Annotated in this window: 81 protein-coding genes and 3 pseudogenes (2 of these 84 only partly in view); 71 read left to right on the top strand and 13 right to left on the bottom strand. The window is 29.4% G+C overall.

The window, feature by feature from the left end:
* Positions 1 to 1,335 carry the 3' portion of a winged helix-turn-helix transcriptional regulator gene (locus tag AXY43_RS11745; RefSeq protein ID WP_023976105.1) on the top strand. 516 nt of this gene lie to the left of the window's left edge, so only the last 1,335 of its 1,851 coding nucleotides appear in the window; its start codon lies beyond the left edge, outside the window; its stop codon occupies positions 1,333 to 1,335.
* Between the two features lie 123 nt (positions 1,336 to 1,458).
* Positions 1,459 to 2,154 carry a sugar phosphate nucleotidyltransferase gene (locus AXY43_RS11740; RefSeq protein ID WP_012060848.1) on the top strand — a complete coding sequence of 232 codons (696 nt, stop codon included), beginning with the start codon at positions 1,459 to 1,461 and terminating at the stop codon, positions 2,152 to 2,154.
* Positions 2,155 to 2,273: 119 nt separating this feature from the next.
* Here AXY43_RS11740 and AXY43_RS11735 read toward each other — a convergent pair whose 3' ends face one another.
* Entirely contained in the window at positions 2,274 to 2,969 is a 696-nt protein-coding gene (locus AXY43_RS11735; RefSeq protein WP_012060847.1) for an NAD(P)H-dependent oxidoreductase, read from the bottom strand.
* 6 nt (positions 2,970 to 2,975) lie between these two features.
* Positions 2,976 to 3,584 carry a TetR/AcrR family transcriptional regulator gene (locus AXY43_RS11730; protein WP_017212122.1) on the bottom strand — a complete coding sequence of 203 codons (609 nt, stop codon included), beginning with the start codon at positions 3,582 to 3,584 and terminating at the stop codon, positions 2,976 to 2,978.
* Positions 3,585 to 4,083: 499 nt separating this feature from the next.
* Between AXY43_RS11730 and AXY43_RS11725 the strand changes: the two genes are divergently transcribed.
* The 9 genes from AXY43_RS11725 (at position 4,084) to AXY43_RS11685 (ending at position 18,115) form a co-directional block, all read left to right on the top strand.
* Positions 4,084 to 5,544: an oligosaccharide flippase family protein gene (locus AXY43_RS11725; RefSeq protein ID WP_039770729.1), complete on the top strand. Its 1,461-nt coding sequence runs from the start codon at positions 4,084 to 4,086 to the stop codon at positions 5,542 to 5,544.
* Positions 5,545 to 5,956: 412 nt separating this feature from the next.
* Positions 5,957 to 7,054 (top strand): membrane protein, encoded by a 1,098-nt coding sequence (locus AXY43_RS11720; RefSeq protein WP_039770731.1) that lies wholly within the window; start codon positions 5,957 to 5,959, stop codon positions 7,052 to 7,054.
* Between the two features lies 1 nt (position 7,055).
* Positions 7,056 to 7,322, top strand: a complete 267-nt coding sequence (locus tag AXY43_RS11715; RefSeq protein ID WP_017212125.1) for a hypothetical protein — start codon at positions 7,056 to 7,058, stop codon at positions 7,320 to 7,322.
* Positions 7,323 to 7,738: 416 nt separating this feature from the next.
* A complete protein-coding gene (locus AXY43_RS11710) occupies positions 7,739 to 10,141 on the top strand; it encodes a diguanylate cyclase (protein ID WP_039770733.1) in 2,403 nt (800 codons plus the stop codon).
* Positions 10,142 to 10,350: 209 nt separating this feature from the next.
* Positions 10,351 to 12,516: a YhgE/Pip domain-containing protein gene (locus AXY43_RS11705; protein ID WP_039770735.1), complete on the top strand. Its 2,166-nt coding sequence runs from the start codon at positions 10,351 to 10,353 to the stop codon at positions 12,514 to 12,516.
* A gap of 271 nt (positions 12,517 to 12,787) precedes the next feature.
* The gene (locus tag AXY43_RS11700; protein ID WP_023976102.1) at positions 12,788 to 15,475 is read left to right on the top strand and encodes a sigma 54-interacting transcriptional regulator; all 2,688 of its coding nucleotides are present in this window, start codon (positions 12,788 to 12,790) and stop codon (positions 15,473 to 15,475) included.
* 431 nt (positions 15,476 to 15,906) lie between these two features.
* Positions 15,907 to 16,230, top strand: a complete 324-nt coding sequence (locus tag AXY43_RS11695) for a PTS lactose/cellobiose transporter subunit IIA (protein ID WP_017212129.1) — start codon at positions 15,907 to 15,909, stop codon at positions 16,228 to 16,230.
* A gap of 77 nt (positions 16,231 to 16,307) precedes the next feature.
* The gene (locus tag AXY43_RS11690) at positions 16,308 to 16,616 is read left to right on the top strand and encodes a PTS sugar transporter subunit IIB (RefSeq protein ID WP_023976101.1); all 309 of its coding nucleotides are present in this window, start codon (positions 16,308 to 16,310) and stop codon (positions 16,614 to 16,616) included.
* 188 nt (positions 16,617 to 16,804) lie between these two features.
* Positions 16,805 to 18,115 (top strand): PTS sugar transporter subunit IIC, encoded by a 1,311-nt coding sequence (locus tag AXY43_RS11685; protein ID WP_103698919.1) that lies wholly within the window; start codon positions 16,805 to 16,807, stop codon positions 18,113 to 18,115.
* A gap of 154 nt (positions 18,116 to 18,269) precedes the next feature.
* On the opposite strand, the gene AXY43_RS11680 is transcribed toward AXY43_RS11685, so the two are convergent.
* On the bottom strand, positions 18,270 to 20,018 hold the full coding sequence (locus AXY43_RS11680) for a methyl-accepting chemotaxis protein (protein ID WP_023976099.1): 1,749 nt from the start codon (positions 20,016 to 20,018) through the stop codon (positions 18,270 to 18,272).
* A 449-nt stretch (positions 20,019 to 20,467) separates the two neighbouring features.
* On the opposite strand from AXY43_RS11680, the gene AXY43_RS11675 reads away from it, so the two are divergent.
* The 9 genes from AXY43_RS11675 (at position 20,468) to AXY43_RS11640 (ending at position 32,519) form a co-directional block, all read left to right on the top strand.
* Positions 20,468 to 21,940, top strand: a complete 1,473-nt coding sequence (locus AXY43_RS11675; RefSeq protein WP_054249045.1) for an L-fucose/L-arabinose isomerase family protein — start codon at positions 20,468 to 20,470, stop codon at positions 21,938 to 21,940.
* Positions 21,941 to 22,295: 355 nt separating this feature from the next.
* Entirely contained in the window at positions 22,296 to 22,514 is a 219-nt protein-coding gene (locus tag AXY43_RS27905; RefSeq protein WP_243099204.1) for a hypothetical protein, read from the top strand.
* Positions 22,430 to 23,608: an extracellular solute-binding protein gene (locus tag AXY43_RS11670; protein ID WP_243099203.1), complete on the top strand. Its 1,179-nt coding sequence runs from the start codon at positions 22,430 to 22,432 to the stop codon at positions 23,606 to 23,608. The genes AXY43_RS27905 and AXY43_RS11670 overlap by 85 nt, the downstream gene beginning before the upstream one ends.
* Before the next feature lie 266 nt (positions 23,609 to 23,874).
* On the top strand, positions 23,875 to 24,774 hold the full coding sequence (locus AXY43_RS11665; RefSeq protein ID WP_012060833.1) for a carbohydrate ABC transporter permease: 900 nt from the start codon (positions 23,875 to 23,877) through the stop codon (positions 24,772 to 24,774).
* Between the two features lie 5 nt (positions 24,775 to 24,779).
* Positions 24,780 to 25,622 (top strand): carbohydrate ABC transporter permease, encoded by an 843-nt coding sequence (locus AXY43_RS11660; RefSeq protein WP_039770769.1) that lies wholly within the window; start codon positions 24,780 to 24,782, stop codon positions 25,620 to 25,622.
* A 57-nt stretch (positions 25,623 to 25,679) separates the two neighbouring features.
* A complete protein-coding gene (locus tag AXY43_RS11655) occupies positions 25,680 to 27,449 on the top strand; it encodes a cache domain-containing sensor histidine kinase (RefSeq protein WP_023975925.1) in 1,770 nt (589 codons plus the stop codon).
* The gene (locus tag AXY43_RS11650) at positions 27,449 to 29,044 is read left to right on the top strand and encodes a response regulator transcription factor (RefSeq protein ID WP_023975924.1); all 1,596 of its coding nucleotides are present in this window, start codon (positions 27,449 to 27,451) and stop codon (positions 29,042 to 29,044) included. The genes AXY43_RS11655 and AXY43_RS11650 overlap by 1 nt, the downstream gene beginning before the upstream one ends.
* Complete coding sequence (locus AXY43_RS11645; RefSeq protein WP_105411568.1) at positions 29,007 to 30,332, top strand: glycoside hydrolase family 30 protein; 1,326 nt, start codon at positions 29,007 to 29,009, stop codon at positions 30,330 to 30,332. The genes AXY43_RS11650 and AXY43_RS11645 overlap by 38 nt, the downstream gene beginning before the upstream one ends.
* 57 nt (positions 30,333 to 30,389) lie before the next feature.
* Positions 30,390 to 32,519: a glycoside hydrolase family 3 C-terminal domain-containing protein gene (locus tag AXY43_RS11640; protein ID WP_105411567.1), complete on the top strand. Its 2,130-nt coding sequence runs from the start codon at positions 30,390 to 30,392 to the stop codon at positions 32,517 to 32,519.
* Between the two features lie 73 nt (positions 32,520 to 32,592).
* Here AXY43_RS11640 and AXY43_RS11635 read toward each other — a convergent pair whose 3' ends face one another.
* The 3 genes from AXY43_RS11635 to AXY43_RS11625 are packed head-to-tail and all read right to left on the bottom strand — an operon-like array spanning position 32,593 to position 35,326.
* On the bottom strand, positions 32,593 to 33,378 hold the full coding sequence (locus tag AXY43_RS11635) for an SGNH/GDSL hydrolase family protein (RefSeq protein WP_023975921.1): 786 nt from the start codon (positions 33,376 to 33,378) through the stop codon (positions 32,593 to 32,595).
* Positions 33,379 to 33,393: 15 nt separating this feature from the next.
* Positions 33,394 to 34,398 (bottom strand): ABC transporter permease, encoded by a 1,005-nt coding sequence (locus AXY43_RS11630; RefSeq protein ID WP_039770763.1) that lies wholly within the window; start codon positions 34,396 to 34,398, stop codon positions 33,394 to 33,396.
* A 13-nt stretch (positions 34,399 to 34,411) separates the two neighbouring features.
* The gene (locus AXY43_RS11625; protein ID WP_023975919.1) at positions 34,412 to 35,326 is read right to left on the bottom strand and encodes an ABC transporter ATP-binding protein; all 915 of its coding nucleotides are present in this window, start codon (positions 35,324 to 35,326) and stop codon (positions 34,412 to 34,414) included.
* A gap of 476 nt (positions 35,327 to 35,802) precedes the next feature.
* Here AXY43_RS11625 and AXY43_RS11620 point away from each other — a divergent pair, with 476 nt between their 5' ends.
* The 9 genes and pseudogenes from AXY43_RS11620 to AXY43_RS11580 all read left to right on the top strand — a co-directional run bounded on the left by AXY43_RS11620 (position 35,803) and on the right by AXY43_RS11580 (position 48,370).
* Positions 35,803 to 37,164, top strand: coding sequence for a 6-phospho-beta-glucosidase (locus AXY43_RS11620; protein ID WP_023975918.1), 1,362 nt, complete (start codon positions 35,803 to 35,805; stop codon positions 37,162 to 37,164).
* Positions 37,165 to 37,254: 90 nt separating this feature from the next.
* Positions 37,255 to 38,715, top strand: a complete 1,461-nt coding sequence (locus AXY43_RS11615; RefSeq protein ID WP_039770761.1) for a glycoside hydrolase family 1 protein — start codon at positions 37,255 to 37,257, stop codon at positions 38,713 to 38,715.
* Positions 38,716 to 39,608: 893 nt separating this feature from the next.
* Positions 39,609 to 40,514 (top strand): metal ABC transporter solute-binding protein, Zn/Mn family, encoded by a 906-nt coding sequence (locus AXY43_RS11605; RefSeq protein ID WP_023975915.1) that lies wholly within the window; start codon positions 39,609 to 39,611, stop codon positions 40,512 to 40,514.
* Between the two features lie 322 nt (positions 40,515 to 40,836).
* The gene (locus AXY43_RS11600; RefSeq protein ID WP_039770758.1) at positions 40,837 to 41,883 is read left to right on the top strand and encodes a GTP-binding protein; all 1,047 of its coding nucleotides are present in this window, start codon (positions 40,837 to 40,839) and stop codon (positions 41,881 to 41,883) included.
* A 488-nt stretch (positions 41,884 to 42,371) separates the two neighbouring features.
* Positions 42,372 to 44,198, top strand: coding sequence for an LTA synthase family protein (locus AXY43_RS11595; protein ID WP_023975913.1), 1,827 nt, complete (start codon positions 42,372 to 42,374; stop codon positions 44,196 to 44,198).
* 140 nt (positions 44,199 to 44,338) lie between these two features.
* Positions 44,339 to 45,124, top strand: a pseudogene (locus AXY43_RS28750) (transglycosylase SLT domain-containing protein); the annotation flags it as partial.
* Positions 45,116 to 45,661 (top strand): lytic transglycosylase domain-containing protein, encoded by a 546-nt coding sequence (locus AXY43_RS28745; RefSeq protein ID WP_420808880.1) that lies wholly within the window; start codon positions 45,116 to 45,118, stop codon positions 45,659 to 45,661. The pseudogene AXY43_RS28750 and the gene AXY43_RS28745, both read left to right, overlap by 9 nt.
* A 66-nt stretch (positions 45,662 to 45,727) precedes the next feature.
* Positions 45,728 to 47,254, top strand: coding sequence for a GH25 family lysozyme (locus tag AXY43_RS11585; RefSeq protein WP_105411566.1), 1,527 nt, complete (start codon positions 45,728 to 45,730; stop codon positions 47,252 to 47,254).
* A gap of 174 nt (positions 47,255 to 47,428) precedes the next feature.
* Positions 47,429 to 48,370: a polysaccharide deacetylase family protein gene (locus AXY43_RS11580; protein WP_023975910.1), complete on the top strand. Its 942-nt coding sequence runs from the start codon at positions 47,429 to 47,431 to the stop codon at positions 48,368 to 48,370.
* A gap of 201 nt (positions 48,371 to 48,571) precedes the next feature.
* Here the strand turns inward: AXY43_RS11580 and AXY43_RS11575 are convergent, their stop codons facing one another.
* The 3 genes from AXY43_RS11575 to AXY43_RS11565 all read right to left on the bottom strand — a co-directional run bounded on the left by AXY43_RS11575 (position 48,572) and on the right by AXY43_RS11565 (position 52,337).
* Positions 48,572 to 49,360, bottom strand: a complete 789-nt coding sequence (locus AXY43_RS11575; RefSeq protein WP_105411565.1) for a TIGR03943 family putative permease subunit — start codon at positions 49,358 to 49,360, stop codon at positions 48,572 to 48,574.
* A 77-nt stretch (positions 49,361 to 49,437) separates the two neighbouring features.
* Positions 49,438 to 51,042, bottom strand: a complete 1,605-nt coding sequence (locus AXY43_RS11570; protein ID WP_105411564.1) for a permease — start codon at positions 51,040 to 51,042, stop codon at positions 49,438 to 49,440.
* A 419-nt stretch (positions 51,043 to 51,461) separates the two neighbouring features.
* Complete coding sequence (locus AXY43_RS11565; RefSeq protein ID WP_077855214.1) at positions 51,462 to 52,337, bottom strand: AraC family transcriptional regulator; 876 nt, start codon at positions 52,335 to 52,337, stop codon at positions 51,462 to 51,464.
* A 338-nt stretch (positions 52,338 to 52,675) separates the two neighbouring features.
* Between AXY43_RS11565 and AXY43_RS11560 the strand changes: the two genes are divergently transcribed.
* The 19 genes and pseudogenes from AXY43_RS11560 to AXY43_RS11470 all read left to right on the top strand — a co-directional run bounded on the left by AXY43_RS11560 (position 52,676) and on the right by AXY43_RS11470 (position 79,704).
* Positions 52,676 to 53,350: a GntR family transcriptional regulator gene (locus AXY43_RS11560; protein ID WP_105411563.1), complete on the top strand. Its 675-nt coding sequence runs from the start codon at positions 52,676 to 52,678 to the stop codon at positions 53,348 to 53,350.
* A gap of 178 nt (positions 53,351 to 53,528) precedes the next feature.
* On the top strand, positions 53,529 to 54,590 hold the full coding sequence (uxuA, locus tag AXY43_RS11555) for a mannonate dehydratase (protein ID WP_012060813.1): 1,062 nt from the start codon (positions 53,529 to 53,531) through the stop codon (positions 54,588 to 54,590).
* A 119-nt stretch (positions 54,591 to 54,709) separates the two neighbouring features.
* Positions 54,710 to 56,322: pseudogene (locus AXY43_RS11550) on the top strand (mannitol dehydrogenase family protein).
* Positions 56,323 to 56,692: 370 nt separating this feature from the next.
* Positions 56,693 to 58,096, top strand: a complete 1,404-nt coding sequence (gene uxaC, locus AXY43_RS11545; RefSeq protein WP_038458029.1) for a glucuronate isomerase — start codon at positions 56,693 to 56,695, stop codon at positions 58,094 to 58,096.
* A gap of 49 nt (positions 58,097 to 58,145) precedes the next feature.
* Complete coding sequence (locus AXY43_RS11540) at positions 58,146 to 59,675, top strand: MFS transporter (protein ID WP_012060810.1); 1,530 nt, start codon at positions 58,146 to 58,148, stop codon at positions 59,673 to 59,675.
* A gap of 182 nt (positions 59,676 to 59,857) precedes the next feature.
* On the top strand, positions 59,858 to 62,368 hold the full coding sequence (locus tag AXY43_RS11535) for a TIM-barrel domain-containing protein (protein WP_105411562.1): 2,511 nt from the start codon (positions 59,858 to 59,860) through the stop codon (positions 62,366 to 62,368).
* A 349-nt stretch (positions 62,369 to 62,717) separates the two neighbouring features.
* A complete protein-coding gene (locus tag AXY43_RS11530) occupies positions 62,718 to 63,659 on the top strand; it encodes an alpha/beta fold hydrolase (protein WP_012060808.1) in 942 nt (313 codons plus the stop codon).
* Between the two features lie 97 nt (positions 63,660 to 63,756).
* A complete protein-coding gene (locus AXY43_RS11525) occupies positions 63,757 to 66,246 on the top strand; it encodes a TIM-barrel domain-containing protein (RefSeq protein ID WP_105411561.1) in 2,490 nt (829 codons plus the stop codon).
* Positions 66,247 to 66,570: 324 nt separating this feature from the next.
* On the top strand, positions 66,571 to 67,446 hold the full coding sequence (locus AXY43_RS11520; protein ID WP_023975899.1) for a Cof-type HAD-IIB family hydrolase: 876 nt from the start codon (positions 66,571 to 66,573) through the stop codon (positions 67,444 to 67,446).
* A 426-nt stretch (positions 67,447 to 67,872) separates the two neighbouring features.
* Complete coding sequence (locus tag AXY43_RS11515) at positions 67,873 to 69,159, top strand: MFS transporter (protein WP_039772928.1); 1,287 nt, start codon at positions 67,873 to 67,875, stop codon at positions 69,157 to 69,159.
* A 381-nt stretch (positions 69,160 to 69,540) separates the two neighbouring features.
* Positions 69,541 to 70,590, top strand: coding sequence for a LacI family DNA-binding transcriptional regulator (locus AXY43_RS11510; protein WP_023975897.1), 1,050 nt, complete (start codon positions 69,541 to 69,543; stop codon positions 70,588 to 70,590).
* A 12-nt stretch (positions 70,591 to 70,602) separates the two neighbouring features.
* Positions 70,603 to 71,343: a sugar phosphate isomerase/epimerase family protein gene (locus tag AXY43_RS11505; protein ID WP_023975896.1), complete on the top strand. Its 741-nt coding sequence runs from the start codon at positions 70,603 to 70,605 to the stop codon at positions 71,341 to 71,343.
* Between the two features lie 25 nt (positions 71,344 to 71,368).
* Positions 71,369 to 72,334 (top strand): sugar kinase, encoded by a 966-nt coding sequence (locus AXY43_RS11500; RefSeq protein ID WP_077855203.1) that lies wholly within the window; start codon positions 71,369 to 71,371, stop codon positions 72,332 to 72,334.
* Between the two features lie 18 nt (positions 72,335 to 72,352).
* On the top strand, positions 72,353 to 72,976 hold the full coding sequence (locus AXY43_RS11495; protein WP_077855202.1) for an orotidine 5'-phosphate decarboxylase / HUMPS family protein: 624 nt from the start codon (positions 72,353 to 72,355) through the stop codon (positions 72,974 to 72,976).
* Positions 72,973 to 73,515: a 6-phospho-3-hexuloisomerase gene (gene hxlB, locus AXY43_RS11490; protein WP_077855201.1), complete on the top strand. Its 543-nt coding sequence runs from the start codon at positions 72,973 to 72,975 to the stop codon at positions 73,513 to 73,515. Before AXY43_RS11495 ends, hxlB begins: the two co-directional genes overlap by 4 nt.
* 39 nt (positions 73,516 to 73,554) lie before the next feature.
* Positions 73,555 to 74,202 (top strand): fructose-6-phosphate aldolase, encoded by a 648-nt coding sequence (gene fsa, locus AXY43_RS11485; protein WP_023975892.1) that lies wholly within the window; start codon positions 73,555 to 73,557, stop codon positions 74,200 to 74,202.
* 676 nt (positions 74,203 to 74,878) lie between these two features.
* Positions 74,879 to 76,870 (top strand): transketolase, encoded by a 1,992-nt coding sequence (gene tkt / locus AXY43_RS11480; protein WP_054249046.1) that lies wholly within the window; start codon positions 74,879 to 74,881, stop codon positions 76,868 to 76,870.
* A 334-nt stretch (positions 76,871 to 77,204) separates the two neighbouring features.
* Positions 77,205 to 78,617 carry a glycoside hydrolase family 1 protein gene (locus AXY43_RS11475; RefSeq protein ID WP_023976463.1) on the top strand — a complete coding sequence of 471 codons (1,413 nt, stop codon included), beginning with the start codon at positions 77,205 to 77,207 and terminating at the stop codon, positions 78,615 to 78,617.
* Positions 78,618 to 78,954: 337 nt separating this feature from the next.
* Positions 78,955 to 79,704, top strand: a complete 750-nt coding sequence (locus AXY43_RS11470) for a MurR/RpiR family transcriptional regulator (RefSeq protein WP_017211273.1) — start codon at positions 78,955 to 78,957, stop codon at positions 79,702 to 79,704.
* Between the two features lie 56 nt (positions 79,705 to 79,760).
* Here the strand turns inward: AXY43_RS11470 and AXY43_RS11465 are convergent, their stop codons facing one another.
* Positions 79,761 to 82,448: a sigma 54-interacting transcriptional regulator gene (locus AXY43_RS11465; protein WP_023976462.1), complete on the bottom strand. Its 2,688-nt coding sequence runs from the start codon at positions 82,446 to 82,448 to the stop codon at positions 79,761 to 79,763.
* Between the two features lie 565 nt (positions 82,449 to 83,013).
* On the opposite strand from AXY43_RS11465, the gene AXY43_RS11460 reads away from it, so the two are divergent.
* The 7 genes and pseudogenes from AXY43_RS11460 to AXY43_RS28740 all read left to right on the top strand — a co-directional run bounded on the left by AXY43_RS11460 (position 83,014) and on the right by AXY43_RS28740 (position 88,503).
* Positions 83,014 to 83,334: a PTS lactose/cellobiose transporter subunit IIA gene (locus AXY43_RS11460; protein WP_017211271.1), complete on the top strand. Its 321-nt coding sequence runs from the start codon at positions 83,014 to 83,016 to the stop codon at positions 83,332 to 83,334.
* A gap of 153 nt (positions 83,335 to 83,487) precedes the next feature.
* Positions 83,488 to 83,799 carry a PTS sugar transporter subunit IIB gene (locus AXY43_RS11455; RefSeq protein WP_012060794.1) on the top strand — a complete coding sequence of 104 codons (312 nt, stop codon included), beginning with the start codon at positions 83,488 to 83,490 and terminating at the stop codon, positions 83,797 to 83,799.
* Positions 83,800 to 84,080: 281 nt separating this feature from the next.
* Positions 84,081 to 85,421: a PTS sugar transporter subunit IIC gene (locus AXY43_RS11450; protein ID WP_012060793.1), complete on the top strand. Its 1,341-nt coding sequence runs from the start codon at positions 84,081 to 84,083 to the stop codon at positions 85,419 to 85,421.
* 257 nt (positions 85,422 to 85,678) lie between these two features.
* Positions 85,679 to 85,903, top strand: coding sequence for a hypothetical protein (locus tag AXY43_RS11445; protein WP_012060792.1), 225 nt, complete (start codon positions 85,679 to 85,681; stop codon positions 85,901 to 85,903).
* A gap of 475 nt (positions 85,904 to 86,378) precedes the next feature.
* Complete coding sequence (locus tag AXY43_RS11440; protein ID WP_017211270.1) at positions 86,379 to 86,699, top strand: PTS lactose/cellobiose transporter subunit IIA; 321 nt, start codon at positions 86,379 to 86,381, stop codon at positions 86,697 to 86,699.
* Between the two features lie 80 nt (positions 86,700 to 86,779).
* Positions 86,780 to 87,088 (top strand): PTS sugar transporter subunit IIB, encoded by a 309-nt coding sequence (locus tag AXY43_RS11435; protein ID WP_087702590.1) that lies wholly within the window; start codon positions 86,780 to 86,782, stop codon positions 87,086 to 87,088.
* A gap of 87 nt (positions 87,089 to 87,175) precedes the next feature.
* A pseudogene (locus AXY43_RS28740) lies at positions 87,176 to 88,503 on the top strand (PTS sugar transporter subunit IIC).
* A gap of 117 nt (positions 88,504 to 88,620) precedes the next feature.
* Here AXY43_RS28740 and AXY43_RS11425 read toward each other — a convergent pair.
* On the bottom strand, positions 88,621 to 90,468 hold the full coding sequence (locus tag AXY43_RS11425) for an MBL fold metallo-hydrolase (RefSeq protein WP_105411560.1): 1,848 nt from the start codon (positions 90,466 to 90,468) through the stop codon (positions 88,621 to 88,623).
* A 315-nt stretch (positions 90,469 to 90,783) separates the two neighbouring features.
* A complete protein-coding gene (locus AXY43_RS11420) occupies positions 90,784 to 91,752 on the bottom strand; it encodes a glycosyltransferase family 2 protein (protein WP_087702588.1) in 969 nt (322 codons plus the stop codon).
* Between the two features lie 211 nt (positions 91,753 to 91,963).
* Here AXY43_RS11420 and AXY43_RS11415 point away from each other — a divergent pair, with 211 nt between their 5' ends.
* From AXY43_RS11415 to AXY43_RS11400, 4 genes are all read left to right on the top strand, one after another.
* Positions 91,964 to 92,812, top strand: a complete 849-nt coding sequence (locus tag AXY43_RS11415) for a LicD family protein (RefSeq protein ID WP_105411559.1) — start codon at positions 91,964 to 91,966, stop codon at positions 92,810 to 92,812.
* A gap of 531 nt (positions 92,813 to 93,343) precedes the next feature.
* Entirely contained in the window at positions 93,344 to 94,327 is a 984-nt protein-coding gene (locus AXY43_RS11410; protein WP_105411558.1) for a glycosyltransferase family 2 protein, read from the top strand.
* 54 nt (positions 94,328 to 94,381) lie between these two features.
* Positions 94,382 to 96,244 carry a polysaccharide biosynthesis protein gene (locus AXY43_RS11405; RefSeq protein WP_077837162.1) on the top strand — a complete coding sequence of 621 codons (1,863 nt, stop codon included), beginning with the start codon at positions 94,382 to 94,384 and terminating at the stop codon, positions 96,242 to 96,244.
* A gap of 2 nt (positions 96,245 to 96,246) precedes the next feature.
* A complete protein-coding gene (locus AXY43_RS11400; protein ID WP_105411557.1) occupies positions 96,247 to 97,752 on the top strand; it encodes an O-antigen ligase family protein in 1,506 nt (501 codons plus the stop codon).
* A gap of 157 nt (positions 97,753 to 97,909) precedes the next feature.
* On the opposite strand, the gene wecB is transcribed toward AXY43_RS11400, so the two are convergent.
* Positions 97,910 to 98,974: a non-hydrolyzing UDP-N-acetylglucosamine 2-epimerase gene (gene wecB, locus AXY43_RS11395; protein ID WP_105411556.1), complete on the bottom strand. Its 1,065-nt coding sequence runs from the start codon at positions 98,972 to 98,974 to the stop codon at positions 97,910 to 97,912.
* A gap of 538 nt (positions 98,975 to 99,512) precedes the next feature.
* Between wecB and AXY43_RS11390 the strand changes: the two genes are divergently transcribed.
* From AXY43_RS11390 to tyrS, 12 genes are all read left to right on the top strand, one after another.
* The gene (locus tag AXY43_RS11390) at positions 99,513 to 100,769 is read left to right on the top strand and encodes a glycosyltransferase (protein WP_105411555.1); all 1,257 of its coding nucleotides are present in this window, start codon (positions 99,513 to 99,515) and stop codon (positions 100,767 to 100,769) included.
* Between the two features lie 562 nt (positions 100,770 to 101,331).
* The gene (locus tag AXY43_RS11385; protein ID WP_105411554.1) at positions 101,332 to 102,060 is read left to right on the top strand and encodes a response regulator transcription factor; all 729 of its coding nucleotides are present in this window, start codon (positions 101,332 to 101,334) and stop codon (positions 102,058 to 102,060) included.
* Positions 102,061 to 102,086: 26 nt separating this feature from the next.
* Positions 102,087 to 103,481 carry a sensor histidine kinase gene (locus tag AXY43_RS11380; protein ID WP_105411553.1) on the top strand — a complete coding sequence of 465 codons (1,395 nt, stop codon included), beginning with the start codon at positions 102,087 to 102,089 and terminating at the stop codon, positions 103,479 to 103,481.
* 229 nt (positions 103,482 to 103,710) lie between these two features.
* Complete coding sequence (locus tag AXY43_RS11375; RefSeq protein WP_242986116.1) at positions 103,711 to 104,745, top strand: N-acetylmuramoyl-L-alanine amidase family protein; 1,035 nt, start codon at positions 103,711 to 103,713, stop codon at positions 104,743 to 104,745.
* Between the two features lie 157 nt (positions 104,746 to 104,902).
* Complete coding sequence (locus AXY43_RS11370; RefSeq protein ID WP_077868700.1) at positions 104,903 to 106,612, top strand: cell wall-binding protein; 1,710 nt, start codon at positions 104,903 to 104,905, stop codon at positions 106,610 to 106,612.
* A 448-nt stretch (positions 106,613 to 107,060) separates the two neighbouring features.
* Positions 107,061 to 108,278 (top strand): glycosyltransferase family 4 protein, encoded by a 1,218-nt coding sequence (locus tag AXY43_RS11365; RefSeq protein ID WP_017211259.1) that lies wholly within the window; start codon positions 107,061 to 107,063, stop codon positions 108,276 to 108,278.
* A 110-nt stretch (positions 108,279 to 108,388) separates the two neighbouring features.
* Positions 108,389 to 108,994, top strand: coding sequence for a sugar transferase (locus tag AXY43_RS11360; protein WP_017211258.1), 606 nt, complete (start codon positions 108,389 to 108,391; stop codon positions 108,992 to 108,994).
* Between the two features lie 187 nt (positions 108,995 to 109,181).
* Positions 109,182 to 110,270, top strand: coding sequence for a Gfo/Idh/MocA family protein (locus AXY43_RS11355; RefSeq protein ID WP_017211257.1), 1,089 nt, complete (start codon positions 109,182 to 109,184; stop codon positions 110,268 to 110,270).
* A 183-nt stretch (positions 110,271 to 110,453) separates the two neighbouring features.
* Entirely contained in the window at positions 110,454 to 111,329 is an 876-nt protein-coding gene (gene galU / locus AXY43_RS11350) for a UTP--glucose-1-phosphate uridylyltransferase GalU (RefSeq protein WP_012060773.1), read from the top strand.
* A 630-nt stretch (positions 111,330 to 111,959) separates the two neighbouring features.
* Positions 111,960 to 113,042: a sensor domain-containing diguanylate cyclase gene (locus tag AXY43_RS11345; RefSeq protein ID WP_023973950.1), complete on the top strand. Its 1,083-nt coding sequence runs from the start codon at positions 111,960 to 111,962 to the stop codon at positions 113,040 to 113,042.
* 206 nt (positions 113,043 to 113,248) lie between these two features.
* Positions 113,249 to 114,397, top strand: a complete 1,149-nt coding sequence (locus tag AXY43_RS11340) for an AlbA family DNA-binding domain-containing protein (protein WP_023973949.1) — start codon at positions 113,249 to 113,251, stop codon at positions 114,395 to 114,397.
* 297 nt (positions 114,398 to 114,694) lie between these two features.
* A protein-coding gene (gene tyrS / locus AXY43_RS11335; protein ID WP_105411551.1) for a tyrosine--tRNA ligase crosses the window boundary here: on the top strand, positions 114,695 to 115,343 show its 5' portion. Its footprint extends 572 nt past the window's final position; the window shows 649 of its 1,221 coding nt (coding positions 1-649); its start codon is at positions 114,695 to 114,697; its stop codon lies beyond the right edge, outside the window.

Raw genomic sequence — 115,343 nt, 5'->3', positions numbered from 1 at the left:
TCTTTAGCTAAAGATTATATAGATGATGATTTTTTACTTATTGAAAATGATTTGATTTTCGAAAAAAGAGCTATTAAGGAATTAGCAGAAAGTCCAAATCGTGATTGTATTCTTTTTACAAATGAAAGTGGATCAGGTGATGAAGCATTTGTTGAAATAAGGGATAATCATTTATTTAAAATGTCCAAAGATATTCATCAATTTAATAGAATTGATGGAGAAATGATAGGACTTACTAAGATATCACATAAATTATATACAATGATGCTTGAAGAATTTAAAGGGAATGTAAATCCGTATTTAAATTATGAATATGTACTTTTAGATGTTGCTAGAAATTATAATATTGGTTTTGTTAAAATAGATGATCTTGCATGGGGGGATGCAGATAGTTCTAAGGAATATGAAAAAATCAAGAATTATCTTTATCCAACTATAAGAAGAAGAGAGCTAAGTTATGAGATAAGTAACATAAAAGCTATTGTTAGAGAATCATTAAAAGTAACAGATGAAGATATTACAGAAGTTGAGCCAGCAGGTGGTATGACAAACAAAAATTATAAAATATGTGTTAAAGGTGATAGATACATATTAAGAGTCGCAGGTGTTGGAACGGAACAAATGATTAATAGAAACACAGAAATGTTTAATTCGGCGATTGCTTCTGAGAAAGGCTATAATGTAGAAGTACCTTATTTCAATCTTGAAACTGGAGTTAAAATATCTAAGTTTATAGAAAATGCTGAAACTTTAACTCATAGAAGTATTAAGAAAGAAGAAAACTTAAAGCAAGTTACAGCTATCTTAAGAGACTTGCATGAATGTACTGATTTTCATATGGATAATGAGTTCAGTATGTTTAGGGAACTTGAAAAATATGAAGGGATTTTAACAAAAGATAATGGAAACTTTTTTGAGGATTATGCTGAAGTAAGAGAAAAGGTTATGGCTCTTGAAGAAGAATTAAATAGATGCAACAGAGTCTATGTACCATCTCATAATGATTTGGTTTCGGAAAACTTTGTTAAGGATACTGCAGGCAGAATTTATTTAATCGACTGGGAATACAGTGGGATCAACGATGATATGTGGGATTTGGCAGCTCTTTCTTTAGAAAATGAATTTTCAGAAGATGATATAGAGTTAATGTTTAGACTATATTTTAAAGGAAAAGATGCTGATAAAGATTCAAGAAGAAGATTATTAATTCATCAAATATGCCAAGATTTCTTATGGGCTGTTTGGACACTAATTAAGGAAGCAGAAGGAGACGATTTTGGTACTTATGGATTAGATAGATATAATAGAGCTAAGGAATATTTAAATAAACTTTAATTATAAATCAAATTTATAATTCTGGTTAGATATCACATAAGCTTAGGATATAACTTGTTTATTTATATGTATTGAAATTTAAGATGATTTATATATTTTTAATTAGCTGAGGAGAAGGTAGATATGAGAGCAATTTTAATGGCAGCGGGCATGGGAACAAGATTAAGACCATTAACTGAAAATACTCCAAAATCTTTAATAGAAGTCAATGGGATGTCTTTACTTGAAAGACAAATAATAAATTTAAAGGAGATTGGGATTAACGAGATTATAGTATTAACTGGATATCTCCATGAAAAGTTTGATGATATAGTTAAGAAATATAATTTAATCAAAGTGGTTAATGATAAATACGATATCTATAATAATATATATACTATGTATTTAGTTAGGCAATACCTTAGGGATGCATTTGTAATTGATGCAGATAACTATATTACAAGGAACTTCTTACCTAAAAGTAAACCAAAAACATCATTATATTATTCAGCTTGTAAAGAAAATATAATAGGTGAGTGGATTTTGAAATATGATGAAGATGGCAGAATACATAGTGTTGAAATTGGAAAAGAAGGAGATAAACCTGATTTTATAATGTCAGGAGCATCTTTTTGGACTGCTAAAGATGGCGAATTTATTTCTAATAAAGTTGAAGAAGCAATAAACAAAGGGGACTTTAGAGATTTATATTGGGATAGTATTGCTGTAGATAATCTTAAGGACATGGAAGTGCATATCGAAAAGATACAATCAAATGATATATTTGAAATAGATTCATTGGAGGATCTAGCATATCTGAAAAACGCACTTAAATTATAATTTAATGATATAAAAGCAAAATATAATATGGAAATATGAAAAACTACACTAAAATATACTTATTTTGATGAAGGTATATTTTTGTGTAGTTTTTTATGTAAAAATATATGTTTAAAAGGCTACTGAATATGTCTATTATGCAAGTGAGATTGATATTTCCAGGAACTTAATTGTATAATATTTGGGCTGCTATCTATAAGAGCGTTATTATCTTTTGAAAAAATCACTTTTCTTAAAATTAATCTTTTCTTATTGTATGTACGATTATGTAGGCCTAATATTTTGTAGGAAAGTTTGAAAATATCCTTATGTATTCTCATTTTAGTTTTTAAACTCACATCTTCCCAACTTATCTCATAAAGAGTTCTACAAAACTTTAAAGTGTTCTTTATTCCCAATGAATTAAGATTTCTCTTTAGAATTTTAGATGTATAAAAAAGACCAGCACCAGAAGTTGTTGACATGGACAATCCTATTTTATCATTTATTTGGGATCTTGAGCTACTTAATAGGTAACAACAAGATAGTCTGTGCAAAAACAGTTTCATTTCATTGCTAATATCACATTTTGATACTGGAGAAGCTATTATAAGTAAATCAGAGCTATCTAATGAATTTATGATGTACTCCATACCATTAACAGTTTTTGAATCAATATCGGGATAAGAAAGACGTCCATTGTAAATATAATCTTTTGATAAGAAAAATTCCGTGACTTTTAATTCAATATTAAGTTTAAGAGCATTTAGCAAGAGTTGCACACAATTATATGTATTTGTCTCGCTTGAGTTATCATAAATGACAATTACATTCACAAGTGATCATCCTTTCACTATATATGTGTCTTTAAATTCTGAAATATGATTTTCTAAGAATCTACGTTCTTTATCAGTTAAGTTTTCGTGCTTATAAAATAGTAAGAAAACTGGGGAGTAGAATTGAAGTGCTAATGTATAAGGGTCTTTTTTTATAAATACGTTTGAACTTATTAATTTTGAAAATACGTCAGCTTGAAAATCTAATATATCATCAATAAATATCTTATTATATAAATCTGAAAGTTTAGAGTTGTTACATTGCTCTATTGTCAGCAATTTTCTGAATTTAATCATATTCTCGTCTTCTAAGTAGAAATTAAAAATGTATGAACTTTTTTTGAAAAAGTATTCGTCAGATAACCAATTTGTTTTATTAGGAAGATTCTCATCAGAATTATCCCTAATTTTTATACTGTTCAAAAATTTATTTACTAAATCTGAATATTTTTGGATTATAGTATCAAAAATATCTTGCTTATTTTTGAAGTGATTATAAAGAGAACTTGCTTTTATGCCAACTGCTTTGGCGATATCTCTAACAGATATTGCATCAAAACCTTTCCTTGAAAAAAGATTTAATGATTCAGATATAATTTTTTCTCTTGTATTCATAAAAACTCCTCACAAAAATATTATTGCATAACTTTAAAGTGCTTAATTTATATTAATATATATCAAACACAAATACATATAAACTATAATTAGAGTTTGAGAAATAAGCATAATATTCCACTACTATTATCTTATAATTTAAAACTAACAGTTGTTAGTTTGATTATAACTCAAAGTAAGAAAAAAGTCCATAAATTTTCAACACTTTCCATATAATTTGTATATGAATTGACAATGAATAAACTAGAATGTACAATTGAAAAAGCGAAAAATATACACATATAAAAAAAGCGCGAAGCGCAACTAAGAACTTATAAAAAAGCAGGAAGTGCTAAAAACTGATATAAAAAGTGCGAAGCGAAGTCAATAACTTGTTAAGTAGAAATAAATTCAATTGGAACTGTGCATTTTAATAAAATAATTTCTAATTTATCACAGTGTGCTTAAAAGTCATTAAATGTGCATTGTTGATTAGAATACGTATATGGAGGACAAACAAATGGCTAAATCTATTTCAAAAAATGCGATATTCAAAGCAATGCTTAACTTATTTAACATAATATTGCCGATTTTGGTAATCCCATTAGTTACTAGATCAGTTGGTAAAGAATTATATGGTTATATGGGATATGGAGATTCTCTAACTGCTTATTTTTTAATATTCGCAAGCTTTGGAATTTACCAGTATGGACTAAGAGAAATAAGTAAAGTTCGTGATGACAAGGCTAAACTTAGACAAACGTTTACGAGCTTGTTTCTTTTTGCAAGTGTTACTAATATCCTAGCTTCAGCTGCATACATGATATTTGTAGCTATTTTTTATAAAAATGAACCATATTTTTATACATGTATAGTTATGGGATTTAATTTGGTATTTAATCTTTTTTACGTGGAATGGGTTAATGAAGCATTAGAAAATTATGATTTCATTGCTATTAAAACAATGATAGTTAGAATAGTATATTCTGCATTGATTTTGCTATTTGTTAGAAAACAAGAAGATTATTTGTTTTATTTATATTTAGTTATAGGATTTAACTTTATAAATAATATAATAAGTTTCGTATACGTAAAAAGAAAAGTAAGGCTTGATTTTTCTAATCTTGAATTTTTTAGACATTTAAAACCTATGTTTTACGTTGTAATTCTTTCTAATACAGGAGTTTTATATACTCAGCTTGATAAGATTATGCTAAAAGACAGTATTGGAGGGACTACCGATGTTGGATATTATTATATGGCTCAGAGGGTAACTACTATAGTAAGTACACTACTATTAACAGTTATCCAAGTTACTATGCCAAGGCTCTCTAACTACTTGGGAAATGAATCTAAAGGTGAGTATTTGGTCCTACTAAAAAGGGTTATAAAGATATATTTTCTGATTTTATTTCCAGCATCTATAGGTCTTTTGTGCCTTTCTAAAGAGGCTATATATATCTTTGGAGGACCAGAATTTTTAGCGGCAGTTCCGGTTATGGTTATATTTTCAATACATATGTTAAGTGTTGGAGTTGAAGGGGTAATAGCAAATCAAATAATATATCTTCACGGAAAAGAAAAGTATGATGCAATGTTAGTATTAATTGGAGGAATACTTAATTTAATTTTTAATACAACATTATTTCTAACAGGAACATTTAATATGGTTACTGCTATAAGTACAACTCTTTTAGCAAATCTTATTGTAATAGGTTTAGAATATAGGCTGGTTAAGAAAGTTATAAAATTAGATATACATTTGTTCGCTTACGAGAATATAAAGTATTTCTATTATTCTTTGATATTCATTCCTATAACGTTTGGAATAAAGCTTGTTATACATAACATACTTTTTGGATGTGTAGTGGAGGTTTTTGCATGTGGCTTAATATATGCTGGAATTCTTATATTTACTAAGGATCAGGTATTTTTTGAGCTGGCAGACAAATTACTTTTGAAATTCAAGCTTAAAAGATAATTAGAATTGAATAAGAAATTAAGAGGATATTATTTTATATAGCTCTTAAGTTAGAATCATGCGTTTGTTAGTGCTGTTGGGAATTGACATGTAAAATGTTAAAGATATAGCGCTTTCAAAGGCATGATTTTTTATTAAGTATTTAAATATGAATGGGAATAAATCAATTTAAAGCTTTTTATGAAAATTTATAATATTTTTTTATGTGAACATGTTGATTTGAACAGTGAACAATGATAATATAATTTTGTTCACAAAATGAACTTAAGGCTAAGGCATAATTAAGTTTAATATATATTCATTTTGTTTATTATATAGTATAAGGAAATAATTTAGTTTAAGAAGATTATTGTAAGGTAGAAAAAGTTAAAATTATACGAATAAGAAGTTATATTTAAGGGGGAGATTTTTGATGCAAAATATTATAAAAAATACCAAAGTTAATGAAGCTGCAGTTATTGCAAAAAGGAAATTATCGGCACAATTTTTTAAAAAGGGTATTACAATAGCTTTATTTTCAGGTCTCATGTATGGATTCTACTCAGCATTTCTAACTTTGGGGATGACTAAAGGAGTTTGGGGAGATTGGACAGGAGTAAATTCAGCTGGTTTATCAGCTTTTGTTATTACGTATTTATTAGGGGCACTTGGAAGTGCAGTAAATGATGTTTGCAGCGCTGTATGGGCAGTGATTTATGCAATTATTAAAGGTAAGTTTGGAGATTTCTTAAGATGTATTAATACTACCCCAGGGCGTGTAATGATGTTAGCAGCTCTTATAGGAGGACCTATTGCTAGCACGGCTTATGTTATTGGGCTTCAGATGGCAGGGTCAATAGTTATTCCTATTACTGCCCTTTGTCCAGCTATTGGTGCTATTTTAGGTAGAATTTTATTCAAGCAGGAATTAAATAAACGTATGATATTGGGTATTGCTATCTGTGTTTGTGCAAGCTTTATGATTGGAAGTACAGGTATTACAGGGGATGCACCAAAAGGTATGCTATTAGGTATTTGCATTGCTTTCATCGCGGCTCTTGGATGGGGTTTTGAAGGTTGTGTAGCTGGCTATGGTACATCTATGATTGATTCAGAGATAGGTATTACCATTCGTCAGGCAACAGCAGGTCTTTCAAATTTAATTATATTCATTCCTATTTTAGGGATGATAGCAGGTGGAGTTAATATTTCAGCAGGGCTTGTGGCTCAAGCATTTACAAGTGGTTCTGCTATGATTTGGTTTGCTGCAAGTGGCCTTTGTGCATTTATTTCATTTATGACATGGTATAAAGGCAATAGTATGTGTGGTGCTGCACTTGGTATGGCTTGTAATGGTACATATTCATTCTGGGGACCATTTTGCTGTTGGATATTACTTGGTGTAATCTTTGGAATAGATGGATGGTCTCTACCTCCAATCGCTTGGGGAGCAGCAGTACTAATGATAGTTGGTATATTAGTAATTGCAATGAATCCGCTTGATTTATTCAGAAAAAAGGAGGTAAGATAGTATGAAACCACTTAATTATGCTATTTTAAAATACTTTACGAAAGTACCTGAAGCTTGTGCAGAAGACGTTATTGAAGCTCTAAAAGGTGAGTATGGTAAATTTAAGGCCCTTAAAAGAGATGCTGTAATTTCAGCTCTAATGACAGCAGAAGCTAATGGACTTTTAGAAGAAACAAGGTTTGATATGGATGAGGCAGGCAATTTAAGAGTTTATTATCATGCAAATGAAGAAGGAGCAGCTACAATTAATAAATATATTAGAGACTAATGATTATATATTTGTATTAATAAAAAAATGAATAATACTGGTGTAATCGTAGAATAAAAGACAATAATATATTTTAAAGTTTAAATATATGAAATGCACAACTCATACTGAGTGGTTAGGAATAAGGCACATAAACTTTTATTGTGCTTAAGGTTTTATTGAAACCAAAATCTCTAATCATGAAATATGAGGTGTGTATTTTTTTTTGCTATAGAACAATAGTCTAAGTTGCAAAATTCTGATATAGAACGTTTCGAAATAATGATTAAATGATAAAGAAGAATGAAATATTGATATTAATTTGTTTATAACTACAAAAAAACACAATAATTAATATAATATGTATAAAATAATTATAAAATCTGATAAAATTAATATATAATTTGTCTATTAATGATATATTAATGAGGTGAAAGATGAATATAAGAAGAAAGTTTATAGTTTTATCTATATTATGGGGAATAATTCCTGCAATTATTTCGACAAGCATATGTATTTCAAATTTTAATACTAGAAACTTAGAATTAACTAAGCAGAATGTAGAAACTTTTTCTAAGGATCAATCTATACACTTAAAAGCTTTTTTTGATGAGAATATTAGTAATCTTAATAATGATACCAATATACCAATAGTAAAAAAAATATTAACTGCATTAAATAATAAAGAAGATTTAGAAGATAAAAGGCATGATATACAAGTTTTAAATGAAATCTTGGCTGGTAGAATGCAAGAAGAATTTTTTTTAAGTAGAGAGGTACTTGTTGACAAGGAGGGTGTAATTATTGCATGTGATAATAGTGAGTTCATAAATAAGAAGGCTATGATTCCTAATAATGAAGTTGAGAAGCTTAAGCAAAACGAAGTTGTTGTAACAAACATTATAGAAAGAGAAGATTTTAATGATGGAGCCAAAAGTGCGATAATTGCAAGCCCTATATTTGTAGGAGGCAAATACCAAGGTTTTATAGCTAATATAATGAATATGAATTATTTTGAAAAACTTGTAAACGATGTTAGCTTTTTTGATACTGGAAGAATACTGATAATGGACCCAAATGGCGCTGTTGCAGCTGGAACTAGCAATAATATAAAAGAAAATATAAAAAAGATAAATGTTCCTAATAATTTGTACGAGCAGTGGGAAAAGATAGATTTTGATAGTACACCTAATGGAATAATCGAATATAAAATTAATAACACTGAAAAGATAGGATATTATTCGAGGATTAGTAATACTGGCTGGATAGTATTAAGTGCAATTGAATTATCAGAATTTAAGACGCCAACTGAGAGAACTATAAAGAATACTGTGGCATTTTTTATAATTATTTCACTATTAATAACAGTATCATATTTATTTATAGTTAATTATTTCTCTAAGCCTATATATAAATTATTGGAGGTAATTAGAAAGATAAAACAAGGTAATATGGATGATCGATTTATATATAATAAGGAGGATGAATTCGGAGAAATAGCAACAGCATTTAATGGATTGATGGATACTATAGAAAAGAATAAAAAGCATATAGAAGAAAAAAATAGAAGGCTACAATCTCTAACATCCAATATACCAGGAGGAGTATATACGTGCAAAATAGAAAATGGAGAATATATTTTAGATTTTGTAAGTAGTGGGTGTCTAAGCATTTTAGGTTACAAAGAAGATGAATTTACTGAAAATCAAAGGCGTAAAAAATTAATTGAATTAATTTGCGAGGCTGATAGAGAAAGAGTAATGAGGGATATAAGAGAACAAATAAGTAAATATGGTAAGTACACTGTAGAATACAGGGTTAAAAGGAGTGATGGAGTCAATGTATGGTTATTAGATAACGGTCAAATAGTAGAAAATAGCTATGGTAAATTATTTAGCTACAGTGTAGTAATAAATATAACTGAATCCAAAATAACTCAAGAAGAGCTTAGAATGAGTGAGGAGCGCTATCGTATAATTATGTCTCAAACAGAAGACGCAATTTTTGAATGGAATATCCCCAAAGATACTGTTTATTTTTCTGGAAATTGGGAAAATAAGTTTAGCTATAAATCAGTTGTAAACAATGTTAGTGAGATTATATATAAAACAGATTATATTTATAATGATGATATAAAGAATTTTGGAAAATTGCTTAATGGTATTATATATGGGGATACATATAAAGAAGCTGAAATTAGAATAAAGAAAAATACTAATGAATATATTTGGTGCAAAATAAGAATAACTGCCATGTTTGATGGAAATGGAGATATATTTAAGGCCATAGGGATAATTATTGATATTGATGAAGAAAAGAGAGAGAATGAAAAACTTTTATTTAAAGCACAAAGAGATAGTTTAACTAGCTTATATAATAAAGGAACAGTACAAAATATGATTGAAGAATATATGAAAAGTGCTAAGAAAGGCGATAGTGGAGCGCTATTTGTTGTAGATCTTGATAATTTTAAAGCTGTAAATGATAATTTAGGTCATCTAGCAGGAGATTTTGTTTTAACTGACATTTCACTAATGTTTTCAGAGATATTCAAAGAAGATTCTATTGTAGGACGAATAGGTGGAGATGAATTTGTGATATTCCTTAAAAATATTACATCGGAAGAGTTATTAATTGAAAAAGCAAAAGATCTAATGAATGGTTTTAGGAGTAATAATACCGATGAAGTTTTAAGTCAAAAAGTTTCTGGAAGCATAGGAATAGCAAAATATCCAGAGCATGGTAAGAGTTTTAAGGAACTTTTTACAAATGCGGATAAAGCAGTCTACTTAGCAAAAAGTAAAGGTAAAAATAATTATTGCATTTTTGAAGAAAATTAATTATACGAATAATAAGATAATACTGATGGGATAGCTCTCATCAGTATTATTTTTGATTAGAATCTATTGTTGAGTTGTCGTAGTAAAATCATAAAAGTGCTTTTGAATTATTTAATACTTTAATGGAGAACATAAACTTAGCATTGTTATACTTGTATTGTTTAATTGTGCCTTAACATTAAGTTCAAGAAGGAAGGTATGCAAAAGTTATGAGTACAATATTTAAAATTTACAAAAGGGATATAAGAAAAATAACAACTAATATTCCTCTCATGATTATAATAGTAGGGTTACTTTTCGTACCTGCTTTATATGCATGGATTAATATAATAGCTTCTTGGGATCCATATGGAAACACCAAAGGACTTTTAGTAGCAGTAGTAAATAATGATGAAGGCGCTCAATTTCAAAACCTAGAAATTAATATAGGTAGAGAGGTAATAGATAAGCTGAAAGGTAATGAAAGTATTGGATGGACTTTTGTTAACGAGGATGAAGCAGAAAGTGGAGTAAAATATGGTAAGTATTATGCTAGTATAACTATACCTGAAGATTTTTCGAGTAATCTTCTCTCAGTTGCAGCAAGTGGTGAGCCTAAAAAAGCTAAACTTATTTATTCTGTTAACGAAAAAATTAATGCTATAGCACCTAAAATTACAAAAAGCGGATTAACAAGTTTACAAAATGAAATAACTAGTTCTGTTACAGAAGAAGTAAGTAGTACTGTGCTTAATTATATGAATGCTTATGGTATTGAACTTGAGAAAATTAAGCCTCAGCTAGAAGAACTTATGAATATTATAAATGACATAGATAATAACCTACCTCAAATTGGTGAAGGAATAAATAATGCTTATAATGGGGCAGTAGATCTAAATAACTTTATACAAAATATTCAAGGGAATATACCTAATATAACAAATTCACTGAACAACGCTCAAAATGCTGTTCAATCCAGTAATGACTTTTTTATTAAGGTTAATGACACAATAAAAAATATATCTCCGTATGTTAGAACAGATTTAGCTACAGTAAAGGCTAATTCTACTGCAACAAGAGATGCACTTAACAGTATTAATAATTCCGTTGATACAGATGTTAAGGGGCAGCAGGATATTCTAAGATTAGCTTCAACTAAAATGAATAATGCACTATCTGCTGTTAATAATGATATAAATATACTTCAATCTGTAAATAATATTTTACATAGTAGTGCAATATCTAATTTTATAAATAAAATGCAAAATATTAGGGATCAATTAGTTCAAAATAAATTAAATTTAGATGCTTTGATAACTACATTAAGTAATGGTAATAAAATTTCTTCCGATGCAGTAGAATCTCTAATACAAGGGATAGATAAAACATCACAACTTATTGATGATTCAATAAATAATTTTGACAGCGCTATTTCGCCAGCAATAAATAGTCTTGTGAACAATACAACAAATATGGCAAACAACTCATTAACACTTTTAGAAAGTGCAAAAAATAATATACCTTTAATAAATAGTCTGCTAAAAGATGCTAATATTGGTACTGATTTAGGGGCAGAACAGATTAAAAATATTAAAGATAAATTTCCAAAAACTGAGGAGACTATCCACAGTAATGTTGAAAAATTTAAAAGTTTGAGTAATGATGAAAAATTCAACGAACTCACAGGTCTTCTACAGAAAAATACAAAGGATGTAAGTGATTTTCTGGCAAATCCAATTGAGCCAGTTCAAAACAGGGTATTTCCTATACCTAATTATGGATCAGCTATGGCTCCATTTTACAGTACTCTTGCTATATGGGTAGGTGGATTTACATTACTTTCTATACTATCTGTCCATGTAGAAGCGCTGGATGATGTTAAGAATTTAGGAACTACAAAAATGTTTTTTGGCAGGTTCTTAACTCTTGCAACCCTTTCACTACTCCAAGCTATTATCATTGTTTTAGGAAATTTATTTTTTATTAAGACTTATTCTGTAAGTCCAGTAATACTTTTAATATTTTCTATGTATGTAAGTATAATTTTTATAATGATTATATACACCTTGGTATCAGTATTTGGGAATGTGGGTAAAGCTTTAGCTTTAATTATAATGGTACTTCAGGTTTCAGCATCAGGAGGAACTTTCCCAATACAGCTTACGCCTAAATTTTTTCAAAATATAAGTCCAATGCTTCCTTTTACATATGCAATAGGAGGAATGAGAGAGGCAGAGGGTGGGATCATCTGGAGTTCCTTATATTACAATATTGGAATTTTATCTATATATTTTTTCATATCAATAATTATTGCTGTATTTTTAAAAGAAAAGATGAATAAGAAGTCAGAAAAATTTGTTAATAGGATGAGAGAAAGTGGATTAGTAGGAGAGTGAAGATAAACGCTAATTAAATTATGTTCATTTTATGTAAATGTATGAGCCTAATTTAATTGCTTAAGGTAGGTATTTACAAGAAAGTAAAAAAGCAATGATATAATTTGTAATTGGACTATTACAAACAAATATCATTATTGTCATTGATAAAGTAGGCGAGACTAATAAATAGTATGTTATTATATTACTATGTATAGAGTCTCGCTTTATATATTTTAAGTTAAGTAGTGTATGTAAAAATATTTTAAGTTAATAGGGGGGGATTAATGAGATGAAAAGAATTGAATTAATTCTTGCAAAGTTAAGAGAAATAAAAGATTTGTTTCCAAATGGAATTTCTGCATTAGAAATTGCGGAGGAGTTAAACCTTAGCAGAGCAAATGTAAGTAATGATTTGAATAAATTAGTAAGTGATGGGAAGGCAATAAAGATAAAGGGGAAGCCGACACTATTTATTGCAATAGATGAGGAAAACGTTACCTCAAATTTATCAGTCATAAATAAGTTTTCGGAAGCTAACCCTAGTCTATATTCAGCAGTAGAGCAAGCAAAAGCCGCAATATTGTATCCACCAAATGGAATGAATATATTATTACTTGGGGAAACAGGAGTTGGTAAATCGACTTTTGCAGGACTGATTTATAAATATGCCATTGAAATGAATGTGAAATCTAAAGATAGTCCTTTTATAACATTTAATTGTGCAGATTATGCAAATAATCCTCAGTTATTACTTGGGCAATTATTCGGAGTAAGAAAAGGTTCTTATACAGGGGCGGATTTTGACAAGGTCGGTTTGCTAGAGAAAGCTAATGGAGGAATTTTATTTCTTGATGAGGTTCATAGATTGCCTGCAGAAGGGCAGGAGATGTTCTTTACATTTATGGATAGAGGGGTATATAGAAGGCTTGGAGAAACAGAAAGTGAAAGAAGTGCAAATGTTCTTATAATAACGGCTACTACAGAGGATCCAAATACTACATTGCTAAAAACATTTACTCGAAGAATTCCTATGGTTATAACAATACCATCATTAAAGAATAGAGGAATGGAAGAACGATTCAATCTAATAAAACAATTTATGATTGAAGAGTCAGGAAGACTTGGAAAAAGTATTAAGGTGTCAGTAAACTCAATAAAAGCTTTTTTATCATATAACTGTGAGAACAATGTAGGGCAGTTAAGATCTGATATACAATTAGCTTGTGCTAAAGCATATGCTGATTTTCTGTCGAATAGAAAAGATGTAATAAAGATAAATAGTATAGATTTACCGCTATATATAAGGGAAGGTTTATATAAAGAGATAGAACATAGACAGTTATGGAACAAATTGATTGATATAAATAAGAGATATCTAATATTTGATAAGGATGAAGATAGGGAGATATTTGAAGAAGGTACTAATGATAGCAATATCTATGAGATGTTAGATTTAAGGACAAATGAACTTAAAGCAAAGGGAATAAAAGGAGAACATCTAGAGGAAGAAATAGAAAAAGATATTGAAGATTATTTTAAAAAATATATTAACGATTTTAGTACTAAAGTTGATATGACCAATATAAAAAACATCGTAGAGAAAGATGTTATGGATATAATCGAGGAGATTATTTTATTCTGCGAAGAAGAACTGGGAATAAAGCTAGACAAAAAAATAAGTTATGGGTTAGCAGTTCATATTAGTAATTCAATAGATAGAATAAGGAGAAATAAAAAAATTGTTAATCCTAAATTAAGTAGTATTAGAGAAGAAAATAAAAAAGAATTTAGTGTGGCTTTAGATGCTTTGAAGATGATAGAGAGATCAATTGATATAAGTATGCCAATTGATGAAGCCGGATTTATAGCTATGTTCTTAAGTTATAATTATAGAAACGTAAGATATATACAAAATGATGTAAAGATAATAATAATTGCCCACGGTATTAGTACTGCGACATCAATGGCTGAGGCAGTTAATAGTCTGCTTGGAACAGAAAATACTGCGGGTATTAATGCACCCATAGAAGAAAAACCTGAGAATATATTAGAGAAAACTATAGAATATATTAGAGAACAAAAAATTAAATCGGATATATTATTTTTAGTAGATATGGGATCACTTACGACTTTTGGAAAAGAAGTAGAAAATATATCTAATATAAAAACTAGAACCATACCATTAGTCAGCACTTTGCATGCATTAGAAGCAACAAGAAAATCTATGATGGGATATTCTTTGGACGAAATATATAGAGAAACACTAGATGTTAATAGTTTATATGATGATAATGTTGCAGATATAGATTATAAGGAAAACGAGAAAGATAAAAGATTAGCAATAGTAACAGTGTGTACAACTGGTGAAGGTGGAGCTAAGACTATTAAGGGAATATTGGAACGAAATCTAACTTTTGATAAAAATGTAATAGAAATTGTGCCTATAAATTTTATAGGCAAAGAAAATGTATATGAAAGAATAGAAAAATTAAGGAATAAATACGAAATTATTTGTTTTGTCGGACCTTTTGAATTAGATGTAAATAGTCCGCAGTTTTCGCTAGATGATATTATAGATGGAGATTGTGCTAAGGATATACAAAACCTTATTGATGCAGAAGAAACATATATAAAAATGGAGGAAACTTTAGAGCGTGATTTAAAAAATGTTGATGGAATAATGGTACTAAAGAGCATAAAGAAATTCAATAGAACTGTTACTGAAGAATTAAAGGTTAATATAAAGATTAATATTCTAATTGGAATAACACTTCATATGGCGTGTGTAATAGATAGATATAAGGAAGGTAAAATTACCTTAGAATTTGAAGGGAAAAAGGATTATATAAAAAATAATTTTAATCTATATAAAATTGTGAAAAATGCATGTGCACCTATAAATACAAAGTATTCAATTAGTGTTTCAGATGATGAAATATGTTATTTAATGACATTCTTTGATAGTAATAACATTTAATAAATGAATCATGAAAAAATAAGAAATATATAAATATCTATTCTGTAGGATAACTAGTAATCTTACTTTATAGATATTTATATTTTTTTTGTTTAAATTTATAGACTAAGTTTTATAATTTAGTGCAAAATATTGTCTTGAATCTATAATATCTAAAAAATTGGGTATAAAACATATAATAAATACACAAAATAAAACACATTGACCATTTGTTTTAAAAAATTTGTGAAAAAGTAAAACACATAATAATTGTTTTTAAAGTGTTTTATTATCCTCAAAAGTGCATAAATGCTACGATTGAACTCATAATCACATTTTTATTTCTGCATCAGAAACTTGGCACGGTTATTGCTTTATATATAAGCATAAGAAAAACAAAACAAAATTAATATAAAGTATAAAAACAAAAAGTATTAAAAGGAGAGAGCAAAATGGAAGAATTAGAATTAGCAATCATGAATATTATAATAAACGCTGGAGACTGCAAAAATCATGCTTATATGGCTCTTAATAATGTAAACGAAGGAAATTATGAGGAAGCTGAAAAAGAAATGCAATTAGCAAATGATGCATTAGCTAAAGCTCATGAAGGTCAGACAATGTTTCTTCATAAAGAAGCTAATGGAGAAAAAGTTGATATATCGGTTTTATTTGTACATGCACAAGATCATTTAATGACAGCAATAACTGAAAAGAATTTAATTGAACAAATAATGGAATTAAGGAAAATTATAAATACATTAGTAAAACAATAAAAGAGATATAAATTTAATTAATCAACAACTATAATTCTTATTTTAATAAACTATATATATTTAAGGAGGAATCAACTATGATGAAAATTAGATTATTTTGCGCAGCAGGAATGTCAACAAGTCTTTTAGTTAGTAAAATGAAGGATGCAGCTAAGGTCAAAGGTGTAGAAGTAGATATAGAAGCTTTTCCAGAAGGACAAATGGATAAACATCTAGATAATGTAAACGTTGCACTATTAGGGCCACAAGTTGGATATACATTAGGAAAAGCAAAAAAGATGTGTGAACCACTTGGAATTCCAGTGGATGTAATACCAATGGTTGATTATGGAATGATGAATGGAGCAAAAGTGCTAGAATTTGCACTAAATTTAGCTAATAAATAAGAACTGAATTTATATAGAAAAATGTAATATAAAACTGAATTATTGTACAAAGTTATATATAATCATTTAAGATATTAGCAGGCTATATGGAAGGTTGTAACTTTAATATAAAAGATAATATTAAGCCTAACATATTTATTATTATATATTCTGACTATCATATTATATTTAATTAAGGAGGAATCATTATGTCAATTGGAAATACCCTAAATGAAAAGGTTATACCAGTAGTTATGAAGTTTGTTAACCTAAAAGGTGTTATAGCATTAAAAGATGGTATTTTATTTACATTACCTTTTATTATGGTAGGATCAGTATTTTTATTACTTGCACAAATACCATATCAGCCATTTAACGATTGGATGGCTAGTCAGCTTGGACCAGGATGGACAGAGCCATTATTTCAAGCTTATGGAGCTACATTCTCAATAATTGCATTTATTGCGGCAATAGGTATAGCATATACCTATGCGAAAAACGAGGGACATGAACCTCTATCTGCAGGAATAATATCATTTGTAGTATTTTTATTAACAACTAATTCTTATGTGATAACTAAGGGAGGAGAAAAAGTAAGCGATGTTATTAGTAAAGAATTTGCTGGTGGAAAAGGAATGGTTACAGCAATTATTATTGGTTTAGTTGTAGGTGCAATTTACTCATGGTTCATGAAAAGGAAGATTACAATTAAAATGCCAGCTGGTGTACCACAAGGGGTTGCAAACTCATTTGCATCATTAATACCAGCAGCAGTTATAGTGCTTGGAGCAACAATACTTTATAGTATTCTTAAATATGGAATGAATACAACATTTATAGAACTAATATATAAGTTAATACAAACACCATTACAAGGAATGACAGATTCTTTAGGCGGAGTTATTGTTATGACATTTATAATCCCATTTTTATGGTGGTTTGGAGTACATGGATCATCAATTATAAGTGGTATAATGACAGGAATACTAACATCAAATGCAATGGAAAATCAAGCTATAGTTAATAGTGGAAAAGCACTTACAGTAGCTAATGGTGGTCATATAGTAACACAACAATTTTTAGACAATATGATTGGTATGACAGGTTCAGGTGTAACAATAGGACTTGTAATATGTATGTTATTGTTTGCAAAATCAGCACAAAGTAAAGAACTAGGTAAATTAGCTATAGTACCAGGATTTTTCAATATAAATGAACCAGTTTCATTTGGAACTCCAATAGTAATGAATCCATTTATGGCAATACCATTTATACTTACTCCAATGGTTACAGGGTTAATTACTTATTTTGCAATGTATACAGGGTTAGTTCCATTATTTACTGGAGTATTAGTTCCATGGACAACACCACCAATAATAGCAGGACTTATCTTAGGTGGATGGAAAATGGCGTTATTGCAATTAGTAATTATGGGAGTATCATTTGTTATTTACTACCCATTCTTTAAGAAACAAGATGCTTTAAACTTTAAAAATGAACAGGCAGCAAAAAATGCATAAAATTGAAATTTGATATAAATTAAATCAAGAACATTTTTAAAAATTAGTAGTCGTAATTTAATTAAAGATAAATTATTATTACTTTTTCTATAATAAATAGCCTCTATATAAAATAGTTATTTTCAAAGACTATTTATATGGAAGCTTATTTATATCAATGTTGTAATTTGAATTCAGAAATTTGCTCATGCATAATTTGCGAGTGAGATGCTAATTCTTCAATAGATGCTGATGTTTCCTCTGCTGTTGCTAGGTTAGTTTGGACAATATCTGATATAATATCCACTTTTAAAGTCATTTTTGATATTGCACTTGTTTGCTCTTCAGAAGCAGTAGCTATTTCCTTTACTAACTCTGAAGTATATTCAACATTTTCGACAATGCTATTTAAGGCTATACCAGTTTCATTTGCTATCAATTCGCCTTTAGATACAGTGTTTAATGAGTTCTTTATTATTTGAGTAATATTTTTAACAGAATTAGAAGATTGTTCAGCTAATTTTCGTACCTCATCAGCAACAACGGCGAAACCCTTTCCGGCATCGCCTGCTCTGGCAGCTTCTATAGCTGCATTTAAAGCTAATAAGTTAGTTTGTTCAGATATTGACTGAATTGTATTTATAATTGCTGAAATTTCATTGGAGGCAGTAGCAATCTCGTTTATAGATTCCATTAATTGTTTCATTTTATTATTTCCATCAGCAACAATCTTTGTTGTTTCATTGTAATAATTATAAGCTTTTTCAGAGTTATTTGTATTCTTTTTTACTTGATCAAGTATTATATTAAAGTTTCCCTGAAGTTCTTGCACTGCGCTAGCTTGATTAGAAGCTCCTTCGGAAAGTACTTTTGTAATTGAAGAAATTTCTTTCGCGCTATTTGCAGTAAAATCAATTGATTTATCTATATCTAAAAAGCTAGAATTTAAGTTAGCTATAATTTCATCTAAAGATTTTTGTATTGGCGCAAAATCCCCAATGTAATGAACGGATTCCATTTTGTTAATATTTAAATTTCTATTTGATAATTCCTCTAATGTATATGTTATATCTTTAATATATAATTTTAGCATATCTATAGATTTCTTCAAATCATTGAACATATCACCCATTTCATCTTTTGAAGAATATTCATTGTCTATGTTTAATATTCCATTTGATAAATTTGTAGAAACTTTTTTTACATTATTTATTCCTTCAAATATAGAAGATTTTAAAGTTTTACCTAGAAATCTTGGAATGAGTATTAAAAATATAATTATTAAAACAAGAATTACGGTAGCCAAATTCCTGTAAAAAATGGATTCATTTACAAATGTTTGTGCATTTCCTTTAGAAGATTCGTATAATTGAGAAATATAATTTTCGACAATATCTATTTGAAAGCTATATGTATCCAACTTAGAAGTTATTGTACTTTTAGGATCATTATTTTTGATAGAATTGCATAGTTCTTTTCTATAGGTATCAGCAATACTTAAATTTTTAGTAAGTTGATCTATGGCAGATTTATCACTTGTATTTTGCTTCAATAAATCTATCTTACTAGTGAGCTCTTCAAGGGCTTCATCGGAATTTCTTATAAAGTCTTCCTTATTTTTAGGACTATTTTCTATTACAGCTCTAGAAATATTTGTATCAGAAACCTGAAATGCAAGCCTAATATCGGATAATGCTTGAGAAATATGATAAGGACCATTATATAGAGAAAAAGTTCTAGCAGATAATGATAGTAGTACACCTATAGATATAACCATACTCAATAATGTAAATATAAGTATAAAATTAAAGGTTGTATCTATTTTTTTACTTATAGAATAGTTTTTGAATTTTTCGTTTAATTTGAATGATTTACTTATGAAGGATTGTTTATCTTTATTAAAAGCTTTTTTAATTTTATTCATACCGAATCACTCCTACTAAATTCAAAGTGAAAACATTAACATATATTATTATATCAAAGTTTACATATTACAGCAATTGAATAAATAGATAAAAATTTATGCATTTTACAGTATATAACTATTAGAAAAATTAATTATGAAAATGTATACAAAAAGGTATTGACTAATTAATATAAAAGCTTTATTATAGACTTATCAAACAACATTTAAAAAGTTATTTTAAAATATATTTAAAGTGAAACATTAACAAGTACTAAAGCTAAATTTAAAACTCGGACAGGCTATGTAAAATAATAGCTAGATTCAATTATTTAGGAATAGGATATTAATTAATATCTAACTTAATAAATCTAATTTGTAGCATTAAAATATCGAATAATATACTTCGTAAAATTTGTCAAGATCTGATTATAAGAATTTAAAATTCATAAAAAATGGAGGAGTTAAAAATGAATAATATACCACAAGTAAAATTAGGAATTGTTGCAGTAAGTAGAGATTGTTTCCCAATGGAATTATCAGAAAATAGAAGAAAAGCAGTAGTAGAAGCTTTTAATGGAGAAATTTTTGAATGTCAAACAACTGTTGAAAATGAAAAAGATATGAGAAAAGCTTTAGCTGAAGTTAAAGAAGCTGGAGTAAATGCATTAGTTGTATATTTAGGAAACTTTGGTCCTGAAACTTCAGAAACTTTACTTGCTAAAGAATTTGATGGACCAGTTATGTTTGCAGCTGCTTCAGAAGAGAGCGGAGATAATTTAATAGGCGGACGTGGAGATGCATATTGCGGAATGTTAAATGCAAGCTACAATTTAGCTCTAAGAAACATTAAAGCATACATTCCAGAATATCCAGTAGGAACAGCTCCAGAAGTTGCAGGAATGATTTCTGAATTTGTGCCAGTTGCTACTGCATTATTAGGATTAAAGAACTTAAAAATAATTTCTTTTGGTCCAAGACCTCAAGATTTCTTAGCTTGTAATGCACCTATTAAACAATTATACAATTTAGGTGTTGAAATAGAAGAAAACTCAGAACTAGATTTATTTGCTGCATTTAATGATCATAAAGATGATCCAAGAATTGCAGACGTTATAGCTAGCATGGAAAAAGAATTAGGTGAAGGAAATAAAATGCCTGGTATCTTACCAAAGCTTGCTCAATATGAAATTACATTATTAGACTGGATGGAAGAACATAAAGGTTCAAGAGAATACATTGTATTTGCAAATAAATGCTGGCCTTCATTCCAAACACAATTTGGATTTGTACCATGTTATGTAAACAGCCGTTTAACAGCTATGGGAATCCCAGTATCATGTGAAGTTGATATTTATGGTGCATTAAGTGAATACATCGGAACTTGCATAAGCCAAGATGTTGTAACATTACTTGATATAAACAATACAGTTCCAGCTGATATGTATGAATCAGAAGTTAAAGGGAAATTTAATTATTCATTAAATGATACATTCATGGCATTCCACTGTGGTAATACAGCAGCTTGTAAATTAACATGTGGAACAATGAAAAACCAAATGATTATGGCAAGAGCTCTTGAACCAAATCAAGAACCAAATATAACTAGAGGAACACTTGAAGGAGATATAGTACCAGGAGATATTACATTCTTCAGATTACAAAGTAATGCAGATGCAGAACTTACAGCTTATGTAGCAGAAGGTGAAGTATTACCAGTTGCAACTCGTTCATTTGGAGCTATAGGAGTATTTGCAATTCCTGAAATGGGAAGATTCTATCGTCACGTATTAGTAGAAGGCAGATATCCTCATCATGGAGCAGTTGCATTTGGACACTTTGGAAAAGCTGTTTACAACTTATTTAGATACTTAGGTGTTAAAGAAGTTGGATTCAATCAACCAAAAGGTATGCTTTACAAAACTGAAAATCCTTTCAAATAGTATTGGATATTTACCAGAATCAAAGGGTTATAGATAAATATTCTTGGCAGTTTTTTTATCTATCTTTGTTTTTGAGGTAATATATTTCAAAGGCTGAAGGCAGGTTCCCCTCCAGCTTTCAGCCTCAATTTATAAAAATTTAATATGTGAATAAAAATATAAATGCCTTCATTATTTAGATAGTATTTTAGAGAACTATTTAAAATGGAGGTTATTTATGCGTTTAATAAAGAAAAATTACAATAGGATATAAAATTATATCTAAAAGACAAATTATTCAATTTTTATTAAACGTTATCAATGCTAATATATAAGTATATCAAATATATGAAAATTCTAGGGGGTAGAAAGGTATATGAATAAGAATTTGAAAAGGATAGCATCAATCATAATGACAGTAACTATGGTTTCTGCATCAATGATTGGCTGCGGAAACAGCACTTCACAGACAAGCGGTGGATCTGCTTCAGGAAAGACAAAATTGACATTATGGCATACCAAACGTCAACAGCAGCAGATGCAATTAAAGCATCAGTTAAAAGGTTTATGGAAGCTAACCCACAATATGATGTAGAAGTTGTTGATCAGGTTAATGATTCCTACAAACAGAAATTATCTATGGCAATGAGTTCAAATCAGACTCCAGATGTATTTATTCAATGGGGAGGATCAGGATTAATTGATTATGTAAATTCAAATAAAATTGCTGATCTTACAGAATTCATGAACAAAGATAACTACAAAGATAAATTTATAGATGCTGGAATTAATCAATGTTCATACAATGGAAAAATTTATGCCGTTCCAGTTGAAAACGTATCCGTAGCAGGTTTCTTCTATAACAAAGATGTTTTTGCTAAATATGGAATACAAGAGCCAAAAACTATTTCTGAATTAGAAGCTGCATGTGATAAGTTAAAAGCAAACGGAGTGGCGCCATTTGCTTTAGCTAATGCTACAAAATGGACAGGATCTATGTATTATATGTACTTAGCAACTCGTTTTGGTGGGTTAAATGCATTCGCAGATGCAGCATCAGGAAAAGGAAAATTTGAAAACCCTGCATTTGAATTTGCTGGAAGCAAAATTCAAGATTGGGTTAAAAAAGGTTACTTTATAGATGGATTCAATGGTATGGATGATGATAGTGGTCAAGCTAGACAAGCATTATACAAAGGTGATGCAGCTATGGATTTAATGGGTTCATGGTTCACAGGTACAGTACTTGGTGAAAATCCAGACTTTATGAGTAAATTAGGATTCTTCCCATTCCCAGCATTAGACGGTTCAAAAGAAGATCAATCACTTTGTGCAGGAACAGTTGGAGATAACTTATATTCAATTTCAGAAACATGTAAAGATAAAGAAGGTGCTTTTAAATTAATTCAATCTTTATTAGATGATCAAGCATTACAAGATCGTAAGAAATTAGGTAAGATTATTCCACTTAAAGATTTCAAACCAGACGATGCATTAACACAAAAAATCTTAGACACAGTTAACCAAGCAAAAGGAGTTCAATTATGGTATGACCAATACTTACCAGCAGAAGTTGCAGAAGTACACAAATCAACTTGCCAAGAAATATTTGGGCTAACTAAGACTCCACAAGATGCAGATAAGGAACTACAATCTGCTATGGATTCATATAAGGCAAAAAATAAATAATTATAGCAGCATTAAAAAATAATGTAAAAGCTGTTGCAAAATAAAAATTCTATTATATATAAACAATTGCAAATTTAGATTTGAATTATAGCTTATCTTTGAATGAGAATGTGCAAAGCATTTATGATTTCTGAAAAAGGAGTACAAATATGATATATCAGAGATGTAAATATGTTTATATTATAAGTCAAATGCAGAAGTTGAACTTATGCGGTGGAATTAATTTTGTAACAGCTCAATAATTATATAAAGGAGAGAGAGAAAAAGTGCAATCACAAACTAATAGTTTAGCTAAAAGACGTGCCGCGTCAACGAGAAATGCAGCAATTATATTTCTTGTGCCAGCATTTTTATTCTTAATAATATATATAGCATATCCAATTGTCTACTCTTTTAATTTAAGTTGCTATAATTGGAATGGATTTGCATCAAATAAGGTATTTGTAGGATTAAATAACTGGAAAGAACTTATTGCTGACCAAATTTTTAGAAAAGCGTTTCTAAATAATATTGTTATTATGGTTCTATCTATAGCTGTCCAATTACCAATAGGTCTTGCTCTTGCAACATTTTTAGATTTTGGTGGGAAAAAATTTAATATATTTAAAGTAATTTGGTTTATACCAATGTTAATGTCATCTGTTGCAATTGGTTATTTATTTAAGTATGCATTAGATGCAAATTCTGGTATAGTATCAGGAATATCAAAGTTATTAGGTGGGCATTCAGTAGACTTATTAGGTAACCCTAAGACAGCACTATTAACCATCACAATAGCTATTTGCTGGCAATTTATTCCCTTCTATATGGTGTATTTTTTGGCTGCATATAGTGGAATACCATCAGATTTATATGAAGCAGCAATAATTGATGGAGCAAAAAAAAGTCAGTATTTTTGGAAAATAGCACTTCCACTTATGAAACCAGCTATTAAAAGTGCAATTGTATTATCAATGGTTGGATCATTAAAATATTTTGATCTCATATATGTTATGACAGGTGGAGGACCAGGTAACGCGTCAGAACTTATGGCAACTTATATGTACAAAAATGCGTTTTTATCTCAAAGAATGGGATATGGTTCAGCAATTGCTTCAGGGATGTTTATTCTTATAACAATAATATCATTAATCACAATTAAAACATTAAATAGAAAGGAAGATTGACTATTATGAAGCAGAATTCATTAATAAAAAAATTATCTATAAAAGCTATCGTTGGAATACTAGCAATAGCATGGCTTTTAATTACAATAGTTCCTTTTATATTTATGTTATTAGCAGGATTCAAACAGCAATTTGAGATGCTTATGGGAAGTGTATTCGATTTACCAAAAAGTTTATATTTAAAGAATTTCATTGACGTATTCAAAGGAAACATATTTATTTATTTTAAAAACAGTATATTAGTACTTATAGTGTCGCTAGTAATTTTACTATTCTTAAGTGCATGTGCATCTTATCCATTATCTAGATTCAAATTTAAGTTAAATAAGCCAATATATGCTATAATAGTAGCATGTATGTCAGTGCCAATTCATGTAACATTACTTCCAATATTTTTGATGACTACTAAGATGGGTTTGTATGATAGTCCTTGGGCATTAATAGGTCCATATGTGGCTTTTAATTTACCAATCTCAGTATTTATATTAGTTACATTTATGCAGGCAATTCCTAGGGAATTAGAAGAAGCGGCTGAGATAGATGGGTGCAATAAATATAAAATTTTTTCAAATGTTATGCTTCCATTAGTGAAGCCAGGGCTAGCAACTTTAGCAATTTATAATGGTGTTGCTATATGGAATGAATTCAGTTTTGCATTAGTTTTAACTCAAACATTACCTAATAGAACATTACCACTTGCTATTTGGGAATATCAAGGTCAATATACAATGAATGTTCCAATGATTATGTCGGTATTAACTATTTCTATGTTACCAATGATCATAGCATTTATTTTTGGACAAGATAAATTAATAAAGGGCATGATGGCAGGAGCTGTCAAAGGTTAATAATATACTTATGGTAGGTAACTCTTATATATAAGAATTACAAAAAGGGATACAGGTATGTATAAGGAATTGAGAAAAGTTATAAATAAGCTATCTAAAATGAAATTTAATCAGAAGATTACTACATTTTTTATATTGGCAGTCTTAATTACTAATAGTTTTGTAATTTTTGCTGTTTATCAATTAGCAGGAAAGCAAATTACTGAAAAATCCAGTGGATTAGTGCAAGGACAGTTTGAAACAATAACGGATATTTTAAATATAACATTAAAGAATATTATTGAGACATCAAATATGATCACAGGGGACAGTAGAGTTAAAGAATTCTTAATGAATAATAGGCTGACTTCAAAGAATTATAACAAAGATACAAGTGATGCATATTCGTCAGTAAGATATCTCTTAAATACAAACAGTTATATAGATTATATTGGATTGGTGAAATTTGATGGCCCAGAGTTAATATATGTTGGAGAGTCTTGGACAAGTAGCGATTTCAGGACTCAAACTTTAAAGGACTATCAAGATGCTGTAGGCACAAAGTTTGGTAACTGTAAGATAAGCATGAAGAAAAAAGTATTTTATCCAGATCAGTATGTACTAAATATATATCAACCGATCAATGATAAATACAATTTTAATAAATATACTGGATTTTTAGTAATAGGAATTGGAGAAAAAAGTATAAAAGAATTTTACTCTAATTTAGATAAAGGGCTAAAAGTACAAACATATTTAACAGATAAAGATGGAGTTATTATATCTAATGAGGATAAATCTCTGATTGGAACAGAAAGTCCTTATAAAAGCGTATTACAAGGAAAAAGTGGCCAACAAAAAGTTGAAGATAAGATGGTTATTTATGAGAAGCTTGATAATTGGGATTGGTATATGGTGGGGGAGATACCAACAAGATCAATGTTAAGAGATACCAATGCAGTAATAATTTTAATAATAGCTTTAGTAATAGGTGCTGGAGTATTAATTAGTATAGCTTGCTATAAACTAAGCAATAACTTATATAAGCCGATGGATGACATTGTAAGAAAGATGAGAGAGGTTTCGATGGGAAATCTGGAAGTTAGAATGGAACAAGATTATGATGGCAAAGATTTTAGGCAACTAGCAAGTGGCTTTAATATCATGATTGAAGAAATTAATATACTTATGTATAGGATAAAAAAAGAGCAATCTGAGATTAAGCAAATCGAATTAAACAGACTGCAATCTCAAATTAAACCACATTTTTTATATAACACACTAGAGTGTATACATTGGCAGGCTTTATCTGATGGAAATAAAGATGTATCAAAAATGGTAAAAGCGTTAGCTAATTATTATAGATTATGTCTAAGTAGAGGGAAAGATGTTATTCCTATTTCGCAAGAACTAGAAAATGTAGAAAATTATTTGATCATACAAAATATGAGATATAGTGGAATTGCTGAGTGTGAAATAAATGTAGATGAGAATTTCAAAAATGTACTAATACCCAAGCTTACACTTCAACCTTTAATAGAAAATTCCATTTATCATGGAATAAGGGTCAAAGATGGGTATAAAGGTAAGATATTAGTTACCGCAAGAGAAATAAATAACAAGATAGTTATATCAGTTGCTGATAATGGAGTTGGAATGAGACAAGAACAAATTGATGAAATAAATAGCTCTATATCAGTATTTGATGAAAAAACTGGATATGGTTTAAGGAATGTTCATAAGCGAATTGAAATATTATTTGGTAGTGGGTATGGATTATACTACAAGAAAAATGAACATGGTGGAACTACGGTAGATATTATATTACCTAAAGGAGAGAATAATTAATGTATAAAGCTATAGTTGTAGATGATGAGGAAATGATTAGAAAAGGAATATGTAGTGTGATTCCTTGGGAGAAACTCAAGATAGATACTGTTAAAATGGCATCCTCAGGAATTGAAGCTTTAAAAATCATGGAAGAAGAAGCATTTGATATCATGATTACAGATATATGTATGACTGAGATGAATGGATTATCTTTAGTAGAAAAGATGAATTATCTAAATCCTAGGTTAAAAATTATTGTTTTAACAGGATATGATAATTTTGAATATGCTCAAAAATGCTGCAAGATGCAGGTGGAGGATTATCTCCTAAAACCAGTAGATGAGATAGAACTTGAGAATGCTATCGGAAGATTAATAGAGGATTTAGAGCATGAGAAAACTTTAAGCCATGAGCAAAAGATAAATAGCAGGATACAAGGTGTAACAGAACAATTAAAGCTTGAACAGATTATGCAAAATTTACTTTATGAACGAGTGAAGACAAGTGAATTTAAAAAAGTATTGAAGGAGTATTCTTACGATAAGGAAGAGATGCTTCAAATTGCTTTGGTATGTCCAATTATAGATGATAATTTAGCTTGGAAACAACATTTTGAATTATTAAATTTATCTATTAAAAATATTTGCATTGAATTATTTGATTCTAAGAAACAAGGGATTACATTTGAGGACAAAAATAGAAATATAGTAATCGCCATATTTATAAGAGAAGAGTTAGAAGAAGTAACATTAAGAGTACAACATTTAATTGAGTATTTGAAAAATGAGTATGATATTAATCCTAAAGTAATTCTTGGAAGCGTTGTAGGCGGATTTAATAAAATCAATATTTCATATAACGACGCATGTGTTTTATTAAATAATAAGAGCACCTATGGGAAAATCATAACGAAAGAACCTAGAGAAATACGTTTGACTTTATTTAACGAGAGAGTTCAGGAATTTAAGAAGAATATGATAGATAATATAGATGACCTTGAGAAAGTAATGAGTATTTATGAGGCTTATTCAGAGGCCATAGAGTTTTATAATTTATCGACATCATTAGTTAAGAAAACATGTTTTGATATTGGAGGAGGAATATATTTTTCCTACGCAATGGAAAAAGGAGATATATCAGATAATAAGTTAAATTCTTTATTAATTTCATTAAAAAATTGTAGTAGAAGTGATGCCTTGAGAATTACACGAGATTTCATAATACAAATACTTCAGACTGATATTGGAGAAAGCCATGAAATTATAAGAAAAGCAAAACAATATATTAATGATCATTTAAATGAAGACATTTCAGTATATAGTATAGCGGAAATGCTTTATTTAACTCCAACCTATTTTTCAAAGCTATTCAAACATAGTACAGGAGAAGGCTGTAATAACTACATTATACGTAAACGAATACAGAAGGCTAAGTCCCTATTAGAAACAACCAGTATGAAAACGGGTAAAATAGCAACTTTAGTGGGATATAAGGATACAAATTATTTTTCTTTAGCTTTTAAAAAACAGACAGGAATGTCACCAACTGAATTTAGAGAAAAAGGAGGAAGTTATAATGAGGAAAGCAACTTTGATTTCAACAACAAGGACTGATAGCTTAGTAAGTAGTACTATAGATATTAGTAAAGATAAATCATACCATACATTAGAGTTAAATGGGGAGTCCTATCAAACTATTGATGGATTTGGTGGATGTTTTAATGAGTTAGGATATATAGCATTAAAAAAGATTCCAAATGATAAGAAAGAAGAGGTATTTAGAAATCTATTTGATCCAGAGGAGTGTAATTTTACTTATTGTAGATTGCCAATTGGAGCAAATGATTATGCAGAAAGCTGGTACAGTCTAAATGAAACTAAGGGCGATTATGAAATGAAGAATTTTAGCATTGAAAGAGATAAAGAATGCTTGATTCCGTACATTAAAGAAGCAGAAAAATATAGTGGAGAGCTTAATTTATTTGCTTCTCCATGGAGCCCCCCAACTTGGATGAAGTTCCCGGAAGTATACAATTTCGGAACATTAATATGGGAGGAGAAAAATCTAAAAGCATATGCTCTTTACTTTAAGAAATTCATTGAAGAATACCAAAAAGAGGGTATTAAAATTAATCAGGTACACATACAAAATGAACCTATAGCAGATCAGAAGTTTCCATCATGTGTTTGGTCAGGAAAACAATTACGTGATTTTATAAAAGAATACATCGGGCCATTATTTGAAGAGAATAAACTTGATGCTGAGATATGGCTTGGAACATTAAATTCTCCTTATGATGATTATGGAGATGAAAATTGGCAATTTGGTCAGTATAATAATTTTGCTAACACTGTACTAAGTGATAAAGATGCAAAAAGATATATAAATGGCGTTGGGTATCAGTGGGGAGGAAAGCATGCTTTGCTACAGACAAGAATTGCTTATCCAGAAATGAAATTGATACAGACAGAAAATGAATGTGGAGAAGGAAAAAATAGCTGGGAATATGCTGAATATGTATTTAATTTAATGTGGACATACTTTATAAATGGAGTAAACGCCTATACCTATTGGAATATGGTACTTGAAGAAGAGGGAATAAGCACTTGGGGATGGAAACAAAATTCACTTATTACGGTTACAAAAGATAATGATGTTAAATATAATCCGGAGTATTATCTAATGAGACATTTTTCAAAATATATAAAACAAGGAGCGACAATGAAAGGTCTAAAAGGGGACTTTGCAGGAAATGCTTTGGCTTTTGAGAATCCAGATGGAAGTGTTGTATTAGAAGTATTAAATCCATTTGATGAATTACAAGAAGTCACATTTAGTGTTAATGGTGAAGATTATAGCTTTAATATTCAGCCTCATTCTTTTAATACATTGGTTGTTTAGTCTTATAATTAAAAAAAGTTAGAATAAATATTATGATTATTTTAGGAGATGTGTAATATGGTCGAAGAAAAAAGAATTACTCATGAATATGCGTTAGAAAAAGCAAAAGAATTAGTAGGAAAAATGACGCTAGAAGAAAAAGCAGAACAATTAACTTATAAATCATCAGCTGTAAAAAGATTAAATATACCTAGATATAATTGGTGGAATGAGGGATTGCATGGAGTAGCCAGAGCAGGTATAGCAACAGTATTTCCACAAGCTATAGGATTAGCTGCTATGTTTGATGATGAGTTATTGAATGACATTGCAAAGGTTATCTCAACAGAAGGCAGAGCAAAGTATAATGAAAGCAGTAAAAAAGATGATAGAGACATCTATAAGGGAATAACTTTTTGGTCACCAAATGTTAATATTTTTAGAGATCCTAGATGGGGCCGTGGTCATGAAACCTATGGTGAAGATCCATATTTAACATCTAGATTAGGAGTGGCCTTTGTAAAAGGACTTCAAGGAGAAGGCAAATATTTAAAGGCGGCAGCATGTGCAAAACATTTCGCTGTTCATAGTGGACCAGAAGGATTAAGGCATGAATTTGATGCAGTTGTAAGTAAAAAGGATTTATATGAGACTTACCTCCCTGCTTTTGAAGCTTGTGTCAAAGAAGGTGATGTAGAGGCAGTAATGGGGGCGTATAATCGTACAAATGGTGAGCCTTGTTGTGGAAGTAAAACTTTATTAAGAGACATATTAAGAGGAAAATGGAACTTTAAAGGTCATGTAGTATCCGATTGTTGGGCAATTGCTGATTTTCATTTGCATCATAGAGTGACAAGCACTGCAACAGAATCAGCGGCATTAGCTATGAAAAATGGATGTGATCTAAATTGTGGCAATGTGTATCTTCAATTATTGCTTGCCTATAAAGAGGGATTAGTAACAGAAGAAGATATAACAACAGCAGCAGAAAGATTAATGGCAACAAGAATAAGATTGGGAATGTTTGATGAAGAGTGTGAATATAACAAAATACCATATGAGTTAAATGATTGCAAAGAACATAATGAATTATCATTAAAAGCAGCTAGAAATTCAATGGTTTTATTAAAGAATAATGGAATATTACCATTAAATAAAGATAACTTAAAATCAATTGCTGTTATTGGCCCTAATGCTGATAGTCAGATCATGCTTAAAGGTAATTATTCAGGAACTGCATCTAGATATATAACTGTGTTGGAGGGAATACATGAAGCCGTAGGAGAAGATGTAAGAGTATATTATTCCGAAGGTTGTCATTTATTTAGAGACAGAGTTGAAGAACTAGCAGAACCTAATGACAGATTAAAAGAAGCAATATCAATAGCAGAAAGATCAGATGTCGCAATTCTATGCCTTGGACTAGATTCTACAATTGAAGGTGAGCAAGGAGACGCAGGTAATAGTGAAGGAGCTGGTGATAAAGCAAGCTTAAATTTACCAGGAAGGCAGCAAGAATTATTAGAGAAAATAATAGAAACAGGTACACCTGTTATATTAGTTATTGGTGCAGGAAGTGCATTGACATTTAATAATGCAGAGGATAAGTGTTCAGCTATATTAGATGCTTGGTATCCTGGAAGCAGAGGTGGCAGAGCGGTGGCTGACTTAATATTTGGAAAGTGTTCACCAAGTGGAAAATTACCTATTACATTTTATAGAAATACTAAGGATTTACCAGAATTTATAGATTATTCAATGAAAGATAGGACATATCGCTATATGTCTTGTGAAAGCTTATATCCATTTGGTTATGGATTAACTTATTCTACTGTAAAATTATCAGAATTGCATGTACCAGATGTAGAAAGTGATTTCGATGAGGTAGAGGTAAGCATAAAGATAACTAACACAGGAAATTTTGATATAGAAGAAGTTGTACAATGTTATATAAAAGATCTTGAATCTAAATATGCTGTTAGGAATCATAGTCTAGCAGGATTTAAACGTGTTGGATTGAAAATAGGAGAAAGCAAAATTGTAAAAATGAAAATCAAGAAATCATCATTTGAAGTGGTAAATGATGATGGAGAAAGGATATTAGATAGCAAAAGGTTCAAATTATTTGTTGGTATATCACAACCAGATAGTAGAAGCATTCAGCTTGTTGGAATATCTCCCTTAGAAGTTGATATCAAGCTAGCATAAATTTTTATAGTATATTATGAAGCTGCTCTAGTCGGAAAATATTTATCAGACTGGGCAGCTTTATTATAGTATATTATTTATAATTTTTTAAAGATTCAATTATTCTGCCAGAAATAGCTTGATAACCGGTGCTATTTGGATGAAAATTATCAGCAGCTAGATAATCTTGTAAGTTGTATTTAAAAAGATCATATGTTGGAATAAAAATCGCATTTGAATCTAATGATAAAAGCTGCTGACTTTGATAATTCCATTCATTTAATATGCTTACCTTATCAGATGTAAGATCTTTTCCGAATGGGTTATACAAGCCAATGAAAACTACCATAGATGATTGATTATTGGCTCTTATTATATTAAAAATAGATTTTAGATTAGCTAAATAGGTATCTTGAATATCTTTTATCTTAGTAGTGGATGAGCTTATATCTGTATTTTTAAGTTTACTTATTTCATTGCCACCTATAGATATAAATATCATGTTTGATCCTTTAATGTCAGCTAAGGTCTGTGACTCTTGAACTACATTTAAAAGCCCATTAGATACATCTCCGTTTATGGCAAGATTATTTATTTTAATCTCCTTTGAAACTTTAGTTTTCCAGTATTCTGAAAAATAGCCTGAAAAGCCAAGTCCTTTTTCATCTCCAGTTCCTTTAGCAAGGGAGTCACCAAGAACTAGTATGTTGTAATAATTTTGATCTAATTCTTCACTTTTAGATTGTTCAGACTCCTTATCTGATATCTCTTTAGGAGGGCGAGAACTTATTGATAATGCTGATATAAATCCCATAACTAAGGTTATGGTAGAAACTATGGATAGCAATAAAATAAATTTCCATTTTATATTTTTAAACATTTTAAATCCCTCCTTTTAAACTAATACATCTTGTTTTAAAAATACAACAAGACTAACAATAAAGGCACCTATGGCCCAAGCTAGAAGTACTAAAGTGCTAAAACTTAACGACATTCCACTTATTGGAGTATATGATCCTGTAAGATACTGAGGTAAGTTTAGATTGATGGCAAAAAAGTACTTTATTGAAGGCCAATCATTTAGAAATAACCTAAGAAAGCCTCCTCCAACCAATGTAGCCATCATTATACCTATGGAAGTAGCTGTATTTCTTACTAAAACTGAAATCATAAATGAAATTGTACCGATAACAATTGATACAAACCATCCAAGAGAGTATACGAGGATTAAATATTGCAATTCGGTTACTTTGATTACATTTGAAACATCTAATGTTCCGGAAGCAGAGCTAAAACCTGTAGCGACAGGCTCATTAAACCCCCAATTATTAAAAAATAAACCTGAAATTAAAATTGAAAATAGAGCCATCTCTAGAATTACTATAGAAAACATGATTAGAAGTGCTATATATTTACTAAGTAATATCTTCCATCGAGGAACAGCTCTTGTTAGCAGTACTTTTATAGTTTTAGCAGAAAATTCTCCACATACGCTATCTCCAGCCAATAGAATTATTAGTAAAGGTAGTAATACAGATATAGACTGTTCCATTAGCTTAACTGAAAATTTTGCAGCACTTGGAGTAATTGGATTTATGTTGTTATCTAAATAATACTGGTTTTGATGAATTTGAATATTAATTGAGGGCTTACTTTCGTCAGGGGTATCAGGTCTATTAAGCCTATTTTTTAGGTCCTGGATTTGTTGCTTTTGTAATGACTGCCAAGGGATATCGCCACTTTGAGTAGTTGTCTTTAAATACTTATTCAAAGTGTTTTGATATTGATAATTTTGGCCATATGCAAAAAGTGAAACTAAAATTAGTATTATAGCACTAATAAGTAGAAGTTTACGCTTATATAATATTTTATTAACTTCATTTTTAACTAATACTAGCAATATATACACCTCCTTAACTAACAATAGAGTTACTTTCTGTAAGTGATAAAAACAGATCCTCCAAAGTTTTCTGATTTATACTTACGAACTTTATGGCTATTCCTTCTTCGATAAACGAAGAATTAATTTTTTCAATTTTTGATACATCAACTTTTGCTATTATATTATTGTTTATTAGTGAACTATCAGTATTCCACTTATCTTTTAATATTTTAATTCCCTTTGAATTATCACTTAGAACAAAGGAAACTTCTTTATCACTTATAAGTTCAGAGACTGAAGCGTATTTTAGTAAAGTACCACTTTTTATTATTGCAACAGTATCACACATTAATTCAACCTCAGATATCAAATGGCTAGAAACGAGAACAGCAATATTTTCTTTTTTAGCAAGATCTTTAATAATATGTCTAAACTCATTTATTCCTGAAGGATCAAGTCCATTTGTAGGCTCATCTAATATAAGAAGCTTTGGCTTATGAATAAGAGCTTGCGCAAGTCCTAACCTTTGCTTCATTCCCAAAGAATAAGTAGACACTTTCTCATTTATTCTATTCTGCATTCCTACAAGTTCAATTACTCTCGTTATATCTTCATTAGTAACGTTTTTATTCATAGAAGCAAGCATCTTCAAATTTTCTAAGCCACTTAAATAATTATACATATCGGGACCCTCTATAATACATCCAACTTTAGACATAGCCTTAACATAATCTTTAGTAATTGAATAGCCATCGATTAAAATTTTTCCACTAGTAGGGGAAGAAAGGCCGACAATCATTCTTAAAGTGGTCGACTTTCCAGCACCATTTGGCCCAAGAAAACCCAAAACTTCACCTTCATTAATTGAAAAGGTAATGCCTTTAACAATTTCTTTATTTTTTATAGATTTATGAACATTATCTAATAACAATATTTGCTTTGACATAGTACACCTTCTTTTTATAATTATTTTAAGATTGATTAAAGTATGGAGGATATAGTAATCTATTAAAAATTTGATTCAAATGAGTTTCTTTTGGAAAAGAATTCATGGTGAGAATAAATTCATTATAACTCTTATTATCTATTAATTTTATGTTTTATACTAAGTATTACTGAAATTTGTTTAGGTATAATATTCCCATTATTTTGCTTATTGATTCCTAGTAAGTAGTTAGACTAGCTATATTATGAAACAAACTGTTTTATAAAAAAACAAATAACTAAATAGTAGCATGTGTCACTAAATCCGAAAAAATAAGGTATTTTATTTTGGGGTGTGATATCTTTTAGGTAAAGGATTACTTATATGTATTTTATAAAAAAGTAGCTCTTGTATTTTATATCCAAGTAATTTTCAGATTAGGAAAATATCTTAAATTAAAAATTTGCCTGAGGCGAGATTAAGGGAGGAAATAAGTAATGAAAAAAGAAAAAATCAAAATAGTTACTATTGGTGGAGGATCAAGTTACACTCCTGAATTAATTGAAGGTTTTATAAAAAGGAAAGATGAATTGCCTATTAAAGAAATATGGCTTGTAGATATTGAAGATGGAAAAGAGAAGTTAGAAATAGTTGGAGCAATGGCTCAAAGAATGGTTAAGGCAGCAGGGCTGGATTGGAAAGTTAATTTAACTTTAGATAGGAGAGAGGCCCTTAAGGATGCGGATTTTGTGTCAACTCAATTTAGAGTAGGACTTTTAGATGCAAGAATAAAGGATGAAAGAATTCCTTTAAGCCATGGAATAATTGGACAAGAGACTAACGGTGCTGGTGGTATGTTTAAAGCATTTAGAACAATTCCAGTAATATTAGACATAATAGATGACATGAGAGAGTTATGCCCTAATGCATGGCTTGTTAACTTCACAAATCCATCAGGAATGGTGACTGAAGCAGCTATAAAATATGGCGGATGGGACAGAACTGTTGGACTATGTAATGTTCCAATCAACTGTATAGAAGATGATGCAAAGATGCTTGGAGTTCCTTCAAGTGAATTATTCTTTAAGTTTGCTGGATTAAATCATTTCCATTGGCATAGAGTATGGGATAAGGAAGGTAATGAAAAAACTGCAGAAGTAATTGAAAAATTGTACAATCCATTATTAGCAGAAGAAAAGAAAGATGCAGGAGTTGCCAACATTAAAGATATCAAGTTTAACTATGAGCAGATTAAAGACTTGGGAATATTACCTTGTCCGTATCATAGATATTACTATATTACAGATGATATGTTGATGGAAGAACTTGAAAGTTACTCAAAAGGTGAAACTAGAGCAGAGGTTGTAAAAAGGACAGAGGCAGAATTGTTTGAATTATATAAAGATCCAAAGCTTGACTATAAACCAGAACAATTGACTAAGAGAGGTGGAACTCACTACAGCGATGCTGCCTGTGAATTAATTGCTTCAATCTACAATGACAAGAGAACAACTATGGTAGTTAGCACAAAGAATAATGGCGCATTAGAGGATCTTCCATATGACTCTATAGTAGAAGTTTCAAGTACAATCACGTCTCATGGACCAGAACCGATTAATTTTGGAAAGTTTGACCCAGCGCCAAGAGGTATGGTTCAAATAATGAAGGGAATGGAAGAAACAACAATTTCAGCAGCAGTTACAGGGAACTACAACAAAGCTCTTCATGCATTTACAATAAATCCATTAGTTCCAAGTGGACAAATTGCTAAAAATTTATTAGATGAAATGTTACTTGCACATAAAAAACACTTACCACAATTTGCTGAAAGAATAGAAAAACTAGAGAAAAATAAGTAGTAAACTTTGCAAAATCAGAAGAACAAAGAATGTTTAATAATAAATTTCAAGGATTGCTAAATGATTTCTTTGAAGAAAGTGGGGATAAAAATGTTAAATAATAAATTTCAAGGATTACCAAAGGATTTTTTATGGGGGGGAGCAACCGCTGCAAACCAATTTGAAGGTGGATATAGAGAAGGTGGAAAAGGTCTTAGCACATCAGACGTTATGACAGGTGGTACGCATACTATGCCAAGAAGAATAACTCCAGAATTAGAAGAAGGAACGTATTATCCAAGTCATGAAGCTATAGATTTTTATCATCACTATAAAGAAGACATTAAATTGTTTGCTGAGATGGGGTTTAAGACCTTTAGAATGTCAATAAATTGGACTAGAATTTTTCCAAATGGTGATGAGTTAGAACCAAATGAAGAAGGACTAAAATTCTATGATGATGTTTTTGCAGAATTAACAAAACACAACATTGAGCCATTAGTTACAATATCTCACTATGAAACACCTTTTGGTTTAACTAAAAAGTATAACGGGTGGGCAAGTAGAGAAGTTATTGATTGTTATGTTAGATATTGCAACACAATATTTAACAGATATAAGGACGTTGTAAAATATTGGCTCACATTCAACGAAATAAATTGTTTAACAATGCCATTTGGTACATTTATGGGTGGCGGAATTTTATTGGATAAAGGTGGTGAACTTGAATTTAATAAAGAGATTGATGATAGTAGACAAATAAGATTTCAAGCTCTTCATCACCAATTCATTGCAAGCGCAAAAGCTGTTAAACTGGCGCACCAAATTAATAAAGATTTCAAGGTAGGATGTATGATTGCATATATGACAACATATCCTTATACATGTAATCCGGAAGATGTACTTTTAGCTCAGGAAAGAGATAATTTGAATAATTTTTTATGTTCTGATGTTCAAGTAAGAGGAGCTTATCCTGGTTTTGCAAAGAGATTTTTTAGAGAGAATAATATAGAAATAAAGATGGAAGAAAATGATGAGCAAATTCTAAAGGAAGGTTGTGTAGATTTCTATACATTTAGTTATTATATGTCAAACTGTTCAAGCACAGATCCAGAATTAGAAAGAACATCTGGAAATATACTTGGAGGTGTAAAGAATCCATATCTTAAAGCAAGTGATTGGGGATGGCAAATTGACCCTAAAGGATTAAGATGGACATTAAATAATATTTATAATAGATATCAAATTCCTTTAATGGTTGTGGAAAATGGTTTAGGTGCTGTGGATAAAGTTGAAGAAGATGGATCAATTAATGATGGATATAGAATTGACTATTTAAAGGCACATATTGAAGAGATGAAGGAAGCTGTTAATGATGGAGTTGAATTAATAGGATATACTCCTTGGGGATGTATTGATTTAGTTAGTGCATCAACTGGAGAAATGAAAAAAAGATATGGATTTATTTATGTTAATAAAGATAATGATGGAAATGGAGACTTAAGTAGATCAAGAAAAAAGAGTTTTTATTGGTATAAGAAAGTAATAGAAAGCAATGGAGAAGAACTTTAATATAAACTATATTTAAATATAGAACTTACTGAAATGAGTATAATACTTTTATTATGTTTTCTAATGAAACATTTAATAAGAGTATTATGCTCAATTTTTTATATAAAGGATATTACGGTAATTAGAAAGAAAAGTATGAAATTTATCTAATGTTGATTTGAAAGTCATACATTTTTTTATGCAAGGCAAAAGATATTTCGAAGAGATATATTAAGAAACATTTATATCGGGCTGTAAATTTGAATTATTATCTAAATTGATTGGTTAATCAAATATATAATCAATAAATTCTTATATTAACAACTAAAATTTATATAGGGTAAGAATTATATAAATTTTAGTTATATATTTTTAATAAAAATATGTTTATAGATTAGATTATGATTTTTTATATGCTTATTTTTTGACATATTCCATATACTTCTAGTTATTTTATAACTATGCTTTACATTAGTGAGAGATCCACTTTCATATCGTTTCTTGATTTTAAAGTGTTCTTCCATAATATGATTGTTTAGGTTCAGGGATTCAGATAGTATAGATATTTTATTTTTCATATGAAGGCTCCTTGTTGCAATAGATTTGCATTTATAAAAATTATATTCCTCAATGTAGAAAATTTCAAGAATTGTGAATAGTAAGATGCAAATTATTATATATAGAATTTAGTTTTAATTTACTACATAGTATCCTTAAAACTAAGATGTAATGAGATTATATGTATGAATAGCTTTGTGCTAGAAAATGTAGTGTATGGTATTAAGTTTTTAATATATAAACATTTATGAATAATAATAATTTATATTAGGTTTTAGATATTATTGACATATTTAAATGTTAAGAGTAATATTATTAAATGCAAATGCAAATCGTATGCATGTGGAGGTGCAGATATGAAAAAGAAAATTATTTCAGGAATTTTAGCTTTACTAACTGGTGTTATGCTAATAGGTTGCGGAGCTAATACAAAAACTACGACTGAAAATACGAAAGGCACAAAAGATGATAAATTAAAAATTACAGTTTCAATTTATCCATTAAAAGAGTTTACAGAAGAAATAGCTGGAGATAAGGCAGATGTTACTTGCTTAGTTCCAAATAACGTGGAACCCCATGAATATGATCCGAAGGCTCAAGACCTTGAAGGATTAACTAAAAGTGATGCGTTTATCTATAATGGACTTGGAATGGAAAGTTGGATAGATAAGGTTAATGATGTAATTAAAGATAAAAATATACCTGTTGTAGATTCGAGCACAGGTGTAGAATCTAGAAAAGAAGAGGATGCTATTGATCCTCATAGCTGGTTAAGCTTAAAAAATGCAGAAATACAATCTGAAAATATAAAAAATACTCTTGTGAAATTAGATGAGAAGAATAAGGATTATTACGAGGGAAACTACAGCAAATTCAAAGGTGAATTAGAAAGTCTATATGGTGAATACAAACCTAAATTTGAAGCATTAAATAAAAAGAACTTTATAACAGGACATGCTGCTTTTGGATACTTATGTAGAGATTTTGGGTTGACACAAAAATCAGTAGAAAATCTATTTGCTGAAGGTGAACCAACACCAAAACAATTGGAAGATTTGGTTAGCTTTTGTAAAGAAAGTAATATAAAAACTGTTTTTTCAGAATCACTTGCAAGCCCTAAGATTTCAGAAACTTTAGCAAAAGAAGTAGGTGCAAAAGTAGTACCAATATTAACATTAGAATCTAAAGAAGATGATAAGAGCTATTTGGAATCCATGAGATACAATTTAGATGAGATTTATGGATGCTTAAAAGATGAATAGAAGAATTATTTGTTAAGATTATTGAAAAATTAGCTTTTTCAATTAATTAAAATATTATCATAAAAATAGACTTAGCATTGAAATTATTAATGTTTAAAGTCTATTTTTATAACGTGGATAGTTTATTAAGACTTATGAAATTAAATTTATTTCAAGAGAGAGGTTTTCACATTAATGCAGAACTGGTACAACCTATATTGCTATGAAGACTTATAGAAGTATGTAAAGAAGTCGCTGATAAAAATAAACAAGAACAAATGAAGAAAAGTTTAGGTGACTTTGTTTATAGTAAAGAAAATAATTATATGGAGATGAGTTTTATATGACAAAAGTGGATATAATTTCAGGTTTCCTTGGAGCAGGAAAAACAACACTTATCAAGAAGCTTATAAAAGAAGAATTAAAAAAGGAGAAAGTTCTATTAATTGAAAATGAGTTTGGAGAAATAGGAATAGACGGTGGTTTTCTTAAAAATGCAGGGATTGAAATTAAGGAAATGAATTCAGGATGCATATGTTGCTCTTTAGTTGGAGATTTTAAAAGTGTGTTGAAAGATGCTTTAGAAAAATATAAACCAGATCGTATCATAATTGAACCATCTGGGGTAGGCAAGTTATCTGATGTAATAGAAGCAGTTGCAAATATAAAGGAATATGACAATATCTCATTAAATAGTTTTGCAACAGTAGTGGATTCGATTAAGTATAAAACTTATATGGATAATTTTGGAGAATTTTTCAAGAATCAAATTGAAAATGCAAGTGCCATTATTTTGAGCCGTTCACAAAAATTATCAGATGAAAAATTAGATATATGTGTTAAAGAGATAAAAAAGTATAATAATAAAGCTAGTATTATCACTACTCCGTGGGATGAATTAAGTGGAAAACAAATATTAAGCGCAATTGAAGGCAGCAATTCTCTTGAAAAAGAGGTAATGAATAATGAAAATGTAGAGAAACATAGTTGCAATTGTAATCATATGGAGAAGCAAGAGCACAGTGATAAAGTTCATAAATGCCATTGTCATAATCATGAAAAAGATAATAATGAGACTCATGGATGTCATTGTCATCATCATGAACATCATCATGCAGATGAGGTATTTGCAACCTGGGGAATAGAGACTCCTAAAAAATATAAGTACAGTGAATTAGATAATAAATTAAGAAAATTGATACAATCAAAAGAGTATGGGGAGATTTTACGTGCTAAAGGCATTGTTCAAGATGTTGATGGAAAATGGATTGATTTTGACTTGGTTCCAGAGGAATATGAAATTCGTTATGGAAATGTTGATTACACAGGTAGAATATGTGTTATAGGAGTCAACTTAAATAATAATAAATTAGAAAGACTATTTTGCTAAAGATATTTTAATAATTGGGTATTAAGTATTTAAGAAAAGAATGAAGACGTTAGATATACTAATATAGTTTATTTAAATTATAAGTTTTATTTTGGATAAAAGTATGCAATTTTGATGTAGATCAGGAATTTGCACAAGTAGCTTTTATCCTTTTTTTATCTTAACATGTAAATGATTCCGGGTTGATATTATATAGGTTCTAGTGTAATTTATTAATTATAAAGCTATTTAATCGCATTACTTGATATCTTAAGATAAACTTTGATTAATTAAGCTCTTAAGCGTCGATAAATTAAGGAAATTATAAAATATTTGATAATAATAAGTAATTTTAAACTTATGATAATTAGTAGTAATGATTTATAATTTAAGTAAGATTCATATTGACATTAAAATATTGTAATTATCTTTTAATAAAATTATATTGGTAAAAGATAAAGTTTGAGTTATAATGTAGGAAGAAAAATGGATATTAATGGAGAATGAAAATGGAAACAAAAGAAAGAATGAAAAATTTAGTTCGAAGAAATTGGTTATTTATATTTATGGTAGCAATGTTACAAGCTAAATCAACATTGCTATTATCTATGCTAAGGACACAAGATTCATCAAGCATAAGTTTAGGAAGTGCTTATTTTGATAGTCCAGTACTTTGGGTGCATATAGCAATAATAGTATTAGTATGCAGTCCAATATTTCTTTTTAAAGAAAGGGGGAGGCTTGGTGCTGCCTTAATAATAGATATTTTAGTGACAATTCTTTTTGTTGCAGATATCTGGTATTATCGTTCAAATGAAACCTTTTTATCTATAAGACATTTAATGCATACTGAGATATTTAATCCGGAAGGCAAAAGTTTATTTAATTTTAGAATAGTGGATTTAGTATTTATCATTGACTTTGTAATGCTCTTCTTAATACATAAGTTTATTAAAGTTAAAGAAGCGAATGAAAGTCAAGCATATTTTAGGATAGCAAAGACCTTGTATGTATTTATCGCAAGTGCACTTGTTATATGGCTTGGTTATTATACAGTAGATGTCAAGCAAATGGATCAAGGGAAAAATGTATTTAGATTGTCTTGGGCGCCATTTCAGACTTTTGGAGATATGAGCCCACTTGGATATCATGGTTTTGATATTGAGTTCTATAAAAATAAAAATAAAACTTTAACAGATGAAGAGAAAAAAGAAATAGAAAGTTGGTTTAACGATAATAAAGAAGATTTACCTGACAATAGTTACAAGGGAATGTTTAAAGGAAAAAATGTAATTGCACTACAAGTAGAGTCTTTGGAGAACTTTGTCATTAATCAAAAAGTGTATGGACAAGAAATAACACCAAATTTAAATAAGTTATTGTCAAATAGCTTGTATTTTAATAATATACGTGAACAAAATAATTCTGGAACAAGTTCAGATTGTGATTTGATGGTTAATGCATCAGTACTTCCTATAAGAGAAGGTACTACAGTATATTCTTATCCTTGGAGTCAATATAATACACTTCAAAATATTTTAGAAGGTAAAGGATATTCTACAGTTTCTACTCATGCAGAACCACCTGGAAATTGGAATTGGACAGAAATGCATAAAAGCTATGGGGCTGATAAAATATTAGATGTAGGAAAGTTTAATCAGGATGAAATTATAGGTTTGGGACTTTCAGATGAATCATATTTAAAGCAAGTAGCTCAAAAGTTAAAAGATGAAAAACAACCTTATTATGCATTTATGACTACGTTGACAAGTCACGGTCCTTTTGAGATGCCAGAAAATAAAAAATATTTAAACCTACCTAAAGAACTTGATGATAATATGCTAGGAAAGTATTTTCAATCTGTAAGATATACCGATGAAGCTATCGGAAAGTTTATAGCAGAATTAGATAAGGAAGGTTTATTGGATAATACGGTAGTTATGATTTACGGTGATCATTGTGGTGTTCATAAGTTTTATGAACAAGATATAGAAAATGCGCCTTTAGAAGGAGATTGGTGGAAGGATAATCAAAGAAAGATTCCTTATATGATTTATTCAAAGAACTTAAAATCAGAAGTTATATCAACAGCTGGTGGTCAAACAGATTTTAAACCGACAATATTATACTTGCTTGGCGAGGATAGAAGTGAATTTGAGAATAATTCAATAGGAAGAGTATTAGTGAATACGAATAGAGATGCTACAATCTTAAATGAAGGTCAAATTGTAGGAAACCCAAAAGATGAAAAAGAAGTAAAGCATCTAAAAGATGAATTCAAAGTTTCGGAAGCCATCATTGAAAAAAATTATTTTAAAAATAATAAGGAACATTAATAAATTATAAAATACATAATTAATACTGATTTTTAATGATAAATTTTAATATGAGATTTAACTTTTTAAAATCAGTATTAGTTATTTAGTCTAATAACATTTTTTATTAAGAATCAGTTAAAAGGAAGTGATGGATTACTTTGAATATTAAAAAGATACTTACAGTTTTGTCAGCATTAATTGCACTAAGCTTCATTCCAACATTAAATGTACAAGCAGATGTTACTGATACAAATATAACATCAAGCATTGGTTGGAAAAACGAAAATGGATCTTGGTATTATTATAAGTCTGACAACACAAAAGCAATTGGATGGATTAAACCGGATAATAATTGGTATCATTTAGATGAAGATAGTGGTAAAATGACAACTGGATGGTTAGAGGATAAAGGAAACTGGTACTATATGGATGATAATGGGGTTATGGTAAAAGGATGGAAACAGTTAGATGGTGACTGGTATCTTTTAACTGATTCGGGTGCTAGAGCAACTGGAATTCAGCAGGATAATTCTAATTTATATTATTTCAAAGATTCAGGGGTTATGGCTACAAATACTGGATGGACTAAGATAAATGATAAATGGTACTATTTTGATAAAGATGGAAAGATACATACTGGATGGGTTGAGAATAATGATAAGTGGTATTACTCAAACGATGATGGAAGTATGGTAACTGGTACTGATAAAATAGGAAATACAACATATGTGTTTAGTGATACTGGTGAGATGGAAACTGGATGGGTTAATGTGAACAATAACTGGTATTATTTCAATACTGATAGAAGTGTTGCGACAGGGTGGATAAATCTTGATGGAGTATGGTATTACCTAAATGATAATGGATCAATGGCAACAGGATGGGTTACATCAAATGGAAGCGACTATTACTATTTAGATCCTACTTCAGGAAAAATGCTAACGGATACTACCATAGATGGATATAAGATTGGATCGGATGGAAAAAGATATAAGCCACTTAATACAATTCCTTTAAGCACTAGCTCGAAGGGGTCAGGTGATACTATGAAAAAAATATATAACTCAGTAAATGATTCGGCAAATAAATATGAACTAGATTCAAAATTGATACTAGCTATAATTAAAGCAGAGTCAGATTTTGATCCAAAAGCAACGTCAAGCTCAGGCGCCACTGGATTGATGCAGATTATGCCTCAGAATTATACATATCTTGGAATGACAGACGGATATGATATAGAGCAAAATATCGATGGAGGGTCAAAATTACTAAAAGAATATCTAAACCAATTTAATGGTGATGTAAAAATAGCAATAGCAGCTTATAATGCTGGACCACAAAATGTAAAAAAAGATGGGGTCTTATCAGATGATGATTTATGTAAGATGTCACAAGGGGTTCAGGATTATGTTAAGAGAGTAATGCAATATTACAAGGATGGAAGCATTGCTATAGATGGAAAGAATCTTATAGAAGCATAAAATTAACTTCGTATTCAATTTAATTATATTTTAGCTAAAAAATAAAAAAGGGAGTGACAGGTTGTTTTGAATATTAAAAAGAGACTCACAGTATTATCTGTATTAATGGTACTAATTTTAATTCCAGGATTAAATGTACAAGCTGCAACTAGTGATACTAATATGACATCAAATATTGGTTGGAAGAATGAGAGTGGAGTTTGGTATTATTATAAGTCAGATAATACAAAAGCGATTGGATGGATTAGACCAGATAATAATTGGTACTATTTAAATGAAGATGACGGTAAAATGAAAACCGGATGGGTAAAAGACAAAGGTAACTGGTATTACATGGATGAAAGTGGAGCTATGGTAAAAGGATGGAAACAGTTAGATGGTGATTGGTATTTCTTAACTGATTCAGGAGCTATGGCAACTGGAATTCAGAATGATGGTTCAAATTTGTACTATTTCAAAGATTCAGGAGTAATGGCAATCAATAGTGGATGGAATAAAATAAATGATAAATGGTATTACTTCGATAAAGGTGGAAAAATCCATATTGGATGGATCAAGAATAATAATAAATGGTACTATTTAAAGACTGATGGAAGTATGGTAACTGGTATTAATAAGATAGACGGTACAACATACAAATTTACTGATAGCGGAGATATGGAAACTGGATGGATTACTATAAACAATAATTGGTATTACTTTAATAATGATGGAAGTATGGCAACAGGATGGGCTTATCTTAATGGAGCGTGGTATTACTTAGATAAAGATACAGGAAAAATGCTTACTAACACTACTAAAGATGGATATAAGATTGGATCTGATGGTAAGAGGTATGAAGATTCAAGTCAGAATACTTCTGGACCAAGTGGCAGCGGAAGTGCGTCAAATCAAAGTTCTACTGGATCAAGTAGTAGTAGTGGAAGCACTTCAGGTCAGAGTCCTTCTGGATCAAGTAGTAGCGGAAGCACTCCAGGTCAAAGTTCTTCTGGTTCAAGTAGTAGTGGGAACACTTTAAGCAAATATTATGGTATAGATATTAGTAATTATGATGGGTACATAGATTTTAATTCAGTAAAATCAAGTGGAGTTCAATTAGTGTATATAAAAGCAACTGAAGGAACAACTTTTATAGATCCGTATTTACAGGCTAATTATAATGGGGCTTCATCAGCTGGATTAAAGGTTGGCTTCTATCACTTCTTAGTTGGGACAAGTGCTCCAGAAACTCAAGCCGATAATTTTTATAATAGCATAAAGGATAAAAGAAACGATTTGAAGCCAATGTTAGATATAGAAGCTACAGGATTTGATATTATGGATTATGCTTTAAGATTTATAGCCGAATTCAAGAAAGTAAGTAATATGGATATAGGTATATACACATATAGTAGCTTTATTAGCAATCTAGACGGCAGATTATCTAACTATCCTTTATGGGAAGCAAATTATAATAATACTCCATTTCAAAACCTGCCAACAAATAAAATATGGTTTTCAAGAGTTGGACATCAATACAGTGAGACAGGATTTGTTAATGGAATAAACCATGATGTTGATTTAGATGAATTTACACAAGGAGTTTTTAAATAATTAGCTATAAATACTCAGTATATATGTTGCAATAGTATACTTAACCTTAAAAGTTCTAATAAGACGAATATTTAATTAAGGTAAATTATAGAATTCAATAGCAACATATACTATGCTGCTATCTAATAAAAAACTATTAAGACACACATAGATAAGACATAAGAGGGATGAAAAATGAAGTATAACAATAGGAATAACCCAAATAAAAACATTAAAGTAGCAAAGATCACAATTCTATTTATTATTATTTCCATATTGGTTATAACAGTAGGTAACATAGTAATGCAAAGATTTTCAAATAATACAAAAACTGTACAAGCACTTGATGGTAACCAGAATGCAAAATCTGAATCAAGTGATAATCAGAGTAAAAGTGAAACGGATAGTGACGAACTTAAATCAGAAAGTAATTCAGAAGTAGAAAACTCAGCATTTGTAGAAAAATATTTAAATCAGCAAATGAAAGGACAAAGGCCTGATGGAGCTGATGGTAAGAAAGTTGTTTATTTGACTTTTGATGATGGGCCATCAGAAACAGTTACCCCTCAGATATTAGATATTCTTAAGAAAGAAGATGTACATGCAACTTTCTTCCTTATAGGAAAATATATAGATAAAGATCAGGCAAGCAAAGATTTAGTAAAAAGGGAGTTTGATGAAGGTAATGCAATAGGTAATCATACTTATTCGCATGATTATAACTACTTATATCCAAATGGAAAAATAAATTTGGAGAATTGTATGTCCGATTTTGAGAAAACAAATCAATCTTTGAAAAATATTTTAGGACAAGATTTTTCAACAAGAGCTGTTAGATTTCCAGGAGGGCAAATGACTTGGGACAAGAAAGATCCGTCAGGAGCAGAAGCTATGGACAAAGCGTTGCATGACAAGGACTATCATCAAATTGATTGGAATTCGTTATCTGGAGATGCAGAAGGTGCTCCTAAAAAAGCAGAACAGTTAAAACAAGAAGTTATAAAAACTGTGGCAAACAGGGAAAAAGCAATAATATTAATGCATGATACGTACGGAAAAGAAGAAACAGCAAAAGCATTGCCAGAAGTTATAGAATATTTAAAGGGACAAGGATATGAATTTAAAATTATAAAATAATTATTAGGCAACTGGACTTGTTGTTTTGGGGATTATGCCTTATATGACTATGCTAATTTTCATTTAATGTTTATATAGCTCTTTATGCTAATAAAACACTAAATGAAAGTGGCATAGTTTATTTTTTTATATAAAGATAATTTTTTAATAGTTATATTTGGCACAGTTTATGACATATTCAATCTAGATAGTTAAGGATTTTTAAAATGGATATAAGTATTCAGTTTTGGGATTAGGATCTTTTTCTATATGTTCGACTACTATAACTGGGTTCACTGCATACTTAACTGTTTCAGTTTTAAGTTTGCCCCTTATTTTTACCCATGTATCCTTACTGTAGATTTCTTGATTATTACTATCACATTTAATTCCTACAACTTGTAAATCAGCTGCACAACACGCCATTACAAATCTACCCACTATGAATTCATTATCGTTAAGGGTTGTGTCTTTATAAACAAATCCTGTTATTTCTATTTCTTGTCCATCATAGTTATTTGCGTTCTCTGTAAGTTCATCAAAGGAGTGCAGAAAATTGTTGACATCTACTTCTATAACATTATCTTTAATATATAAATCATCATCATATTTACCCTGTTCAACATTGTTAATCTTTTGGTCTGAGGGATTAGGCTTAGAATTGTCATAAGTTAAATTGGTGCTTAATGATCCGCTAAAATTTGCACCTATATCATCAGTTTTTATTGAAGAATTTGCACTAGTACTTTGCATGAAAAATACCATAACTAAGGGAATGATGAAGACTACATAATTCCTTAACTTGGTATTCTTCTTTTTGGTTCGACGACTGTCTGTAATTAGAAATAACGCAATTGCAAACATTGCTAGCATTCCCAAAATGGCAAATGGAATAATTCTTGGATGTACATACATTATTATTTCATTATTCCTAATTATCTTAAAGTAAAATATCCCGAAACATAGCAATATCAGTATTTTAATAATTATATCTGAACTAATTCTTTTCATATGCTACCCCTTTCAATTAATTTATCTATAATAGCCATGGAATATATGATAATATATTGAGCTATTTTTCAATATTATCAAGTTAATTTGCAGTTAATCAAAATGCTAAATGATACTAAAATAATAGTAAATATTAATTTTAATACAAATTTCTTTTTAAAGCTTCCAAAAAGCATTATTGTATTTTTTACATCTAACATGGGGCCAACTACCAAAAATCCAAGTATAGAGCTTATTGGAAAGACTCTTAAAAAACCTTTGGCAACAAATGCATCTGAAGTTGAACAAACTGAAAGTAAGAAAGATAATAAAATCATTACAAGAAGAGAAACTCTACTATCATTAGAAATGTAAGTATTGCTACTTATAAATGTCATACTTTGAAAAATACTAGATAAAAAAGTTCCAATAATCATATATTTACCTATATTAAAGAATTCATCTCCTGCATGAACGAATATTGCCTTGACTTTTTGTAGATTACTTTCTGAATAATCCTGTTTACCATCACAAAAACCGCAATCACATGTATCTATATCAGAATTATTTTTTAAAATTTCTTCATCCTTCTTAGTAGTAAACTGCATAATTAAACCTACTAAAACAGAGATTAATATTCCAGCAGCTAACCTGTAAATTACGACAGATATCATACCTGGAAAAGCATAGAGAGTTGCAATAATTGCTATTGGATTTACAATTGGCGCTGCAAGCATAAATGTAATTCCTGCTGCTATAGGAACATTCTTTTTCATAAGCCCTTTAACCACAGGGATTGTACCACAATCACATATTGGAAATAATAAACCTGCAAAAGCTGCAATTACACAAGATAAAAAACTATTTTTTGAAAATAGTTTAATAAATGTATCTCTTGATATACAAATTTGAATTATTGAAGATACAAAACTCCCAATAAGAATGAAGGGAAAACCTTGAATTAATATGCTTATAAATACATCATAAAATTTTTTAAATCTATCTAAATATGCACTGGATATCTTAATATTTAATGTTGACATTGTAATCAAAAAAATGAATAAAAATAGTACAAAACCTGAATATAAAAAAGTATTAAAGAATGAAAAACCATGTCTTGTAGTTTTTATATATTCTTTTTTATTTGATATTTTATTATCTGTTATGTATAAATGCCTTAGTATATCAGCAGTCTCATTAATATTTTCAATTTCTTTTTGTATGTTTAAAAGTTCTTTTTTATCTAACTCGACTACATTGTTCAAAATTATAGTTTCACTATTAAAAATATGAGTGCTAATAATACTTTTCATATTTCTGAAATACATATTAAAGCTTGTTGTATCAATAGTATTTATTATGTTATCAATTCTACATATACTCTTTATCTTTTTTGTATTAAATATATTAATTACTTTAGTAGAATCTTTCATACCATTTATTTCGATAAAAATCCTATTCGGAGCATGTTTACTTACGATTTCGGTTATATAATTTTCATCAATTTCTTTATTCTTATCAACATTAATTACTACTATTGGATTTTTATTATTCAAGTCATCCTGTATTTGACAGTCTCCAAATTCATCTTGTATAATAACGATAGCTTCATCTTGTAATTCTTTTCTTTTTAGCATAGAATTTATAAACCTCGTTTTTCCAGAGCCAAGAAATCCAAGAACTATTTCTACATTTGCTTTCATATTTTCACCTCAAAAAAGCCTATTCAAATTATTTACGAATTTTTTATTTTAACAAGTTTTGGTCTACATTTAAATAAATTATATATATCTACACAAAAAATTACAAGAATAGTACTTACATATGCTATTCTTGTAATAAATTATTAATAATGAGTTTGTATCTTGTTCATTTAAAATTTATTAATTAGAAAATTAAGTAAAATCCTTAAAGTATTTCGTTGATGTACATATGTTGCAATTAGTTCTCTACATTATATGCCTTGTCCAGTTATTCTCTAATCATATAGATTTTAGCACGGTTTTGTTATTGAAAAAGATATATATAAGATAAATTTAAATATGTTATTTCCTTTTTTTAATAGAAAAAGCTATTGAAATATTTATTATAAAACTATATATCATAAAATTTCTAATGTTTATTATTTCTTCAAATTAGATTCAACCATAAGTTCATAGAATTGTTTAGGGGAAATGCTGTATTCATTCTTAAAGGCTCTAAAAAAATTTGAGTAATCACCAAATCCAGATTGTTTGTAAACGCTATTTATCGGATAATTTTTAAGAATTAATTCTTTAGCTTGTATTAATTTTTTTTGTACGATATACCTATGGATTGTAGTACCAGTATACTTTTTGAATTCTCTAGATAAATGGAATTTACTAAGATAAAATTCTTTAGAAAGCTCATCAATTGTAAGTTCTTCATTAATATGATTATTAATATATTCAACTATTCCATCAATTAAGCTGCTCTTCGTCACATCAATGTCAAAATCAGATTTATGACTTAAAACAAGATTATTTAACTGTATTATAAGTTCTATAATATAGGCTTTATATAGCAAATCTTTACCTAAGCCTTTGTAGTTTTCAAGTTCAAGTAGCTTGCTAAGTTGTGCTCTTACATTCTGCTGAATTTGAAAATCAGCTCTTATAACATTTGCTTTCTCTACGTTTTCAAAGCACTGGGTAAGATCCGTTTCTGGCGTTGACAATTCATGTAGAAAAGATTTGTTGATCCAGAGTACAATACGCTCATAAGGCATTTTCATGCTATTAATAACAGCGCGGTGTAGTTCTCTTGTATTAATTAATACTATGTCACCTGATTTTAGATTGTACGACTTACCTTCTATCAAATATGTAACATCTCCAGAAAGGTATAGATAAAACTCATAAAAGTCATGATTGTGTAGGTATTGAAATGGTACATCAGTATTTAAGAAGTGAAAGATTTCGTAGTCACTGGAAAGCATATGTTTTCGTGTAAAAAACTCATGTATTTTTCTTTTCATTGATATCACCTCTTCGACGAATTGTATAAATTGCGATAAAATTACTGAATTATTAAACAATTAAACGTTTTAAATTGCGAAAGAGATTATTTGTATAAGTGATTTTTAATAAAACTGAGATACATTATATTTTACTATAGCAATTTTTGCAAGTTTTGAAGCAATTAAAACATATTTTTTATATAGTTGTATAGCTATAATTTAATCATAGCAATTAGGGAAAAGCAAGTGAAAAGATTTACTATACAAATCTTTGTAAACGATTCTTAGACAGCGAGACTATACTCATAATTACCATACAAGTATGGTAAAACACGTCAATGGGAGAGAATATAAGTATGACTTTTAAAATAAGTAAGAATTCTACGAGTAAGGTTATATATCATAATCTCAGAGAAGAAATTATTAATCTATATCTTGAACCTGGTACAAGCATTTCTGAAAAAGAACTTTCTGAAAAATATAATGTAAGCAGAACTCCAGTTAGAGAGGCTTTTGTTCGATTAGCTCAAGAAGGCTTAGTACAAATTTATCCTCAGAAAGGCACAGTTGTTTCATTAATTGACTTATCTGCTGTTGAAGAAGAAAGATTTTTACGTGAGCATTTAGAAAGAGCTGTAGTAAAAGAAGCCTGCATGGAATTTCCAAAGGAAAATATATTGGCTTTGGAAATGAATTTAAAGTTTCAAAAAATGTATATAGAAAATAAAGACTATAAAAAATTATTTAATACAGATGAAGAATTTCACAAGATAATTTTTGAAGGATGCAGCAAAAAGAGGATATGGAATAGTATTAATGATGGAAGTACCGAATTTCAAAGAATTCGTGTATTAAGATTAACAGTTAATTCTAGTTGGGATAATATCTATCTGCAGCATAAAGAAATATTTAATGCTATAAAAAATAAAAATCCAGATATGGCAGAAGAATTAATGAAGAAGCATTTAAATATGGTCATCTTTGATAAAACACAAGTAAGAGAAAGTTATCCTAATTATTTCAAAGATTAGGGTTATATAACACACTTAAATATTAGATGCTATGATATAAAATCATCTGATATTAAAATGAATTTTCAATTTAGGGAGGTGAGGCCTATATAGAGCATTCAATTTAAACTCTTTATATGCTGGCAAAAAAACTATACGGTAAAACCAAATTAGATAAAATGACAGGAGGTATATTATTATGAAAATGGGTTTCAGATGGTATGGTGAAGGTAACGATACCGTAACACTTGAGCAAATTAAACAGATTCCCGGTGTAGAAACGATTGTTTGGGCTCTTCATGATATGGCAGCTGGTGATGAATGGCCTATGGAAAAAATTCTTGAAGTAAAGAAATCAGCTGATAAATATGGATTTAACTTAGATGTTGTTGAAAGTGTTAATGTTCATGAGGATATTAAATTAGGACTTCCAACTAGAGATAAGTATATTGAAAATTATAAAAAGACAATAGAGAAACTAGCCAAAGTTGGTGTAAAAGTAATTTGCTATAACTTTATGCCAGTATTCGATTGGTTAAGAACTGACTTGTATAAAAAAACAGAAGATGGTTCAACAGCTCTTTTCTATGAAAAAGCAAGGATTACAAATATAGATCCAATGGAGTTGGTTAACAAGATAGCATCAAATCCAGATCTTACAATGCCAGGTTGGGAGCCAGAAAGATTAAAGAATCTGACACAACTTTTTGAAGCATATAAAAATGTTACAGAAGAAGATTTATGGAATAACTTGAAATATTTCTTAGAGCAAATTATTCCTGTAGCTGAAATCAATGATATTAAGATGGCAGTTCATCCGGATGATCCACCTTGGTCAATATTTGGTTTACCAAGGATAGTTAAAAGTAGAAACGACTTAGCAAGATTATTAAAGCTTGTTGATAGTCCATATAACTGCCTTACTCTTTGTAGCGGTGCTATAGGCTCAAATCCTAATAACGATGTGCCAGCAATGATAAGAGAATTTGGAAACAGAATTGCCTTTGCTCATATTAGAAATGTAAAGATTTATGAAAATGGTGATTTTATTGAAACATCTCATAGAACTTGTGATGGCTCATTAGATATATGTGACATAGTAAAAGCTTACCATGAATTTGGATTTACTGGATATGCGAGACCAGATCATGGAAGACATATATGGAATGAGCAGTGTAGACCAGGTTATGGACTTTATGATAGAGCTCTTGGAATTATGTATATCTGGGGGATATGGGATACACTACAAAGAACTAAATAAGGCTTAAGAATAAATAAAATTAGAGATTGCAATAAAATCTTGGATTTATTAATCCTAAGAAAAAGATAATTAAAATTGGTAATGCTATTAATAGTAGTTTTAAAGAGGTGAAAATAGGAATGAATAATGCCAAATTAATACTAAGCAAAGGAAGTATTAAAAACAGCGAGTTATGGGAAAATGCTGGAATAGAACTTCCAAGGTTTGATCATGATAAGATGTCAACTTTAACTAAGGAAAATCCTACTTGGGTGCACTTTGGAGCAGGAAATATATTTAGAGGCTTTATAGCGATGTTGCAACAAGAACTTTTAAACAATAAAAGAGTAACTGGAGGTATTGTTGCTGTAGAAGGATATGACTATGAAATAATAGATAAAATTTATGCGCCTCATGATGATTTAAGTTTGTTAGTAATTATGAAGCCAGATGGAAGCTTGGAGAAAAAAGTTGTAGGAAGCATAGGAGAAAGCCTAGCTTGTGACTATTCAAGAGGACAAGATTGGAATAGATTGAAAGATATATTTTCAAATCCATTATTACAAATAGCAAGTTTTACGATAACTGAAAAAGGTTATAGCGTAAAAAATCTATCTGAAGAAGATAAACAGATGGATTGGAACATCCTGTAAGTATTATTGCTAAAGCTACTTCATTAACATATGTGAGATATAAGAATGGACAACTTCCAATAGCTTTTGTAAGTATGGACAATTGTTCAAAAAATGGTGAAAAGCTTCATGATGCAATGGAAACAATAGCAAAGAAGTGGACTGAAAATGGATTAGTTGATAAAGGCTTTCTACAATATATCAATGATGATAAAAAGGTATCGTTCCCTTGGAGTATGATAGATAAAATTACGCCTAGACCATCTCAAAGTGTTAAAGATACTTTAGGAGAAAACGGTTTTGACAGTACTGAGATTATATGTACTAATAAGAATACTTATATTGCACCTTTTGTAAATGCAGAAGGACCTCAGTATCTTGTTATAGAAGATGATTTCCCAAATGGACGAATGGCATTAGAAGAGGCTGGAGTATTTTTAACAAACAGAGAAACAGTCGAGAGAGTTGAAAAAATGAAGGTTTGTACTTGTTTAAATCCGCTACACACTTCTTTAGCAGTATTTGGATGTTTACTTGGATATAATTTAATTGCAGACGAAATGAAAGACCAAGCTCTAAAGAAACTAGTAGAAAAGATTGGGTACGACGAAGGAATGCCAGTTGTTGTTGATCCTGGAATATTAAAACCTGAAGATTTTATTAAAGAAGTACTTGAAGTTAGACTTCCGAACCCATATATACCAGATACTCCTCAAAGGATTGCATCAGATACATCTCAAAAGGTTGGTATAAGATTTGGGGAGACAATCAAGGCTTACAGAGATAGAGTAGATTTAGATACTAAAAACCTTAAATACATTCCGCTTGTTATTGCAGGTTGGTGCAGATATTTAATGGGAATAGCTGATGATGGTAATGCAATGGAATTGAGTCCAGATCCATTATTAGATGAACTAAAGAAATATGTAGCTAATATAAAATTAGGCACTATAGAACAATTAGGAGATACTCTAAAACCGATACTAATGAATGAAGAAATTTTTGGCGTAGATCTTTATGTTATAGGATTAGGAGAAAAAATTGAAGGTTATTTCACCGAAATGATTTCTGGAACTGGTGCTGTTAGGTCTACTTTAGAAAAGTACTTAGAATGCAGATAGTTTATGGTGAAATTGAGATATGTAAAAAAATAACATTTTTATCATTCCAGTTTATTATATTCTGGCAAATAATATAAACAAAGAATGATAAAAATGCTAAGAAAATTATTAAGAAATATATTATAACACAAATTGTACTAACTAACAATCTTGCTTAGATTATGAAGATTTAAAGAAATATTAGAATTGGGAACATAATCTAAGTAATGAAAATTTACAAAGATTAGTGTAAAAGAAAACGTTATAGTAGGGTGTTGGATATATAAAGATTACGATAATGTACTCTAATTAGCAGAGTGTGTACCGTTAAAGAAAATCCATTCAATGCTTTACAAATATTAAACTTTTATTTGAAAGTAGGATGATGAATTTGAAGAAATTTATGGATGAAAATTTCTTATTATCTAATAAAACAGCTATGGAGTTATATCATAATTATGCAAAGAATATGCCTATTATAGATTATCATTGTCATATTGATCCTAAGGAGATATATGAAAATAAAAAATTTAATAACATAACTGAAGCATGGTTGTACGGGGATCACTACAAATGGAGAGCAATGAGATGCAATGGTATAGATGAAAAATATATTACAGGTGATGGCAGTGATTATGATAAATTTTTAGCTTGGGCAAAAACCATACCTATGTCTATAGGAAATCCTCTTTATCATTGGACTCACTTAGAGCTTCAAAAGTTCTTTGGAATATATGAACCGCTTGATGAAGAAACTGCTCCAGCAATTTGGAAAAAAGCAAACGAATTGTTAAGTGGAGAAGGATTTAGAGCAAGAGATTTAATTACAAAATCAAAGGTTGAAACTATATGTACAACTGATGATCCTACTGATACTTTAGAATATCACATTAAGATTAAAGAAGACGAGAGTTTTAATGTAAATGTTTTACCAACTTTCAGACCAGATAAAGGAATAGAAATAAACTTAGATGGTTTCGTTTCATGGGTAAAAAAATTAGAAGGAATATCGGAGATCACTATAAGTAATTATGATGAATTTCTAAATGCATTTGACTCAAGAGTAAGGTATTTCCATTCGGTTGGATGTAGGATAGCAGACCATGGTATAGATGGGATAGTAGTTTATGCAGATGCATCAAAAGAAGATGCAGCAGCTATATTTGCTAGAGCCTTAAATGGTGAAGTAATAAGCCTTGATGAAGAAAAGAAGTACAAAACTTATACATTAACACATGTATTTAAACTTTATCATGAGCTTGGATGGGCTATGCAGCTTCATATAGCTGCGCTAAGGAATAATAATAATAGAATGTTCGAAAAAATAGGCCCTAATACAGGATTTGATTCAATTAATGATGAGAGTATAGCGTACCCATTATCTAGACTTTTAGATTCTGTAGATAAGGAAAATTCACTTCCTAAAACAATTTTATATACGTTGAATCCAAAGGATAATTATGTTCTTGGAGCTATGATAGGAAATTTTCAGGGAGAGGGGATTCCAGGAAAAATGCAATTCGGTGCAGCTTGGTGGTTTAACGATAATAAAGATGGAATGATTGAACAAATGAAAGCGTTAGCAAATCTTGGATTATTAGGCCGTTTTGTTGGAATGTTAACGGATTCTAGAAGTTTCTTATCATATACAAGACATGAGTATTTTAGAAGAATTGCCTGCAATTTAATAGGAGAATGGGTAGAAAATGGTGAAGTACCAGGAAATATTAAATTGCTAAAAACAGTTGTTGAAGGTATATGCTACAACAATGCAAAGGAATACTTCAATATTTAAATAGAAGATTGCTAATTAAAAATATTAATTAAAGAAAGAGGTAGATTATATGTCTATAAAAGATAAAAAGATTACTTTACCTAGATGTATTGGATATGGATTAGTTGATATAATGGGCGGCGGAGCCTTTACAATAATTGGAGCTTTCTTATTGTTTTTCTATACAACTTATTGTGGACTTACACCTATACAAGGGGCATCTATTGTTGCAGTTGCTCGTTTTGTAGATGCAATTGCCAGTCTTTTTATAGGTAGTATATCTGATAATTTTTATAAAACTAAGCTTGGAAAGATATTTGGAAGACGTCGTTTCTTTTTATTAATTGGAGCGCCATTAATGGCAATTTATGTATTAATATGGACAATAGGAATGAATTACTGGTTTTATTTAAGTTGCTATTTATTATTTGAAATAGTTGCAGCCATGGTATTAATTCCATGGGAAACACTACCGACTGAAATGACAACTAACTACTCTGATAGAACTAAAATTTCTACTTGCAGATTAGTTATTTCTTCTTTAGGTCAGTTCTTAGGGACTTTTGTTCCTGCACAATTGATTGGACATTTTGGCCAAAAGAATCCTTATGCATATTTCTATAATGGATTATTTTTTGCAATATTGTATGCGATTTGTATATTTATAACATATAAAGCGACTTGGGAAAGAGAAATTACACCAGCGATGGAGCAAGAATTATTGGCTGCATCTCAATCTAAAGGGAATAGGAATTTTAGTGATTACTTAAAAGTGCTTGGGGAATATGCATCTACATTTAAGCTAAAAAGTTTCAGGAAACATTTGGGACTGTATTTATTATCGTTTACTGCTGGGGATATATTTAATGCTGTATTTTTATTTTTCTGTGTTTATAATTTAAAGGTTTCATCATCTTTTGGTGCATATTTGCTTTCATTTAGCATTATTGGTATACCAGGAACAATTATAGGTGGAATTTTATTTTTAAAACTTGGACCTACTAAATTATATAAGATTACGTATACATTTATGATATTAAGTGTACTAGCATATTATGGAGTTTATTTAGCTGATCCTGAAGCTAAGACTGCTATTTTACTTGGAATATCTATAGTTTACTTTGCATTTAGATCCTTGGCGGTTCTAACTCCTTGGACAGTGTTCCCATTTATTCCTGATGTTGATGAAATTGTTTCGATGAAAAGAAGAGAGGGACTTTTTGCAGCAGTTATGACTTTTACTAGAAAGAGCACTGTAGCTATTGCTACATTTTTAATCGGCGTTGTGTTGCAAGAAGGAGGATTTGTTAAAGGTCAAGAGGTTCAATCTCCTCAAACAGTACAGATTATTGGATATGTTTTACTTATTGGATGTGTTGGTTTGTTTGCATTATCATTAATACTTGCATTTACTTTTAAGCTTAATAAAGAAACTCATCAGATATTAATAGATGAAGTTGAACGTTTGAAAAATGGTGGTTTAAAAGATGATGTTGACTCAAACACAAAAGAAGTTGTTGAAAGTCTTACTGGATATAAATATGAGGATGTTTGGAAACAGAATTTTACACAAGATAATTTAATGAATAGTATCAGTTAAGTTATTTTGCTACTCTCATAATGTTATATAGATATAGGTTGTTAAATAATTGAGTTTTGACAGTTGTTGAAAAAAATCATAATTCAACAACCTATATAACAAGTTTATAAACGGGCAATCTACGTCTTAATAGGTTGTTGATAGATTAATAAGTATAAATTAGTAGTTTAGGAGGAAGTTACATGTTATTAAAGGAATTTATGTCTATAAATAGAATACAGAATGGTTATTTAGTGAAGGGGGATACCGCAGATATAAAAATAATTTTTATGTCAGATGATATTATACGTGTTAGAGCTTCTTTTGATAGAAAGTTTGAGGAAGCATCTTATACATTGGTTACGACTGCATGGGAGGATCGTTTTGATTCTTTACTTGCAGAAGAACGTGAAAGAATAGAAGCATTAGATATTCCTTTTAAAGAAAATGAAAAAGAAATTATATTTTATACAAAAACATTAAAATTAGTACTAGCTAAATCACCATTACATTTTTCTATATATAAATTAAATGGAGAAAAGTTATATAGTGATCTTGCAGATAGAGCTTTTGAATGTGATCAACTAGGAAGAATTTCTCATTATAATGAAGTTGATTTACAAAATGATCATTTTTACGGATTTGGTGAAAAGACTGGAAAGTTAGATAAAATGGGTAGAAGAATGCGTATGTCGCCTAAAGATGCAATTGGGCATGATCCTGAATTTGGAGATCCTTTATATAAACATATCCCATTTTATATTAAGTTAAATAACAATAATCATCATGCCATTGGACTTTTCTATCATAATTCCTATGATTCAGTATTTGATATGGGTAATGAAATTAGTGGATACTGGCCTCGTTATAGTTATTATCAAGCTGATGGAGGAGACATTGATATATTCTTTGTCAATGGACCAAAAGTTGAACAAGTCTTAGATAATTACACAAAACTTACAGGAAAGCAGGCAATGCCTCCTAAACAAAGCTTAGGTTATACAGCTTCTACAATGTATTATGCTGAACTCGAAAAAGATTGCGATAAGGAAATATATGAAGTAATTAAAAAGCATTTTGATGAAAAAATGTATATAGACAACTTTAAATTAGCATCTGGTTATTCTTCTGGAGAAGAAGATAATTTAAGATATATTTTCAATTGGAACAAAAAGAGATTTCCGAATCCAGATGAATTTATGGAAAAAATGAATGAAATGGGCCTTAATGTTATACCAAACTTAAAACCAGGTATTTTAGCTAAGCATCCTTATAAAAAAGAATTTGAAGAAAATGATGTATTTATTAAAAATCCAGATGGAAAAGGAGATTATAATGGCCGTTGGTGGGGCGGTGTTGGAAGATTTGTAGATTTTACTAAGCCATCTGGTAGAGAAACGTGGAAGAAGCTACTTAAAGAAAATATTTTAAGTAAAGGAACTATAACTGTTTGGAATGACAATTGCGAATATGATGGAATAGAGGATCGTAATGCTGTATGTGATTTTGATGGAAAACCAGGTACTATGGCTGAACTTAAAATAATGCATTCTAATTTGATGGCTTATGTTGGAAAGCAAGCTGTAGCTGAACTTTATCCTAATCGTCGTCCATATATTATAAATCGTGCCGGATTTGCAGGTATTCAAAGGTATGCACAAACATGGGCAGGAGATAATTTAACAGATTGGCGTACATTAAAATTTAATATAGCAACTATTGTTGGAATGGGATTATCAGGAGTAGCAAATACAGGTTGTGATATTGGAGGTTTTGCAGGAGGTGCTCCAGAGGGAGAACTATTACTAAGATGGATACAAAATGGTATATTCCAGCCAAGATTCTGCATTAATTCAGCTAATAATGATAATACTGTTACTCAGCCATGGATGTATGAAGAAAATAATGAATTTGTACGTAATGCATATAGTCAACGTTATAGAATGTTACCATATCTTTATTCTTTAATGTATGAAGCTCATACTACTGGTAAATCAATAATGCGTCCATTACTCATGGAATTCCAAGATGATGCTAATTGTTATGATGATCAATATATGACATTTATGTTTGGGCCATCTGTTTTAGTTGCGAATGTATTGGAAAAGGGAGCGAAGTTAAGAAAACTTTACTTGCCAGAAGGCTGTACTTGGTATGATATGAATAACAATATGGCTGCATATAAAGGCGGACAAGTAATAGAAATTCCAGTTACCCTTAACAGTATTCCTATGTTCTTAAGAGGAGATGGAATTTTCATAACAAATGAAGAAGTAAAGCATATTACTACTGATAAAATGAAGACATTAGACATTTTAATAGGTGGAGAAGCAGAAAGAAGCTTTAATTTCTATAATGATGATGGTGTAACTAATGATTTTGAAAAAGGTATATATGAAAAGACAGAAATCAATGTAAGCGGAGGAGCACGTAAGAAAATTTCTTTCAAGACAACAGGAAGTTATGAAAGTGGAATATCTGATCTTACAATTAAATTAGTAAGTAAAGAGAAAGGTGCATATTGGGTTTCTGTAGACAATGAACAAATACCTCGTTTCTTAAACAAATCATCTTGGGAAAAAGCAGAACAAGGATGGTATTATGAATTATCAGATAGAACAATGTTAGTAAAATGCAAGAAACCAGTAAAGAAAGAATTTGATATTGTTGTTTCTTGTGAAAGATTTGATTTAATTGGTATGGGAGACGAATAGTACTGAATGCTTAAACCTAGACTTATACCATGACTCACCGAAAGGACAGGTACTCTGTTGTTTCGGTTACTGAGAATAAGTTTAGGATTTCTACCATCAGAAGTTGCACCATTTCTGCATGTTCCCCAGACAAGCTGGTGACAAGCAAATATGGAACAACTTCTGATGAAGAAATGCCTGAAACTTATTCTCTAATGTAACACTGCATATTATGACCCTTGTGGTTACAAAAGAGTACCTATCATTTCTGGTAAAGCATATTTTAAAATGCATAAGTCCAAGCTGTAAGGTATTTATCTAATAATTGAAAAGGTAGTTTAAGAATTTATATAAGCAAAGGAGATTTATTATGGCATTTCAAGAAAAAAGTTTTGAATCATTTAATAAAAGGGATATGGTACAAGCTTGGATTTATACTCCTTTTTGTAAACCAAGGGGAATTATCCAGCTTGTGCATGGTTATCATGAACATTCACGTAGATATATGCACATGATATTAAAATTGAATGACGCAGGTTTTATAGTTGCAGCGGATGATCATGTAGGTCATGGAAAAACCGCTTATGTTTCAAACAATTGGAGTGATTGGGGAGATAAAGGTTATATGACAATGGTGGAGGATGAACATACTCTTCGCAAAATTGTCCAAGACGAATATCCAGGTTTACCTTATTTCATGTTTGGGCATAGCATGGGATCGATGATTGCTAGATGTTATTCTACTATTTATGGAGAAGGAATTGATGGTTTGATTTTATGTGGAACTTCAGGAGTAATTCCAACAGCGAGTTCAGTAATACCTGTTTTTAAAAATTTAATAGATGAAGGCAAGGGGGAAGAGGTTGATCCTTCTTGCTTAGAGATGCTCATGGGGTGGATGTGGAATACAGAACGTTATGAAGAAAATCCTGTTACTTCAAATACCTGGGCATGTGGTGATCCTGATGTAAATGCGGACCATGCAAGAGATATATATAGTGATCTTCTAATGCAGCCTAATATACGTTCACTATATTATTTTGCGAATTTGATGAGTGATATTGTTGGAATTAAGTGGGCAGAAAAAGTGCCAACATCAATTAAAGTTTACAATATTGCAGGAGATAAAGATCCAGTTGGTCTGTACGGAGAAGGCGTTTATGCTGTGTCGAATTGGCTTGCAGAAACAGGGCACATGGTAAAGACAAAAGTTTATTCAGGATATCGTCATGAAATACAATATTATTTAGATATTAGGGATGAAGTTGAAGATGGAGTCATAGATTTTGTGAACTGTATTATTGAGAAGTAGATAAGCATTTCTCAGTTTGCTAAAATAGTTGATAAGATGAGGCTTATATTGTAAATAAGGTAAAAATTATAAAATAAATATACTAGGAGATAGCATTATGAAGATAAGTAATAAAATTATAAGTCTAAAAAATATTGATAATTATTTAGAAATCACTACCAATGCAGCTAAATATAGAATTATACTTTTAAATGATGATATAGTAAGAATTCGCTGTACTTTTGATGAGGAGTTTCAAGAAGAAGCATCATACGCTTTAGTTATGACAGCTTGGAAAGATAAAATGGACGAGTTATTAAAAGATGAAAGAAAACAAGTAGAGGCAATTAGCAGCAGATATGAAGATTTAGGTAATTATATTGTATTAGCTACAAAAAGTATAAATATAAATATTTATAAAGAACCTTTTGGAGTAGAGATTACAGATAAGCAAGGTAATATGCTACATTCAGATTTAAAAGAAAAATCATATGTAAAAGATAGCTTAGGAAGAATTTATCATTATTCATGTATGGATGATGAAGATTATTTCTATGGATTTGGAGAAAAAGCTGGGTATTTAAATAAGAAAAAGAGAAGAATGAGAATGCATAATGTGGATACTATAGGATATGATTCAGAACATACAGATCCATTATATAAGCATATACCTTTTTATATAAAATTTAATAATAAAAATAACATAGCTAGCGGAATATTCTATAACAATTCATATGATTCTACATTTGATATGGGATGTGAAAGAAGTGGGTATTGGAATAAATACAGTTATTTCTGTGCTGATGGTGGAGAATTAGATACATTTTTTATTTATGGACCTAAAATCAAAGATGTGGTGAGAAATTATACTGATTTAACAGGAAAAACTGCAATGTCTACAAAGTACTCATTAGGATATATGGGATCAACTATGTATTACACAGAATTAGATAAAGATTCAGATAAAGCTATCTTACGATTTTTAGATAGATGTAAGGAAGAAGGAATTCCTTGTGATGGTTTCTTTATGTCATCAGGATATACTACAGGGGAAGATGGAAAGCGATATGTGTTCAATTGGAATTATGATAGATTTAAAAATCCAGCAGACTTTGTAAGTCAATTGAATGAAAAAGGGGCTTGTGTAGCACCTAACATAAAACCAGGTATGTTAATTTCTAATCCGCTATACAAAGAATTTGATGAAGCTGGTGCTTATATAAAGGATGACGAAGGAGAAAAATCTCAAACAGATAGATATTGGGGAGGTCAAGCTTCTTTTGTAGATTTTACAAATCCTAAGGGAAGAGAATTGTGGAAAAAGCATTTAAAAGAATCTTTAGTTTCGCTAGGAATTACATCTATATGGAATGATAATAATGAGTATGAAATAAATAATACAGAAGCAATTTGTCATTTCGAGGGCATGAAGAAAGAAATAAGTGGTTTAAGACCAATAATGCCAAATTTAATGGCATTTATGGCAAAGGAAACAGTCGCAGAAGTTTATCCAAATATAAGACCATATATAGTGAATAGGGCTGGATTTGCAGGGATTCAACGTTATGCTCAAACATGGGCTGGAGATAATAATACAAGCTGGAAGAGTTTAAAATTCAATATTCCAGTAATGCTTGGAATGGGCCTTTCAGGAGTTGCAAATCAAGGATGTGACATAGGAGGATTTTTTGGACCAGCACCTGAACCAGAACTATTTGTAAGATGGGTTCAAAATGGAATATTCCAGCCAAGATTCTCAATTCATTCTTGCAATACTGATAATACTGTTACAGAACCATGGATGTATCCATCTTATACAAAATATATAAAAGAAGCTATAAAACTTAGATATAAATTAGTACCATACTTATATTCATTGTTATTTGAAGCATCTAAAGAAGGATCACCAATTATGAGGCCTTTAATATATGAATTCCAAGATGATAAAAAGTTACTTGAGGAAAGCTTTGATTTTATGCTTGGAAGTTCTATTTTGATTGCAAACGTCCTAGAAAAAGGTGCAAAAACAAGAAAAGTATATTTACCTGAAGGAGCTGTTTGGTTTGATTGGGATACAAAACAGACATATGAAGGTGGACAGACGATTGAAGTTGAAGTTTCATTAAACTCAATTCCTATGTTCTTTAGAAGTGGAGCAATAATTCCAATTGCTGAAGGCTTAGCTAATATTCATAATGATTCAATAGAAACACTTAAGCTTCTAATAGAGCCATCAGAGGAATCAAGCTTTGTATTATATGAAGACGATGGTGTAACTAATAACTACAAAAATGGTGAATACTTAAAGACGTTAATATCAGTGAAGAGAGAAAATAGTGTTAAAATTGCATTTGAAAAAGAAGGCGGATATGACAAGCAGCCTAAAGAAATTAATATAGATTTAATATGTAAGGATATAGCTCCAGTTCAAGTTAACTTAAGAGATAAAAAGCTTGCCATGTTCCTAGATATAAAAGAATGGGAATTAAGCGAAGAAGGTTGGTATTTTGATATAGAACAAAAAACAACTAAAATAAAATATAAGAACATAAATGAAAATTATGATCTTAATGTTAATTTTAGCGTTAAAGATTTAATTTCTATATAAATTGCAATATGCATAGTTATATGTAAATATACATGAGAAAAAAGTATGATATAGATGCATTCATCTTACTTAAGATAGTTTATGGTTGTAAGAAATTATGGCACTAGTTATAATAAAATAAATGAAAAAATAATATAAATAAATAGAAGAGAATAAAATTAATAATTAATTCTATTTAGAATTTGAGGCTAGAGAAGAAGTATCTTTAGCCTTATTTTTTTTGTATTATAGTATATAATAGAAATTATAGGTAAATATTTTACAAGAAAATTTTGAGTAAATACATGTTGTAGAATATATAAACGAGTATGGAGGGATTAAGGGATGATAAAACTTATTGCAGCTGATATGGATGGAACACTGCTTAATAGCAATCATAAGATATCAAAGGAAAATATAGAAGCTATAAAAGTGGCTGAGAAAATGGGAGTGAAATTTGCAATTTCTACTGGAAGAATGTATGAAGATGTTAAACCCCTACTTGATGAATCTAATTTAAAATGTCAATGTGTCGTTCTAAATGGCGGAGAATACATAGATGAGAATGGAAAGGTATTAGAAGGAATTTACATTGATAGTAAGCAAGCAAGAGAAATTATAGATATGATATTAAAGGAAAAAATTATAGCTGAAATTTATACTAATGATGGATTATATAGTGTGAATACAATAGAGGAAGCATTAACTGAAGTTGCATACAGAATTATGGTATTCGACCCAGAAACAACTTTTGAAGATGCTATGGAAATGGCTAAAAATCATCCTCATTTTATTAATTTAAAATATGTTAAAGATATAAACGATTTTTTGAATAGTAATGTTAAGATAGGAAAATTTGTTGCATTTTATAACGATGAAGAGACAACTAAAAAGGTAAAGAACAAATTGGAATCAATAGGGGAACTTGCTATAGCATCAACTTTTACTAAAAATATAGAAATAAATAATAAAAATGCACAAAAGGGATTAATATTAGCAAGAGTTGCGGAAAAAATGGGGATAAAAAGAGATGAAGTAATGGTGATTGGGGATAGTTTTAATGATTACTCAATGTTTACTGAATTTACTCAATCTGTTGCTATGGAAAATGCAGTACCAGAAATAAAAGAAATAGCCAAGTATATAACTGATACCAATGACAATGCTGGAGTTGCTAAAGCTATTTATAAGGCTTTGAATTTAGAGAACAAAAAATATTAAAAGTAAATTTATATAATTTGTATGGAGAATATTAAACCGCTATGTTCTGGAATAAAGCCTTCTAGAACTATAGTGGCTTTTTTATTATACAGATAATTGATTTTAACTTTTTATAAATACTACTTGACATCTTTTGGTGAAAGCGTTAACATTATATTAAGTTTAGAAACCGGTTAACTAAAACGATAAACTAAAGCTAAAGTATAAAAAATATTGAAATTTAAACTCAAGTTTAAAAAATCAAAAATATTTGAAGTAGCGTGATAAGCATAGGGGGAATGTAAGAAGATAATCGATATTATTATGAACTCGCTGAAGGAATAATAAATTTTATAAATTGAACAAATGATTGCACAATAAAGCTAAAATTGTTTTTAATTATTAAATTATATGGAAATTAAAATGATTATTATGGGAGGATATGAAATGGATAAATCAAGTATTCAATTAACTTCTAAAAGGTGGAAAAGATTAATACCAGTAGCATTTATTACTTATAGCCTAGCTTACTTGGATCGTGCAAATTATAGTTTTGGTGTTGCAGGAGGTATGGGTGAATCTTTGCATATTACAGCATCGATAGCATCTCTTCTATCCGCCTTATTTTTCTTAGGATATTTCTTTTTTCAAGTACCAGCAGCATGGTTTGCAGAAAAGAAAAGTGCTAAAAAATTAGTTTTTTGGAGTTTAATATTCTGGGGGATATTAGCTGCTTCAAATGGCTTGATAACGAATGTAAAAGTTTTAATGGTTACTAGATTCATACTTGGAATAATTGAAAGTGCTGTTATGCCAGCTATGTTGATTTTTTTAAGTAATTGGTTTACAAAAAAAGAACGTTCAAGAGCAAATACATTTCTAATTTTAGGTAATCCAGCTACTGTTTTATGGATGTCTATTGTATCAGGATATTTAGTAAATTCTGTAGGATGGAGATGGATGTTTATACTTGAAGGAATACCACCAATTTTATGGGCGTTCTTCTGGTTGAAACTTTCAGATAATAAACCAAAGGAAGCAAAATGGTTAACTGAACAGGAAAAGAAAGATATTGATATGGTGATGGAAGAAGAACAAAAAGGCATAAAACCAGTAAAAAATTATAGAGAAGCATTTAAATCACCTAAGGTAATAATTTTATCATTTCAATATTTTTTCTGGAGTATAGGTGTTTACGGTTTTGTAATGTGGTTACCATCTATTCTAAAGGCAAGTCCTCAAATTAGCATTGTTTCAGCCGGTTGGCTATCATCATTGCCATATGCTTTAGCAGTAGTATTGATGTTAGTATCGTCTTATTATTCAGATCGTACCGGAAATAGAAAGACATTTGTTTGGGCATACTTATTAATAGGTACATTTGCATTTTTTGGTTCATATTTAATTGGGGCTTCAAACTTTTGGCTATCATATATTTTACTTGTAATTGCAGGAGGGGTTATGTATGCACCTTATGGTCCGTTTTTTGCAATAATTACAGAAATATTACCTAAGAATGTATCTGGAGGAGCAAGTGCCTTAATCAATAGTATGGGTGCACTAGGATCATTTGCAGGCTCATATGTCGTAGGATATTTGAATGGTATAACAGGCTCAGTAGATGCATCATATATATTTATGTCAGGGTCACTTTTATTATCAGTATTTCTAATGATTGCGGTTAAAACTTCTAAGGCATCGAATAAAATAGAAAATGCAGTAGAGGCTTCATAAATTAGTAATTCATTAGGTTATTGAATTTATACTATAAAAAGAATCTTATACAAACTAGACCTAATATTTAAGAGATAGAGGTAAGTCTTTTATTTAAAGTTTTTGTAAAGGATATCTAGAATAATAAACTTAATCAGATTAATATATAAATGATCGTGTAATGGCTTGACATTTTTTGGTGAAAGTCTTAACATTATATTATCACTTTAGAAACCGGTAAACTAAAACGATAAACTAATAGTGAATACGATTGTTAAAGCGATTTAATCTGATTGAGTTGATTAATAAATATGTTAAAGAAAAATAGAGAATAGTAGCATAAATTATTGAATCTTTGACAGTTAAGATTGATAATAAAAGTATTGAATGGAGGAATAAGTTATGCTGAAAAATTCTACAGATAAACAAAAGAACGTAACAATTGCAGATGTTGCTGCTTATGTAGGAGTCTCTAAGACAACAATATCTAGATATCTAAACAAAAATTTTGAATTTATGTCACAGGAAACTCAAGAAAAAATAGATGAAGCAATTAAAGTATTAAAATATAGGCCAAATCGTATAGCTCAAACACTAAAAGCTAAAAATTCCAATATAATTGGGGTAACAATTGCAGATATAGGAAACCCATTTTCTTCATTACTAATTAAAGGAATAAATGACGTATGTAGAGCAAATAATTATCAGCTACTTGTAACAAATGCTGACAATCTAGCAGAGAGAGAAAGAGAGAACATAGAATCCCTGTTAGATAGCCAAGTTGATGGTTTACTAGTTAATACTACGGGTAATAACTATAAATATTTACAAGAGTTTAAGGATAGTGATAATTTTAAACCAATAGTATTATTGGATAGATTTATAAATCCATTAATTTATGATTCGGTGACAATGAATAATGCAGAGGTAACAAGAAACATATTAGATGAGTTACTAAAGAATGATTATGATCATTATGTATATTTTTCAGAAGACATAAATGGGATAAGTTCAAGAATAGAGAGAAAGAAAGCAATGGAAGAATTTCTATCTAGAAATGCAAATACGTCAGGAGAAACTAATATTATCAAAAAAAATGATATAAATGATATAAAAGAAATAATAGAAAATATTCTAAATAAAAATAAAGATAAAAATATATGTTTCTTTGCAAATAATGATGAAATTTTAAAGGTTCTTATAGAATGCTTATATGATTTAAATATAAGAATTGGAGCAGATATTGGTATATTTGGTTTTGCTGAGGAGAAATGGGCCCGATTAATTGGCCCAGGAATTACATCAATAGATGAGAACCCATATGAAATGGGAGAAAGAGCAGCTAAGCTACTATTTGAAAGAATAGATGGAAGTAGAAAAGATGATTTTATCTTAGAAGAAATACCGGTTAAAATACATCTAAATTACTCAACAAGAAATATAAAAAAATAAGTGGGGATAGTTATGAATCAACTAGGTATAAATTTATTAGTATTTAAAAATGAATTAGATAAAGGGATAAAACAAGAACAAATATTAGAGCAAATAGAGGCATTAGGTGTTCATATAGCTGAAATAAGAAGAGAATGTCTAAAGAACTTAGCGGAAGAAATTCCGATTATAAATAAATTAGCTAAAGAATTTGGAATAGAATTATATTATTCAGTTCCGGAGAAAGTAGCTTGCGAAAAGAAATTAAATCCAGATATTAATGTTTATTTTGAGGAAGCAAAACTGATGGGGGCAAGTCACATAAAATTCAATATAGGTGACTTAGTAGAGTTAAGCTTAGATGAAATAAAAAAATTAAGAGATATTATTTATAAATTTGAGATTAAAGTAACAATAGAAAATGATCAAACTCCTGAAAATGGAAATTTAAAATGTGTAATAGATGCTATTGATATTATAAACAAAAATTCATTACCAATCGGATATACTTTCGACTTAGGCAATTGGTATTGGCAGAATGAAGATCCTGAAAATGCATTTGATATTTTACGTTCAGCTATTACAGTATTTCATTTAAAAAATGTAGAGTTTCTAAATAATAAGCCTACTACAACTTTACTGTCAGAAGGACAAATTAATTGGAAGGCAATGTTAAAGAAGTTATCTAATAATGTGCCAGTAATGATCGAATATCCAATTAGAAATGAAGATATACGAGGAGAATTAGAGGAAGTAAGAAAAATTTTGCTATAGATTGGCAACGGAAAGGGTGAAAAAAATGAGTGAGATTATTACAATTGGTGAACCAATGGTAATGTTTTTAGCAGATACTAAAGAACATCTTAGCAATGTAGAACATTTTACAAGGTTAATTGCTGGAGCAGAACTTAATGTAGCTATGGGACTAAGAAGACTTGGACATACAGTTACATATATAAGCCAAGTTGGAGAAGATCCATTTGGGCAATATGTAAAGAAATATCTAGAAAATGAAAATATAGATACAACTTTTGTAAAGACATATAAAGAAGCACCAACAGGATTTCAATTTAAAAATAGAACTGATGAGGGGGATCCAGAGGTACTATATTTTAGAAAAGGAGCGGCAGCATCAAGAATAACTAAAGATATTTTAAATGAAATAAGTTTTTCAGATGGAAAGGTGCTTCATATCACAGGAATTTTTCCAGCATTAAGCAAAACAACTTTAGAAACAACATTTAAAGCTATAGAAAAAGCTCACGAAAATGGTATGCTTGTTACTTTTGACCCTAATCCAAGGCCAGTATTATGGGAGAGCAAGGAAAAGATGATTCAAGTGACTAATGAGTTAGCATTTAAATCAGATATTGTATTACCTGGTTTCAGCGAAGGAAAATTATTTACAGGAAAAGATTACAAGGAAGAGATTGCTGATTTTTATTTAGACAAAGGTGTAAAAAAGGTAGTTATAAAAATGGGAACTACCGGTTCGTATTCTAGGGAGAAATTAGAAAATGGACAAATAAAAGAAGCTGAATGTCCAAGCTTTGAAGTTCCAGTTTTAGATACAGTAGGAGCAGGAGATGGATTTGCAGCAGGAGTTATTAGCGGAATTTTAGAAAATCTTGAAGATAATAAAATTTTAGAAAGAGGAAACGCTATTGGTGGAATTCAAGTAATGCATCTAAGTGATAATGAGGGATTACCAACAGTAGATGAATTAGATAATTTTTTGAAAAATTATAAAAGAAAAGTTTCATAAGAATTTAAGGAGGATAAAATGAAGTTACAAGTTGCAATAGATAGGGTGTCTTTAGAGAAAGCAGAAAACTTAGTTAAAACTTTTGATGGATTAGCAGATATTATTGAGATTGGAACATCTTTAATAAAAGACTATGGACTTCTTAAATTAAAAGATATAACAAGCCAAAAAAGTAAATCTCAAATGTTAGGAGATATAAAAACAAGTGATGAAGGTGCTTATGAATTTAAACAAGGTTTCAAACAAGGATTTGATATTCTAACTGTGATGGGGAGTGCATCACTTGGAACTATAGAAAAATGTCACGAAGTTTCTGAGCAATATAATGGGACAATGATGATAGATTTATTAGAATGTTCAGATGAGAAAATTAAGGAAATATCACACTTCAGCAGTGCTATTTATTGCATACATTCCTCTATTGATAAAGAAAAACTAGCTAATCCAGGTGAAACAGTGAAGCGATTTAAAGAACAGTTTCCTTCAATTAAAAGAATTGCAGTTGCAGGAGGAATAACATTAGATTCCATACCAGAATTGAATAAATATAATATAGAGCTAGTTATAGTAGGATCAGCAATAACTAGTGCTGATGATAAGGTGGAAAAAGTAAAAGAGTTTAAGGGAGTAATAGATAAATGAGAGTAATAGATCAAATATTAGAAGAAATTAAAGATGTAATAAGCAAAGTTGATGAAGAAGCGATTAAAAAAATAATGGATGTACTCCAAAAAGAAAAAAAGATTTTTGTAGATGGCGAAGGTCGTAGCGGATTTCAAGCAAAAGGATTTGCAATGCGTTTGATGCATATTGGTTATAATTCTTATGTTATGGGAGAGACAATTACACCAGCTCTCAAAAAGGGAGATATATATGTTGCAATATCAGGTTCTGGAAAAACAAAAAATACACTAAGTAATGCAAAAGCAGCAAAGGATTTAGGCTTAACTATAGTTGGAGTTACAAGTAAAAAGGACTCTCCACTTGCAGAAGTATCAGATCTTGTACTTGAGGTTCCAGGAAAAACAAAGAATGATACCGGTGTTTCGTCAATTCAACTACTAAGTTCATTATTTGATCAATCTGTCCATATAGTATTAGATGATTTATGCTTATTAATGAGTAGAAGAGATAATTTATCAGATAGTGAAGCAGCAAAAAATCATATCAATGTAGAATAATAGTTTTAAGAATTATAATTAATAAAGGGGTAGATTAAAATGAGATTTTTTTTAGACACAGCAAATGTAGAACACATTAAAGAAGCAAATGAAATGGGAGTAATATGTGGTGTAACAACAAATCCATCATTAATAGCAAAAGAAGGAAGAGACTTCAATGAAGTAATAAAAGAAATTACAGAAATAGTTGATGGACCAATAAGTGGAGAAGTTGTAAGTGAAGATGCTGAAGGAATGATAAAAGAAGGAAGAGAAATTGCAGCAATTCATAAGAATATGATAGTAAAGATTCCAATGACAGCTGAAGGATTAAAGGCAACTAAAGTATTAGCAAGTGAAGGAATTAAAACAAATGTAACATTAATATTCTCAGCAACTCAGAGCTTACTTGCAGCAAATGCAGGAGCAACATATGTAAGCCCATTCCTTGGAAGAGTAGATGACATCTCAATGATAGGTATGGATTTAGTTAGAGATATAGCAGAAATATTTGCAGTTCATGGAATAGAAACAGAAATAATAGCAGCAAGCGTAAGAAATCCAATTCATGTAATAGAAGCAGCAAAAGCAGGCGCAGATATATCAACAGTGCCTTATAGTTTAGTAATGCAAATGTTAAAACACCCATTAACAGATCAAGGATTAGAAAGATTCAAAGCAGACTGGGCAGCAGCATTTGGAAAATAAATTGCCGAAGTAAGGAACAAGCTTTTGTTCCGGTTTCTAAGAAATTTTAACGGGTGCTTCTAAGATTACAAGTTGTATCCAAAATGCTAGTCTCAAAAACAAGTTTTGAACAAGCGTTTTGGAACAACTTATAACCAAGAAGCACAACCGTCAAAATTTCTAATGAAACACTTCACAAAACATGTTCCTTACTTCTAGCATAGATATTTTTCAAAGTATAGTAATAATATAAAGAGTAATATCTATAGGATACATTTTAAAAATACAAGAGTAATTTATAGATATAATGGCTAGATTCTGAAATTAGGAAAGTGTAAATGTTTATGGATAAATATTTTGATATAATGCTTTCGCAAAAGTATGACTATCATTTATGATTTATTCATGTTCCAAATGACAGAGATAAAAATATATATTCTTAAGAATATAAGAATATAAGAATATAAGAATATAAGAAGTTAAGAATGAAAGAATTTAAGAATATAGGAATTTAAGAATTTATAAATGAAAACATAAAACAACTTCAAAAGGTGTGGTAAAATAGGAACCTTTTGAAAAGATAATGAAGGATAGCTAAGATTATTTCAGGTTTGGAATGAATTCGAAGCGCAGCATGGGACTTAATTAGCACAACTAAGAACTTATAAAAAAATATGTCTATGAAATGAGGATAAAGATGAGTAGAGAATTAGATAAATTATCTATTAACGCAATAAGAGTATTATCAGCAGATGCTATTGAAAAATCAAAATCAGGACATCCAGGTTTACCACTTGGATCAGCTACAATGGCTTATACATTATGGACAAAGATGAATCATAATGGAAAGAACCCTGAATGGGATAACAGAGATAGATTTGTATTATCAGCAGGACATGGTTCAATGCTTGAATATTCATTGCTACATTTATTTGGATATGGACTTACAGTTGAAGATATTAAAAACTTTAGACAATTCGGAAGTTTAACACCAGGACATCCAGAGTTTGGTCATACAAAAGGTGTTGAAATAACAACAGGACCACTTGGACAAGGTATTTGTAATGCAGTAGGTTTTGCTATAGCAGAAGCACATCTTGCAGAAAAATTCAATAAACCAGATTATAGCGTAGTTGATCACTATACATATGCTATAGTTGGAGACGGATGCCTTATGGAAGGTATCTCAGGAGAAGCGTCATCTCTTGCTGGAACTTTAGGTCTTGGAAAATTAGTTGTATTATATGATTCGAATAATATTTCAATTGAAGGAAATACAGACATAGCATTTAGAGAAGATGTAGCTAAGAGATACGAAGCTTATGGATGGCAAGTGCTAAATGTAGCAGATGGAAATGATATAGATACTATAGAAAAAGCAATAGAAGCAGCTAAAGCAGAAACAACAAAACCATCTATTATAATAGTTAAAAATCAAATTGGTTTTGGATGTCCAGCAAAACAAGGAAAAGCTTCAGCACATGGTGAACCTTTAGGAGCTGAAAATGTAATTGCTATGAAGGAAAACTTAGGATGGAAGACAGAGCCTGCATTCTACGTACCAGACGAAGTGTACACAAATATGAATGAACACATAGCAAAAGGTGAAAAGACTGAAGAAGCTTGGAATCAGCTATTCAAAGCATATGCAAAAGCTTATCCAGAACTTGCAGCAGAATATACTAAATGGATGAGTGGAGAACTTGATAAAGAAGCTTTATTAAACAACGAAGAACTTTGGAGCTTTGATAAAGAAATGGCTACAAGAGAATCTTCAGGAATAATGATAAATAGATTAGCTAAACTAATTCCAAACTTCATTGGAGGATCAGCAGATTTAGCTCCATCTAACAAAACTCATATGAACGATAGAGGAGATTTCTCAGCAGAAGATAGAAGTGGATCAAACCTTCACTTTGGAGTTAGAGAACATGCTATGGCAGCTATCGCTAACGGAATGTATGCTCATGGAGGACTTAAAGTATTCTGTGCAACATTCTTTGTATTCAGTGATTACATGAAGGGTGCTATGAGATTATCAGCTCTTATGAATCTTCCAGTAGCTTATGTATTAACACATGATAGCATTGGAGTAGGGGAAGACGGGCCAACTCATGAACCAATAGAACAATTAGCAGCTCTTAGAAGTATGCCAAACATGACAGTATTTAGACCAGCAGATTCAAAAGAAACTGCAGCAGCTTGGTACTATGCTGTAACTAATGGAACTACTCCAACATCATTAGTATTAACAAGACAAAAGTTACCACTATATGATGGATGTCCTAAGAGAGCATTAAAAGGTGCATATATCCTTAAAGATTCAAAGAAGGAAACTCCAGATGTACTTCTTATGGCATCAGGATCAGAAGTTGAATTAATATATAAAGCAGCAGATGAACTTGAAGCAAAAGGAATAGATGCAAGAGTAATAAGTATGCCAAGCTTTGAATTATTTGATGTTCAAGATGAAGCATATAAAGAATCAGTAATGCCAAACAAAGTTCGCGCAAGAGTAGCAGTTGAAGCATTAACATCTTTTGGATGGCATAAATATGTAGGTCTTGATGGAGAAGTTATTTCTTTAGATACCTTTGGAGCATCAGGTAAGGCTGAAGTATTATTTAAACAATTTGGATTTACTGTGGAAAATGTTGTTGATAAAGCTATTAAAGTAGTAAAAAAATAGATGTTAAAGTAATCAAATCTACGATACAGTGTAAGCTAAGCGTTCAAATAAGACTATAATGTAAAAAATATTATGAGAAATATATAAGAAAATTTAAGGATATTATTAATGAAGCTGCTACTGGTAAAAAAAGAATTTTTGCCTGTAGCAGTTTTTTTAAAACAACTTGTTTTCTAAAAAAACAAATACCTAAAAAGTAGTATGTGTTCCTAAATTATAAAAAATATATAAAGTGGTTACAGTATATGATATATTGAATTCATAGTAATCAACTTATTTTGATTAAAAAATTTATGTTAATAATAAAAAGATAATGTGCAATGGAGGGTTTTATATGTTTCATAAGAAATTAAAAGATTTCCCAAAGAATTTTTTATGGGGAGCTTCAACATCAGCTTATCAAGTAGAAGGTGCTTATAATGAAGATGGAAAGGGATTATCCGTTCAAGATACAAAGGAACCATTTCCAGGAACACCAGATTTTAAGGTGTCTAGTGATCACTATCACCATTACAAAGAAGATGTAGCATTATTTGCAGAAATGGGATTTAAGACTTATCGTTTTTCAATTGCATGGACTAGAATAATACCAAATGGAGTAGGGGATGTAAATCCAAAAGGAATTGAATTTTATAACAATTTAATCAATGAACTATTATCACACGGAATAGAACCGCTAGTTACTATGTATCATTTTGATTTACCTGATGCTCTTCAAAGAGAAGGTGGTTGGTCAAATAGAAAGACTGCTGATGCATTTGTAAATTATGCAAAAGTATTGTTTGAAAACTTCGGTGATAGGGTTAAATATTGGCTTACAATAAATGAGCAGAATATGATGATACTTCATGGAGGGGCAATTGGAACTGTAAATGATGGAGTAGAAAATGTTGAAAAAGAATTATATAAACAAAATCATCATATGATGCTTGCACAAGCGCAAACAATGAAGTTATGCCATAATATGTGCCCAAAAGCGAAAATAGGGCCTGCACCTAATATAAGTTCAATATATCCAGCAAGTTCAAGACCAGAAGATATATTAGCGGCTAGTAACCAATCATCTATAAGGAATTGGTTATACTTAGATATGGCTGTACATGGTAGGTACAATCCAATAGCGTGGAGCTATATGGTTGAAAAAGGAATCGAGCCAACTATTGAAGATGGAGATATGGAAATATTAAAAGGTGGAAATCCAGATTTCATAGCATTTAATTATTATTGTACAGGAACAGCAGAGGAAAGTAAGATTGATGATAAAGAAGTTTCTACTCAAGGTGGAGATCAACAAATTGCTGTAGGAGATCTAGGGGTTTACAAAGGAGCTTCTAATCCGAACTTGGAGAAAACTCAATTTGGATGGGAGATTGATCCTATAGGATTTAGAAATACTTTAAGGGAAGTTTATGAAAGATATAATTTACCTATAATAATTACTGAAAATGGATTAGGTGCTTATGATAATGTTGAAGAAAATGATACTATAAATGATGATTATAGAATTGATTATTTAAGAAAACATATTGAACAGGCTAGACTTGCTATAACTGATGGAGTAGATTTGATTGGATATTGTCCATGGTCAGCTATAGATCTTATAAGTACTCACCAAGGTTTCAAGAAAAGATATGGCTTTATATATGTAAATAGAGATGAATTTGATCTTAAGGATTTAAGAAGAATAAGAAAGAAGAGTTTCTTCTGGTATAAAAAAGTCATCGAAACTAATGGAGAAGAAATTTAGTCAAAGATAATTAATATAATATTAGAATAATAGTATTAAAAAATAGATACTAATATAAATGAAATATACCAAAGTGTAAGAAATTTCACTTTGGTATATTTTGCTTTTATAATATAGCTGTAAGGAATTTTTATAAACATAGCCTTAAAAGTTTTTTTCAAATACTGTATACTTAAATTAAAAGAACTTTGATTGATAATATAACGAAGATAAATTATAGTATCCACAAAGTCATAAAAGGCTAACTAGTATAGTGTTTTAAATTTTAAGACAACAATATATTCAAGTATGCGTAAATTTAAAAAAGCTAGTTATAAAGGAAGAGGTTGATTAAATTATGTTTAATTATGAAATTATCCAGAGTTTAAACGATTTAGAATTGTCTCTATACAGATATATAATGAAGAATATTGAAAAAGTTGTTTATATGAGAATTAGAGAATTAGCTGATGAAGCACACGTTTCAACAACAACTATATTAAGGTTTTGTAAAAAGTTGAACTGTGAAGGGTATTCGGAATTTAAAGTGAAATTAAAATTGTATCTTGAGGAAAATGAAAGTACTAAAGTAAATAATGATACATCTATAATAGTTGATTTTTTCAAAAAATTAGATAATAGCGAGCTTGATAAAAAATTGAATGTACTTTGCGATTTAATAAAGAAAGCAAGCAATGTAGTATTTATAGGAACGGGAACATCCGGAATATTGTGTAAATATGCAGCTAGATATTTTTCATCAATTGGTAAGTTTTCTATGTACATCGATGATCCGTATTTTCCAAGAAATTATAAGTTATATGAAGATTCAATAATAATAGCAATGTCAGTTTCAGGTGAAACACGTACGGTTATTGATTATATAAGTAATATAAAAAGAGAGAATACTACGCTTGTAAGCATAACAAATAGTGAAAACTGCACAATATCGAAAATATCAGATCTTAATATATCGTATTATGTCCAACAAGAAAGACTAGGAATTAGCGATATAACAACACAAATACCTGTATTATATATTATTGAAAGTATGGGAAAAAGGCTACATAATAAGTTTATAGTAGATTCTTCTGATTATTCTAAGTAAAACTTTAATATCCCTATAAAAGAATGTGTTTATTCTTTTATAGGGATATATTGGTATCAAGGTTTACTTTGCAATTCAGGAGCTGAATTTGATAAAAGATTCATCAAATAGCATATTTCATCATCTGATATTTCTACTTTATATTTGCTAGTTATAAAGTTCAAATTTTCTTTTATTATATTATATAGATTTATATTTTCTTCTAGATAGTTCTCTTTTTGAGGATAAACAGCTGGATTATCTTCATTTCTTAATCGTCCTATTACAAATGATAAATGGAGAATAACGCCAACCATATTTTCATCAGATAATTTAATTAAGAGTTTCTCTTGTAATATATTCAAAAATAGAGTCACATCTTTATAAAGTTCAACACCATCTATATTATATATATTTTCCTTTATAATTTTAGGTAGATTAATCATAGTTAATTTTGAATCAATTATACTTTGTAATTCTTTTAATACATTCATGTTAAATACTTCGTACATTGTATATTGTTTTATAGGTGAATCTACAGGAAAAGATGAAACTATAAAAAGTACCTCATTTTTTTCTTGAAGATTAATTATTTTTTGCTTGAAGTATTTTTTATCTAAGCAGTTTAGACAAACGACTTCAAAATAATCTTTATCTAATCTAAGATTACTTAGTAAGAAGTTTTTAATTGCAATAGCAGCTCCCTCACCAGTTAAGCATGCAGTTACTATTAAAACTTTATCAGAATCGCTAGAAGGATTACTTATATTTTTATGTATTTCTACATAAGAATTTACCATAAGAACATCATTATATATTTCGTCTAGTGATGATCCAATTAGTGCTTTTCGTGCTGCTTCTAAAACGTGTAAAGTTGAAACAAGAGATATCACTTTAATGTCTACTTGAAATTCCTTTTTAATAACATCTGCAAAAGTTGTTAAAGACCCCATATCTACCAATAAGAGATAACCAGCAGAAGTTGGATTGTCCTGAATACCAATCTTAAGGCTTTCTAATACTTTTGATGGAGCAACATCTATTGGAGCGTTTATTGGAATTATATAGTTTTCTCCAAGTAGCCTGTTAGAAACATCAGCCATTGAAGTTGCAGTTGATTCACCATGGGCAATTAGAATAACTTTCACTTTATCTTGAGATTTATCGTTAAAAGTATTATCTGGTATCAAGAATAATGTTAAGTATCCAGCTTCATCTATTGGAATTGATTTATTAATAGTGTTTTCTATGATTTCCTTAATCTCTAGTGCAACAGCAAATTCAGAAGGATAAAGATCTTTTATTCTATTTAAATTAGTGTTTATTATTATTTTGTCACTATTTATTCTATTAATTAATGTGTTGATATGCAGAGCAAAAGCCGTATATAAATTACTATCAAAAATTACAGGAAGCTTTCGAGTTATATGACTTACTATACTATCAATACATTTTAATGTATCTTCATCAATAATGGTTAATAAGTTTTGTTTGCTTGTTTCTTCGGAAACTTCAGAGTTATTTTTATTGAAATGTTTGGCTATATCTTTCTCAAGAATGTTCTCAATATCAATATCTGAAATTTCTAGAGACTTAAGCTTTTCAAGTTTACTTTCTATAAAATCGTAAATAGTATTATCTCCATTATTAAATATAGTGTTTGTATCTTCATTGGAACCATTAAATCTAAAATATTCAATTTCTTCACTCATAAGTTTATTCCATAAAACTCTATGCTCTTTCTCTTTATAAAGACCTTCTTTAATATAAGGAGGTAGTATTTTACTATGGATTCTTACGTCACGTCGTATATTAGTTAGGTATTCAGAGTATGCTTTTGCACAAAGTAGCTGAACGTCGCTTTTCAACTGACCTATATTATTAGGACAATCATAAGAAAGTAATGCTCTAAGAGAATTTAAAGATACATAAATCTCTTTATTTAAACGGATACTTTCATATTTGAAGAAACTTTTAATTAAAAATAATCTTTCATCTAAAGTTCTTTCTTTAAGAGAAGGAATATTAATAACAAGAGGAATTCTTCTTGTAAATGTGTTTAATAAAGCAGAATTTGGGTCCTCTGTTGTAGCTGAAATTATTAATACATCTGATTTTCTGGTTTCTGAATCCCCAATACGTCTAAAAGTACCTGTATCTAAAAATATGAATAGAGCTTCCTGTCCTTCAGGTGGCAATCTGTGAATCTCATCTAAAAATAAAATACCACCATCAGCCTGTTCTATTAATCCGACTTTGTCAGATTCGGCTCCAGTATACGCACCTTTTTTTACACCAAAAAGTTGAGAAGTTAATAGTTGTGGGTTATTAGTATAATCTGCACAGTTAAAAACTATAAAAGGAGAATCTTCTGTTTTCACTTTCATTTCTAATGCATAATTGTGCATTAGAGATGCGAACATAGACTTTCCTACACCAGTAGCACCTAATATTAAACAATTCATACCCTTAGGTGGATATAGTATAGCTGCTTTAGCCTGTTCCACAGAATCTTTAAGAGAAATATTATTTTTAGCTAACAAATCTAACTGAGATTCATTGCTTTGAATCTTATTTTCAGCAAGAAAAAATAATACTGGTCTACCAGAGGATTTATACAATTTACCTTCTTTACAAAGTTCATTTAGTTCATGGCTCAAGTTAGCTCTAGTCATATTAACTAGAGGGGCTAGTGTTTTTGTGTCTATCCCATCTGGAGAATTAAGCTGGAGAAGTTTTTGGTAAATCAAATCTTTTTTAGCCATTATATGTCCTCCTATATAAATAAAAATATTATAGCTACTATAAATAGATTAAGTATTTTCATACGCTATGCTGAAAATCCTACGGCAAATGGACTATATATAGTAAAACTATTTATTATTAAACATTGTTTATTTAGTGTTTATATACAGTTTTGAAATTAATTAAACACTATATATAATTATAAAACACTAAGTGTATTAAGTAAACACATATCATAAAATAAATAAAATATATAACTTTTATTATAAAAATGATATAACTTTTAAATGAAATTATATTATCTATTTTGCTTATAAGTGTTGATATATAGGAGCGATCCGATAGTATGTAAAATTTAAACAGCAAAAAATTAGAAAAAAATTTAAATATTTAATAGTGTTTGGCACAGGTATTGCTATATATATTGGCATGAAGCAATAAAGCATCAAGTAAAACTTTATTCAGTTGGAGTTTAATATATCTTCTGAATTTTAGTTTGACTTATCCAGGAGCATGTAGCCGTTAACTATATTATGGAAAGTATTACGGATGCCAGCTACCGGATGAATTGGAGGAGGAGTACAAATGGATCAATTAGAAATGGCAATAATGAATATTATAATCAATGCAGGAGATTGTAAAAATCATGCTTATATGGCTCTTAGTTTAGTAAACGAAGGTAAGTATGAAGAAGCTGAAAATGAAATGCAACTAGCAAATGATGCGTTAGGAAAAGCGCATGATGCACAAACAGAAATGCTTCAAAAAGAAGCTTCTGGAGAAAAAATAGAACTATCAGTTTTGTTTGTTCATGCACAAGATCATTTAATGACATCTATATCAGAAAAGAATCTTATTGAACAAATTATAGAGTTAAGAAAAATTGTAAACACTTTAGTAAAATAACAAATTGAAACTTGGAAAAGCAAATGAGACAAGCTTTATTTTGTAAATACTATAAAAATAAAATTCGCAAGTAACTTTAAAATTAACACAAAACCGTATAAAAGATATGAAACATATTAAAATTTATAAAAGTTAAATCAAGGAGGAAGAAATATGGTTACAATCAAATTATTCTGTGCATCAGGAATGTCAACAAGTGTTTTAGTTAATAAGATGAAGGAGGCAGCTAAGGCTAAGGGCGTTGATGCAGAAATTATAGCATTTCCAGAATCTCAAATGGATAGACATTTAGATAGTATGGATGTTGCATTACTTGGACCACAAGTAGGATATACTTTAGGAAAAGCAAAGAAACTTTGTGAACCACATGGCATTCCAGTAGAAGTAATACCAATGGTTGATTATGGAATGATGAATGGAGCTAAAGTTTTAGATCTAGCATTAAATCTTGCAAAAAATAAATAATTGAAAAATTAATTATTTTTATAAACTTAACCAATAAGAAATAATTTGCAAAAATAAATAGCATTTGTAGTTTTACATGATTAAGTAAAAATACAAATGCACATATAAAGATATATCTAATCGGTTAACTTATATTCATATTTTATATGAGAAAAGAAAACCTTTAACAACAATTATAGGAAAACAAAATAAATATGTAAGTTTATAAGTAATAATAGCAAATTTTTATTTGTAATTATTCATATTATAATCACAATTTAGTTATAAGGGGGAAATTTATTATGTCACTCAATCAAACACTGAACGAAAAAGTAGTACCAGCGGTAATGAAATTCGTTAATCTTAAAGGTGTTCAAGCATTAAAAGATGGTATGTTATTTACTTTACCATTAAATATCGTTGGATCTATATTCTTATTAATTGCTTGCTTCCCAGTAAAAGCATTTACAGATGGCATGACTGGAGCTTTTGGGCCAGGTTGGAATGATCCATTATTTAAATTACAGCATTCAACAATGGGTATTATGGCAGTAGTAGCTGTTATAGGTATGACTTATGTATACTGTAAAAATGAAGGTCTTGAACCTTTTTCACCAGCAGTAATTGCTTTAAGTGTATTCTTAACTGTAACAAATGATTTTGTTATGTTCAAAGCAACACCTGATGCAACTCCAATTCAAGTTGGTGGAGTTATTCCACAAGACTGGACTGGTGGATCAGGTATGATTACTGCAATTATTGTAAGTTTAGTTGTTTCATTTGTTTATTGCGCAATGGTAAAGAAAAATATTACAATCAAGATGCCAGAAGGTGTACCTCAAGGTGTTGTTAATGCATTCTCAGCATTAATTCCAGCTACAGTTATATTTATAGGCGCAACTGTTGTATATGCGGTATGTAAGTTTGGATTCAATACTTCTTTTGTAGAAATTATATATAAAGTTGTTCAAACACCATTACAAGCTGCATCAGATTCACTTCCAGGAGCTATACTTATTGCTTTTGCTGTTCCATTCTTATGGTTCTTCGGAATTCATGGAGGTATGACAGTATCAGGTATGGTAGGTGCTTTATTAACTGCTAATACTGCAGCTAATGCTAAATTACAAGAAGCAGGGACTTTAGATCTTGCTCACGGAGCTCATATAGTAACTCAACAATTCTATGATAACTTTATTAACTTAGCAGGTAGTGGTCAAACACTTGGATTTACTATATTATTATTAGTACTTGCAAAATCTGCTCAATATAAACAATTAGGTAGATTAGCACTTCCAGCTAACTTGTTTAATATTAATGAACCAGTATTATTTGGTACTCCAGTAGTAATGAACCCAATAATGGGTGTACCATTTATACTTACTCCAGTAGTAAATGCAATATTACTTTATTTAGCAATTGCAACAGGTATACTTGCACCAATGGGTGGAGCATTACCACCTTGGACAGTTCCAGCTGTATTCTCAGGATTAATAATTGGTGGTCCTAGTTATGCTATAGCTCAATTAGTATTCCTACTTATTGGAATGGCAATATACTTCCCATTCTTTAAGAAAGTTGATGCTATGTCATATGCTGATGAATTAGCAGCACAAAAACACGAAAATAGCGCTCAAGCGTAAATACAATTAATTAGCCCTATTATTAACAATTTAAAATAAATTTAAAAACTCTAACATTTCTAATTATTGAAATTATGATTTCTGCAATAGCAGAAGCTCAATGAGAAAATAATTGAAATGTTAGAGTTTACTCAGTATAATTCTGAAAAATAAATGATATAATATGTTAATAATCAAAGTATAATAAAGAATTATTAAAAATTAAATTAAAATAAAGTTGTTTTTTTCAAAAGATTAAATAGGAGTGAGGTAGAAAGATGATATTAATAAACTGTGCATTAAGACAAGACGATATAATAAATATAGTAGAAAATATTGAAGTTGAGAATGAGAAAGTATTTAAATTTGTTAGAAAAGAAGGAATTAAGATACTTTTTGAGTGTAGCCTTAGTGATCAACAAAATGCGGCTGCAATTGCAAAACAATCAATAAAAGATACTGAACTTGGAAAAGTATTATATTTTGGAGTTAGTGTACAATAAAAATTAGATATAATTTAATTATTTATATTGTAAATAAAAAGCATTTTCTTATAGTTAAGAAGATGCTTTTTATTATTCCTATATAATTTGCTTCATTTCTAGTTGTAGAAATTATTTTTTAATGATTAAAATAAATTTAGTGATTAAACAGTTCTTGGAAGTGTTCAAACACTAATCACAATTATATACTTTCATCTAAACACTGGACAATATTACCAAAACGCTAATAAGAATAATCAAACTCTTATATTAGATATTGATTATATTAAGTAAACATATAAAAGATTAATGACAATTTGGATACATAAAAATTTTGTAAACGTTTTATAAATCCGGGGTTAGGATTTATATAGATAATATCAATATATTTAAAATAATGTCTACTAAAAAGCAGAATAGTGTTTGGCATAATTTATGCTATGCAATAGGATAAAAGGAAAAATATTCTAAAAGACGTTAAATGGGGGAGTGTAGAGTGGAAGAGTTAGAAATGGCAATCATGAATATTATAATAAACGCTGGAGATTGTAAAAATCATGCGTATATGGCACTTAACAATGTAAATGAAGGAAAATACGAAGAAGCTGATAAGGAAATGCAATTAGCAAATGATGCATTAGCAAAAGCACATGATGGGCAAACAATGTTCCTTCATAAAGAAGCAAATGGTGAAAAGATTGATATGTCAGTTTTGTTTGTGCATGCACAAGATCATCTAATGACAGCAATAACAGAGAAAAACTTAATTGAACAAATAATCGAACTAAGAAAAGTGGTAAATACACTGGTTAAATAATTAACAAATAGATTAAAATTTCATAAGGACACTTATTAAAAGTTTATATAAATAAATTTATATTTCAGGAGGAATGAACCATGGTAATAATTAGATTGTTTTGCGCAGCAGGAATGTCAACAAGTCTTTTAGTAAACAAGATGAAGGAGGCAGCTAAGAATAAGGAGATAGATGTAGATATTGAAGCTTTTCCAGAAAGCCAAATGGATAAAAATATAGAGGGAGTTGATGTTGCATTATTGGGTCCGCAAGTTGGATATACATTGAACAAAGCAAAAAAGATATGTGAACCTAAAGGAATACCTGTGGATGTTATACCAATGGTTGACTATGGAATGATGAATGGGCAAAAAGTTTTAGACTTTGCCTTGAAGCTAGCAGGAAAATAGTTAAAAAGTTTTTACAATATCATTTTTTATAAATTATTTAATAAACCTTGTTAATTTATATTTACTAATTTTTAAGGAGGAATTATTATGTCATCATCTGGGACAACTTTAAACGAAAAAGTATTGCCAATAGTTATGAAGTTTGTTGGTTTAAAGGGAGTTGTTGCATTAAAAGACGGTATTTTATTCACTTTACCATTAACTTTGGTAGGATCGGTATTTTTATTGCTAGCTCAATTGCCATACCAACCGTTAAATGATTGGCTAAATGTTACATTAGGTGCAGGATGGACTGATCCACTGTTTAAAGCAAATGGAGCAACATTTAACATGATAGCACTTGTTGCAACAATAGGAATAGCATACACTTATGCTAAAAATGAAGGTCATGAACCTTTATCAGCAGGAATAATATCATTTGTAGTATTTATATTAACAACTAGCTCTTCAGTAACTACTAAGAGCGGAGAAACAGTAGGTGATGTCATACCAACAGCATGGTGTGGTGGAAAGGGAATGGTTACCGCAATTATAATAGGATTAATAGTTGGAGCAGTTTACTCATGGTTTATGGCAAATAAGATTACAATAAAGATGCCTGATGGCGTACCACAGGGAGTCGTGAATTCGTTTGCGGCATTAATACCAGCAGCAGTTATAGTGCTTGGAGCAACAATAGTTTATATGATATTTAAATGGGGATTACAAACAACATTTATTGAATGGATATATAAAGTACTTCAAACACCATTGCAAGGTATGACAGACTCATTAGGTGGAGTTTTAGTCATGGGATTTTTAATTCCATTCTTATGGTGGTTTGGTGTTCATGGAGCAACAATAGTAAGCGGTGTAATGTCAGGAATATACAATCAAATACCTTAGATAATGCAGCTATAGTTACAAGTGGAAAAGAATTAACAATAGCAAATGGAGCTCATATAGTAACACAGCAATTTCTTGATCAATTTATGACAGTAACAGGATCTGGTATGACAATAGGTTTAGTAATATGTATGTTATTTTTTGCAAAATCGGCACAATGCAAACAATTAGGAAAACTCGCAATAGTACCAGGAATATTTAATATAAATGAACCAATTACATTTGGAACACCAATAGTAATGAATCCATTTATGGCAATTCCATTTATAATTACTCCAATGCTATCAGGCACAATACTTTATTTTGCAATAGCAACAGGAATAGTTCCACCATTTGGAGGGGTAATGGTTCCATGGACAACTCCGGCACCAATATCAGGACTTTTGACAGGTGGAGTTAGAACAGCAATATTACAATTATTAGTATTAGTGATGTCATTCTTCGTTTACCTTCCATTCTTTAAGAGACAAGATAGTATAAACTTAAAAAATGAATTGGCAGCTCAACATGGTGATAATATTCAGGCATAAGAATTACTAAATAATATTATTATGACAAGGAAAGATTAAAACTTTAGGTAATTAAATTTAAGCTTATCATTTGTAAAAAAGTACAAATGATAAGCTTTTTTTAAATTTGAGTTAATATTAAGATTTACTATTTGCTGGTTCCACATTCCAATTATCTTTAGTAGAGTATACTGAAATTCCAGCAGGATCGCTGCTTGTCTCAAATATGTTAACACCACATGTAGTTAGAACATTGTAAGATTCATTAGTAGTGCTAATAGATTCTTTAGCTCTAGAAATTATTCCTACAATTGGGTTAACATATCCGATAAATGGATACGATGAAGATGTTGGATTTCCATGATGAGGAATCTTTAATACATCAACTTCTTTTCCATCTAAGGCTTTTCTACTAACAAAGTCGTTTTCTGCGCCCCATTCAATATCTGCAGCAAATAATTCTTGAAGATCATGATAATTCAAATAAACAAGTGCAGAGTTATTATTTAGCAATGTGTATTCTTGGTAAGGGTTGGATGCTTCAAAGCTTGGATAATCCTTATCAGCATGAACAAATTGTAAAATATTTTCGCTATCAATATATGATTTTGGTTCAGCTGTAACTAAAGGTACTCCGCTTTTCTTTATAGCATTCATTGTTGCTGTATATACTTCGTAATCATGTTTCATAATTTCTTTTTCACTGGCACTAGAAGTAGTATCATTCATACTTGCAAAATCTTTCATTTCAAAGTATTTTGGAACTAATATTTTTCCGACATTAAAGTTTTTAAGCAAATCAATCACTCCACCAATGTGATCTGAGTGAGGATGTGTAAGCACTACGTAATCTACAACTCCTTTTCCATTAGAAGTCTTGCTAGTGTTAGATTCAATAGCTTGTACACTACTACTAGTAGTAGATTGGAAGAAATCTTTCTTTAAGTTCTGGCTATTTAAGAAATCTATTAATGTACTACTAGTTGTTGTATCACCAGTATCTATTAAAACGGTCTCTCCACTAGGTAATCTTATAAATGCACAGTCAGCATTACCTACATTTAAATGACGTACAAATAGATAATCTTTATCGTTTTTATCTGAACCTTGGTAGTAACCATTTGAATTAAAATCTTCCATAGTTCCGTTTAAATAAAGCTTTCCAGTCGCAACAGAACCATCGGATTTTATGTAATATTTGTGATTTCTAGAATCAACCCAAGTATTTACAACCATTATTCCTTTGTCATCAGAATAATATTCTTTATTTTTATAATAGTAAAGGCCTTTTTGAAGTTGCCCATCATCGCTAAAGAAATACCAATTATCATCTATTAATGTTTTATGAGTAGCCATGTGACCGTATTGATCAAAATAATAAGTATCTCCATTGATTTTTTGCCATCCAGTTTCCAGAACACCGTTCTTGTCTGTATAGTAGATATTATTATCATAAACCCATCCAGTTTGCAGTATTCCATCTTTATTGAAGTAATACCAGGTTCCGTCTATTTCTTTCCAGCCAATTACTGCTGAAAAATCACTATCTAGATAATATTTATCATCATAGCCTTTATCTTTAGAAGTTATATCAGGATTAACATCTTTCTCCATGAACCATCCAGTTTTTTCGAGGACTTTATCACTAACTATATAGTATTTTTTAGAATCAATAGTTTTCCATCCATATGGAATAGATACTTCTTCTTGCTTATTCGGTACAGCAGTTGCGTTATTATTATTATTATTATCTGTGTCTTTTTTTGAATCTTTTTCTGATTCGTTACTTGAAACGCTTGTACTGATATCTTTGTTAGTATTTTTTGAAGAATCTTCGTTTGTTGAATTATGTAAAGTTGATTCATTTGTTTTTTGTGAAATTTCATTTGTTTGCTGTTCAGCATATACTATTGTTTCTGTAAAAAGATGAAAAGATAAACAGATTAGAAAGAATAGTATAAAACTTTTAAAATATTTTGTCATCATTATCTTTTAACACTCCTTAAATTCAATACAAAATATTATAGCACATAATCAAGCAAATTTTAAGCTAAGTCTCGGGATTTATTCCGCATTATGTAAAATTAAGAAAAAATTTTTAAAGGTAATAGAAAAATAACAAGTCAATATGTTAGTGGATTTTGCATTATGTTTAGTACGGAAACTAAGCTAATAGTTCTCTATGAGATAGATATCTTTCCGTGTATGACGCAAAATACACAAGGCATTTTAGACTTGTTATTTTCTTTAATAATCATTGAACAAAACAAAATATGAATAACATAATTATATTGTTATCTTTTAACTTCTCAATAGCTTTTTATATAATTTAGGATTGATTTTAAATATAGAAAATAAAATTATCCAGTGAAGCTGTTTTTTATTGCTTTGAATATAAGATTTATATGTTTCTGATACCTTATGGTTAATCAAGGTTAAATATTCAGTATTATTTTCAATATTATTAGAACATTCAAAATAACAATTTATAAGCTTAAATAAATACCATTTTAATGTTTTTGAATAGATTTCTTCATTATTTATATTTTTAATGAACTTAACTTTTTCATCGTAAACATCTATTATATCTAACCTTTTTTTATTAAACTTACTTGTAGTTATACTGTTAGGAGTGATCCTATAGTAGTATAAAGGCCTATTAGTATAAGTGATCTTATTAGCTTTATAATATAATTTATATGTAGTGCCTTCATCTTCATGAATTTTGCCTACAGGATAAAAAATATCTTTAAAGAGTTCTCGTTTGTAGAGCTTATTCCAAGCTACTACTGTTTGAGTATATAAGCCATTATAGAAGTTATTTAGGCTTTCCATATTATTGTAAGAATTAATAATCTCATCATCTATATGAGGTATTGAGTCATCGCTATTAGCTGTTTTAAAAAAATCGCAACATGAAATATCAGAATTATTTTCCTTTAGCAATTTTAACAAAACTTCATACATAGTTTTATCTAACCAGTCATCGCTGTCTACGAAACCAATATAATTTCCTCTAGCTATATCAAGGCCAGCATTTCTGGCAGAACTTAGACCATTATTTTTCTTATGTATAACAATTATTCTATCATCCTTTTTAGAGAATTCATCACATATCTTTCCGGAATTATCCAATGAACCATCATCAACTAAAATAATTTCAAGATTCTTTTCAGTTTGATTCAAAATGCTATCTATACATTGAGGTAAATATTTCTCAACATTATAAACAGGCACAATAACACTAATTAAATCTTTAGTATTTTCCATAATATATTCTCCAATCTTTTACTAAGGTTAAAATTTGCTCTATAGATGGTTAAGCTGTAATAAATTATAACATATTAAGGCATAATTTAGAATTAATAATCTGTAGCAGGTATTGTAATAGAAAATTAAAAGTCAATATTTAATATGTATTATTGAGTTTTATGACTACATTGATATAATAAAAGGTAGATATGTATTAAAGGAGAAAAAGATGAACAATAATACTAATTATTCAAATTATGAAGACTTAGGGCTAAGAGATGCTCAGTTAATAATGGCAAGCATTTTAAAAGATGTAAAAAAAATTTGTGACAAGCATAATATTAGATATTTTCTAGATGCTGGAACGCTTATAGGAGCGGTTAGACATAAAGGATTTATACCATGGGATGACGATATTGACATTGGAATGCTTAGAGAAGATTATAATAAATTTTTAAGTGTAGTTAAGAATGAACTACCTGATCATTTATTTTTGCAGACTCATGAAAATGATCCTAATTATGATATCTATCAAGTTCCATGCAAAATAAGATATAATAATACACTTTTTATTGAAGATAAGATTGCAGAAAATGAAAAGATGCATAATGGTTTATTTATAGATATTATACCTTATGATAGTCTTCCTAAAAAAAGATGGGTATACAATATTCAAAGAAAAATAAGTAATTTTGTATTAAGAAGTTTCATAAGAATTAGAGAAAAACCTCAAAAGCTTACATTAAAAAATAAAATTACATATTTTGTTTATAATATTGTATCAAGTATTTTTACAACAAAAAGAAGACAAAAGTTATTTGATTTTTTAGTTAAATGGAATGATAAAGATTCAGAATGCATGGGATATGGATTGGATACAGTATGGAGTCAGTACATATATAAAAAAGAGGACTTTTTTGATTTGATAAAAGTTGAATTCGAAGGAGATTATTTTAATGCGCCTAGGAATTATGATGCTGTTTTAACACAATTGTATGGCGATTATATGACACTTCCGAAAGAAGAAGACAGAGTATGGCATGCCAGAATAATCAAAAAGTTAAAAAATGCCCAATAGGCATGTTCGTTTTAATTATAAAAGAATGTAGATTTATTTATAGTAGTAAAACTATTTCTCTAAATGAGAGTATTTTTACTTAGCTATAATGAATGAAAATGAAAATTTACTTAAGAAAATGGCTTAATATTGCATATGGGCATCAATACTAGTATAATTCAAGTAGTGTTGAAAAGTTTAAAGTTATTTGACGGTACAGTATTTAAATATAAAAGTGATTTTATATTTTTTAAATTTATAGATAAATCAACTATAATCTATACTTATGCGTATACCTCACCGAAATGAATAATATACTTTTGCTCCAGTTTCTGGTTGGAATATATTTCATGGGCTAAGTATAGTTTGTTATTGGGATATCCACAATTGATGTAAAAAATGATAATTTTAACATATATATTCTTTAAAACAAAAGAATATATATGTTCATAATGTCTATTAGTCTAATATTATAGTAAGTTATGGCATTAAATAGCTAGTATGCTGACTTATTGTTTTCTGAATATGATTAAGTAAAAGGAGCGAATAGTTTTGGTAAAAGTATCTATCATTACTCCTGTTTATAATGTAGAAGAATGTATTGAAAGAAGTATTAAATCTGTTATGAATCAAACTTGCAAAGATTTTGAACTTTTACTTATAGATGATGGATCAAAGGATAAAAGTATCGATATAGCAAGAGAATTACTTGAGAATTCAAGTATAAATTATAAAATCATAACTCAAAAAAATTCGGGTGTTAGTGCGGCAAGAAACAGAGGAATAAAAGAAGCTAGTGGAGAGTATATAACTTTTTTAGATTCAGATGATTATATTGATCATAAATTTGTTGAGCGTATGTATGAAAAAGCTGAAGAAACTAAGTGTGAGATAGTTTTCTGTGATTATAGTGAGGTTGACGCTAAAGGAGATGTGCTAGTTCAAAATAGAACTAACTATTTAAATGATTTCATTAGCGGAAAAGAAGCTGCTCTTATGCAGTTAAAAGATGATATAACAATAGGAATGAGAAGTGCTATATATAAATCTTCCATTATACAAGATAATAATCTTTTATTTGATACTAAAAGAAAATATGGAGAAGATATGGTCTTTGTTGTAAAGGCACTGTTATATGCAGAAAAAGTTATAAGCGTAAATGAAGTATTGGCTTTTTATGTTATATGGGGAAATTCTGTGACTCAAAATGTATCATTGAAGCATTTGGATTGCTATTATTCATATATTGACCTATTAAATGATATAAAAGATGATGAAAGCCTAAAGAAGATAAAAAGTTTTTTAGTTGAATTTAAAATACCTTATTCAATATCACATGTTTTTTCAGTATTAGGTAAGGATTCAAATTTCCATGAGGAACTTTTTAAGTTTTTAAATAAGGATGATGTAAGAAAATATTTAAAGAATTATAAAATGCAAAAATTGGATAAGAATAATATTAGATATTCTATTCAATGTAAGGGAATGCTGTCTTGTCCTAAATTATTAATAAAAGTTTTAGATAAAGTAAGATAATACTTTAAATTAGGACATTTTAGTGAGAATCTCTGAAGTAGGAGGGGAAGTATAGTGAAGAATTGGAAGACTTTTATAGTTATGATAATCGATATGTTTATGGTTAATATGGCATATCTTTTCTCAATAAATATAACACAAAGTGGAACTTTTACAGAAATTGCGAAAATATATACTCACGATTGTATAGCTTTGAGTCTGATATATTTAGTTTGTTTTTACTTATTTAAAATGTACGAAAGTCTATGGCATTTAACTGGTACTGACGAGTTTTTGTTAGGTGTTGGTGGAAATATTTTGGCAGGAATAATATCAATAGGGTATACTAGAATTCTAGGTAATACAATTCCTCTAAATGTTTCGGTTGTTGGAATACTTTTAAGTATTTTCTTTGTATTAGGATATAGAATACTGTATAGGGTATATAGAAGAACGCTTTTGTACATACCATTTAAATACTCATCAGACCAAAGAAGAGTAATGATAGTTGGAGCTGGTTCGGCTGGAACTATGCTTATTAATGAAATGATGGCAAGAAGAGAACTAAAGTATAATCCAATAGTTCTTATAGATGATGATAAAAGTAAACTTGGAAAAAGAATATCAGGTGTAAAAATAGAAGGAAACAGATACGATATACCTTATATAGTTGGAGAGCAGGAAATAGATTTAATATTAATTGCAATTCCATCTCTTGATGCTAAAAATAAAGCAGAAATAATTGAAATCTGTAAGAATACCAATTGCAAACTTCAAATAATACCTGGAATGTACGAAATATTAAGTGGAGATGCTACAGTTAGTAGAATAAAAGATGTTGATTTGGAAGATTTACTTGGAAGAGATCCTATTCAACTTGATAATAAAGGAATTTCAGATTATATAGAAGGAAAGACTATATTAGTAACTGGAGGGGGAGGATCAATAGGTTCTGAACTTTGCAGACAAATTTCCATATATAATCCTAAAAGGCTTATAATATTTGATATTTACGAAAACAATGTATATGATATACAAAATGAGCTTAGAGAAGAGTTCCCAGACATGAATCTTACTGTATTAATAGGTTCAGTTAGGGATAGAAAGAGACTTCATGAAATATTCACAAAATATAAAGTGAATGTGGTATTCCATGCAGCAGCACATAAGCATGTGCCTTTAATGGAAGATAGTCCTAAAGAGGCTATAAAAAACAATGTTTTTGGAACCTTAAATTTAGCAATAGAAGCAAGTGATGCTAATGTAGAAAGATTCGTTATGATTTCAACAGATAAAGCTGTTAATCCAACTAATATTATGGGGGCAACAAAAAGATTATGTGAAATGATCATTCAAGCCATGGATAAGCAGTCTAGGACAGAATTTGTTGCGGTTAGATTTGGAAATGTACTTGGAAGTAATGGATCAGTAATACCATTATTCAAAAGACAAATTGCTAATGGTGGCCCTGTGACTGTAACTCATAAAAAAATTATTAGATACTTTATGCTAATTCCAGAAGCAGCGCAGTTAGTGCTTCAAGCTGGTGCGTTTGCAAGAGGTGGAGAAGTTTTTGTATTAGATATGGGAAAACCAGTTAAAATTTATGATTTAGCATGCGATTTAATAAGGCTTTCAGGGCTTGAACCCAATAGAGATATAAAAATTGTAGTTACAGGTCTTAGACCAGGAGAAAAGCTATACGAAGAACTTTTAATGAGTGAAGAAGGATTAGAAAATACAGTTCACAATAAAATATATGTAGGTAAACCAACATTTGAAGATATGAATAGCTTAACAATTAAGCTGGAGCAATTACAAAAGTTATTGGAGCTTAACGATATATCAGAGATTAAGCATCAAATGCAAAAGATAGTTCCAACATATCATTATAAAAACGAAGATGAAGTGGCTGCAGAAAATGCAGATAAGGAGTAATAATGACGAGAGAAGACGTAATTAGAAATATATTTTTAGCTATTATATTTGCTATTAGTGGATTTTTAGGAATAGCAAATGGAAGTTATATAGTATCTATAATGTACATATTGACAGTAGTAATATTAGTAGTTTTTATCCTTAAAGATAAAGATTTATATAATATGTTCTATACACTACTTTTAATTTCTGCATTTTATGACTATACATTGTATGTACCAAGAGTGCAAAGTGTATATTTATTTCATATAGTTTTGGGCATATTTACACTTATGTCATTGTTTAGAATATTTAAAGACAGACAGATTTTAATGGACTTGGATAGAAAAGTATTAGCAATATATGTACTTTGGTTTATATATATGTGTGTTAGTATAATATGGTCGTTAAATAAAAGCTTGTCAATAAAGTATATAGCTATCTACTTGATGATGTTTGCGTTTATTGTAAACATGATGGTATATAACATTAATAGAGAAAGAATTAAAAAAACAATTACTATATTATCATCGCTAATTTTACTTATAATATTAATTGGTTTTGTAGAAGTTATTCTTGGAACACAGCTTCCAGTTAAACATTATGCTGACGCTTTTATTGAGTTTTTACCAAAAGACCAACAAAATTTAATAAATGCAAGACCTATAGCCTTTTCATTTAATCCTAATAACCTAGCGGCTACTCTTGCAATATTATTACCAATTGGTTTTTATGCAATATATAAATTTGAGAACATATTTTTTAAAGTAGTTTGCATAATTGCTTCAATTATTGCTTTTTCGTTGATTTCAATAACAACATCAAGAACAGGTTTTGTGGCTGCTGCATTTGGAGTTATAGTTTATCTAATTTATTCTGTAATAAATATAAAAAGGATAGGATTAAAGGGGATAGTATGCCCATTAATTTTAGTGATTTCTCTTTTTGTGGCCTTTAAATATAGTTATATGATAATGAATATTGCACAAACAGAATCTGGTCAGGAGCAGAAGAAAAATGGTCTTGCAGATAAGCTTGATGCTCTAGGGGAGCAAGAAATTCAAGAAGGCGGAGATGGATCTCTTAATGTTAGATGGACAATAGTAAGCGATGTATTAAGAGGAACAATAAAAGAGAAACATTATCTAGGCTATGGAGTAGGAAATGTTGAACAATATATTAAAAATCAAGGAAATACAGGAAATATATATAGCCCGCACTGTTATCCAATAGAAATTCTTGGAGACTTCGGTTTACCAGGGCTAGCGCTTTATGGTATATACTATTTATACTTGTTAATTCAAAATATGATTATTGGAATAAAGAAAAAGAGTCCAATGTGTTTTGCAGCTGTAACAGGACTTATAGCTTTTGCACCAGCAAGTTTTGGACCTAGTTCTATAACATATGTATTTTCATATTGGATGCTTATGGGATTTGCAGTAGCGTGCATACAAGTTTACAAAAAGGAAAGTGATGAGTATAGACCAACATCATCATCTTCAATGAAGGAATATAGAATAGGATAATAGAGAACACGAGTGTTTATAAGTTAAAATATAGCATAATTCAGATATTAATATATTATCAAATAAAAAATGGAAGGAATGCCTTCCATTTTTTATTTGATTATTTTGAGTTGTTAAAGTTTTATATTTCAAATGTTTAGAATATGTTGATTTACACTTATCCTAAATATTTCTCAATAATTTCTGTAATTATTGAAGAACTGTCTCCACTTCCAAATGCAGAAGCAGGAGTACCAGTTGGATTGAAGTTTTCTATAGCCTCCATTATCTTATCAGAATTACTTCCAACTATAACGTTCCAACCGTTAGTTACAGTTTCAACCCATTCAGTTTCATCTCTCATAGTTATACATGGTTTCTTTAAGAAGTATGCTTCTTTTTGAACTCCGCCACTATCTGTAACTATCTTTTGAGAATTTTCCTGAAGAGAAATCATATCTAAATATCCAACGGGATCAATAATTCTTATATTTTCTCCAACATGCAAATTATAAGTTTCAATAAATTTCTTTGTTCTAGGATGTAGTGGAAGTATGATTCTCTTACCAGAGTTATTTAAAGCAGTAATGATTGAAGATAATCTTTCAATACTGTTAGTGTTTTCAGCACGATGTATTGTTGAAAGTATATAACTATTTGGTGCTAAATCAAGTTTGTCAAGTATTGTTGAGATATCTTTAGCTCTTTCTTTAAAGAGATTTATTGCATCATACATTACATCGCCGACATTATGAACACCTTTTGTAATATTTTCATCCTTTAAGTTATTTAAAGCGGTTAAAGTAGGTGTGAAAAGTAAATCGGATATATGGTCTGTTAATATTCTATTTTGCTCTTCAGGCATAGCCTTATTGAAACTTCTAAGACCAGCTTCAACGTGCGCTACAGGAATTAATAATTTGCTTGCACATAGGCTACCTGCAAGAGTTGAATTTGTATCTCCATAAACTAAAACCATATCTGGCTTTTCTTTTAAGTATATTTCTTCAAGAGATATTAACATGCTGCCAGTTTGATGTCCATGATTAGATGAACCAATGTTTAAATTATAATCTGGCTTTGGAATTCCAAGCTCTTCAAAGAATATGTCAGACATATTATTATCATAATGCTGTCCTGTGTGTACTAAAATTTCACTGTTTCCATTTCTTCTAATTTTATTAGATACTGTCGCGGCTTTAATGAACTGTGGTCTTGCACCTATAACAGTTAATACTTTCATATAATAGGCCTCCTTAAATTTTAGGTATTTATTTGTAAATTATTTATATTTACGTATAAATAAATATAAAGTGAAGTTTATTTGAGATTAGAATTATCTCAATCTGAATATTAGTTAAACTTATAAAAAATAATCACCACAATGTCTAGGTGTATGCGAATGATATTACACTTACGCAGAATTAAAAATTGATTTAGTGTAACTCGTCTAAGCGAACCACTCAAAAGAGAATTCCTAAAGTTTACATTTTAGAAACATAAGATTTCGATTTAGAGTTTTTATGTTCTGTCCTTCGCCATCTCCTTGTGAGTACTTGGCTTATTGCTATATAATCACTCAGCTGACTTTTGAAAGAAGGCTCTCTCATAAAGAGTAAGTGCTATAGAGGCTAGACATCAGATAACGTTATTTTATCATATAAAATTCATAAATGAAATAATATGGGTGATATTATAAAGTAAAAGCTTATATTCATATTGTTGAAATGAAGTATTTCATATGTTATTCTTATACTGATTATAACTCTGGAGGGAAAAAGATGAAAAACTGTTTAGTACTTTTAACTAAAGTTTTTCCTTTTGATAAAGGAGAAGAATTTATAGAAGGCGAAATAAAAATGCTTTCTGAAGCTTTTGAAAAAGTAATAGTGATAGCAACTAGTGTAGCTGATGATGCGATACAAACAAGAAGTATTCCTAGTAACTTTGAAGTACATAAAATTAAGGCTTCAAAAATAAAGCATAGTTTACCTATTAGTGCTGTTAAGCTATTTCCATTTTATAATTATAATGGATGTGTAAATAAAGAAGAACGTAATGCTATTAATGGTTCCATAAAAAAGAAAGCTTATTTAACATATTTTACAGCAAAAGCAAACAGTGTTTTAAAAGAAGTTTTGGAAATCATTAAAAAATATGATATGGATGAGTATAGCGGGATAACTTTATATAGTTATTGGTTATATGATATTGCTTTTGTAGCAATAAAACTTAAAGAACTTTATGGTAAAAAGATTACAAGAGTAGTAAGTAGAACACATAGATATGATCTTTATGCTAATGAAAACTCGATGAATTATATACCACTTAGATATTATTTCCTAAGAAATTTAGACGCGGTATATCCATGTTCTGACGATGGAAGTAATTATCTAAAGAAGCTTTATCCAGATTACTCAGATAAAATTAAAACTGCATATCTTGGGACAAAAGATTATGGAACTTCGCAAGGATCAAAAGACTTAACATATAGAATTGTGAGTTGCTGCCATGTTTCACCAGTAAAGCGTATAGATTTATTGGCAAAGTCACTGGCAACATTGAAAGATTCGGGATTAAATCTAAAATGGACACATTTTGGAGCAGGAGATGGTTTGGATCCAATTAAGGAGTATTCAAGAGAAAATCTTGATTTTATGGAGACAAATTTTCCTGGGAGTGTTAAAAATTCAGAGTTAATGGAATATTATAAAAATGAATCAGTCGATTTGTTCATAAACACAAGCAGCTCAGAAGGATTACCGGTTAGTATCATGGAAGCATGTTCTTTTTCAATTCCAACAATTGCGACTAATGTAGGCGGTACGGCTGAGATTGTTAAAGAGGGCGAAACTGGATTGTTATTGGATAAAGATTTCGATCCTGAGGAGCTTGGAAATAAAATTAAATATATGGCGGAAATATCAGAGGAAGAAAAACAAAAATTCCGTGATAGATGCCGTTTACTTTGGACTGAAAATTTTTGTGCAGATAGTAATTTCAGAAAATTTGCACATGGAATTAGAGCGGTCCAATAAAATCAATTAAAAAGTTCTGATTTATTTTTTATCAGAACTTTTTTATATGATTAATTATAGATCATTTACGGAGGAGAGTGTGCTAGAAAGTTTTATTTAAGATGATTCAAGTGATAATTGAAGAATTATCTCAATTTCCGAAAACAGAAGTATGAGTTTCTGTTAGATTAAATTTTTCTGATAAATTCATAATTTTATTGGAATCACTTCCAACTATAAAGTTCTAAACGTTATTCATAGCTTCTATCTATTCAGTATCATATCATTATACATGGCTTCTTTTTAACTCAACCAATATCTCTGTAATCTCTCTATAATAAAAGCATATCTATGTATCCTACAGGTATCAACAGTTTACTTACGCAAATGCTTCCAGTAAGAGCTGAATTCGTTATAAAGCAGATTTATCATAGATACAATAAGGAATGACTAGCCTTATAACTGGATTAGCCATTCTTAATGTTTATAATTATGATATAATTGGAATTAAATGAAGTAATACTCTAAAATGTAATAGATAGTATTTGAGTTGAAATATATAATTATTATTTGGAGGCGTAATATGTTAAAAAAGAAGATACTAGTAGTAGAAGATGAATTTTCAATTAACGATACTTTAAAATTTGCTCTTTCAAAGGAAAATTTTGAAGTTAGGGGGGCATACAATGGGGAAAGTGCGTTAAAAATTTTTGAAGAATTTGAACCTCACTTGGTTTTACTAGATATAATGCTTCCAGATATAAGTGGTTTTGAATTATGTAAGATCATGAGCCAAAAAAGTTACATAGTTATGCTTACTGCAAGGGATGATGTAATTGATAAAATATTGGGAATGGAAATAGGTGCCGATGATTACATAACAAAGCCTTTTGAAATAAGAGAAGTTACAGCAAGAATTAATGCTATTTTTAGAAGGGTAAGTAAAAATATTTTTAATAATGAACATGAGAATATAGCTAGTACTGTTTCAGAAAATGATTTAGATGATATCGATGGAGATAAGAATAAAAAAGATGAGTTCACTATTAATTTTGATACAAGAACGGTAATTAAATATGGGAAAGAGATAATGCTAAAAAGAAAAGAATTCGATTTGTTGAGCTATTTATATAAGAATAAAGGGATTGTCTTTAATAGACAGCAGCTTTTAAATGAGGTTTGGGGATATGATTATTACGGGGATACTAGAACTGTTGATGTTCATATAAGAAGGTTAAGGGCAAATCTTGGTGATGATAAGGAAAATTCGATAGTGGAAACAGTTTTTGGTGTAGGGTATGTAATAAGATAAAAGCATAAGGTTAGGAAGTGGAGAATATGCTGAAAACACTAAAAGGAAAAATAATGATAGGAATTGTATTTGCTCTTATTATATTTAATTTTGGGTTAAGTATTTTCATATATAATACTTATTATGCAAATATAAAGAATAATATTAAAGATGATATGGAGAATATTAGAAAGTTCAGTACAAGCACTTTAAAATATAGTGCTATGGTTATTGAAGATGATCTTAAAGTAAAAAATAAAACTGTGTATGAAGTTAATAACAATTATGATTGCTATGTGGGACTGTATGATTATAATAATAACCCAATAGATTATAAAGGTAGTATCTTATTTGAAAATAGTATTAATAATGTATTAGAAAATTCAAAAGGAAAAAGCTCGGTAATAATATTTAATGTTAAAAATGGATTGGTTTGTACATATGTTTACCCTATATATCTTAATGGAAAATATGATTCAAGTTTAGTTATACAAAAAAGTTATAATGATTATTATGATAGTATTAAAAATATAATGACCAATATTATAGGAGCTCAAATTGTTCTTCTAATAGTAATAATAGGAGCATTAAATTATTTTATAAATAAAATAATAAGCCCGTTAAAAAAGCTTAGTGTACAAATGAAAAAATATGGAGAAGGAAAAGAAGTTGATAGAATTTCAGTAAAATCTAAGGATGAAATTGGACAAGTTACTAAGTCCTTTAACGAAATGATTGAAGAAAAGAAAAAATTAGAAAATATATCGAAAGAATTTTTTAATAATGCAACGCATGAGCTTAAGACTCCAGTTACTTCAATATACGGATATGTTCAAATATTAAAAGAAGAAGATTTAAATAGTATGGATGAAGAATTCAAAAAAAGAGCTGTTAATAGAATAATGATGGAATGTGGAAAATTAAAAGAACTTATACAAAAGCTTCTTGAAATTTCACGATGTGGTGTTAGAAAAAAGGATGTAAAGCAAGAGGTTAAACTTAACATATTAATTGCAGAAATATGTGATAGATTAATTGATAGGTGTAGACGATTAAATAAAGAGTTTATTATTGATATAGATGAAATTGCTGTATTAACTGTAAAAGAAGATATTGAGCATATAATTTTAAATTTAATTGATAATGCATTGAAATATTCAAAAGGCAAAGAAATATATATTTCTCTTAGTAAACCTGACAAAAATAAAGATGATTTTATATTTGAAATAAAAAATAAAATTTCTTTAATACCTGAGAATATTTCTAAAAATCTATTGGAACCTTTTATTAAATATAATGAATTTGATGGAAATATAGAAGAAAGTATTTCAAGTTCTGGATTAGGACTATATTTATGCAATGAATTAGCTCAAAAGAATATGTTTTCTTTAAAATATGAAATAAAAAAAGATGAAATATTTTTCTATTTATTCCGGCTATAAATCTAATTCTTAACTTAGATATCTATAGCATCCTTTTAGGTATATAAAAATCATTTCAAAGTATTACAAAAATGTTACAGAAGTGTTAAATAAGTAATAACTATTAATAAAATACTACAAGAAAATTACAAAAATGTAAAAAGCATTGAAAGTATATGAAATGGGTTTATTATAGGTGATGTACCAAGTGTACAAATTAAATATTTATTATCTGAGGAGGAATAAATTAATGAAGAAAAAAGTATTAAATCAACTAATTGCAGCAGTTTTAGTTTGTGGAAGTATTTTAGCAGTGGGGATGACATCAGCAAATGCAGAAGTGAAAACTCAAACAGGAATGATTACAGAGAATGGTAAGATATACTTTTATAATGGATTAGGTCAAAAAGAAACAGGTTGGATTAATATTAGTGGGAAATGGTACTATTTTAATGAGAATGGCGAAATGCAAAAAAATACAACTTTAAAGATAAATGACAAAAGTTTCAAATTTGATGAAAATGGAATAGCGCTTGATGAAGATGGAACTCAAGTTAGCGACAATGTAACTGATAAGTCGAAGGAAGAATTAAATAAATATGGAGCACATATTAAAATTAAGTATGGGAAAATTTACTACTGTAATGATTCAGATAAAGAAACAGGATGGGTTCGTGATGTAGATGGTAAAATATATTATTATAATGAAAAAGGTGAAATGCAAAAAAGTACAACAGTTAAAGATCTTACTGGCAAAGAAGTAAAGCTCAATGAAAAGGGCGTAGTTGTAGGTGAGCATGGATATGATCTTGTTAATGGAGAAGAAGTTACTTACGATAGCTCTGAAGCTTATAAAGAGAGTCATAAACAGTGGAAAAAGATAGGTAATGATTGGTATTATTATTTTGGGGACCAAGGAATTAAAATAGTTGACAGCTGGCAACTAGATAATGGATTATACTACCATTTTGATCATGATGGAAAAATGCAAAAAAGTATAACAGTTAAAAGTGAGAAAGGTAATGATTGTATATTAAATGCAGATGGAGCATTAACTAATAAAAGTACACCAGACATTACATTTGATGATGATAAGTATGAGTGGAAACAAGTAGATGGAAATTGGTATCATATGAATTCAGAGGGGGATAAAGAGAAAGGATGGATTCAAGATAATGGTAAGTGGTATTATTGCAATAAAGATGGTGTAATGCAAAAAAATACAACTATAATAGACCACGATAGTAAATATGTTTTAGGTACAGATGGTGGTTGGATTAAATAATATCTGTATTACAATTAAATTTTGATTTAACAATTATGTAATAAGTTTGCCTTATAATTATTTCTATTGAATTAGCTTAGAAAGTAATTATAAGGCTGCTCTGATTTATTTTATATTACTATTTTATTTATATGTGTATTGTGCTGGGAGGGGAAAGATGAAAAAGATAATTAGTTTTATAGCTTTATTAGCAGTTATATTTTCTTGCATGTATTATGGTGAGTACATAAAGAAAGGCCATGAGGAGATTGAAGTATTAAATACAGATGTAAGTATTAATAATATAAAGAGTATCATAGAGATAGAAAATAATATTAATGATGATTATGAGGAGATTCCATTGGGCTACAATAATGGAAGTGTATACTTAATAAAATATGATTATATTAATAAAAAATTATATGATAATAATATCTTTATTTTAAATAAAGATGGAAGTAGTAAAGAATGTGGAGTAAAGCTGCCAGATAATTATTTAAATGGAGAATTAAATATTTATGGTGATAAAATTTTTGGAAGGAATGGTTATTTTAATTGGCAGTCTGGAAAGGAATATAAACTACTTTCTGATGAAGATAATGTATTTCAGTCAAGATGGTATTCTGTTTCTGGAAATAGTGACTATTATTTACGTTCCGAAGATAAGGAGCAAAATAAAAAGTACATATTATATAACATTAATAGCAATGATAAATACGAGTTTGAATGTAACAGCAATAGTGAAGATGTTATAAGTGGCATATTTTATGATGATATATCAAAAGACTTCTATGCAATGTGTCAAAATAATGTAGTAAAACAAATACAGATTAATGAAGGTAATTTTACTATAGAAAAATATGATGATATAAAAGTTCTTAATAAAAATCTAGTAAGCCAGGAAGAAAAATTTAAAAATAGCTATGTATATTGTTTTGAGGGACAGGCATATATAGGTTTGGATTGCAATGATAAATATCAAGATAGCATTAACATTAACCAATATGATATAGTTAATAAAGTTGCAGAGAGATTAGACAATATAAGCCTATATGGTTATGATGATTTTTACAAGGATTATATACTAATTAAAAAAGATGATGAGAAAAGTGTTAATAAAATTTATTTAGCTAAGCTTGAGAAAAATGGATTTGATATGCTTATTGAAATTCCTAAATTATATGGTGATGATAGTAAAATCAGTATCCGTATGGTTGATTCAGAAAATGTATTAGTTAAGGAAGAATATCATGATAAAGAAAATAAAAAAATAAAAAATAGATATGTAGTCTATGATTTATCACAATATTTTCAAGATAACACCAACAAGTTAAGAAGTGATAATGATAAATTAACATTGAAAAATACTTATAAAAATATTAATGAATATGATGATTCTAATAATAAGTCTAAATTAAATACTGAAGAAGTCAAACAGCCTGAGCAAATGCCAAAAGATATTATACCAAAAGAGGAGATTTCAAAAGAGAATACTTCAAAAGATAATGAATCTAATATTAAGACCACTCAAGAAAAGGATTATAGAGAATCTGATTCATCATGGAGAAAAGGAAATGGTGACTGGTATTATTATAAAAATGATGAAAAAGCTATAGGGTGGTTGAAGACTGAAAAGGGGTGGTATTATTTTTACAAAGATGGAACTATGCAAAAGGATGCAATTGTTCTTGGGAAAAATGGGAAAGAGTATAAATTAGGACATGATGGATTATTGCTTAATCCAGACTCAGAACTAGATTATGATTATGCTGGAAGCAAAGAAAAAACGAACAAAGAGAACAATAGTAATAATACAAGAAGTGTTGATAGTAGTGCTACAAGTAGTATTGGTGCTAATAATATAAATGAAAGCAATATTAATAAATAGATTATCATAAAACTAGCATCTGTAATGAATGGAACATTATAGATGCTAGTTTATATTCTGTGAAGTAAAAAAGAATTATTAGTGCGATTTTAGGTTTAAGAGAAATATTTATAAGCTATATAGTCAAGTAATTAAGTCTTATAAAATGATAGTTTGAAAATAAAATTAAAAGTAAAGATGAGGATTTTTAATTGAGAGAAATTTATAGAAAAGTTGATAATTTTCATTTTATAGATAAGTTAGACTAGCAAAATCATAGTTGGATAATGAAGTAGAAGGTATTAATATAATGTTAGGGGGTAGATTTAAAGTTCTTTTTTTAAAGGAAATCCGACTCGCATGCACTCGCTGGATAAGTTCAGTTAGCAAAATCATAGATTTTGAGCTTCACTTATGTTATAATCTATAGCGTTAATTAACATTATAATGCAAAAAAGGAGCAATTAAGATGAATATCTTACTTATAAATCATTACGCAGGGTCTGATTATCATGGAATGGAATTTAGACCTTATTATATGGGGCGAGAATGGGTTGATATGGGACATAAAGTAATCATACTTGGTGCTGATTTTTCACATTTACGAAAGAAAAACCCACAAATAAAAGAGGATTTCGAAGAAGAAATTATAGATGGAATTACATATGTATGGGTTAAAACTCCAGAATATCAGGGAAATGGAGTTGGAAGAATTAAAAATATATCAACATTCATGTTCAAATTGAGAATGAATTATAAGAAACTTGCCGATAAATATAGACCAGATGCAGTAATAGCATCTTCGACTTATCCTTTAGATATATATCCAGCTCATAGGATTGCAAAGAGGAGTAATGCTAAACTGTTTTTTGAGATACATGACTTATGGCCTTTAACGCCAATGGAAATAGGAGGGTATTCTAAGAATAATCCAGCTATAGTTATGCTTCAAAGAGCAGAGGATTTTGCTTTTAAAAATTGTGATAAAATTATTTCAATTTTACCTAATGCAGATAGGCATATGAAAGATAGGGGATTTAGTGCGGATAATTATGTTCATGTTCCAAATGGAATAATTGTTGGAGAGAAAAAAAATGCTCCTATGGAAAAAACTATTGAAAGATTACAAGAACTAAAAGATGAAGGTTATTTCTTAGTTGGATATACAGGAAATCACTCGCCAGCTAATGTATTAGATACGATGATTGATGCTGCAAAGAAAACTACAGATGAAAAAATAAAGTATGTATTAGTTGGAAATGGAAACGTGAAAAATGAATTAATACAATATGCTAAAACTAGTAATGTAACGAATGTTGAATTTCTAGATCCTGTACTTAAAGATAATATGGATAATGTACTAAGATTATTAGACATATGTTATATAGGACTAAAAAAGCAAAATTTATTTAATTATGGCGTAAGTCCAAATAAATTATTTGACTATATGATGGCAGCAAGACCAGTAATATATGCAGTTGAGGCTTCGAATGATCCAGTGAAGGATTCAAATTGTGGTATTACGGTACCAGCAGAAGATCCAGATGCTGTTGTGAAAGCAGTTATGGATATTAGAAACTTAAGCGAAGATGAAAAAAATAACTTGGGCCAAAATGGTAAGGATTATGTGTTGGAAAATCATACTTATCGCGGGCTTGCAGAGAAATTTTTAGATGCACTAAAATAACTTAAAAATTTATGAAGAAATTCAATAATATGAGCTGAATTGACTAAAAAGTTGTAAAATAGTTAATATAATATTATATGTTCTGAAATAAATGAATTAGGAGTAAATAGATGAATACATTCAATAAAGTAGTTAAAAGAATATTTGATTTGATATGTTCTACTTTAGGACTTATAGTTTTAAGTCCGATTTTGATAGTTATTGCCATTAGAATAAAAACAGATTCTGATGGACCTGTATTTTTTAAACAAATAAGAATTGGTGAAAAAAATGAAGAATTTGAGATTTTGAAGTTTAGGACTATGGTTGTGGATGCAGAAAAGTTAGGAAGACAAATTACTGTAGGAAATGATAGCAGAATTACTAAAATAGGTGCTTTTTTAAGAAAATATAAACTTGATGAACTTCCACAATTAATAAATGTATTTAAAGGGGACATGAGCCTAGTGGGGCCGAGACCAGAAGTTCCTAGATATGTAAAGATGTATAATGAGGAACAGAGAAGGGTTCTAGAAGTTAAACCAGGGATAACAGATTTAGCATCAATTAGATATAGAGATGAAAATGATTTACTTGGAGAAGCCGAAAATCCTGATGATTTTTACATAAACACAATTATGCCAGATAAACTTGCATTAAATCTAGAATATATAAATAAAAATAATATATTTTTAGATATTTATATAATACTTAAAACAATAGTGAAATGCCTTTAATCAAAGAAAATTGTTTCGATAGCTAATGAAGTTAAAATACTATTATTTAAAATTAGTCTCTTAACTTGTGATTTTAGCGTATGTATTTAAAATATTGTTCTAAATGCATTAGTAAAACTAACTTTAAAGGAAATTATGAACTATTGAATTTGATTAAAAGTATTTAATTTGAGAGAGGTAGATTAATATGAAAAAATTAAAATTTGCTATTATTGGTTGCGGAAGAATCTCATATAAGCATGTTGAAGCATTAGCTAAAAATGTAGAAGAAGCGGAACTTGTAGCGACTTGTGATGTGGTTTTAGAAAAAGCGGAAGCAAAGAAATCTGAATACATAGAAAAAACTGGAGCAGCTGAAGATTCTGTGCATGTATATACAGATTATAAAGAAATGTTAGAAAAAGAAGATATAGATGTGGTTACAATAGCGACAGAAAGTGGCTATCATGCTGAAATTGCTATTCATAGCATGAAAAAAGGAGCTAGTGCATTAGTAGAAAAGCCAATGGCTATGTCTATTGAAGATGCTAATGAAATGATTAAGGTGGCTAAAGAAAACGATGTTAAGCTTGGAGTTTGTCATCAAAATAGGTTTAATAAGCCTATACAGAAATTAAGAGAAGCTATAGAAGACAAAAAGTTTGGAAAATTAGTTAATGGTACAGCTAGAATACTTTGGAATAGGAATATGGGATATTATGAACAAGCACCTTGGAGAGGAACTTGGGCATTAGATGGTGGTACACTTATGAACCAGTGTATACATAATATAGATTTACTTCAATGGATGATGGGTGGAGAAATCGAAAGAGTTTATGCCGAATGTGATACTTATCTAAGAGATATTGAAGCTGAAGATTTTGGTGCTGTAATAATAAGATTCAAAAATGGTGCTATTGGAATAGTTGAGGGATCAGCTTGTGTTTATCCTAAAAATCTAGAAGAAACATTAAGTATATTTGGCGAAACAGGAGCAGTATCAATTGGTGGTCTTGCAGTTAATGAGCTTGAAACATGGAGATTTGAAGGCGAAGATGAAGAAGCGGTTAAGAAGTCTGTAAATGTTAAAATAGATAATGTATATGGAGAAGGACACACACCGTTATTTAAGGATGTAATAGATTCTATAAATGATAATAGAGATCCGCTAGTATCGGGAGAAGAAGGTAAGAAGGCAATGTCTATAATACTTGCAGCATATAAATCAAGAAAAACAGGAATGCCAGTAAAATTTCCATTAACAGATTTTAAAACATTAGATATGAAAGAGAATTAGCAAAGATTTTAGTTTAAATGTATTAAGTTGTTGAATACATTTAAACTATTATTTCATAAATATGTAAAAAGTATATATAAAATAGGAATACTTAAAAAATGTGTTGGGCAAAATTAATTAGAATTGTTTATTATGGCTTAATATATTTAAATTACCAATAATAAGATGAGAGGATGATATATTGTGAAAGTAAAAAAAGCTATTATACCAGCCGCAGGTCTTGGAACAAGATTTTTACCTGCAACTAAGGCGCAACCAAAGGAGATGCTTCCAGTAGTTGATAAACCAACAATTCAATACATAGTTGAAGAAGCAATCGCTTCTGGAATTGAAGAAATCTTAATCATTACAGGTAGAAACAAAAAATCTATAGAAGATCATTTTGATAAATCAGTAGAATTAGAATTAGAATTAGAGAAGTCTGGAAAATCAGAATTACTTGAATTAGTAAGAGATATATCTGATATGGTTGATATACATTATATAAGACAAAAAGAACCAAGAGGATTAGGTCATGCAATTCATTGTGCAAAAACTTTTGTTGGAAATGAACCATTTGCTGTTTTACTAGGTGATGATATTGTTGATAGCGAAAAACCATGCTTAAAACAATTAATAGACTGTTATAGCGAATATAAAACTACTATCCTAGGAGTTCAAACAGTAGCTAAAGAAAATGTTTCCAAGTACGGTATAGTAGATGGAATACATGTTGAAGATAGAGTTTATAAGGTAAAAGATTTAGTTGAAAAGCCTAATACCGAAGAAGCACCAAGTAATGTTGCTATACTTGGAAGATATATTATAACACCAGAAATATTTAATATATTAGAAAATACTAAGCCAGGAAAAGGTGGAGAGATTCAATTAACAGACGCGCTAAAAACTTTAATTGGAACTGAGGCCATGTATGCATATAACTTTGAAGGTAAAAGATATGACGTTGGAGATAAACTTGGGTTCTTGCAAGCAACAATAGAATTTGCCTTAAAGAAAGATGAATTAAGAGATGAATTTATAGATTATTTAAGTTCTAAGCCATGGGAAAATAATTATTAGAAAATAAATTAAGAGTAATTAAATTAATAAATCCTAAAGTATATTTTAGGATTTATTAATTTATAAAATATACATAACGATAGTAGTTTTGATATGTATATGAAAATCTAATATCAGAAATTAAACTTTTAGAAACTAATAACGATTGGTATACTTTTGAATTAAGAATCTTATACCAAATATAATTAGTGAAATAAGTAATACAATATTTAATACCGAATTACCAAATTGTATAAATAGTGTACATATCAATAAAAATATAAATACACCTAAAAGCCATTGTATAAATCTCATTATTTTGTCTCCTTGTAAAATTAATTTTGTAATATTAGTTTATCCTAAATTGAAAGATGCAATTCATGAAAATTTTCCTAGTAATTGAAGAGAGATGAAGAATATAGTAAAAATCGTTATAAAAAACTAATTATAATTAACCTTATTATGATTTTTTATGGCGTGTACATGCTGGCATATGCAATTTAAAGATATAGTAAAATTTACAAACAGCTTGAAGTAATTGTATTCAATTATTTTATTACTTGTAGTATAATTGTATTAAGTATAAAATAATGGTAAATTTAAGTTGTTATATAATCATGGAGTTCGTATGATTAGAGGATGGTGGGACAAATGCAGGATTATGAGAAGCTGTATAAATCGCTAAAGATAGAATATGAAACATATCAGAAGTTTTCAGAACAACATATACAAGAACTAAATGAGAAAAACGTAAGACTAGAAAAGAGCATAGATTCTTTATCTAATATAATAGAAGTAAGTAAATATATAAATACATTTTTTAGCAGTGATAATTTAATATCTCTAATTAATGACATGATTCTTGGAATACTAGGAGTTACATATTCAACCATATTTATGATAGAAAATGGTGAGTTAATAGTTAAGGCAAGCAATATTGAGAATATGAATATAAATCTAACTTCTAAGGAGTTTGTTCATATAAACAATGGAGAGGAATTCTTAGTTAATTCCAGAAAGCCTTTGAAGCAGACTGGAGAACATAAAATAGACATACATTCAATTATGGGATCGCCAATAAAGCTGAGAGAAAAATTTATTGGATATATAGTAGTAGAACATAATCTCTATAAATTTATGAACATAGAGCTTAAACTTTTCCTTAGATCAATTGCAAACCAGATTGCGATTGCAATAGAAAATTCTTTGCTATATAAAGAATTAGAAAAAATAAATCAAAGAGACCCTCTACTTGGAATATATAATAGGAAATACTTTTTTGAATTCTTAGAAAAGAATGATAATAGAAAATTAAACGATAAATTTGCCATAGTAATGATAGATATAGATGATTTTAAGAAGGTAAATGATACATATGGTCATCAATTTGGTGATAAGATTTTGATTAACACAGCTAATATTGTTAAGTGTGGAATAGATAAAAATGATATCTTCGCCAGATATGGAGGGGAAGAATTTATTCTATATATTTCAGATTTTACTAGTGAGGATAATGTGTATACCAAAATTGAAGCTATACGACGTACAATTGAAGGTAGTAAAATAAATTGTAACGGTAGAGATGAGTCTATAACAGCAAGTTTTGGAATTTCATTTTTCCCTTTAAATGGTACAGACTTAAATGAACTTATAAGTAAGGCTGATGATTTATTATATAAAGCTAAAAAAAGTGGTAAGAATAGAGTTCTGAGTGGAAATATATTTAAAATCTAATAATAATATTATAAAGCAAACTTATTTATATTAATAAGAATGCTTTTTTATTATTTAGGCTAATAATATTTTATAGTGGATAAGTAAAAAAATTATTATTAAATTAAAAAGTAGTTATTGGCTAAATTTATATTATCTTTAAAGCATCCGGTAAAATATTTTGTAACTTGTGGTATTTATTAATAAATATATAAGGAGGGTATATTATGGATAGTAAAAAGTTACTATCTTTGATAAAAAGAGAAGAAGGAACAAAGTTAGATTTTAAATTGAAACTAGAGCTTTTCTGTGAGACAGGTAAGAAAGAATTAACTAAAGATATATGTGCCATAGCTAATTCGAGTGGGGGAAGAGGATATATAATTGTTGGAGTTGAAGATAAAACCAAGAATATTATAGGCATACAAGAAAATGACATGTTTAAAGAAGAGCAGATACAGCAAATAATAACGACAAGATGTGAGCCTCCAATACCAATAGAAGTTGATTTTGTAGAGATTAAAAATAAGAAAATAGGCGTAATATCAATTTATGATGGGGGACAAAAGCCATATCAAGTTAGGGATAATGGAGCTTTTTATATAAGGAGAGGTTCTACTACAGATGTAATGAGAAAGCAAGAATTAATTGTATTATTTGAGGAAAATCTAAGCTTAACTATTGAAACATGCCCTCTTATAAAAAGTAGCATTGATATTCTAAATATGGAATTGGTTAATAAATATTTCAGCAAAAAGGGTATAGAAATTAATGAAGAAAATAAGAGATTTTTACTGTTAAGTGCAGGAATAGCCTTTGAACATAAAGAAGGCGCACCTCTTAAATGCACATATGGAGGATTGCTTGTATTTTCTGATAAGAATTATATATATATTCCTAACAATATGATAAAAATCATTAATAAGTTAGAAAAAACCAATGGAGAATTGCACATAATTCAAGGAAATCTTTTATCTATGATAGATAGTGCAGAAGAAAAAATAAAAGATATATTACCAAAGAATTATCCAATGCAAGCAATAATTGAAGCAATAAAGAATGCAGTTCTATATAGAGAATACTTTGATTTGAATAAAATAATCGAAATAATTATAGATAGGAATAAAATTATTATTTCAAGCCCTGGTGAGTTCATAGATGAAAATGTAAAAGGGCAAAGAACCAATTATAATAAAAGAAATATTTGGTTATATGAAAAACTAATTTCTTTAGATGAGAAAAGAAGATTTTTAAATAGCGGAAGAGGATTTACAATTATTAAAAATTCTTTTAAAGGGAAAGGCAGAGTTAAATTTATTAATTCACGAGCAGAACATAGTTTCAAGGTGATATTGCCGAGCATTGAAATTAAATGACATGGAGTTTAAATCTAAATAAGTGTATATAAAATATGAATTATTGCCAAAATTTAAGGTTGAGGATATACTATAATAAGTAATTCTAATATGAAATTTAGAATAATATTACTTTATTAACCTGAAATGCAGCATAAGTTAAAAACTTATGTAACAAAAAGTTGTGATGAAAAGTTTAATAAATTTATGAAGCTAAAATATATTTTTTGAGAAATACGTATAGTTTTTATAATCTGGACTTGTAATCTGCAATTAGTTTATATTAACTCAAATAAGAAAATTTTAGGAGGTACTATAATGGCAAATGTATTAGATGAGCTATTAGAGAGAGGATACATAAAACAATTTACACATGAAGAAGAAACAAGAAAATTATTGGAGAATGAAAAAATAACTTTCTATATAGGCTTTGATCCTACAGCAGATAGCTTACATGTAGGACATTTTATAGCAATGATGTTTATGGCTCATATGCAAAGAGCAGGACATAGACCGATAGCTTTAATTGGTGGTGGAACTGCCATGGTTGGAGATCCAAGTGGTAAAACTGATATGAGAAAAATGCTTACTAAAGAAGATATTCAGCATAATGTAGATTCTATTAAGAAACAAATGGAGAGATTTATAGATTTTTCTGATGGTAAGGCAATATTAGCAAACAATGCTGATTGGCTTTTAAATCTTAATTATGTTGATTTCTTAAGAGAAGTAGGAGTGCACTTTTCTGTAAACAGAATGTTAACAGCAGAATGCTTTAAACAAAGATTAGAAAAAGGATTATCATTCTTAGAATTTAACTATATGTTAATGCAAGGATATGATTTTTATGAATTAAATCAAAAATATAACTGTAAAATGCAGCTTGGCGGAGATGATCAATGGTCTAATATGATAGCTGGAGTTGAACTTGTAAGAAGAAAAGCTCAAGGGGAAGCTATGGCTATGA

The organism is Clostridium sp. MF28 (assembly GCF_002969175.1).
GTDB classification, from domain to species: Bacteria; Bacillota; Clostridia; order Clostridiales; family Clostridiaceae; genus Clostridium; species Clostridium beijerinckii.
The sequence above is the reverse complement of the archived record's forward strand: the minus strand, read 5'-3'. Positions and strand labels throughout refer to the sequence as shown.

Excerpts from the sequence above, each read along its gene's own strand:
- AXY43_RS11370 (WP_077868700.1), top strand. The coding sequence starts at position 104,903 with ATGAAAAAGATAATTAGTTTTATAGCTTTATTAGCAGTTATATTTTCT.
- AXY43_RS11695 (WP_017212129.1), top strand. The coding sequence starts at position 15,907 with ATGGAAGAATTAGAATTAGCAATCATGAATATTATAATAAACGCTGGA.
- AXY43_RS11465 (WP_023976462.1), bottom strand. The coding sequence starts at position 82,448 with ATGGCTAAAAAAGATTTGATTTACCAAAAACTTCTCCAGCTTAATTCT.
- AXY43_RS11530 (WP_012060808.1), top strand. The coding sequence starts at position 62,718 with ATGGCATTTCAAGAAAAAAGTTTTGAATCATTTAATAAAAGGGATATG.
- AXY43_RS11420 (WP_087702588.1), bottom strand. The coding sequence starts at position 91,752 with ATGGAAAATACTAAAGATTTAATTAGTGTTATTGTGCCTGTTTATAAT.
- AXY43_RS11510 (WP_023975897.1), top strand. The coding sequence starts at position 69,541 with ATGCTGAAAAATTCTACAGATAAACAAAAGAACGTAACAATTGCAGAT.
- AXY43_RS11460 (WP_017211271.1), top strand. The coding sequence starts at position 83,014 with ATGGATCAATTAGAAATGGCAATAATGAATATTATAATCAATGCAGGA.
- AXY43_RS11620 (WP_023975918.1), top strand. The coding sequence starts at position 35,803 with ATGAAAAAAGAAAAAATCAAAATAGTTACTATTGGTGGAGGATCAAGT.
- fsa (WP_023975892.1), top strand. The coding sequence starts at position 73,555 with ATGAGATTTTTTTTAGACACAGCAAATGTAGAACACATTAAAGAAGCA.
- AXY43_RS11375 (WP_242986116.1), top strand. The coding sequence starts at position 103,711 with ATGAAGAAAAAAGTATTAAATCAACTAATTGCAGCAGTTTTAGTTTGT.
- AXY43_RS11715 (WP_017212125.1), top strand. The coding sequence starts at position 7,056 with ATGAAACCACTTAATTATGCTATTTTAAAATACTTTACGAAAGTACCT.
- AXY43_RS11415 (WP_105411559.1), top strand. The coding sequence starts at position 91,964 with ATGAACAATAATACTAATTATTCAAATTATGAAGACTTAGGGCTAAGA.
- AXY43_RS11445 (WP_012060792.1), top strand. The coding sequence starts at position 85,679 with ATGATATTAATAAACTGTGCATTAAGACAAGACGATATAATAAATATA.
- AXY43_RS11500 (WP_077855203.1), top strand. The coding sequence starts at position 71,369 with ATGAGTGAGATTATTACAATTGGTGAACCAATGGTAATGTTTTTAGCA.
- AXY43_RS11345 (WP_023973950.1), top strand. The coding sequence starts at position 111,960 with ATGCAGGATTATGAGAAGCTGTATAAATCGCTAAAGATAGAATATGAA.
- AXY43_RS11730 (WP_017212122.1), bottom strand. The coding sequence starts at position 3,584 with ATGAATACAAGAGAAAAAATTATATCTGAATCATTAAATCTTTTTTCA.
- AXY43_RS11725 (WP_039770729.1), top strand. The coding sequence starts at position 4,084 with ATGGCTAAATCTATTTCAAAAAATGCGATATTCAAAGCAATGCTTAAC.
- AXY43_RS11625 (WP_023975919.1), bottom strand. The coding sequence starts at position 35,326 with ATGTCAAAGCAAATATTGTTATTAGATAATGTTCATAAATCTATAAAA.
- AXY43_RS11425 (WP_105411560.1), bottom strand. The coding sequence starts at position 90,468 with ATGATGACAAAATATTTTAAAAGTTTTATACTATTCTTTCTAATCTGT.
- AXY43_RS11360 (WP_017211258.1), top strand. The coding sequence starts at position 108,389 with ATGAATACATTCAATAAAGTAGTTAAAAGAATATTTGATTTGATATGT.
- AXY43_RS11475 (WP_023976463.1), top strand. The coding sequence starts at position 77,205 with ATGTTTCATAAGAAATTAAAAGATTTCCCAAAGAATTTTTTATGGGGA.
- AXY43_RS11455 (WP_012060794.1), top strand. The coding sequence starts at position 83,488 with ATGGTTACAATCAAATTATTCTGTGCATCAGGAATGTCAACAAGTGTT.
- AXY43_RS11435 (WP_087702590.1), top strand. The coding sequence starts at position 86,780 with ATGGTAATAATTAGATTGTTTTGCGCAGCAGGAATGTCAACAAGTCTT.
- AXY43_RS11400 (WP_105411557.1), top strand. The coding sequence starts at position 96,247 with ATGACGAGAGAAGACGTAATTAGAAATATATTTTTAGCTATTATATTT.
- AXY43_RS11640 (WP_105411567.1), top strand. The coding sequence starts at position 30,390 with ATGGTCGAAGAAAAAAGAATTACTCATGAATATGCGTTAGAAAAAGCA.
- AXY43_RS11680 (WP_023976099.1), bottom strand. The coding sequence starts at position 20,018 with ATGAATAAAATTAAAAAAGCTTTTAATAAAGATAAACAATCCTTCATA.
- AXY43_RS11690 (WP_023976101.1), top strand. The coding sequence starts at position 16,308 with ATGATGAAAATTAGATTATTTTGCGCAGCAGGAATGTCAACAAGTCTT.
- AXY43_RS11540 (WP_012060810.1), top strand. The coding sequence starts at position 58,146 with ATGTCTATAAAAGATAAAAAGATTACTTTACCTAGATGTATTGGATAT.
- hxlB (WP_077855201.1), top strand. The coding sequence starts at position 72,973 with ATGAGAGTAATAGATCAAATATTAGAAGAAATTAAAGATGTAATAAGC.
- AXY43_RS11615 (WP_039770761.1), top strand. The coding sequence starts at position 37,255 with ATGTTAAATAATAAATTTCAAGGATTACCAAAGGATTTTTTATGGGGG.
- AXY43_RS11645 (WP_105411568.1), top strand. The coding sequence starts at position 29,007 with ATGAGGAAAGCAACTTTGATTTCAACAACAAGGACTGATAGCTTAGTA.
- AXY43_RS11670 (WP_243099203.1), top strand. The coding sequence starts at position 22,430 with ATGGCATACCAAACGTCAACAGCAGCAGATGCAATTAAAGCATCAGTT.
- AXY43_RS11520 (WP_023975899.1), top strand. The coding sequence starts at position 66,571 with ATGATAAAACTTATTGCAGCTGATATGGATGGAACACTGCTTAATAGC.
- AXY43_RS11515 (WP_039772928.1), top strand. The coding sequence starts at position 67,873 with ATGGATAAATCAAGTATTCAATTAACTTCTAAAAGGTGGAAAAGATTA.
- AXY43_RS11600 (WP_039770758.1), top strand. The coding sequence starts at position 40,837 with ATGACAAAAGTGGATATAATTTCAGGTTTCCTTGGAGCAGGAAAAACA.
- AXY43_RS11595 (WP_023975913.1), top strand. The coding sequence starts at position 42,372 with ATGGAAACAAAAGAAAGAATGAAAAATTTAGTTCGAAGAAATTGGTTA.
- AXY43_RS11565 (WP_077855214.1), bottom strand. The coding sequence starts at position 52,337 with ATGAAAAGAAAAATACATGAGTTTTTTACACGAAAACATATGCTTTCC.
- AXY43_RS11365 (WP_017211259.1), top strand. The coding sequence starts at position 107,061 with ATGAATATCTTACTTATAAATCATTACGCAGGGTCTGATTATCATGGA.
- AXY43_RS11635 (WP_023975921.1), bottom strand. The coding sequence starts at position 33,378 with ATGTTTAAAAATATAAAATGGAAATTTATTTTATTGCTATCCATAGTT.
- tkt (WP_054249046.1), top strand. The coding sequence starts at position 74,879 with ATGAGTAGAGAATTAGATAAATTATCTATTAACGCAATAAGAGTATTA.
- uxuA (WP_012060813.1), top strand. The coding sequence starts at position 53,529 with ATGAAAATGGGTTTCAGATGGTATGGTGAAGGTAACGATACCGTAACA.
- AXY43_RS11560 (WP_105411563.1), top strand. The coding sequence starts at position 52,676 with ATGACTTTTAAAATAAGTAAGAATTCTACGAGTAAGGTTATATATCAT.
- AXY43_RS11525 (WP_105411561.1), top strand. The coding sequence starts at position 63,757 with ATGAAGATAAGTAATAAAATTATAAGTCTAAAAAATATTGATAATTAT.
- AXY43_RS11450 (WP_012060793.1), top strand. The coding sequence starts at position 84,081 with ATGTCACTCAATCAAACACTGAACGAAAAAGTAGTACCAGCGGTAATG.
- AXY43_RS27905 (WP_243099204.1), top strand. The coding sequence starts at position 22,296 with ATGAATAAGAATTTGAAAAGGATAGCATCAATCATAATGACAGTAACT.
- AXY43_RS11705 (WP_039770735.1), top strand. The coding sequence starts at position 10,351 with ATGAGTACAATATTTAAAATTTACAAAAGGGATATAAGAAAAATAACA.
- AXY43_RS11355 (WP_017211257.1), top strand. The coding sequence starts at position 109,182 with ATGAAAAAATTAAAATTTGCTATTATTGGTTGCGGAAGAATCTCATAT.
- AXY43_RS11650 (WP_023975924.1), top strand. The coding sequence starts at position 27,449 with ATGTATAAAGCTATAGTTGTAGATGATGAGGAAATGATTAGAAAAGGA.
- AXY43_RS11380 (WP_105411553.1), top strand. The coding sequence starts at position 102,087 with ATGCTGAAAACACTAAAAGGAAAAATAATGATAGGAATTGTATTTGCT.
- AXY43_RS11340 (WP_023973949.1), top strand. The coding sequence starts at position 113,249 with ATGGATAGTAAAAAGTTACTATCTTTGATAAAAAGAGAAGAAGGAACA.
- AXY43_RS11720 (WP_039770731.1), top strand. The coding sequence starts at position 5,957 with ATGCAAAATATTATAAAAAATACCAAAGTTAATGAAGCTGCAGTTATT.
- AXY43_RS11575 (WP_105411565.1), bottom strand. The coding sequence starts at position 49,360 with ATGAAAAGAATTAGTTCAGATATAATTATTAAAATACTGATATTGCTA.
- AXY43_RS28745 (WP_420808880.1), top strand. The coding sequence starts at position 45,116 with ATGCTAACGGATACTACCATAGATGGATATAAGATTGGATCGGATGGA.
- AXY43_RS11710 (WP_039770733.1), top strand. The coding sequence starts at position 7,739 with ATGAATATAAGAAGAAAGTTTATAGTTTTATCTATATTATGGGGAATA.
- AXY43_RS11675 (WP_054249045.1), top strand. The coding sequence starts at position 20,468 with ATGAATAATATACCACAAGTAAAATTAGGAATTGTTGCAGTAAGTAGA.
- AXY43_RS11570 (WP_105411564.1), bottom strand. The coding sequence starts at position 51,042 with ATGAAAGCAAATGTAGAAATAGTTCTTGGATTTCTTGGCTCTGGAAAA.
- AXY43_RS11390 (WP_105411555.1), top strand. The coding sequence starts at position 99,513 with ATGAAAAACTGTTTAGTACTTTTAACTAAAGTTTTTCCTTTTGATAAA.
- wecB (WP_105411556.1), bottom strand. The coding sequence starts at position 98,974 with ATGAAAGTATTAACTGTTATAGGTGCAAGACCACAGTTCATTAAAGCC.
- AXY43_RS11385 (WP_105411554.1), top strand. The coding sequence starts at position 101,332 with ATGTTAAAAAAGAAGATACTAGTAGTAGAAGATGAATTTTCAATTAAC.
- AXY43_RS11470 (WP_017211273.1), top strand. The coding sequence starts at position 78,955 with ATGTTTAATTATGAAATTATCCAGAGTTTAAACGATTTAGAATTGTCT.
- AXY43_RS11580 (WP_023975910.1), top strand. The coding sequence starts at position 47,429 with ATGAAGTATAACAATAGGAATAACCCAAATAAAAACATTAAAGTAGCA.
- AXY43_RS11655 (WP_023975925.1), top strand. The coding sequence starts at position 25,680 with ATGTATAAGGAATTGAGAAAAGTTATAAATAAGCTATCTAAAATGAAA.
- AXY43_RS11535 (WP_105411562.1), top strand. The coding sequence starts at position 59,858 with ATGTTATTAAAGGAATTTATGTCTATAAATAGAATACAGAATGGTTAT.
- AXY43_RS11740 (WP_012060848.1), top strand. The coding sequence starts at position 1,459 with ATGAGAGCAATTTTAATGGCAGCGGGCATGGGAACAAGATTAAGACCA.
- AXY43_RS11685 (WP_103698919.1), top strand. The coding sequence starts at position 16,805 with ATGTCAATTGGAAATACCCTAAATGAAAAGGTTATACCAGTAGTTATG.
- AXY43_RS11605 (WP_023975915.1), top strand. The coding sequence starts at position 39,609 with ATGAAAAAGAAAATTATTTCAGGAATTTTAGCTTTACTAACTGGTGTT.
- AXY43_RS11660 (WP_039770769.1), top strand. The coding sequence starts at position 24,780 with ATGAAGCAGAATTCATTAATAAAAAAATTATCTATAAAAGCTATCGTT.
- AXY43_RS11495 (WP_077855202.1), top strand. The coding sequence starts at position 72,353 with ATGAAGTTACAAGTTGCAATAGATAGGGTGTCTTTAGAGAAAGCAGAA.
- AXY43_RS11505 (WP_023975896.1), top strand. The coding sequence starts at position 70,603 with ATGAATCAACTAGGTATAAATTTATTAGTATTTAAAAATGAATTAGAT.
- AXY43_RS11700 (WP_023976102.1), top strand. The coding sequence starts at position 12,788 with ATGAAAAGAATTGAATTAATTCTTGCAAAGTTAAGAGAAATAAAAGAT.